Source organism: Pseudomonas sp. W3I7, from assembly GCF_030816095.1.
In the GTDB taxonomy this organism is placed as follows: Bacteria; Pseudomonadota; Gammaproteobacteria; order Pseudomonadales; family Pseudomonadaceae; genus Aquipseudomonas; species Aquipseudomonas salomonii.
The window spans coordinates 3,198,703-3,314,045 of sequence record NZ_JAUSXP010000001.1 but is presented as its reverse complement, the minus strand read 5'-3'; the positions used below and the strand labels follow the sequence as shown (position 1 = coordinate 3,314,045).

Genomic DNA, 115,343 nt, shown 5'->3' with positions numbered 1-115,343 from the left:
GCTCTTGCTCGTCATCGCGGTCGGTATTGCACACCACCAGGCTGTAGCCATGCTGGCGGCAAGCGGTTTCGACGCCGTGCATCACGGCAATGGAGTAGGGGTTGCGGATATCGGCCACCAGCATGCCGATCAGGCGCGTGCGGCCGCGTTTCAAACCGCGGGCCATCTGGTTGGGGCGGTAACCGAGTTCGCTGATCGCCTGCTCGATGCGCAAGGCAATGGCATCGGAGAGCAGGGCGCGGTCGTCACCGATAAAGCGCGACACGCTGGCTTTGGACACGCCGGCGCGTTCGGCAACGTCAAGCATGGTCACGCGGCTGCGCTGGGCGGCGGAAAAAGGAGTCACGGTGGCAGGCCTTTCTTATTGGAGGTAGTGATGCTCTGAAACCGGTTTCAGGAGAACTCATTCACGGAACAACGTCAAGTGTCATTCAGCGCGAGGCAAGCGCTCATTCGCGCGTGCAACCGACGAATGGCGGTATGACCTGTTAGTTCTGACAGTATCGGAACGTTAACAACGGGTATTCAATCGACGTCACAGCCTTCACTAAAAACCAATGACTGGCGCAATGTTGCTGTTACGGAGAATGATATGATCCCCCCCTCAACTAATAGCAATGTTAAAACCAATAGCGCCGCAGGTTTGCCCAACGGCACGGTTGTGACCGCCGTGCCTCAAGCCCCCCTACCAACCGTTGAGGGACGATTGGCAAGTGGTGTGATTCCAAAACGCTTATTGGATGATGATCTTCTCGTATGGATACCCGGCCCATGGATTGAACTGACCCAGCCGGGGAGCACTGATTATATTGTGTTTGTTTGGCATGTCGTCGGGTTAGCGCTGCCTGTTTACGTTGAACCGATACCGTTCGTGGGAGAGTTGTTTCCCGAAGACTTTCCACTGCCGGCGTATATTCCTAGCGGTTTGCTGCTCAATGACGCTGTCGTCGATCTTTCTTATCGCATACACAATGACCAACCCGACGCAGCGGTGGCCAATTTCTCGCATCCTGTCAGGATTATTATCGACCGCAGTGCGCCGGGTAAAGGCGAGGTGCTTAAGGCGCCGGTGTTTTCAAATACAGTTATTACTACGCCTGATCTGGATAATAATTTGACACTGGATGTCGTGGTGCCAGGCGATTATAAGGTTCGCGCCACCCTTGACGAAATATTCCTGTGGTTTATGGACAGTAATTCAGTTCCGGCTGGTTTGCCGATTCACGTTGAAAAAGTAGTTGCTATTACAGGTGCAATTATTTTGAAGGTGCTGGTGTCGGAATTTCGCAAGTTTTCAGGTGCACAAGAATTGTTTGCGGTGTACCGAGTCAAGGATGAGGCGGGTAACATCAGTCAACTTTCCTTGCCCGCAAGTGTCTTGCTGAGTCTAACGCCACTGCCCGGCAATTTGCCCGTGCCTACGGTGCCTGCGTTTGATTTTGATCAACTCATCAAACGTGACGATGCGCGTAATATCGTCTCGTTTGGCATCAGCAGCTACACCAATTTTATACCTGGGGATCTCTGTATCCCTGAATTGGCGGGTGTTAAACTTCCGCCGATACCTGTCACTTCATTTCCGTTTACCGGAACCTTGACCTGGCAGCAGCTGATTGCCAACGGCTCCGACCTGCAACGAAAGGACAAGGTGCCGTTTCGCTATTACATTAGACGTGCTTCCGACACGGTGGGCCCTGGGACGCTATCTCCGCTAAAATTGCTCAATATGGATTTCACGGTATTCGGCCGCGATCACAATCAGGCGCCAGCGTTACTTAACCCACTGTTGGACCTGGTTAATGTCTATGGTGCGGTGTCCAATACGGCTAATAAATTGGACAGTCGCGACAGTAACCAACCTGTCAGAGTTGAAGCGCGCCTGTCGGGTAACCCGCAACCTGGTGACATGCTGTCGCTGTACTGGCCGGGGCAGGCAACGCCGGTGGCGACTTATACCGTCAAGTTGGGTGACACCGCTGGCGCCCTTATCGTTTTTGACCCTCGCATTAACTGGTCGATCATACAGGCCGGTGGTAATACGACTGCCTACGTGTATTACGTGACCACTAACGGCGTTAACGAGCAACAATCGGGTAATCAAAGTGTTGTTATAAACATCACTCCGCCTATGAGTTTTCCCAAGCCCACGTTTCCTCAAAATGTGAACCACCCTAATAAAATTATTAATTGCACACCGGGCCTTGGCCCAGACGGCAAACCGCTGCCGTTTCTCTGGGAGGAATTTCAGATTCAGATGACGCCTGGGGTCGGTGTATGGCCAGGGGATTTGTGTACGCTGGCCTTCCAGGGCTTCGATGATTTCCCGGATCGTAACCCGCTGGTATCGACGGCGCTGACCCTGAGTCATACGTGGGGCATTAATCAAGTGTCGCATATTTTCAAAATCACGGATTATCAAAACATTATAAAACCGCTGAGGGATTATGCCGGCGCCTCAGCAAAATATAGTGTTTTTCGAGGCGGCGTATTAATCGGCGTATCGAAGGTCGGGTATGTACAAATTGATCTTAAATATTCGACTGGGAGGTATTGTGGGCCAGCATAGCGCTGGATAAACCATTCCTGAAGATCGAAGTGCAGGTAGCAGTGAGGTTAATAGCGTGAGGGGGCTTCAGTCATCCAGAGGTCCTTGGTCGTTTGGTTTTATTCGGTAAATAATACAATTGCGAATGGAGAACACGACATGATCGGTAAAAAAATTACGGTAAAGGCAATCGTTATTTCCCCTGAGGCACTCGCTCCTGATATCCACGGAGTAGACCCTGTAACAGGATATATTTCAGCGGCTGACGGGGACAAGCCTATAGTGCTCACCATCACGTCTGGCCAAGGTTCAGCAGCAGGTGACTGGGTTCGAATCTATCGAAGAGACGTCATTAATGACTTGCCTGACTCATGGACGTTGGTGGTTGAAGAGCAATTTATAATCGTCGACCCACTCGACAAGTTTGAGGTGCGTATTCCTGTCGTTGCGAGTTCGGGAAAACAGCTGTCGGGTGATTTTCAAGTACGTTCTGAATTGCTCTTGAATGTTGGTGCGGATCCAAATATTCCAGGCGACGTAGACAGACCTGGTCCTATCGGCCAGAGTTCACCCTTTTCGACTTATAAAATGGACCTGGATCCACCCTACTTAAGGGTGCAGCCACCTGCACCGATATACACGGGGACCTTCCCGCCGGGCCAGGTTATTAGTCTGGCACAACTGACGCAGTTCAATTTGCCGTTCTCTATTCCTGACAACACAACGACGGGCCTCGGGGCTTGGAAGCCAGAAGATACGCTGACCATTTTCTATAACCACGGCACGCCCGTGACAGCCACAGAAGTGGCCAGGCAGACTCCACCCCGGCCCATGACACAAACCGGTAACACGGTGACAGTGCTCGCCAGTGAGATCACGCAAGGGGGGCCGTGCTTCTTTACTTATCAAATCGCGGACTCGCAGGGCAATACAAGTTTGGTCTCTGCGCCTTCAATTACGTTCACTATCGCACTGGATCCGGCCCCCGCGAACTTACTACCGATTATCATGAAAGAGGCACCAGACGCCGCTGATGATCTGATCACTATTGAAGACCTGAAAATAGGCCCAACGGGCGAAATTCCGGCCTATACGAACGTTGACACTACCAAGGACGAATTTCGGGTTCAATACAACAATGGGGCTTGGAGCCAGTGGTTTCGTGTTGTCTCGGTTCCAATCACGCTGGATCAGCCCTTCCTGCTTCCGCTGGCTCGAGCGGACTACGGCAACATAAAAGGCCCGAAATCGGTCGTTATCACCTATGAAATACGCAAAAATGGTGACACTTTCCCAGGTCCGACGACACCGTTCAGAGTGGACTTTAGTGTGACAGGGCCGGGCAATCCGGGCCTACCAGGCAGTAACAATACTCGATTGAATCCTGCATCGTTTCTTGGTCGCAATGCGGCTGCGCCGAACAAACTGGAGTTTGCGCAGGCTAACTTTCCGGTCACCGTTAGAATCGAGTTATGGCAAGCCACTGACCCTATTGAAGTGCCGGCGAAAGACATGTTTCTTTTCGTTGAAGCGCCTGACGGTAAGATCATCTTGCCTTATAAGGAACTAAGCACTGAGTTACCCGGAGAGTTTGTCTCCTGGGACATCGATTGGAGTGAATTTCAACGACTGGGCAATGGCAGACATAAATTCAGCTATTTCGTATCACCAACGGCAACGCCAACGTCTGCCACTAACCTCAATCGCGCGGCCCCTACAGAGGTTGAATTGCTGGGCGCGGTAACTACACCCCTGCCGGCGGCTCGATTTGTCAATGCGACGACGGGGACGTTTGGTGTATGGGGCTGCCCAGCGCTAGTAGCACCGGCGCCGACAAACTGGGAAGGCAGGATTACTGTGCCAGGGGACCCGAGAATGGTCGATGGTCAGCCACTGACCTTGGAACTGCAGGTGTTCAGGCCTCGCACGGGTACACCTCGGCTTTATGACCAAAAGCAGAGTTACAACGTAACCATTAACCCTGCCATTAGAACTAACGGTTATACCTTCCAGATTCCCTACGCGGGTTTCCTTGAACATGCCCAGCTAGGGCGTGCGGAGGCGGTTTACACCGCGCCGCTGAACAACGGCACGTTGGGGCGTGGTACCGCGGGCGTTAACGTACGTTCGACGTTGAGTTACACACGGTGCGATAACGTGGGAGCAATCCTCACGCCTTAGAGGCGACATTGATACGCTGCAGGGTTCCCCTCTCAACTTGAGAGGGGAATTCCCTGACAGTACCGGTCGACTGTATTACTCAATGTGCCGCTTTCTTACCAATAGGTTACAGATTAGTCCTACATCAGCGTGGCTGTTTAATTCTTACTCTACGTGCCGCACAGGTAAGGCGTCACTTTCAGGAAGTGAGCCGAACCGCTTTTGTAGGCCTTACCAAAAGAGTGATTGACCATGTCGGCACTGAACACGTTCGAACTCAAACCTTTGAGTGCGATGATCAAAGTCCCCACCATTACATTCTGTTTGTTTGCCGCGATGCAGGGGCAAGCCCAGGCGGTTCAGTTGGGTAACGGTGAGCAACGAACCATTGATGCGACTGAGCAATCAACGGATTGGCAACTGTCGGGCCAATCAGCGTTGACGATGAACCGTGCAACAGCCACCACGATCGACCTGGCAAATTCCACGTTGAACATGAACAGCGGCAGTGTCGCGAATAGTGTGCGTGCTGCGCAGGGTTCCACAATAAACATGGACGCTGCACGTGTTACATCGAGCGATGCCCAATACGGCGCCGTGCGGCTGGACAGTAGTAAGGCGGTTATTAACAACAGTACCCTGACCAATACCAATGGCTTAGGGTTGCAGGCGTTTGGTGCTGTAGGTGCGTTGAGGGGGGCATCGGCCGAAGTCAGCAACACGACGATCAGCGGCGCTATCGGCGGTGCGGAAGCATTCACTGGCAGTGAGTTACACTTTAAACAAAACTCGCTGGTACAAGGTACGGGAGCAGGGGCATTTGGGCTCTCCCTTACAGGCGCCACGGCGACGGCCACTCAAAGTACTATTATCGGCAATGGTCATGGCGTGACGTTCACGCGTAATCGGGACGACTTGACGGATGGCAAACTGGTTTTGGACCGGTCTGTGGTTGAGGGTCGTAGCGGTTCGGCCCTCTCGGTCAGGGGCACGCCAGGTCGAGTGCCAGTGGTGTCTATCGATGTACTCAACGGTTCTACGCTCAAGGGCGGCAACGGCAATCTGCTGTCGGCGTCGGGTGGTGCCACCGCGACGATGAATGTGGATAACAGCCGGAACCTGGTCGGTAATGTAATCGCCGACGCCACCAGCACTGTGCATTTGAACCTGCAAAACAACGCAGAGTTGAAGGGCCAGCTGCAAGGTGTCGACACGGTAAAGGTGGACAACACCTCCAATTTGTTCATCACCGGCGACAGCCAGGCACGCTCTCTCATGATGGGCGGTGGTACGGTGACCCTTGGTGCACCGGGCGAGTTTTATCGGTTGAAACTGGACTCGCTGTCCGGCGAGGGCCGGTTTGTCGGGAGCGTCAATTTAGATGAGGGCAAGGCGAGTTTTATCGACGTCGCCAATGAGGCCTCGGGCAACCACACGCTGGCGCTCTCCGCCAGCGGCAGCGAACTGGTCAAAACCCAGGTTGTGCACACCGGCGGCGGTGACGCGGTGTTCTCCCTTGAGAACGGCCCGGTCGACATGGGTGCCTATGCCTACAACCTGAAACAGGAAGGCAATGACTGGTTTCTGGACAAGCAAACCCGTGTAGTCAGCCGCAGTGCCCGTGTGGTGACGGCATTGTTCAACACCCCGGTGACCATCATGACCGCCGAAGAGGGCTCATTGCGCCAACGTATGGGTGAGTTGCGTTACTCGCCGAAAAGCACCGGTCTCTGGATCCTGGGTATCGGCAGTCAATATGATGTGTCCCAGAGTTCGGGCACCGGTTACTCGCAGAACCTGAAGGGTTTCTCCATCGGTGCTGATATGCCGCTGGGCGACAGCCAATGGAAGGTCGGTGTATTCGGCGGCCACAGTAACTCTGACGTAAACCCGGTTCGCGGCGCTGCCGGTACCGTCAAGAGCTACTTCCTGGGTACCTATGCCACCTGGATGGACGAAGAAAGCGGTTTCTATTTTGATGCCGTGGCCAAAGCCAACCGGTTCCAGAACCAGGCCAAGGCAACACTCAGTGACAACACGTCTACCAAGGGTGGCTACAACAACTTAGGCGGTGGTGTATCGGCTGAATTCGGCCGTCATATCAAGCTCGGTGAGAGTTCCTTTATTGAACCTTACGGCCGACTGTCGACCATTGTGGTCCAGGGTGGCACGTACAGCCTGAAAAACGGTTTGCAAGTGGACGGTGAGCGCACCCGCTCAAGGACCGCCGAGGCCGGCGCGACCGTTGGTCATGAGTTCCAACTCGATGATGGCACGCTGATCAAGCCTTACCTGCGTGCGGCAATGGTCCACGAGTTTGCCAACAACAATAAGGTCACGGTCAACAACCAGACCTTCAACAATGATTTGTCGGGCTCGCGCACCAAGTACGGTGCCGGTGTGGCGGTGTCGTTTACCCAGGACCTGCAGGCGCATGTCGACGTGGAGACCAGCACCAGTGACAAAATCAAGCAAAAAGCCGCTGTTAACGTTGGCCTGCGTTATGCGTTCTAAATAAACAGGCAACGCTAAGAAGCCCTGATCGAAAGATCAGGGCTTTTTTTTTGAGGATGCAAAAGCGCTTTTCAATCGCCTTTCCCGGTCAGATCAGGATTGGCGCCGCAGCATTCAGGTTCAACTGAACAGTCCGGCAGCAATATTGATCGAGAAACCCAGAATCGCCGTATTGAACAGAAATCCAATCAATGACTGGCCCAAAACGACTTTGCGCAGTGCACGTGTTGCAACCCCTACATCCGCCGTTTGCACTGCCACGCCAATGGTGAACGAGAAATACAGGAAGTCCCAGTAATTGGGGTTGCGCAGCCCTTCGGCAAAGCGCAGCGCGGGCTCGTCGCCGTCCCAGGTGTAGAACAGGCGGGCGTAATGCACGCTGAAAATCACCCCGGTCAGCAACCATGAGCCAATCACCGTCATGCCGGTAAAACCGTAGTGCAGCAGGCGCGCCGTGCTGTCCAGGTCTTTGCTGCCCACCAGGTTCACCGTGATGGTCGCAAGGCTGGCTATCGCGGCAATGCACACCATGAACAGCACCAGCCCGGCGTTTTCATCCTCGATCTCGGCGATGCGTTTTACATCATCGGCACGCGAACGGCTGGTGAGCCACAGCATCAGCGCCAGGTAGGTCCAGACCCCGGCGTTCCAGCCAATCAGGATTTTGCTGATCAGCGTATCGGCCGGCACCAGAATGCCCACGGCAAGGCCAAGGACGGCGGCGGATGAGAGGCGAGGGTGGGTGCGGGCGAGGAAGGCCATAGGTGCTCACAACAGGGGGGAGGTTGTGAGCACCATAGCGCATTCAGGCGGACTTGATCATGAACTGCACGGTGCCCGCTCCCACATTTTGACCGAGTTCTGTCGGGTTAATCAGGCTTGCTGCGCCTGCGCACCAGCTTCATCACCACCACAAAAAACACCGGCACAAACACCACCGCCAGCGTCGCGGTGATCATCCCGCCGATCACGCCTGTACCAATTGCCTGCTGGCTCGCCGAGCTGGCGCCGGTGGCAATTGCCAATGGCACCACGCCGAGGATAAACGCCAGGGAGGTCATGATGATCGGCCGCAACCTCAGCCGCGCGGCTTTCAGGGTGGCGTCGATCAGATCCTCACCTTGGTCCACCAGGTCCTTGGCAAACTCGATGATCAGAATCGCGTTCTTCGCCGACAAACCGATGATGGTGATCAAGCCGACCTTGAAGAACACATCATTGGGCATGCCACGCAAGCTCACCGCCAACACGGCGCCGAGCACACCCAGCGGCACCACCAGCAACACCGAGGTCGGTATCGACCAGCTTTCGTACAATGCCGCCAGACACAGGAACACGATCAGCAGCGACAGGCCCAACAGCAACGGCGCCTGGGAGCCGGACAAGCGTTCCTGCAACGACAACCCGGTCCATTCCTGGCCCAGGCCGGCCGGCAATTGGCTGACCAGGCGCTGGATTTCTTCCATGGCCTCACCGGTACTGTGCCCCGGCGCCGCTTCGCCGCTGATGGAAATCGCCGGGTAGCCGTTGTAACGCGTCAACTGCGCCGGGCCTTGGGTCCAGCTGGCTTCAACAAACGATGACAAGGGCACCATCTTGCCGGCGTTATTGCGCACGTTGATCTTCATCAAGTCCGCCACCTGGCTGCGTTGGTCGCCTTCCGCCTGCACCACCACCCGCTGCATGCGGCCCTGGTTGGGGAAGTCGTTGACATAGGCCGAGCCGATGGCCGAGGACAGCACATTGCCCACATCGGCAAACGACACGCCCAGGGCGTTGGCTTGCTTGCGGTCCACTTGCAACTGCACTTGCGGTGCTTCGGCCAAGGCACTTTCGCGCACGTTGGCCAGGATCGGGCTTTTTTCCGCGGCGGCCAGCAACTCGGTGCGCGCCTGCATCAGCGCGGCATGGCCGACGCCACCACGGTCCTGCAAACGGAACTCGAAGCCGCTGGAAGTGCCCAGGCCGTCCACCGGCGGCGGCAGGATCGCGTAGGCAATCGCATCCTTAAGCTCGCTGAACGCTCCGTTGGCACGCTCGGCAATTGCCGAGGCCGAATCTTCGCTGCTGCGCTGCGACCAATCCTTGAGCGTGGTAAAAGCCAGCGCTGCGTTCTGCCCGGAACCGGAGAAGCTGAAGCCCATGATCATGGTGGTATCGCCCACCCCAGGCTCGCCGGCGTTGTGCGCCTCGATCTGCTCGGCGACCTGCACCGTGCGGTTCTTGCTCGCGCCCGGCGGCAGCTGGATATCGGTGATGGTGTAACCCTGGTCTTCCACCGGCAGGAACGAGGAGGGCAGGCGGCTGAACATCCACCCCAGGCCCACCAGCAGCACCAGATAAATCAGCAAGTAGCGGCCGCTGCGCTTGAGGGCATAGGCCACCCAGCCTTCATAGCGGTCGGTCAGGCGCTCAAAACGGTTGTTGAACCAGCCGAAGAAACCGCCTTTGGCATGGTGCTCGCCCTTGGCAATCGGCTTGAGCAAGGTGGCGCACAGCGCCGGCGTCAAGGTCAGGGCCAGGAACGCCGAGAACAGGATCGAGGTGGCCATCGACAGCGAGAACTGCTGGTAGATCACCCCCACAGAACCTGGCATGAACGCCATCGGCAGGAACACCGCCACCAGCACCAACGTGATACCGACGATGGCGCCGGTGATCTGGCCCATGGCTTTTTTCGTTGCGTCCTTGGGCGACAGGCCCTCGGTGGCCATGATGCGCTCGACGTTTTCGACCACCACAATCGCATCGTCCACCAGGATGCCGATCGCCAGCACCATGCCGAACATGGTCAGCACGTTGATCGAGAAACCCAGCAACAGCATGGTGGCGAAAGTGCCCATCAGTGCAATCGGCACCACCAGTGTGGGGATCAAGGTGTAGCGCACGTTCTGCAGGAACAGGAACATCACTGCAAACACCAGCGCCATCGCCTCCAGCAAGGTGTAGACCACCTTGGTGATCGAGACTTTGACGAACGGCGACGTGTCGTACGGGATCTTGTACTCCACGTTGGCCGGGAAGTAGCGCGACAGCTCGTCCATCTTCGCCCGCACCAGGGTCGCGGTGTTCAGCGCGTTGGCGCCGGGCGACAGTTGCACACTGACGGCGGTCGACGGCTTGCCGTTCAGGCGCGTGGAGAACTGGTATTCCTGGCTGCCGACTTCCACCCGCGCCACATCGCCGATGCGCACGGTGGAGCCGTCGGGGTTGGCCTTGAGCACGATGTCGGCAAATTCCGCCGGGGTCGACAACTGGCCCTTGACCAGGATTGCGGCGGTGATTTCCTGGGTCTTGGTGCCCGGCAAATCCCCAATGCTGCCCGCCGAGACCTGGGCGTTCTGCGCGCTGATCGCGGCATTCACGTCAGCCGGCGTCAGGTTGAAACCGATCAGCTTCTGCGGGTCGATCCAGATGCGCATGGCGCGTTCGGCGCCGTACAGCTGGGCCTTGCCCACGCCGTCCAGGCGCTTGAGCTCGTTCATCACGTTGCGCGCCAGGTAATCGCTGAGCGCCACGTCGTCGAGCTTGCCGTCGTTGGAGGTCAGGGTCACCAGCAGCAGGAAGCCGGCGGAGACTTTCTCCACCTGCAAACCTTGCTGGGTCACGGCTTGCGGCAGGCGCGGCTCCACCGCTTTTAGGCGGTTTTGCACATCCACCTGAGCCATTTCCGGGTTGGTGCCCGGCTGGAAGGTTGCGGTAATGGTGGCCGAGCCCAGGCTGCTTTGGGATTCGAAGTACAGCAAGTGATCGGCGCCGTTAAGCTCCTGCTCGATCAGGCTGACCACGCTTTCATCCAGGGTCTGGGCCGAGGCGCCGGGGTACACCGCGTAAATTTCCACCTTGGGCGGCGCGACGTTGGGGTACTGGGCCACCGGCAACTGCGGGATGGCGAGCGCGCCGGCCAGCAGGATAAACAGGGCCACCACCCAGGCGAAAATCGGGCGGTCAATAAAGAACTGCGGCATGGCGGGTTATTCCTTGACTGGCTGGCCGGAGGCGGGGCTGTCATCCACCTCGACTTTTTCACCGGGGCGCGCGTGTTGCAGGCCTTCGACGACGATACGGTCACCGGGCTTGAGGCCGCTGCTGACGATCCAGCGGTCCTCGATCACTGCGCCCAGTTCAACCGGCTGCTGGCTGACGCTCTGCTCGGCGTCCAACAGCAGCACCATCGGGATGCCGGCGCTGTCACGGGTGATGGCGCGTTGCGGCACGCTGATACCTTGCTTGTCCACGGCCTGTTCGAGGCGCACACGCACAAAGCTGCCCGGCAACAGGTCGAGGTCCGGGTTGGGGAACTCGCTGCGCAGGATGATCTGCCCGGTGCCCGGGTCGACGCTGATTTCGGCAAACAGCAACTTGCCCGGCAACGGGTACAGGCTGCCGTCGTCCTGGATCAGCGTGGCCTTGGCCTGGTCCTGGCCGACCTGCTTCAAGCTGCCGGCGCGAAAGGCGCGGCGCAGGTCATTGAGTTCGCGGGTCGACTGGGTGAGGTCGGCGTGGATCGGGTCCAGTTGCTGGATAATGGCCAGCGGCGTGGCCTCGTTCTGGCCGACCAGCGCACCTTCGGTCACCAGCGCACGCCCGATACGCCCGGAAATCGGCGCGGTGACGGTGGCGTAGCCCAGGTTCAACCGGGCACGTTCGACCGCGGCCTTGTTGGCGGCGACTTCGGCGTTGGTCTGGCGCAGGTTGGCGCGGGCATTGTCGTAGTCCTGGCCGCTGATGGCGTTGCCTTCGACCAACTGGCTGTAACGCTGCTCTTGCAGGCGGGCCTGGAACGCGTTGGCCTCGGCCTTGCTCAGGTTGGCCTGGGCGCTGTCCAGGTCGGCCTTGAATGGCGCGGGGTCGATGCGAAACAGCACGTCGCCCTGTTTGACGTCGTGGCCTTCCTTGAACACCCGCTGCATGACCACGCCGGCGACCCGTGCGCGCACTTCGGCAATGCGTGGCGCGGCGATACGCCCGCTCAATTCGCTGGTGATCGACAGGGGCTTGGCTTGCAGGGTTTCGATGCGCACTTTGGCCAGTGGCGTCTCTGGCGCTTCATCGGCCGACTGGCCACAGCCGCTCAGGGCCAGCGTCAGGGCCAGCAGGCAAAACGGCGCAAACAGATTCTTCGACATGCTCATATCCCAATATTGACTGGCGCATCCTAATGACACCTGCGCCGTGGTGCTGTGAAGCTGTGTAGGCCGTGTGTGAAGAAGTGTAAGGTGCGGCGCGCGGCGCGCCGGGGGCGTATATCCTTGCACAATCCTGCAACACACCAACAAACAGTATTATTTGGAAACACCATGCCCAACATCCTCCTGGTGGAAGACGACGCCGCACTCTCCGAGCTGATTGCCAGCTACCTGGAACGCAATGGCTATCACGTCAACGTGCTCAGCCGTGGCGACCATGTGCGCGAAAGGGCACGCCTTAACCCGCCGGACCTGGTGATCCTCGACCTGATGCTGCCCGGCCTCGACGGCTTGCAGGTGTGCCGCCTGCTGCGTGCCGACTCGGCGGGCCTGCCGATTCTGATGCTCACCGCCCGCGATGACAGCCACGATCAGGTGCTGGGCCTGGAGATGGGCGCCGACGACTATGTGACCAAGCCCTGCGAGCCACGTGTGCTGCTCGCCCGTGTACGCACCTTGCTGCGCCGCAGCAGTTTGTCCGAACCGCAGGTGGCCAATGACCAGATCGTCATGGGCAACCTGTGCATCGACCTGTCGGAACGCACCGTAACCTGGCGCGAGCAGGCGGTGGAGCTGTCCAGTGGCGAGTACAACCTGCTGGTGGTACTGGCCCGGCATGCCGGTGAGGTGCTCAGCCGTGACCAGATCCTGCAACGCCTGCGCGGTATCGAGTTCAACGGCACCGACCGCTCGGTGGACGTGGCCATTTCCAAGCTGCGGCGCAAGTTCGACGACCACGCCGGGGAGGCGCGCAAGATCAAGACCGTGTGGGGCAAGGGCTACCTGTTCAGCCGTTCCGAGTGGGAATGCTGATCCATGTTTCGTGTACTGCTGCGCCTCTACCTGGTCACCATCATTACCTTCAGTGCCGCGATCTTCCTGATTCCCAAGTTGGTCATCCAGCTGTTTGAACACCGCTACATGGACTACAACGTCGAACAAACCCGTGGCCTGCAAAAACTTATCGTCAAGCAGTATCTGCGCGCGCCGGTGGAGCGTTGGTCGCATGTGACCGAGCAACTGAACCGGGATTTCGCACCGCTGCAAGTCAAGTTGCTGCTGCGCCAGGACGCCAGCTATACGCCCGAGGAGGAGCAACTGCTGGAGCACGGCAAGCCGGTGATCCGCCTGGGCGAGTGGGGCTGGATGGAAGACATCAGCTCGCCGATCAACCAGCAGTTTGCGGTGAAACTGAGCATCCCGCCGGACCCGCTGGACATGAACCTGTTGTACTGGTCGATGAACGTACTGATCGGCGCGGCCTTGCTCGCCTGCCTGCTGTTCTGGCTGCGCCCGCACTGGCGAGACCTGGAGCGCCTGAAAAGCACCGCCGCGCAATTGGGCCGGGGCAACCTCAGTGAGCGCACGCAGATTCCCGCCAGCTCCAACATCGGCAGCCTGGCGTCGGTGTTCGACACCATGGCCGACGACATCGAACGCCTGCTCAACCAGCAGCGCGACTTGCTCAACGCCGTGTCCCATGAACTGCGCACGCCGCTGACGCGCCTGGACTTCGGCCTGGCCCTGGCGCTGTCCGAAGACTTGCCCCAGGCCAGCCGCGAGCGCCTGCAAAGCCTGGTGGCGCATATTCGCGAGCTGGACGAGCTGGTGCTGGAGTTGCTCTCCTACAGCCGCCTGCAAAACCCGGCGCAGTTGCCGGAGCGGGTCGACGTGGTGCTCGATGAGTTTATCGACAGCGTGCTGGGCAGTGTCGATGACGAACTGGAAAACCCCGAGATCGTCATCGACGTCGCGCTCGACTGCACCGTGGAGCGTTTCAGCCTCGACCCACGCCTCACGGCCCGGGCGTTGCAGAACCTGTTGCGCAATGCCACACGCTATTGCGACAGGCGCATCCAGGTGGGGGTCAAGGTCTGCGCCGACGGCTGTGAAATCTGCGTGGACGACGACGGCATCGGCATTCCGGTGGAACAGCGCGAGCGCATCTTCGAACCCTTTTACCGCCTGGACCGCAGCCGCGATCGCGCCACTGGCGGCTTCGGCCTCGGCCTGGCGATCAGCCGGCGCGCCATGGAAGCCCAGGGCGGCACCTTGACGGCCCTGGCCTCGCCCCTGGGCGGGGCGCGGTTCAGGGTGTGGTTGCCTGCGCAGCTTGATTAGAAAAAACGCCGGGAAGGGCGCACACTGTGTGCCCCGCTTTACCCGAGGAGAGAGTCGCAATGACGGGTGTTCACACGTCTGCTCAACAAGGTTTTTCGACCCAGGCCGCCACCTACGCCCAAGGTCGTCCGGATTATCCCCGCCAACTCACCGGCTGGTTGACCAACACGCTGCTGATCAATGCACAGTCGACCGTGATCGACCTGGGCGCCGGCACCGGCAAGTTCACCCGTTTGCTCAGCACCCTGGCGCCCAGCCTGATTGCCGTCGAACCGGTTGAGGCCATGGGCGCGCAACTGAGCAAACTGTTGCCGGATGTACGCCTGCTCAGCGGCACCGCTGAAGCTATACCGTTGCCGGATGCCAGCGCCGATGCGTTGGTGTGTGCACAAGCCTTCCACTGGTTCGCAACCGAGGCCGCATTGGCCGAGATCCACCGTGTGCTCAAGCCCGATGGGCGCCTGGGGCTGGTGTGGAATGTGCGCGATGAATCGGTGGATTGGGTTGCGGCCATCACCGAAATCATTACCCCCTATGAAGGCGACACGCCGCGTTTTCATACAGGGCGTTGGCGCGAAGCCTTCACGGGTGAGTATTTTTCCGCACCGCAAATGAGCTGTTTTGCCTATCAGCATGTGGGCAGCCCTCAGGAAGTGATCATGGATCGCTTCCTGTCGGTAAGCTTCATCGCGGCGCTACCCGCCGCGCAAAAGGCCACGGTGACCGAGCAATTGCGCGCGCTGATCGACACGCACCCGGCACTGCGTGGGCGCGACACTGTGGCGTTCCCGTATCAGACCCAGGCGTATGTCTGTCATCGTCTGACAGAAAAAGCATAAAGTCAGATCATATTGATATAAGTCGTTATAAGAAAAATCGCTATCCTGCGGCCAGAATTTTATAAGGCCGCGGGTAGTTGTAATGGATGTAGGCAATATTGGTTTTGTAGTCGCTGGCCTGATCGTTGGTTTTATCGTCGGCATGACCGGGGTCGGCGGGGGCTCTTTGATGACGCCGATCCTGTTGTGGTTCGGGATCAACCCGGCCACCGCCGTTGGCACTGACTTGTTATATGCCGCCATCACCAAGTCCGGTGGTGTGCTGGTGCACAGCAAGAACCGCAATATCGATTGGGCCATCACTGGCTGGCTGACCTTGGGCAGTGTGCCGGCGGTGCTGTTGACGCTGTGGTTTTTGGCCAGCCTGCACACCGACCCCAGTGCGATGAATGCGGTGATCAAGCAGGCGCTGGGGTTTGTGCTGCTGCTGACGGCGTTGGCGATCCTGTTCAAGAAAAGCCTGCTGGCTTTCGCCCAGCGGCATGCGGGCGATGATTATCACATGAGCCCGCGTAACCTCAACGCGCTCACGGTGCTCACCGGTGCGATCCTGGGCACCATGGTTGCGTTGACCTCTATCGGCGCGGGTGCCCTCGGGACTGTGGCGCTGTTTATCCTGTATCCGTTCCTGGCCACGCGGCGTCTGGTCGGCACCGAGATCGCCCACGCCGTGCCGCTGACCCTGGTGGCGGGCCTGGGGCATGCCAGCATGGGCAATATGGACTGGCACTTGCTGGGCTTTTTGCTGATGGGGTCGTTGCCGGGGATTTACCTGGGCAGCCACATGACCGGCAAAGTCCCGGACGGCGTGTTGCGACCGTGTCTGGCGGTTATGTTGATGGCCATTGGGTATAAGCTCGCGTTCTAAACGCTACACCGGTCAAGTGTGGGAGCTGGCTTGCCTGCGATGGCGGTTTGGGCTGTGTACATATCCATTTCTGCGGTAACGGCGGCTTAGGGTTCCGCCCTGACGGCGGGTCACTTTTGTAAAGACACAAAAGTAACCAAAAAGTCTTCGCCCCAAATCACTGTCAGATTCCGGCCATCGTGTTTGACGGGGCGATTTCAGATCAAGATCAAGATCAAAAGCGCAGATCAAAAGACCGCTGACTTCGTCATCGAAAAGGATGTAAGGGCCAGAGCAACAGCAACAGCAACAGCAACAGCAACAGCAACAGCAACAGCAACAGCAGAGCCATACTCGGTCAACTGTGGGAGCGGGCTTGCTCGCGAATACGGTCGGTCAGTTACAGATGAGTTGACTGACCCACTGCATTGGCGAGCAAGCCCCACAGGTAGTCCGCATCAGGCTTTTACGGGTCCATTCCCGATCTGCCACACAAACGGCGGCTCGGTTTCATTGATCACCCAATCCCCCACAATCCGCGCCTTGTAGATCACCGGGTTATGCGACGACACAGTCCGCGCATTGCGCCAATGGCGATCAAGGGATTTACCCTGGCGCACATCCGACGCCCCCAGCGCATTGAACAGCTCACTGGTAGCACGCTGGATCAGCTCCGACACCACCACCTGCGCTGTCGCCGATTCAATCTCGGCAGCCACGTTCGCCTCACGCTCAGCCAGCGCATCCCCGGCAAATCGTGCCAAGTAAGCCCGTTGCGCCGGCACCGCAGCTTTCAACGCACTGGCCTCGGCGGCATACACCAGGGCGGCCACTTCGCCCACCACTTGCTGAACCTGCGCGTCCTGGCTGACATGCGCCGCATTGCCATGGCTGTAGATGCGTTTGCGGCTGCGCACCTGCTGCGCCACGTCGCTGAGCGCCGCACGGCCGATGCCGGCCAGGCTCGCCAGCAGCACCAATTGGTAAAACGCGGTCTGGTATTTGAAGCGGGTAGCAAAGTCGATCACGTTGTCGGCCTCAACCACCGCATCGGTAAATCGCGTGGTGCCGCTGCCCGTGGTGCGCTGGCCGAACCCGTCCCAGTCATCACGTTGCACCACGCCAGGCTGGCGCGTGCGGGTGGCGGCGATCACGTCGGCGCCGGTGTCGCTGCGCTGGGCGTACACGTCGATCCAGTCCGAGAAAATGCTTCCGGTGCTGTAGAACTTTTCGCCGTTGAGCTTCCAGTTGTCGCCATCCGGGCTGACCTGAGTGACCACATCGCCGATCGCCACGTTACCGATTTCGGTCCAGGCGCAGCCGACGATATCGCCGTCGACAAAACGCTTGAACCACAGGTCGCGACCCGCGCCAGGTGGCGCGTTCAGGCGGTCCTCGGCAAAGGCGAAGTGCCCGCGCAGCGCCTGGGGCACATTGGAGTCGGCCGCCGCCAGTTCGATCAGCAGCTCAAACAATTGCGGCAGGGACGCGCCGCCGCCACCGTATTCCACCGGCACCCGCACCGCGCCAAACCCTGCGTGTTTGAGCCACTCAATCGGCTCATAGGGCAGGGCGCGCGCCTGTTCACGCGCCACGGCACCTTCGGCGATGCGCTGGAAGATCGGCCGAAAGCGCGCGGCAAGTGTGGGGTAATCGACGCCGATGGACAGCGGGTTGATGACATGTTGCTCGGTCATGGGATACGGCTCCTGGGCAGTGATCAATGCTTAGCGGATTGCACAGTTCGTGCCGGGCGGCGCAGCCCGCATTTGCTGGGGCTGGAGCCCAACTGCTGTTGCTCCAGCAACAGTCAATCGACAAATCAAGGCCCTGCGCGACATTCGCCCGCTTGGTAATCACCACCGCGATACGCGCCACAACGCCCATGGGGTGGTGCTTTGATGCGGTCTGGCACGCTTGCTGCTCAAGCCTGGTTACATCCTTTCCTGCGAGGTACTGCCAGATGAGTCAGCAAGCCGTGAAATTTGCCTATTGGGTACCCAACGTCAGCGGTGGGCTGGTGGTCAGCAAGATCGAACAGCGCACTCACTGGGGCATTGACTACAACCGCAAGCTTGCGCAGTTGGCCGAGGCGGCCGGCTTCGAATATGGCCTGACGCAAATTCGCTTCACCGCCGGTTACGGCGCCGACAACCAGCATGAGTCCGTCGCGTTCAGCCATGCGTTGCTGGCGGCGACCACCACGCTCAAGGTGATCGCGGCGATCCTGCCTGGCCCTTGGCAGCCGGCGTTGGCAGCCAAACAACTGGCGACCATCGACCAGCTCACCAACGGGCGCATCGCGGTGAATATCGTCAGTGGCTGGTTCAAGGGCGAATTCCAGGCCATCGGCGAGCCCTGGCTGGAACACGACGAACGTTATCGCCGCTCCGAGGAGTTTATCCGCGCCCTCAAAGGCATCTGGAGCCAGGACGATTTCACGTTCAAGGGTGACTTCTACCGCTTCAACAATTACAGCCTCAAACCCAAGCCACTCGGCCAGCCGGAAGTGTTCCAGGGCGGCAGCTCACGGGCGGCGCGGGACATGGCGGCACGCGTGTCGGACTGGTACTTCACCAACGGCAACACGCCCGAAGGCATCAAGGCCCAGGTTGACGACATCCGCACCAAGGCCGCGGCCAATCACCATTCGGTGAAGGTGGGGGTAAACGCCTTTGTGATCGCCCGCGACACCGAAGAAGAAGCCCGCGCCGTGCTCGCCGAAATCATCGACAAGGCCGACCCCGAGGCGGTGAATGCGTTTGGCGATGCGGCCAAACAGGCGGGCAAGGCCTCACCGGAAGGCGAGGGCAACTGGGCCAAGTCCAGCTTCGAGGACCTGGTGCAATACAACGACGGCTTCAAGACCAACCTGATTGGCACGCCGCAGCAGATCGCCGAGCGCATTGTCGCGCTCAAGGCTGTGGGCGTGGACCTGATATTGGCCGGCTTCCTGCACTTTCAGGAGGAAGTCGAATACTTCGGCCAGCGCGTCCTGCCACTGGTGCGCGAGCTGGAAGCCAAGGCCGGGGTCAAGCAGGTGGCTTGAACAGCACCACCGCCGCGCGCAATTGGTTGCTGCCAAAACGACACATGCGCTCGAACTCTCCATGGCTGACCGGCAGATGCTGGCAGTCCAGGGGCTGGCGATGCTGGCTGTGGTCCACATCGGGGTCGTGCAGGTAGACGAACTCTTCGTCGCAGTCGGTGACCATCACCCAGTGCGGCGACTTGGAACGGGTGAGGCGGTAGCTGCTGATCAGCACCAGCGGCTGCCCGCCGGCGTGCAAGACCTGGGGTAAATCCAGGGCGCCGCCGAGTATCTGTTCGACGTCGCTGCCGGCCAATTCCTCTTCAAACGCTTCGTGCACTAAGCGCATCACGTCCTTTTTGTGCGGGTCGCGCACGCCATCGAGAAACAACGGCCCGCGTACATTCACCTGCATACGCACCCGAAAACCCCGGCGCCAGGCCGCCAAAGCCAAGCCTTGCGGGCTGCAGCCGCCGTGGCCGGCGGTCATGAACACGGTGGTGGCTTCACGCCAGATCTGCAGTTCTTCGCGCCGCCCGGCCACCCGCCCTGGCAGCAACGCACCCATGGCCATCAGCAGGCACGCGGCGCCACAGGTGAAGTCGGTGGTCTGCTGGTAATACGGCACGCTCTGGGGGCGTGCGACCTGGTGCTGGAGGATGCGTTTTTCCAGGCGAATAGCGGCGGTGTGATCTTCGTAATAGTCATTGATCAGCGCAAAGCGGCGATAGCCATTGCGCTCGTACAGCGCCAGGGCACCGGGGTTGTCGGTGCGCACTTCCAGACGCAGGTAGGCGCAGTCATGTTCCAGGGCGCAGGCCTCGATGCGCGTCAGCAACTGCTTGCCCAAGCCCATGCCGCGCGCGTGCTCGGCGATGGCGATGGAGTACAGGCGCGCCAGCGAGGTGCCGCGATGGAACAACACCAGTGCATAACCGAGCAAGTGCGCGTCGTTTTCCGCCACCAGTAACTGGCCATGGGCACGGTTGATCATCCACTGGAAACTGCGCGGCGAGAGCCGGTCGGTGGTGAAACAGTGCTGTTCCAGCGCGACCAGTTCGGGCACATCAGCGGGTATTGCAACGCGAAAGGAAAGAGCCATATGACCGCCGTAAAAGTTGCGTAACGAAACGGGACTTCTCTAAAAGATCGTGCTTAATAGAAAAGGTCGAGTTCTCTAAAGCGGATCAAATATTATGTCAGCGGTACAAGGTCATTGGCGTGAAGTATCCGAGCAAAACGTCGCGGCGACAATAACTTCCAACGGTTATTTATCGGTCGCGAGCAAAGGGTCCAGTCAAGTGGTGATCATTGTCGAACGCAAGGAAGATTGGGCCTCCTACTTTCCCAGCGAAGACATCGTGACGGCGCAGGAATACCTTGAGCAAACCCGTGAAAGCGAGACGGGCAAGCGTGTGCAGGTCATCAACCTGTGCCGCAGCTACAAGTACCTGGGGCACGGCTACTACTGCTCGTTGCTGGCCGAAGCGCGCGGGCACAAGGTGATTCCGTCGGTGCGCACCATCAGTGAACTGACTAAAAAGTCGCTGTATGGCTTGTCGCTGGACCACCTGGATAAAACCCTCGATAAAGCCTTGAGCCATCACCTTTACAGCAATACCGAAGGCTTTACCCTGACACTTTATTTTGGCCGAACCAATATAGAGCCGCTGCAAGAGTTGGCCCGCCAGTTATTTGAAACCTTTCCGTGCCCGATCTTGTTAGTTGAGTTTCGCAAACACAATGGCTGGCACATCGACGGGGTCAAGTCCGGCGTGTTGCACAAGTTGCGCGATGACCAGGAAGACCAGTTCGCCCACGCCCTCGACAACTTCAGCCGCAAGATCTGGCGCCAGCCGCGCTCACGCCGCTTGGCGCGGTATGACCTGGCGATTCTTCACGACCCGCAGGAACAACTGCCGCCGTCCAATGCCCGTGCTTTGGAAAACTTTGTGCGGGTCGGCAAGGGCCTGGGCATCGATGTGGAGCTGATTGAGCGCAAGGATTATTCACGCGTGGCCGAGTACGACGCCTTGCTGATCCGCGAGACCACCAGTGTCGACAACCACACTTACCGCTTCGCCAAAAAAGCCGAAAGCGAAGGCCTGGTGGTGATGGACGACCCGGCGTCGATCCTGCGCTGTACCAACAAGGTCTACCTCACTGACCTGCTCAACAGCCATCAACTGGGCATGCCCGCCACCGAGATTCTCTACAAGGAGCGACCGGAGGACTTCGAACGGGTTGGCGAGCGCCTGGGCTTCCCGTTGGTGTTGAAGATCCCCGACGGTTGCTTCTCGCGCGGCGTGATCAAGGTGGAAAGCCAGGAAGCTCTGCTCAAGGCTACCGCCGAGTTGTTCGAACATTCGGTGCTGTTGCTGGCCCAGGAGTTTTTCTACACCGAGTACGACTGGCGCATTGGCGTGCTCAACCGCAAGCCGATCTTTGCCTGTCAGTACTTCATGTCCAAAGGCCATTGGCAGATTTATAACCACAAGGCCATCGGCCAGGACATCAACGGCGAATGCCGCACGCTGGCGGTCCACGAAGCGCCCAAGGCGGTGGTGGAACTGGCGGTGAAAACCGCCAACCTGATCGGCGATGGCCTTTATGGCGTCGACCTCAAACAGTCCGGCGACAAAGTGGTGGTGATCGAGGTCAACGACAACCCGAACATGGACGCCGGTATCGAAGATGCCTATTTGCAAGACGACCTGTATGCGCTGGTGCTGGAGGAGTTCGTACGGCGGCTGGAGTTGAAACGCCAGGGCCAGGGCTGGTGACGCGCGATGATCCAGCGCTTTGAACTGGCCGAGGGAAAACTGTGCAAAGCGGACAAGGACGACGCTGCAATCATGCTGTTCAACAACCCGGACGCGGCCGAACGCGAGTGGCTGCGCGAGCAGCACAAGCTCGACGAACACGCCCTGGCCTCGGCGCTGGACCCGGATGAAGTCTCACGCATCGAGTTTCACCCCGATAACCTGTTCCTGATCTGGAAACGCCCGGAGAATTACTCGGGCGGCGGCAGCCTGATGTTCGAAGTGGCCTCCTGCGGGCTGTTGTTTTCGCCTGGCCGCTTGCTGGTGATCGCCACGGATGACACCCCGTTGTCCGGGCTCGGCGCACGCCGGCCGTTGCATACGCCACTGGATGTGTTGCTTGATCTGCTGCTTAACAACATTCACCACTACCTGGGTCACCTCAAGGTAATCAAGCTGGTGGCGCGGGAGTTGCAGCAACAGTTCAACGCGTCGATGAGCAACCAGCACCTGATGCAGATGTTCAACCTCAGTGAGAGTTTGATCTATTACATCAACGCGCTGCACAGCAATGGCGCGGTGTTGTCGCGGTTGCGCAACCACGCGGAAAAGGAGCATTTCAGCGCCGAAGTGCTGGGCTTGATCGATGACCTGATCATTGAGAACCACCAGTGCTACAAGCAGGCGGAGATCTACTCCAACGTGTTTTCCGGGCTGATCGATGCTCGCGGCAACCTGATGAATAACAGCATGAACAACCTGTTGCGCAAGCTGACGTTGATCAACGTGGTGTTTCTGCCGCTCAACCTGATTGCCAGCGTGGGCGGGATGTCGGAGTTCAGCATGATGACGGCGGGCACGCCGTGGTGGGTGTCGTACCCGTTGTTGATGGTGGCAATGGGAGTGGGGGCGGGGTTGATGGTGTTCGGGCTCAAGCGCATAGCCGGCGGCGCCAGTCGCGCGTGAACCCACTGCAGCTTGTGGGAGCTGACAGGTAAGGTGGCCAAATTCCTCTGTGGCGAGCGGGCTTGCCCCGCGTTGGGCGGCGAAGCAGCCCCACACCAGACGCTGAGTTCTTTCATGAAACATCCTGTGCCTTAACTGGGGCTGCTGCGCAGCCCAACGCGGGGCAAGCCCTGATGCCAGTCAGTTAAGCGAACGAAATGCTCAAAGCAGCGAAGATCAAATGTGGGAGCGGGCTTGCCCGCGAAGACGTCGGCCCAGCAAACATTGATGTTGACTGACCCACCGCTTTCGCGAGCAAGCCCGCTCCCACAGGGGATCTGCGCTTAACTGACTGGCATTAGGGCAAGCCAGCTTCCACAGGTTATGCGTCGGCGTGCGGTTGCAGTGTCAGCACCTCAAAGCCGCCCGCCGTCACCGCCACGGTGTGTTCCCACTGCGCCGACAGGCTGTTGTCCTTGGTCACCACCGTCCAGCCATCCTTGAGGTCGCGCACCTTGGCGCTGCCCTGGTTGAGCATCGGCTCGATGGTAAACACCATGCCTTCGCGCAGTTCCAGCCCGGTGCCGGGGCGGCCGAAGTGCAGCACTTGGGGCTCCTCGTGCATCTGTCGGCCGATGCCGTGGCCGCAATACTCACGCACGACGCTGTAGCCGCTGGCTTGCGCATGGCTCTGGATCGCATGGCCGATATCGCCCAGGCGGGCGCCGGGGCGAACCTGGCGAATGCCCGCCCACATGGCTTCGAAGGTCTGTTCCACCAGGCGCCGGGCCTTGGGCGCCACGTTGCCGATCATGTACATCTTGCTGGAGTCAGCGATAAAGCCGCCTTTTTCCAGAGTGATATCGATGTTGATGATGTCGCCGTCTTTCAACACCTCCTTGGCGCTGGGCATGCCATGGCACACCACTTCGTTGATCGAGGTGTTGATGCAAAAGGGGTAGTCGTATTGCCCAAGGCTCGCCGGGCGGGCGTTGAGGTCGTTGCGGATGAAGGCCTCGACGGCGCTGTCCAGCTCCAGGGTCGAGCGCCCGGCAGCGACAAAACCGTCGAGCATGCTGAACACCTGGGCCAGCAGGCGCCCGGATTCGCGCATCACCGCCAGTTGTGCGGGAGTCTTGATCATCAGCCGCGCCCTCGGATCAGGTCGGGTTTGTCCAGCAACAGCTTGTTGATCAGCTCGTTGTAGGGCAGGTGCGGGTTGAGTTCGGCCAGCAGGCCGATCTTGATCCAGAACTCGGCCTGGGCATTGATGGAGCGGTCCATGGCGGCGCTGGCCAGGCGTAACTGTTCGTGCAATTGGTCGGTGATCTTGACGATGCCCATGGTGTTCACTGTATTAGATGGATATACAAAGCGTATACGTTTCGTATATCGCTCGTAAACCCCAACCGGCTAAATGGCGACAGGCCATTGACTTGCCCAACCACCGCCGGTTAATTTCTTTGCATGACATTTCAAGCCTTGCGCCGCCAGCCGAGCATTATTATTACCGCCATTCCTCATTTGGCGGGATAGCACACGGCTGCACCCCAACCCGCCCTAGAGGCGGGTTTTGTTTTTCCGACTCCTGGGCAGCACACCAACACCAGGAGACGCCCATGAGTACCCACCGCGCCGCGCAAACCGCCACTACCGGGCTGCTTGAGCACTACGTGAAAAAGATCCTCGCCGCCCCGGTCTACGACGTGGCAGTGCGCACGCCCTTGCAACCGGCGCCTGCGCTGTCGGCGCTACTGGGCAATCAGGTGCTGCTCAAACGGGAAGATTTGCAGCCGACGTTTTCCTTCAAGATCCGTGGCGCCTACAACAAGCTGGTGCAACTCGGCGATAAGCACAAAGCCTGTGGCGTGGTGACCGCCTCGGCGGGTAATCATGCGCAGGGCGTGGCGCTGGCGGCGCGTGAGCTGGGGATCAAGGCCAGCATCGTCATGCCGTGCAGCACGCCGGAATTGAAGGTGCTGGGCGTGCGTTCCCGGGGCGCCGAAGCAGTGTTGCATGGCGAAAGCTTTCCGTTTGCCCTGGCCCACGCGCTGCAATTGGCCCAAGCAACGGGTTGCACCTTTGTTTCGCCGTTCGATGACCCCGATGTGATCGCCGGCCAAGGCACTGTGGCCATGGAAATACTGCGTCAGCAACAAGGCCCGCTGCACGCGATCTTCGTACCGGTGGGCGGCGGCGGTCTGATCGCCGGGATTGCCGCCTATGTCAAATACCTGCGGCCCGAGGTGCGCATCGTCGGGGTCGAACCCGAGGGCTCGAGTTGCCTGCTGGCCGCCTTGCGCGCCGGGGAAAGAGTGGTGCTGCCCAGTGTCGACGGGTTTGCCGATGGCACTGCCGTGGCACAGATCGGCGCCTTTGGCTTTGAGATCTGCCGCGATTGGGTCGATGAAGTGATCACCGTCAGCAATGACCAACTGTGCAGCGCCATCAAGCTGATCTACGACGATACGCGCTCCATCACCGAGCCTTCCGGCGCACTGGCGGTGGCGGGCATTTGCAAGTACGTCAGCCAAAACGGCGTGCGCGGGCAGACCCTGGTGGCGGTGAATTCCGGGGCCAATATCAACTTTGATAGTTTGCGACATGTTGCAGAGAGAGTCGCGGCGCAATGTTTAATTTAGTGCATAAACGTTTAATCGACGCGGTTCGACGACGATACTGGCTACACAAACCGCCTTATATAACGGGTCGTTGCGCTTATGAGGAAAAGTTACAACAAGAACGGTTTTTGCCGAGTAGGCTTATTGACTGTAAGCGTCTGCCAAGGTCGGTAAGACGTGGCGGGCTTGCACCTGCCGGACACACAAAAAATCTGTTGGCAGTCTCAAGAAAGGAGAGGTTGGCCATGCTTTCGGAACTGGAACTACGCAGCATTATTGAAGGAAGTTTCCTGCCCAAGCGGTGTGAATGCACCAAAGCCGAAGACGCCTCGTTGACGATCAAGGTTTATGACGACCGCGACCGTGACCGGGTAGATTTGGAAGTCAAAGGTATCAACGCGGAAAAACTCGACAGCAGTCGAGCCATTTGCAACCTGATCTGCGGGTTGCGCGAGGACCTCAAGCACACCCAGGCGCCTGCTCAGCAAAGAGTGGCGGGGCGCGGCTACTAGTCAGCCAAGTGTTTGGGAGTGATTCACCTACGACCTGTGGGCCTGGTAATCGCCAGGCCCAATGCGGTTTCTTTTGCTGTCTTCAGTTCTGAAACAAGCACGCTTCGGACATCTTCGGATAACTCACGTTCTGCACCTCACCCGCCGTGTCCACGAATTTGATAGTTGCCGTTATGACTTGGCATTCGTTGGTCTGCGGTTCTTTCATCGCAATCACTTTTTGGATATCCATGGGCATACCATACTCATAGGGCACAGCGCTGGACGCAGCCTGAGCCAACCCCGCAGCGGTGGCCAGCGTCAGGGCGCTGCTCAGGAAGAACAAGGTTTGCAGTTTCATTGTGTGTCTCTGTCAGTGATTCGGTGCATCGATGTGATGAACCGGCGGCCAGCCTGTTGAGGCGAGCGAGCGCACTGTCGTCTGCGGGTATTAACGATGGATTAATTGCGCGAGTCGCAGATAAAACCTACAGGGCTTTAGGTTTTATCTTGCGGGATGTTAGAAGTTGCCTACCTGTTTGCAGGGTTTTGCGCGGGTTTTGCCGAAGTCGCACGGCTGGCCCGGCCTTGTCACAGGGCCGGGCGGCGGCGCAGAGGGTGAAACAGCAGCTCGCCAGGCGCCATGTACCCATCAATTCTGAAAATCACAGGCTTCGGACATTTTCCGATAGCCCACGTCTTCGATTTTGCCGGCTTTGTCCACGAATTTGATATCGGCATTGATCACCTTGCACGCGTCGGTGTCTTCCTCGTGCATGGCGATCACTTTGTCGATGTTCAACGGCGTGCCGTATTGATAAGGCACGGGCTTGGCGGCGGTGTCGGCTTGGGCCATGCCCGATACTGCTGCAAGGGCCAGGGTGGCGGTGAATAACAATGTACGCAGTTTCATGAGGGTGCTCCGCAAGTGAGTTCAATTTCACTCTCGGCTTGCGGGATTAACCATCGATTAATTTTGCCTTGGCTGACAAAACCTTCATGAAACCCAGGCTTCAGCCCAACTGCTGGCGATACGGCAGGTCCGGCCCGGTCTTGCTGCAGGTCAGCGCGGCGGCGCGGATGGCGAAGCCGAGCATGCTGTCGATCTGCGCGCGCGTCAGCTGTTGCAGGCCGTCAATCGAATCCAGCTGCTGCTCGGTCAGCCAGGCAATCAACGCAGCCTGGAAGGTGTCGCCGGCGCCCACCGTGTCGGCCATCACCACCTTGACCGCAGGCTGCGACCAGCTGCCGTGCTGGCGGCTGAATACTGTCGCGCCATCACCGCCACGGGTGAGGAATACCAACTGGCAACGGTGTTGCAACCAGCCTTGCAGCACGCTCTCGGGCGACTGGTCGGGGTAGAGCAGGTGCAGGTCTTCGTCGCTGACCTTGATCAGGTCGGCATGTTTAACCAGTTCGGCCACGCGCTCACGCCACAGCTGGATATCCGGCTGCGGGTTGAGCCGCACATTGGGGTCCAGGCTGATCAGGCGTTTGCCGCTTTCGCGCTTGACCAGGCTCAGCAGGGTGTCGCCAATCGGCTGCACCACCAGGGAGAAGGAGCCGATATGCAGGCCACGAATCTCATCGCCCAACGTCGGCAGATGCTCAAGGGTCAATTGCCGATCAGCGCAGCCTTCGCCGCGAAAGCTGTACTGCGGTGAGCCGTTGGCGCCCACGGCAACCATCGCCAGGGTAGTCGGCGCGGCGAACTCAAGCAGAAACTGCTGGCTGACGCCTTCGTCCTTGAGCACTTGCTGCAAGCGCTGGCCAAGGAAGTCGTTGGACACGCCACCCAACAGCGCGGACTCAATGCCCAGGCGGCGCAAGCCCACGGCCACATTGAACGGCGAACCGCCGGCAATGGCCTTGTAATTAACCCTGGAAGCCTGCCCGCTGGCCTCTTCTTCGCTGAAAAAATCAAACAGTGCTTCGCCACACACCAGATACATAGTCGTTCGCTCTTAAAGGGTTGCCACGAGCTGCTGGTAGCGCTCGTAAGCCTGTTGATAGGCAATGACACGGGTCGCCACCGGCAGCGTGCGGCTGCTCGGGTCGACACTGACGCATTTGTCGCACAGGCTGGCCAGGGGTTCGCCGGACTGGCTCCAGGCCGCCTGGATCGCCGCGCCGAGGGCGGCGGCTTCGCTTTGTTCGGTACACACCACTTCAGTGTTCATGATATCGGCGACCATCTGCCGCCACACCGGGCTTTTCGAGCCGCCGCCGATCAGGCGGATGCTGTGGCTTTGCAGGCCGGTCTGGCGCAGCAGGTCGAGGCCGTAGCGCAGGCCGAAGGTGGTGCCCTCGACCGCCGCGCGACACAGGTTGGCGCGGGTCAGGTTGGTCATGGTCAGCCCGTGCACGCTGCCGGTGGCGTGGGGCAGGGCGGGCACACGTTCGCCGTTGAGGAACGGCAGCATGCTCACGCCGTCGGCACCCATCGGCGCTTGCTCAACCAGGCTGTTGAAGGTCGCAAGGTCAAGCTCGAACAGCTCGCGAATCACCCCGGTGGCGTTGGTCAGGTTCATGGTGCAGATCAAGGGCAGCCAACCGCCGCTGGATGAGCAGAAGGTCGCGACCGACGCTTGCGGGCTCACATTCGGCTGATCGGCAAATGCGTAGACGGTGCCGGACGAACCCAGGCTCATGGTGATCACGCCGGGGGCGATATTGCCGGTGCCGATGGCGCCCATCATGTTGTCGCCGCCGCCGCTGGACACCTTGGCATTGGGGTTGATCCCCAGGCGTTCGGCGATGGCCGGCAGGAGGGTGCCGACAGTTTGATCGGCCGCGATCAATTGCGGCAGGGCTTTTTCCAGGCGCCCGCTCGGGTCGATGTGCGTAAGCAGCGCCACGTCCCACTCACGGCTGCGCACGTTGAAGTAGCCGGTGCCCGACGCATCGCCGTATTCCGCCACGGCGCGGCCGGTGAGCCAGTAGTTGAGGTAGTCGTGGGGCAGCAGGATATGGGCGATGCGCGCGAACACGTCCGGGTGTTGTTCGCGGGTCCACAGCAGTTTCGACACGGTATAACCCGGCGCGATTGCCACGCCGAGGCGTTCCAGTGAGCCGCTCTCGCCGCCCAGGTAGGCCAGCAGGCGCTCGTTCTCCGGCGCGGTTTCGGTGTCGCACCAGAGTTTGGCCGGGCGCAGCACTTCACCTTGCGCGTCCAGCAGCACCAGGCCGTGCTGCTGGCCGGAGACGCCGATGCCGAGGATGTCCTGGCCGTCTACACCGGCCTGTTGCAGGGCGCGGTGGGTGGCTTCGGTAAAGGCGTCCAGCCATTCCTGGGGGTGCTGTTCACGGCGGCCATTGGCGCCGCTGATCAACGTATGCGCGGCGGCGCCCAGGCCCAGGACCTTGCCGCTGGACGCGTCAAGGACGATGGCTTTGGTGCCCTGGGTGCCGCAGTCGATGCCGAGGTACAGGTTTTGCTGGGTCATGAAGGAGTGCTCAGCAGTATTATTCTTGGATTGATAACCCGATTAACTGTGGACGCTGGTCTGTGTGGGAGCCAGCTCCCAAGCTCCCACATTTCTAATCGAGTTTCTTCAGCAGTTGCTGCAGGGTTGCGGTGACACCGTGGTCGCGCAAGCTGACAAAGCAACGCTCAAACGCTGCCACAAACTCAGGCGAGTTGGGAATAGCCTTGCCAAAAATCTCTTCCACGCCCAGCAGGCGCTGGCTGATCAGCGCGTCGTCAGTCACCAGCCCCTGGCAGAACTCGGCACGTGGGTCTGGGATCTTGTAAGTCACGCCGTTTTCATCAACGCCTTTGAGGTACAGCGCCCAGGCTGCGACAACCAACGCCGCACGTTCGGTTTCACGCCCATCGGCAATCAGGCGATTGATGGTCGGCACCGTGAACTTGGGAAACTTCGACGACCCATCGGAACACACACGCTCCAACTGGTCGGCAATCGCCTGGTTGGAAAAACGATCCACTAGCGTCTGCTTGTAGTGGGTCAAATCAATGCCCGGCACCGGCGCCAGGTTTGGCGTCACGTCCAGGTCCATGTAGGCGCGCATGTAGGCGACGAACACCGGGTCATTCATGGTGTCGTGCACAAACCGATAACCCTTGAGAAAACCCAGGTAGGTAAGGGCCAGGTGGCTGCCGTTGAGCAGGCCGATCTTCATCTCTTCGTAAGGCGTGACGTCATCGGTGAACTGCACCCCGACGGTTTCCCAGGCCGGGCGGCCGTTAACGAATTTGTCTTCCAGCACCCACTGCACAAACGGCTCGCACACCACCGGCCAGGCGTCGTCGATGCCGTGTTCGTCGTGCAGTTGCAGGCGGTGGGCGGTGCTGGTCATCGGCGTGATGCGGTCGACCATGGCATTCGGGAAGCTCACGTTGGCCTTGATCCAGTCATGCAGCTCGGCGTTGTGCAGGGCGGCAAATGCCAGCAGCGCCTTGCGCGTGACGGCGCCGTTGTGCGGCAGGTTATCGCAGGACATCACGGTAAACGCCGGGGTGCCGGCGGCGCGGCGTTGGGTCAGTGCGGCGCAGATAAACCCGAACACGGTTTTTGGTGCATTGGGATGCGCCAGGTCGTGCTGGATCTGCGGCAGGTGCGCCATGAACTCGCCGTTACTGTCGTCGATGCAGTAGCCGCCTTCGGTGATGGTCAGCGAAACAATGCGAATCTGCGGGCTGGCCAGCTTGTCGATCAACGCCTGGGCACCGTCTTCGGCCAGCAGCATGTCGCTGATCGCGCCGATCACGCGCACTTCGGTGTCGTCGGTATCGCCCAGTTCATACAGGGTGAACAGATAATCCTGGCCGGCCAGGTCGTCGCGGGCCTTGCGGTCCTCGCTGCGCAGGCCGATGCCGCAGATGCTCCAGTCCAGGCCCGTGCCGGTATTCATCAGCGCATCGGTGTAATACGCCTGGTGCGCGCGGTGGAAACCGCCGACGCCGATATGCGCGATGCCCTGGGTGGTGCTGGCAATCGCATAGGCTGGAATTTTCACGTGCGGCGCCAATTGGGTGAGGTTCTGTTTATTCAGTTTCATCACAAGTCTCGCGAAATCAGGCGGCAGCGCGCAGTGGACGAGCCACGGCCACGCCATCGGTGTCGAACAGATGGCAGTGCGCCGGGTCCAGGTGCAGCTGCAGTGTTTCGCCGTATTGGCTGGCCATGTCGCCACGGATGCGCAGGGTCAGCGGCTCGCCACTGGCGGTGATGACGTGGCAGAAAGTGTCGCTGCCCAGGCGCTCGCCGACGTCGGCGGTGACGGTCAGGGTGGTTTGGCCAGGCGAGGCAATTTCCAGGTGTTCCGGGCGAATGCCCAGCGTCACCGCGCTGCCCACGCTCAGCGTGGCGCCGCTCATTGGCAGGCTGATCAGCATGCCGGCGTCCAGTTGCACGTCGCAGCTTTGGCCCTCGACACGGGTCACCTTGCCCTTGAGGAAACCCATTTTCGGCGTACCGAGGAAGCCCGCCACAAACAGGTTGGCCGGCTGGTGGTACAGCTCCAGCGGCGAGCCGACTTGCTCAACGCGGCCACTGTTGAGGACCACCACCTTGTCGGCCAGCGTCATGGCCTCGACCTGGTCGTGGGTCACGTAAATCATCGTCGCTTGCAGTTCTTTGTGCAGGCGCGAGAGTTCCAGGCGCATCTGCACGCGCAGGGCGGCGTCGAGGTTGGACAGTGGTTCGTCGAACAGGAAAATCTTCGGGTTACGCACGATTGCACGGCCGATCGCCACGCGCTGACGCTGGCCACCGGAAAGCTGCTTGGGCTTGCGCTCCAGCAACGGGCCAAGTTCGAGAATGCGCGCCGCTTCGCTGACTTTGCTTTCCACCCGCTTCTTGTCGACGCCGGCCAGGTCCAGGGCAAACGACATGTTCTTGCGTACGCTCATGTGCGGGTACAGCGCGTAGGTCTGGAATACCATGGCCAAATCGCGTTTGGCCGGGGTGACTTCGGTGATATCGCGGCCATCCAGCTCGATGGTGCCTTCGGTGACTTCCTCAAGGCCCGCGATCAAACGCAGCAGGGTGGATTTACCGCAGCCCGACGGGCCGACGAACACCACGAATTCTTTGTCGTTCACCTCAAGGTCAATGCCCTTGATGATCGAGAAACCTTCGAAGCCTTTTTGCAAATTCTTGATTTTCAGGTTGGCCATGATGGGCCTCCGCTTGGAATTATTATTTAACTGCACCGAAGGACAGGCCACGCACCAGCTGTTTCTGGCTGATCCAGCCAAAGATCAGGATCGGCGCACAGGCGAGGGTCGAAACGGCGGACAATTTGGCCCAGAACAAGCCTTCGGGGCTGGAGTAAGAGGCGATCAGCGCGGTCAACGGCGCGGCATTCGAGGAGGTCAGGTTCAGCGACCAGAACGCCTCGTTCCAGCACAGGATCAGCGACAGCAGCACGGTGGAGGCCAGGCCGCCCTTGGCGATCGGCAGCAGCACACGGACCATTTCCTGCCACAGGGTGGCGCCATCCAGGCGTGCGGCTTCGAGGATGTCCTTGGGGATGTCCTTGAAGTAGGTGTACACCATCCACACCACAATCGGCAGGTTGATCAGGGTGTAGATGATGATCAGCGCAATGCGCGTATCCAGCAGGCCAAAGCTTTTGGCCAGCAGGTAGATCGGCATCAATACGCCCACTGGCGGCAGCATTTTGGTCGACAGCATCCACAGCAAGGTGCCCTTGGTGCGTTTGGTTTCATAGAACGCCATGGAGTAGGCGGCCGGCACCGAGATCAGCAGGCACAGGGCGGTGGCGCTGAACGAGATCACCACCGAGTTCCAGGCGTAGGCGAAGTAGTTGCTGCGCTCGTTGATGTGCAGGTAGTTCTCCAGCGTCGGCGTGAAGATGAACTGCGGCGGCGTGGCGAACGCGTCGATTTCGGTCTTGAAGCTGGTCAGCACCATCCAGAAGATCGGGAAGAAAATCAGGATCGCGATGGCCCAGGCCAACGTGCCGAGCAACAGGCTTTGCAGGCGGCGGGATTGTTGAAGCGTCATGGCGCGGCCCTCAAGGCTTATCAGTCAGGTTTTTGCCGATCATCCGCACCAGGATGATCGCCGCGATATTGGCGATGACCACGGCTATCAAGCCGCCGGCCGAGGCCATGCCCACGTCGAACTGCACCAGCGCCTGGTTGTAGATCAGGTAGGCGAGGTTGGTCGAGGCGTAGCCGGGCCCACCGTTGGTGGTGGTGAAAATTTCGGCAAACACCGAGAGCAAAAAGATCGTTTCGATCATCACCACCACGGCAATCGGGCGCGCCAGGTGCGGCAGGGTCAGGTGCCAGAAGATCGCGATGGCGCCGGCACCGTCCAGGCGTGCGGCTTCTTTTTGTTCCTGGTCGAGGGACTGCATGGCGGTCATCAGCAGCAGGATGGCGAAGGGCAACCACTGCCACGACACAATGATGATGATCGACAGCAACGGGTAGTGCGCCAGCCAGTCCACGGGTTCGGCGCCGAACAGCTTCCACACGGCGGCGAGAATCCCCGATACCGGGTGGAAAATCAGGTTCTTCCAGATCAGCGCACCGACGGTGGGCATGATGAAGAACGGCGAAATCAGCATCACCCGTACGATGCCACGGCCAAAAAACTCACTGGCCTCCAGCAACGCACTGATCAACACGCCGAACACCACGCTGATCAGCAGCACGCTGCCCACCAGTAACAGGGTGTTGGTGGCGCCAGGCAGGAAGCCCGAGTCGGTGATGAAGTAGGTGAAGTTTTCCAACCCCACGAATTGGTTTTCGCCAGGGTAGAGCAGGTTGTAGCGGATCAGCGAAAAGTACAGGGTCATGCCCAGCGGCACGATCATCCACAGCAGCAGCATGGCCACCGAGGGGCTGACGAGGAACCAGCCGGGGTTGGCCAGGCGGTTTTTGGGTGTTGTATTCATGGTGGTCATGGCCAGTCAGAAGCGTACAGAATCTGCGTCGGAGCGCGGTCAGTGTGGCTGGCTTTTGTGGGAGCTGGCTTGCCTGCGATGGCATCTACTCGGCTTGAATGACAAACCGAGGTGTCTGTATCGCAGGCAAGCCAGCTCCCACCTAAAAGCTGCTACCTCATGGAGCGGGCTCCCACATTCACAGGGGAGAAGCGGCCTTATTTGGGGTAACCGGCCCGCTTCATCTCACGCTCGGTGGTGGTCTGCGCGGCGGTCAAGGCTTGGTCCACCGTTTGCTGACCGGTCAGCGCGCCCGAGAAGAACTTGCCGACCTGGGTACCAATCGCCTGGAATTCAGGAATGGTCACCAACTGGATACCGATATACGGCACCGGCTTGAGGGTCGGTTTGGTCGGGTCGGCGACTTTCAGCGATTCGAGGGTCACCTTGGCGAACGGCGCGGCGTTGAGGTACTCGTCGCTGTAGGTCGATTTGCGCGTGCCTGGCGGCACATTGGCAATGCCATCGGTCTTGGCAACCAGCTCGCCGTATTCCTTGGACGTTGCCCAGGTGGTGAACACCTTGGCGGCGTCCTTGGCCTTGGAACTGGTCGGGATCGCCAGGCTCCAGGAGTACAGCCACGAGGTGCCCTTATCGGTCTTCTCGTGCGGCGCGAAGGTGAAGCCGACGTTGTCAGCGACCTTGCTCTGAGACTTGTCGGTGACGAACGAACCGGCCACGCTGGCGTCCACCCAGATCGCGCACTTGCCGCTGTTGAACAGCGCGAGGTTTTCGTTGAAACCGTTGCTGGAAGCACCCGGCGGGCCGGATTTCTTCATGTTGTCGACGTAGAAGTTCAACGCGTCCTTCCATTCCGGGCCGTTGAATTCAGGCTGCCATTTTTCATCGAACCAGCGCGCGCCGTAGCCGTTGGCCAGGGTGGTGATCAGCGCCATGTTCTCACCCCAACCGGCTTTGCCACGCAGGCACAGGCCGTACTGCTCTTTGCTCTTGTCGGTGAGTTTGGCGGCGAATTCGCCGATCTGGCTCCAGGTCGGGTGCTCGGGCATGCTCAGCCCGGCGCCCTTGAACAGGTCGGTGCGGTAGTAGGTGATCGAGCTTTCGGCGTAGAACGGCAGGGCATACAGCGAGCCTTTGACCGACAAGCCGTCACGCACCGAAGGGAATACGTCGTCGAGGTCGTAGGACGCCGGCAGGTCTTTCATCGGCTCCAGCCAACCCTTGGCGCCCCACAGTGCAGCTTCGTACATGCCGATGGTCAACACGTCAAACTGGCCGCCTTGGGTGGCAATGTCGGTGGTCAGGCGTTGGCGCAGCACGTTCTCTTCAAGCACCACCCAGTTCAGCTTGATGTCCGGGTGCTCGGTCTCGAAGGTTTTCGAGAGCTTTTGCATGCGGATCATGTCGCTGTTGTTGACGGTGGCAATGGTCAGGGTTTGCGCGCCAAAGCTGACGGCGCTGAGGGTCATGCAGGTAGTCATGCAGGTGGAGACAAGCAGTGCTTTTGCTGTGAACTTCATCGCGCACTCCATTTCCGCGCCCAGGGGGCTACAGAAGGACAGTTATTGTTGTTGTGTCTTCCTACAAGGTCTCAGGAAGAGTGTGCGTTGATTACAGCCTTGAAATGGGCGTGTGACAAATCCTTGGGCGCACTGGGACTGATACTTTTTTGCACTGAAAAAAGCCCGCAGTGGTTATACCCGCAGCAGCCGGCGCTGTGGCTACTGCGAATATTCGTATTGCCTGATCCAACGGCGAAGGGGAATACGTGCTTGATCATGCCCTTGTTGAACACCCCGTTGCCCGTATCGACTCCAGGATTCTTCAGCATGTCCAAAAGCGGTTATTCCCCTGCCTGCCTTGCCTGCTTAGTCGACAACGGTGTTAAGGGGCCGCTTTGCGGTTATACCCGTGAGAGAAGGGAGTCTTGGGTTTTGAGACGAGCGCGTCCAGCCAGTTTTTGTCGCGTGGGCTTATGAACTGGTTTGGGCCCGTTCTAATCCTGACTTTGTCACGCGCCCATTGGGTCATCACCTCGTCGATCTTGCGTGTGTATTCGCGGGCGGGACAGGCGATATCGGCCCAAGGATCGACAATCCAGGCATCCTTCCAGACCGGGTCGGAGAAATCGACCGTTCCCGCAGGAAGCTCGGAGGGGCCACCGACTACCGTGAACACATGTTCCTGCGACGCATGCCACTCGTAAGCACGACCACCGCTTTTGGTGATGATGTCTTTTGACACCAATGCCATTTCTCCACAGTTGCCGACGCCCGCCTTCAAAATCAGGTTCGAATGACCCTCTGCAGAGTTCTGTGCGGTTTTGCGCAACCAGGTAAGTGTCATGGTTGCCGCTTCCGAACGCTTGAGATCCGCCTTGGAGAACACTTTATTATTGGGCCCCAAGCCTGTGGCCTTCATGCTGCGATTCACACTGCTTTTGGCTTGCTCTGCATAGAACTTGTTTTGCTGCTCGGCCGGCCAGGTTGCGAAATCAACCGGTTTGGTCAAGGGGGTAACCCGGGTCGGTGTCAGCGCGATATTCGGCTTGCCAATCGCTTCGGTGCGCTGCAATTGGTAGAGCACTTCCCGTTGTTGTTCCGGGGTCAGGTCTTTGCACCATTCCTTTAATTCATCCACCTCTGCTTTTGAGTAGTTCGATCGCTCCAACTGCGCGAAGGCGTCGTTCAATGTCGGCAGGGCGATGAAGTGGGCGTCAAACGGTGTGCCGGATACACCTTTGAGGGCGCTGTATTTATTTCGGTAGCCTTGCACTAATGGCAACTCGCTAAGCGAGCATTTGGTGAAGGTGAGCTCACCCTGCGCCGCGTTGTCTAGTTTCGCGTAGTAAAACTCGGCGGTATCCGCTTCGATGACCAGGTATTTATCAGCGCTCCCGGCCACGGGGCTGTTAACAATGACTCCGCGCACTTCGCGTTTGTCGTCGCACTCAGCGCTGATACTTTTGAGTTCGACCACGCGCGTGTCCTGCGCCAATGCATCACTGGCTTGCGCGCCGTAATAACCGAACTGGGGGTCATGTTTGAAACTGCCACTGATTTGGGTTTTGTAGGTGATGGGTTTGTTTTCAAGTGTGGGGACCAGCTTGGGACCCATTTCGCCTTCCACCACTTTTAGACGTCGTCTTTCGAAAATTACGAATTGGTCTTTCTTGAACAATTTCGGCGGCGAAGGAAACAGGCGAACGTGTTCGAGTGCTTGCAGGTCCTGCCTCAAGGGGTCGGTCACATTGGCGATGACCTTGGAAAAACAGCTGTCATTAGCCTCGCGTTTAAACCTGCCACTGCCGATTGAAGGGGCTGGACAGAGTGCTTCAAACTCCTCCAGCGGCTTGAAGTGATCAGCCGACTGCAGGTCGGTCAGTAGGCCGGGGTTGCGAGAGTCGTAACGGTAAACCTTGCCTTCATTGACCAAATCGAAGCCGTTGGCGCGAGGGATCGTATAGGCGTCGGCCGCCAGGGGCTTGTCCGCCACCAGGGCTTGAGTGCCGTCCGAGAAGGTCTCCTGGCGCAAGGGCGACGATGTGTCCGAAACAAAACCTTGCAGCGGCGGCCCGTAAGCCTCTTCGGTTCTGGCGTCGTAGGCGTACCATTCACCGTCTTGCTTTACGGCGGTGAGCCTGACCTGTTCTTGAGTGCCGGAACGCACGAGCTTGCCATTGGCCATGTCAGCCGTTTGCTCAACAAGCTGGGTGCTCTGCATGCGGCTCAAGGCGTTTTGCGATTGCCGGGTGCTGGTCGCGGTCAGGTCCCTGGCTGCGATGTCTTCGACCGCTTGGGTGCCGAACTTCTCGATGAACTTGGTCGCGACCTTGGTCGCCGCCCAGGCTGCTCCGGTTTTCGCCAATCGCCATAACTTGCCGGCACCTTCGGTGGCCACGTAGATGAAGATATCCACGGCCAGATCATCCACGGCCTTTACATATTCACCGTGATAGATGTCTTCAAGGCTGGAGCCGCCCGGCAGAGCGTGTAGCAGGCCTATCAAGAAATCGCTGGGCTCTACGCCATTTTCAACCGCATTGTGCAAGCCACGCTGGGTCGCGACGAAGGTACTTTTGCGCAGGTAGGCCGTGTCCACCAGCACTTTGGCCAAGTTGTCCATTCTATCGTGGACGAAGTAGGGTGACACGTCTCCCTCGTTATGCTCACCGAACTGCTGTTCACGCAGCAACGGCCTCTTGTCGTCGTCGTCGTCGTCAGACTTTACGAGTATGAATTGCTCAAGCGTCCTTAATACGACGTCGGACATGACGCCCGTTCTCGGTTCGGTACCGTTTTTAAAGGCTTGCGTGTCGATGGCGAGGCTGACTTTTTGGCCCAGGGGTGTAGAGGCGTCGATATCGGGGATTCTGACGATTTGCCCGACTGCCGGATAAACCGCGAAGTCCCTTCTTACGCCCTTATGGACGGACGTCATGACTATGCCGCTACCGGCACCTTCCACCTGCAAAAACTCCACTGCGCCAAAATTGAGGCTATTGCGCTCCTCCAACGGTAACTTGCTGAGCATGTCCTTAAACAACGTAATCGTATGGGCCCTGCGCAGGGTGAAGTCTTGTTCAATGGCCTCCTCGAACGCCTTGTTGATGTCAAGCAATTGGTCGGCCTGCGCACGCAGGTCTTCGAAGTTCAGCCCCGCTATTTCCGAAGTCCAGCTTTCACCCAGACGGCCGGCCTCGTACACCTCGCAGATGCTCGCTCTGATACCGGAAAAGACTCCGCCCGCGACTTTTTCCCATAGGTGCCGGCTCTCATAGTCGATGTGGGTGCCGAACTTTTCGCGTAAGACTTCAAGGGTCATTTCTCTTCGGCTAGGGGCCTTGGTGTTACGCAGAAAGTCCTTGGCGTCGGCTGTTACCTTGATTTCCTTGTTGAGGATTTCCTGGCAGCTTGTCATCTGTTCCAGGGTGTATTCATCGTTGTCATTCTTAGCCAGGTGCTTATTGACGATGGCCCAATCGATCACGGGGTTCATCTGTGCAATGGCTTGCATTCGGGTTTCAGCCGCAGACACCGGAGCGATCCTGTGAAGCGCCATGACGTGTTCAAAGGTCATGCCCGCGCTGGCACCGACGGCCGTCAGCTCGATTCGGTTGACGGCTGTAACAAAACTGACCCACTCTGGAGTGCCGAGATGGACAGTGGTCGGTACATCCTTAACCAGCAGGTGCGGTGCCGCACCGGCCATTAACAACTGCGCAATGGCCGGCGCGAGATTCGCCGGAATTTGCTTGTTGTCCGTCAAGTGTTGGATGAAACGCATACGAAGCGCGCTGCAATCCAGCCCCTGGTGAATGGGATCCATGAAATCAAACCCTGCAACGGCATTGCGCCGCTCCCCTGCCGCTGGATCAAGCTCCAGCACCAAGGCCGTCGACAACCATTGCAGAAGGCTGTTTGGGGTGGGCGCGCCCTTCATGTTGGTTTGCAGGTGGGACGCGAACTCAAGCGCCTTATCGGTGGCGAGCAGTTGCTCCAGTGCTTGCGCCGGGTCTTCGCTGAACTGGGCATCGTCAGCACTCAGGTAGGCAAGAAGGCTGCTCTGTGGGGCGATGAGTTTCTTTACATGGTCCATCACCGTGCTGCGCTGCTCGGTGCTCAGCGGTAAACCCGATGATAGGAACCCCCAGTGGTCGCCAAGCGGTGGAGCGTTGGGCACCGGCGTGCGCAAGGCTTTGATGAGGTTGTCGGATTCGGCCTTCGACTGGGGGATGTAGCCGTTATTTTCCGCAAGAAACTCCCTGGCCCTTTTGACGCCTTTGGGGTGATGCGAGGAGTCCGGGTCCACCACAAAGCGCATGGTGTCGGCCTGGTCGTCATCGCTTATGTCGGCGCTTTCCAGTTGCTTGATTAATGCATACCGATCATTGCTGTCGCCCAGCGCAGTTCGTTGTTTTTGCAGCCGCGCCACGGTGCTCTGCGGGGGCTCCGAGCGCTCCGGCAATTGTTGGGTGCGGCCTATCAATTCCAGCTGCCGGGAAAATTCAGCGCTGGCGGGGTCGGTGCTGATGCCATAAAAATTACACAGCCATTCGAACGGTACGCTGCTCTGCATGCCGTGCTTGAGTTCGACCGGCTTGCCACCGGCTGCGAAGGGCGCTGCGGCGGCATCTATGTGAGTCATCACGTCGAAATGCTCAGGGTACTGTTTGGCAAAGTCGGCTTGTTTGGTACGCAGGTCGGCAGCGTCTTTAGGGGCATACCAGGCACTGCCGATCAGCGATGAATTGTGCTGGTGGCACCAATCGGTAATCCCCCGCGCTGTCAGCGCCTTGTTCAAGTTCGCCTGAGCCTGGCCGAACAGGCTGTTGGCCGGGACCTGATCGATCATTTTTGTTGCGGCTTTGGATGGGTCGGCTTTGAGTTCAAGCATCACGCGATGCACGGCGATGGCCAGTTCGCTGTCAGCTTTGGCCTGCAGGTCTAGCGGCGCTGCTGGGTTTTCCGCCGGCACGGGGGTGTCGGCGGCGACGGCAGCGGCGAGCGTTTCCAACGCCGAAGGTGCAATGGGCGTACCTTCCAATTGCTGTATGACCGCCTGCTGGCGTTGCCGTACGGCACTGGCTACCGGGTTGTCAGCGTCTGCATCGAGCAACGCCTGGAACCCATTGTTCTGGTTTATTTCGACGATCCTGTTGAGCGTGGCTACAAGCCGGCGTTGCTCCAGGTTCGGCGTTTGCGTGTTTTGTTGAGGCGGCTTGGCTTCGTGATAAAAGTCCATCACCTGATACAGCGGCGCCGACGTGCCGGAAGGGTAGGTCACGTCCGAACGAGACCCCGCCGCCATCTGTTCGACGGCATCGCGTATGTCGGTCCAGGCATCGGCCCAGCCCGATACGTCGTTCAGTGTAAACGTGGTGTTCACCCCTCTGACGTTGCCCGTCAACTCACCACTTGTGGGGTTGATGCGCACGCTGGTGGGGTCGAGATCGTTGTCTTGCGCAAAGGTTGTAAACGCTTTGCCGTTCAGTGCGGCAAGAAGGTTTTTGCGCACCTGGTTGAAGGTCGAATAGTCAGGGATGTTCTCCAGCGTGACGGACGCCGGGTTATGGCTGGCTTGCGAAAACCCTTCAATCAACGCCCGGCTGACCTGTTGCGCCAGCGCCTGATCGGCTTCGCGGACCTTTTGTTCAGCGGTCAATGGCGCGAACGGTTCAAGTGCCGCCCTGAGCGCTTGTGCGGGCAAATCCACGATTTTCTGGCGTGCCTCCCGCTGTCGCTGCTTGATAGGGGCATCGAGTGGGTCGCTGCTGCTCAATGCGGGGAAGCCTGCGGCGCTTAGCAGTTGCGCAGCGATGGCCAGTGTCTCGTCGCTGTTGATGCGGCCCAGGTGCACAGCGTAGAACGCGGCGACGTTTTTGGCCGATGCGTGCTCTCGACCGTAAAACAAGATCTCTGAATGACGCGCCCCTGCGAGTTTTTTTGCGGCCGCTAATACAGCGCCTGAGGCGGCTGACCATTCGGGGTTATCGCGGGAGAAGAAACTGATAATGCTGCCATCGGATTTTTCGGTCAGGTCGCCGTTGGCGCCAATGATCAGGTTTGAAGTCACAATCAAATTGGCTTCGGCAAACGATTTGAACGGCTCCGACTCCAGTGCGTCTGCCAGTTCAGACCAGGCCTGGCCGAAGGTGGAATGCGCAGGTACGGTGACCTTGTCCAGCCCTTCGCTTGAGTCGCGGGTCTCGCTGGCCAGTCGTCGGCGGATAAGGCTGTTGGCAACAGCGATGGCCAGTTGTTGGTCGCCGTGTTCAACCAAGGCGTCGGCGAATTGGCGGGCTGACGCTTTGCGTGAATCGGCTGTGGAGCCTGGGTTTTGCAAGTCTCGGCGCACGCGCGCGGCGACGGTGTGAACGTTCGGTGGGCTGGGTGGCGTACTGTCGAGAGGGGCCTTGGCCGGTTGGGGGTTGTGGGGGAGCGGCTGGATGGGTTCGACAGGCCGAAGCAAGGCGCTCTGAGTAGGGGACGGCTGCGTATTGATCATAGAGTTACCCTTTGCCTGTGTGTCAGAAAAGCACCACCCAACGCCTGAAAGAGGCGGTGATGCCTTCGCTGAGTGACAGCGGGCCCTACGCGGTTCCTGTTGTGTGCGGCAGTTTGAACAGTACTTTTTGATCCGGATGTGTCGCAGCCAACAGGTTCACGCCAGGTTCTGTTCCGTGAGCCGTTGCACCGCCAGGCGTCGATAGTGAGAAGGGGTCATACCCTTGAGCTGCTGAAAGCGCCGGTTGAAGTTGGAGATATTGTTGAAACCCGACTCAAAGCACACATCGGTGACGGCCTTGTCACCGTCCGCGAGCAATTCGCAGGACTTGCTGATGCGCAGCCGGTTGACGAATTCGATGAAGGTGCGCCCGGTGGCCTGCTTGAACACGCGGGAAAAGTACGTCGGCTTCATCCCCAGGTGTTCCGCCACTTCCTCCAGAGGCAACTCACGCGCGTAGTGGGCAAAGATATAGTCCACCGCGCGGTTGGTGCGGTCGATGCTGTGCTCGTCGGCCAGTTGCGGCGTGGTTACGCCGGAGAGCAACTGGTAGTCCTCGCAGGCGCTCAATACGTCCAGCAAGATGAAGAAATGCCCAAGGCGTGCCATGCCCCGGCTGTCTTCGATACGCTGCATCAGGTCCATGGCCTGGGCGATGGTTTTTTTGCAGCGAAACTCGACGCCGTACTGTGCCCGTTCAAGTAACGGCGTCAAGCTCTTGAGTTCGGCGAACAAGTGGTTGCCCTGCTCAAACAACTCATCGGTGAAATTCACCAGCATGTCGCGCTTGGGTACCACCTCGTCCTCTTCCACCTGGCTGATCCAGTTGTGGGGCAGGTTGGGGCCGGTGAGGAACAGGCTTTCCGGATAGAAATTGCCGATGTAGTCGCCGATAAACACCTTGCCGGCGCTGGCAATGATCAGGTGCAGCTCGTATTCCTTGTGGAAGTGCCAGCGCACCAGCGGGCAGGGGAAGCCGTGCTGGCGATAGATGATGGACAGACCATTGTGGTCGTCCATCAACTCGTAGGAAGGGTCGGTAATGCGCATTGCTCGGGTCATGCTGCCGTCGCTTTATTGTGGTTGCTGCACAGGATAATGCCCCCTTGCGCGCAACCTCGCCAGCGCCAACCTTTACAGGTTGCGGTTTTTTGCCTCGATCCACTGCGACATGTACTGGGTACTTTTATGCGCATGGTGGCGCAGCATGCTGCCGGTGAAGTTATCCCGACGATGGGCAGCGAGTTGGCTGCGGCAGCGTTGCAGGCAGTCTACAAGGGCCGGGCCGTGGAAGGTCTGGTCGTAGCGTCGGGCGAGCAACTGGCGACCGGCCTCCTGGGCCTGCGTCCAGCGTTCGTGGTCTTGATACAGCGCCACGGCCGCCGCCGCCAGTGCCGGCGCACTCTGTTCGATCCTGCCCGGCCACGGCTGTTCGTCACCCATGGCCTCGGCGCCTATCGGCGTAGTGATGTTTGGCGTGCCGCAAAGCATGGCATCCATCAGCTTGCCCTTGATGCCGGCGCCAAAACGCAGCGGCGCCAGGCAGATACGCGCGGCGGCCATGACCTGCAGCGCATCTTCAGCCCAATTCATCACATGAAAACCTTGCGCCGGGTTGTGCAGTGCGGTGGCCTTGGGCGGCGTGTAGGCGCCGTAGATATGCAGCTGTGCAGCCGGCAGTTGCTGGCGGATCAACGGCCACACGCTGTTCTTCATCCACAGCACCGCATCCCAATTGGGCGCGTGGCGGAAATTGCCGATGCTGAGAAAGTGCGCGCGATCTTCAAACGGCGCAAAGGCTTCGGTCGGCGGCTCCAGCATCAACGGGCACCCGTGGAGCAGGGCGGCCGGCACCTTGAATTGCTCGGTGAGCAGGCGGATTTCCACATCGGAAATCATCAGGCTGATATCACAGCGGTAAATGGCGGCGATCTCGCGCTTGGCGAGGTCGGTGTCGGCCATCCACTGGAACTCTTCCTGCAGGGCCGGCTTGAACAGTGCGCTGAAATCGTCGCTGTCGGGGTGAGCTTTGAGGTGGGCCTTGAAGCGCTGATGGCGCGCATCGCGCAGGCTTTGCAGGTCGGAGGTTTCCAGCACGCGCAAGGCATCCGGGCAGCATTGCTCAACGCGCCAGCCGAACTGCTCTTCCATCATGAAACGGTCGAACAGCACGATGTCCGGGGCTAACGCGCGGATAAAATCGTCGAAACTGCTGTTGTTGAGCTCGATGGCGCACTCGGCGATGCCCAGGGCGGGCAAGTCGGCCTTGTGTTCGCCAAGGGTCGCCGGGCTGCTGAAAGTAATGTCCCATCCCTGGTCCAGAAAGCTTTGCAGAATCTGCATCATATGCCCGCCGGCGGCGGAGGAGCGGGGTTCCGGCCAGACATAACCAATGACCAGGACTTTGGTGGCGGGCTGATTCATCTAAAGCGGATCCTTGAAGGGTGGGCAAAAAACGCGCAATTAAAGCACACCATGGCGACATGAGAATTTGTGTCTGGCGGTAGGTAGCCACCTCAGTTTGTGGTTAACTTCGGCCTCTCGAATTCGTTTAACCAAAACCCAGCATAAGGATTCCGTTCATGGCCCAAGTCACCCTTCGTGGTAACCCTGTCCAGGTTGAAGGCGAATTGCCGAAAACCGGTGCCACCGCTCCTGAGTTCAGCCTTGTCGCTGTAGACCTGTCTGAGGCGACCCTGGAAACATTCGCCGGCAAGCGCAAAGTGCTGAACATCTTCCCAAGCGTCGACACCCCGACCTGCGCCACTTCAGTACGCAAGTTCAACGCCCAGGCCAACGATTTGAGCAACACCGTTGTACTGTGCATCTCCTCTGACCTGCCGTTTGCCCAGAAGCGTTTCTGCGGCACCGAAGGCCTGGACAACGTGCTGAGCCTGTCGGACTTTCGCAACGCCGACTTCGCCGTAGACTACGGCGTGTCCCTGGCCGACGGCCCGCTGCGAGGCCTGACCGCCCGTGCCGTGGTGGTACTGGACGAAAACAACAACGTGCTGCACAGCGAACTGGTGCCTGAAATCGGCCAAGAGCCAAACTACGAAGCAGCCCTGGCTGTTTTGAAGTAACTGTTTCGGCGCATTACTGTCATTTTGCAGTAGCACGCTTGCGGCAAGATTGCGGCCTGGCCTAGTCCAGGCCGTTTTTATTTGTGCTTCAGACGTTTAGCCAAATAGCCAACGGACTAAGGTCAACCGTTAAAAGTTGTAATCCAAGGTAAATAGCCGGTAAAGGCGCTTTTCTTAATGCGCCCCAGTGCTTATCTTTCAGCCTCCCAAAGAAGAAGCTCTCGCGCCCAATGGTTGATCACTCCATGCAATCCTCCCCCCGCAATTCCCGCCGCTGGCTGTTCGGCCTGCTCGTGCTGTTGGTCATCGCCGGCCTGTGCTGGAAATTCTGGCCCGCCGGCCATAAAGATGACACCGCGCAGAAACCGGCCGGGCATACCGGCAAGACGGGGATGGCGCGGCCCGGTTTCGGTGGTTCCACCGGCCCGATCCCCGTGCGCGTGGCACCGGCGGTGCTGGGCGAGTTCCCGGTGTACTACAAGGCCCTGGGCACGGTGACCGCGCTCAATACCATTAATGTGCGCAGCCGGGTGGGCGGTGAGCTGGTCAAGATCGCCTTTGAAGAAGGGCAGATGGTCAAGGCGGGCGACCTGCTTGCGGAGATCGACCCGCGCAGCTACCAGAACGCCTTGCTCCAGGCCCAGGGCACGCTCCTGCAGAACCAGGCCCAACTGAAAAACGCCCAGGTTGACGTGCAGCGTTACCGCGACCTGTATGCCCAGGACAGTATCGCCAAACAGACCCTGGACACCGCCGAAGCCCTGGTCATGCAGTACCAGGGCACGGTCAAGACCAACCAGGGTGCGGTCGACGACGCCAAGCTCAACCTCGAATTCACCAAGATTCGCGCGCCGATCAGTGGCCGGGTCGGCCTGCGTCAGGTCGACGTCGGTAACCTGGTGGCGGCCAACGACACCACCTTCCTGGCGGTGATCACCCAGACCCAGCCGATCAGTGTGGTCTTCACCCTGCCGGAAAACACCCTCGACACCGTGCTCAGCCGTTACCACGCCGGCAACAAACTGCCCGTGGAAGCCTGGGACCGTGGCGATGTGAAGCAGCAGGCGCTCGGCGTGTTGCAGAGCCTGGACAACCAGATCGACGTGACCACCGGCACGCTCAAATTCAAAGGCCGTTTCGATAACAAGGACCAGGCGCTGTTCCCTAATCAGTTCGTCAATGTGCACCTGCTGGCCGACACCTTGCACAATGTGGTACTGGCACCGTCCGCCGCGATCCAGTTCGGCAACAGCGGCACCTTCGTCTACAAGCTCGACGGCGACAAGAAGGTCAAGATGCAACCCTTGGTGGTCGGCGATACCGATGGCGACAACACCGTCATCAAGGAAGGGCTGGTGGCCGGTGACCGCGTGGTGCTGGAAGGCACCGATCGCCTCAAGGACGGCAGCGACATTGAGGTGGTCAACGCCAGCAGCGAAGTGCCGACCACGCCGACCGAACACCTGCAAGGCAAGCCTGCGGCAAAAGGGGAGACCGGCGCTAACGCCGGCAAGGCGCAAAAGGTCGGTTCATGAACCTGTCGCGACTGTTTATCCTTCGCCCGGTTGCCACCACGCTGAGCATGCTGGCCATTGTCCTGGCCGGCATTATTTCTTACCGTTTGTTGCCAGTCTCGGCCTTGCCCCAGGTGGACTACCCGACGATCCGGGTGATGACCCTGTACCCAGGCGCCAGCCCGGACGTGATGACCAGCGCGGTCACTGCGCCGCTGGAGCGTCAGTTCGGGCAAATGCCCGGCCTCACACAGATGGCGTCGACCAGTTCGGGCGGCGCCTCGGTGCTGACCCTGCGCTTTAACCTCGACATCAATATGGATGTCGCCGAGCAACAGGTGCAGGCCGCGATCAACGCCGCGACCAACCTGTTGCCCAAGGATTTGCCGGCGCCGCCGGTGTACAACAAGGTCAACCCGGCAGACACCCCGGTGCTGACCCTGGCAATTACCTCCAAGACCATGCTTTTGCCCAAGCTCAACGACTTGGTTGACACGCGCATGGCGCAAAAAATTGCGCAGATCAGCGGCGTCGGCATGGTCAGCATCGCCGGTGGCCAGCGCCAGGCCGTGCGCATCAAGGTCAACCCCGAGGCCCTGGCGGCCAACGGCTTGAACCTGTCGGACGTGCGCACCCTGATCGCCGCCTCCAACGTCAACCAGCCGAAGGGCAACTTTGACGGCCCCACACGCGTCTCCATGCTCGATGCCAACGACCAGTTGGTCTCGCCTGCGCAATACGCCGAGTTGATCCTGGCCTACAACAATGGCGCGCCGCTGCGCCTTAAAGACGTGGCGCAGATCGTCGACGGCGCCGAAAACGAGCGCCTTGCCGCCTGGGCCAATGAAAACCAGGCGGTGCTGCTCAATATCCAGCGCCAGCCCGGTGCCAACGTGATCGAGGTGGTGGACCGCATCAAGGCGTTGCTGCCGAGCATCACCGATAACCTGCCCGCAGGCCTGGATGTGACGGTGCTTACCGACCGTACCCAGACCATTCGGGCCTCGGTGAAGGACGTACAGCACGAATTGCTGATCGCCATTGCCCTGGTGGTGATGGTCACGTTCCTGTTCCTGCGCCGGGTCAGCGCCACGATCATTCCGTCGATCGCCGTGCCGCTGTCGCTGGTGGGCACCTTTGGCGTGATGTACCTGGCGGGCTTCTCCATCAACAACCTGACGCTGATGGCACTGACCATCGCCACCGGGTTTGTGGTGGACGATGCCATCGTGATGCTGGAGAACATCTCGCGCTACATCGAGGAAGGCGAGACGCCCATGGCGGCTGCGCTCAAGGGCGCCAAGCAAATCGGGTTCACCCTGATTTCCCTGACCCTGTCGCTGATCGCGGTACTGATTCCGCTGCTGTTCATGGCCGATGTGGTCGGGCGGCTGTTCCGCGAATTTGCCATCACCCTGGCGGTGGCGATCCTGATTTCCCTGGTGGTGTCCCTGACCCTGACGCCGATGATGTGCGCGCGCCTGCTCAAGCGTGAGCCCAAGGAAGAAGAACAAGGCCGTTTCTACAAGGCCAGCGGCGCCTGGATCGATTGGTTGATCGAAGCCTACGGGCGCAAATTGCAGTGGGTGCTCAAGCACCAGCCGTTGACCCTGCTGGTGGCCATCGCCACCCTGGGCCTTACCGTGGTGCTGTACCTGGTGGTGCCCAAGGGCTTTTTTCCGGTGCAGGACACCGGGGTGATCCAGGGCATATCGGAAGCACCGCAGTCGATTTCGTTTGCCGCCATGAGCCAGCGCCAGCAGGAGTTGGCCAAGGTGATCCTGGCCGACCCATCGGTTGAAAGCCTGTCGTCCTACATTGGTGTGGATGGCGACAACGCGACCCTCAACAGCGGCCGTTTGCTGATCAACCTCAAGGCCCACGGCCAGCGCGACGTGAGCGCGGCCCAGGTGATCACGCGCCTGCAACCGCAGATCGACAAGCTGGTGGGCATTCGCCTGTTCATGCAGCCGGTGCAGGACTTGACCATTGAAGACCGCGTGAGCCGCACCCAGTACCAGTTCAGCATGTCCTCGCCGGACGCCGACCTGCTGGCGCTGTGGAGCGACAAGCTGGTGCACGCCCTCAGCCAGTTGCCGGAACTCACCGACGTGGCCAGCGACCTGCAGGACAAGGGCCTGCAAGTGTTCCTGGTGATCGACCGTGATGCAGCCTCGCGCCTGGGCGTGAGTGTGTCGACCATCACCGATGCGCTGTACGACGCCTTCGGCCAGCGGCAGATTTCCACCATCTACACCCAGGCCAGCCAGTACCGCGTGGTATTGCAGGCGCAATCGGGTGAAACCCTGGGGCCGGCGGCGCTCAACCAGATCCATGTGAAAACCACCGACGGCGGCCAGGTGCGGCTGTCGAGCCTGGCGCATGTGGAGCAGCGTCAGGCGCAACTGGCAATTGCGCATATCGGCCAGTTCCCGGCGGTGATGATGTCGTTCAACCTGGCGCCTGGTGTCGCCCTGGGCAAAGGCGTGGAGCTGATCAACCAGACCCAGAAGGACATCGGTATGCCGGTGGGCGTGCAGACCCAGTTCCAGGGCGCGGCCCAGGCCTTCGAAGCCTCGCTGTCGAGCACCTTGCTGCTGATCCTGGCGGCGGTGGTGACCATGTACATCGTGCTCGGCGTGTTGTACGAGAGTTACATTCACCCGATCACGATTCTTTCCACGCTGCCATCCGCCGCAGTGGGCGCTTTGCTGGCGTTGCTGCTCAGTGGCAATGACCTGGGCATGATCGCGATCATCGGCATTATCCTGCTGATTGGTATCGTCAAAAAGAACGCGATCATGATGATCGACTTCGCTCTCGACGCCGAACGCAACCAGGGCCTGGACCCGCAGACTGCGATTTATCAGGCCGCTTTGCTGCGCTTTCGGCCGATTTTGATGACCACCCTGGCGGCCTTGTTTGGTGCGGTGCCACTGATGCTGGCCACGGGTTCCGGCGCGGAGTTGCGTCAACCGCTGGGCCTGGTGATGGTCGGCGGCTTGCTGGTGAGCCAGGTGCTGACGCTGTTCACCACACCGGTGATCTACCTGTATTTCGACCGCCTTGGCCGCCGCTGGCGCAAAGAACCGCAGAGCCTGGAGCCGGTTGAGTCATGAACCTGTCCGGACCTTTCATTCGCCGGCCGGTAGCCACCATGCTGCTGAGCCTGGCGATCATGTTGCTCGGTGGCGTGAGCTTCAACTTGCTGCCGGTGTCGCCGTTGCCGCAGATCGACTTCCCGGTGATCGTGGTGTCGGCCAGCTTGCCCGGCGCCAGCCCCGAGGTGATGGCATCTACCGTGGCGACGCCGCTGGAACGCTCATTCGGCGCGATTGCCGGCATCACCACCATGAGCAGCTCATCGAGCCAAGGCTCCACGCGGGTGATTCTGGCATTCGACTCCGACCGTGATATCAACGGTGCGGCGCGGGAAGTGCAGGCGGCCATCAATGCCTCGCGCAACCTGCTGCCCAGTGGCATGCGCAGCATGCCGACCTACAAAAAGATCAACCCGTCCCAGGCACCGATCATGGTGCTCTCGCTGACCTCCGACGTATTGCAAAAGGGCGAGTTGTACGACCTTGCCTCGACCATCCTCTCGCAAAGCCTGTCCCAGGTGCCGGGGGTGGGCGAAGTGCAGATCGGCGGCAGTTCCTTGCCGGCGGTGCGTATCGAATTGGAGCCCAAGGCTCTGGACCAGTACGGCGTGGCCCTGGACGATGTGCGCAACACCATCGCCAATGCCAACCAGCGGCGGCCCAAGGGTTCCCTGGAAGACAGCGAGCGTAACTGGCAGATCCAGGCCAATGACCAGTTGGAAAAGGCCAAGGACTACGAGCCGCTGCTGATCCGCTACCAGAACGGCGCAGCCTTGCGCCTGGGCGATGTGGCGAAGATCAGCGATGGCGTGGAAGACCGCTACAACAGCGGCTTCTTCAACAATGATTCGGCGGTGCTGCTGGTGATCAACCGCCAGTCCGGCGCCAACATCATCGAGACCGTCCGGCAGATCAAGGCCCAGTTGCCCGCGCTGCAGGCGGTGCTGCCGTCCAGCGTCAAGCTCAACCTGGCCATGGACCGTTCGCCGGTGATCACCGCGACCCTGCATGAAGCCGAGATGACCCTGCTGATTGCCGTGGCCCTGGTGGTGCTGGTGGTGTACCTGTTCCTGGGTAACTTCCGCGCCTCGTTGATCCCGACCCTGGCGGTGCCGGTGTCGCTGGTCGGCACCTTTGCGGTGATGTACCTGTTTGGGTTTTCGCTGAACAATTTTTCGCTGATGGCGTTGATCCTGGCCACCGGCCTGGTGGTGGACGACGCCATCGTGGTGCTGGAAAACATTTCCCGGCATATCGACGAGGGCGTGCCGCCGATGAAGGCGGCGTACCTGGGCGCCGAGGAAGTCGGCTTTACCTTGCTGTCGATGAACGTGTCGCTGGTGGCGGTGTTCCTGTCCATCCTGTTTATGGGCGGCATTGTCACCAATCTGTTCCGTGAGTTTTCCATCACCTTGTCGGCGGCGATCATTGTGTCGCTGATCGTCTCGCTGACCTTGACCCCGATGCTCTGCGCGCGCTGGCTCAAACCGCACATCAAGGGGCACATGACCGGTTTGCAGCGCTGGAGCCAGAAGGTCAACGACCGCATGGTTGCGGCCTACGCCGCCAGCCTGGACTGGGTGCTGCGCCATCGCCGCCTGACCCTGCTGAGCCTGTTGATTACCGTGGGCGTGAACATCGCGTTGTACGTGGTGGTACCGAAAACCTTCATGCCGCAGCAGGACACCGGCCAGTTGATCGGCTTCGTACGTGGTGATGACGGGCTGTCGTTCAATGTGATGCAGCCGAAGATGGAAACCTTCCGCAAGGCGGTGCTCAAGGACCCGGCAGTACTCAGCGTGGCGGGCTTTATCGGCGGCAACAACGGCACCAACAACGCGGTGATGCTGGTGCGCCTCAAGCCTATTGCCGAGCGCAAGCTCTCGGCCCAGGCGGTGATCGAGCGTCTGCGCAAAGAAGTGCCGCTGGTGCCGGGCGGACGGCTGTTCCTGATGGCCGACCAGGACCTGCAATTTGGCGGCAGCCGGGACCAGACCAGCGCCCAATACTCCTACATCCTGCAAAGCGGCGACCTGGCTGCGTTGCGCCTGTGGTACCCGAAAGTGGTCGCGGCCATGCGCGAGCTACCGGAGTTGACCGCCATCGACGCCCGCGAAGGGCGCGGTGCGGCGCAGGTGACGCTGGTGGTCGACCGCGACCAGGCCAAGCGCCTGGGCATCGACATGAGCATGGTTACCTCGGTGTTGAACAACGCCTACAGTCAACGGCAGATTTCCACCATCTATGACAGCCTCAACCAGTACCAGGTGGTGATGGAGGTCAACCCGAAATACGCCCAGGACCCGATCACCCTGAACCAGATGCAGGTGATCACTTCCACGGGCGCGCGGGTGCCGTTGTCGACCATTGCCCATTACGAAAACAGCCTGGCCGACGACCGTGTCAGCCATGAAGGCCAGTTCGCCTCGGAAAACATCGCCTTCGACATGTCGCCCGGGGTAACGGTGGAGCAGGGCACGGCCGCCATCGAGCGGGCGATTGCCAAGGTCGGTTTGCCGGAAGACGTTATTGCCAAAATGGCCGGCACCGCCGATGCCTTTGCGGCGACGCAGAAGGGCCAGCCGTTCATGATTCTGGGCGCGCTGGTGGCGGTGTACCTGGTGTTGGGCATTCTGTATGAAAGCTATATTCACCCGCTGACCATTCTGTCGACCTTGCCATCGGCCGGTGTCGGCGCGCTGCTGTCGATCTACCTGCTGGGCGGTGAATTCAGCCTGATATCCCTGCTGGGTCTGTTCCTGTTGATCGGCGTGGTGAAGAAAAATGCGATCCTGATGATTGACCTGGCGCTGCAACTGGAGCGCCACGACGGCATGAGCCCGTTGGAATCGATCCGTAGCGCCTGCCTGTTGCGCCTGCGGCCAATTTTGATGACCACGCTCGCGGCCATTCTGGGCGCCTTGCCGTTGCTGCTCGGTTCCGGCGATGGCGCCGAAATGCGCCAGCCCCTGGGCCTGACCATTATCGGCGGGCTGGTGTTCAGCCAGATCCTGACCCTTTACACCACCCCGGTGGTCTACCTCTATCTTGACCGCGCGCGCCACCGCTTCAACGCCTGGCGCGGCGTGCGTACCGATGCTGCCTTGGATACTGCGCTATGACCGATTCAACCAATGCCCAGAAACTGTGGCGAGGGAGCTTGCTCCCGCTGGGCTGCGCAGCGGCCCCAAACCAGCGCCTTCGCCACACTACACGTATCGGCAAGGGTGTGAAGGGGCTGACGATGCTGTTGTGCGGCGCATTGCTCAGCGCCTGCGCCATCGGCCCGGATTACAAACGCCCGGAGGTGGTCGAGCCCGCGCAGTTCAAGCAAGCCCAGGGCTGGCGCCAGGCCAACCCAAGCGATTCCCTGGCCCGTGGTGCCTGGTGGGAGTTGTACGGTGACCGTCAACTTAACGAGTTGGTCACGCGCCTGAATAACGCCAACCAAACCGTGGCTCAGGCTGAAGCGCGCTTCCGCCAGGCCCAGGCCCAGGTACGCAGTGCACGCGGGGCGTTTTTCCCCACGGTGGACTTCAGTGCCGGTAAAACCCGTGCCAGTCAGGGCACCGGCAGCAGTAACGCCAGCCTCAGCAGTTCCAGCAGTGGTATCCGCGACACGCTCAATACGCAGTTGGGCGTGAGTTGGGAGGCGGATGTGTGGGGTAAATTGCGCCGTGGTCTTGAAGCGAATGAAGCCACGGCTGAAGCCAGCTCGGCGGATCTGGCGGCGATGCGTTTGAGCCAGCAATCGGAGTTGGTGCAGGACTATCTGCAGCTGCGCGTGATGGACGAACAGACGCGTTTGCTGCAGGCCACGCTGGAGACTTATCAGCGCTCCCTGAAGATGACTGAAAACCAGTACCGGGCGGGCGTTTCCGACAAGGCTGCGATTGCGCAGGCGCAGACCCAACTGAAGACGACCCAGGCCAGCTTGATCGACTTGATCTGGCAGCGTGCGCAGTTGGAAAACGCGATTGCGGTGTTGATCGGCGAAGCGCCGGCCAATTTCAATCTGGCAGTGAGCAAGGACATTCCAGCCTTGCCGCAGATTCCGGTGAGCGTGCCGTCGCAATTGCTTGAGCGGCGCCCGGATATTGCGTCGGCGGAGCGGTCGGTGATTGCGGCCAACGCGAATATCGGCGTGGCCAAGGCGGCGTATTACCCGGACCTGACTTTGAGCCTGGCGGGTGGGTACTCCAGCAGCACCTATGCGGATTGGATCAGTTTGCCCAACCGGTTCTGGTCGGTGGGGCCCAAGCTTGCGATGACCTTGTTTGACGGTGGGCAGCGTTCGGCTGAGGTCGATCGTAGCGTGGCGTCCTATGACGAGACAGTGGCCAAGTACCGCCAGACAGTGCTGGATGGTTTCCGCGAAGTGGAAAACTATATGGTCCAGTTGAAGGTGCTGGAAGATGAGGCGGTGGTCAGCAATGAAGCCCTGGAGGCCGCGCGCGAGTCCCTGCGCTTGACGCAGAATCAGTACAAGGCCGGGCTGATCGCCTACCTGGATGTGGTGACGGTGCAGGCCACGGCGTTGAGTAATGAACGCACGGTCTTGACCTTGTTACAGACGCGCCTGGTTGCGAGTGTGCAGTTGATTGCGGCGCTGGGTGGCGGCTGGGATGGGCAGACGTCATTGGTTGAGAAACAATGACTGAGTAGCTTTTTAAAACAACTCAAACACCGCCCCAATCAAGGTTGGGCACTGTCACTGTGGCGAGGGCGCTTGCTCCCGCTCGGGTGCGCAGCGCCCGCAAGGTTTATGGGGCCGCTGCGCAGCCCAGCGGGAGCAAGCGCCCTCGCCACAACAGCCCGCACTTGTTACTCCTCGGCACATCGCTGATCTAAATCCGCCCGCGCCTGTTCAATCGCCCACGGCCTGATTTTCAAACAAATGATCCGGCTCAGCGGGTTGAAGCAGGTGGCATTTTAAGGTCAGTAGATTGGCGTCAAAATGCCACTAATGGCCCCTTGATAATTAATCAAACCGGCAATAATTATTCTCGTTACAATCGCCCGCTTTGTCACTTGGCACGGGCGTTTCAGGCCCGTCAGTCTTGAGAAATTCCATGCTGATCGGTAGCTATTCCCCCTCTCTGGTCGTGATCTCCCTGTGCGTCGCGATCCTGGCGTCCTACACCGCGCTGGATCTGGCCGGCCGTATTGCGACCGCCAGGGGGCGCGCGGCGTACATGTGGATGACCGGCGGGGCATTGGCCATGGGCGTGGGCATCTGGTCCATGCACTTTATCGGCATGTTGGCGTTGCGCCTGCCTTTTGCCCTCGGGTTTGACCTGGGCATCACCGCTCTGTCGTTATTGACCGCGGTGTTATCCAGTGGCTTTGCACTGTGGCTGGTCAGCCAGCCACGCCTGCCGGCCTGGCAGTTGGCGTTTGGCGCGCTGGTGATGGGCGCAGGGATTGCTTGCATGCACTACACCGGCATGGCCGCGATGCGCATGACCCCGGGCATCGATTACGACCCCGCGCTGTTTGGCGCCTCGTTGTTGATCGCCGTGGTGGCGTCCGGCGCGGCCTTGTGGATCGCGTTCAACCTGCGGCGCAATACGCCTTACGTACGCCTGGCGCGGGGTGGCGCTGCGGTGGTGATGGGCATTGCGATCGTGGGTATGCACTACACCGGCATGGCTGCCGCGCGTTTTGATGACAACAGTTTCTGCGGCGCCGCGCTGACGGGCCTAAGCGGCAAGGGCCTGGATAACCTGGTGCTGGTCACCTCGCTGGCGGTGTTGATCATCGCGCTATTGACCTCATTGCTCGACGCCCGGCTTGAAGCCCGCACCGCGGTGCTCGCTGACTCCTTGACCCTGGCCAACCAGGAGCTCACCCACCTGGCCCTGCATGACATGCTCACCGGCCTGCCCAATCGCACCTTGCTCGCCGACCGCATTCAACAAGCCATACAGGCCGTCATGGAGCAGGGGGGGTGTTTTGCGTTGATGTTTATCGACCTGGACGGTTTCAAACCGGTCAATGATGCATTCGGCCACCATATGGGTGACCAATTGCTGCGTGAAGTAGGTTTGCGCCTGCGCGAGGACCTGCGCAGCCAGGACACCCTGGCGCGCATCGGTGGCGATGAGTTTGTGCTGCTGGTGCAGTTGACCCAGCCGGACGACGCCATGGGCCTGGCCGAACGCCAGGTCGGCTTGATCAATCGTACGTTCAAGGTAGCCGAACATGAACTGAAGATTTCCGCGAGCATCGGTATTGCCATGTTCCCCGGTAACGGCGTGAACCCGCAGGAACTGCTGATGAACGCTGACGCCGCGATGTACCATGCCAAAGGCATGGGCAAGAACGGCTACAGCTTCTTTGATGTGTCGATGAACACCAATGCACGCAAACAGCTGCAGTTGTTTGCAGGACCTGCGCAACGCCGTTGAGCACGAGCAGTTCCGCCTGTACTACCAGCCCAAGTTCGACGCGCTCAGCGGTATTGCGGTCGGCGCCGAAGCGTTGTTGCGCTGGGAGCACCCGCAACAGGGGCTGTTGTTGCCGGCGATGTTTATCGAGCTGGCGGAAAAAACCGGGTTGATTATTCCCATCGGCGAATGGGTGCTCAACGAGGCTTGCCGCCAGATGGCTGTCTGGTACGCGCAGGGTTATGAAGACTGGCGCATTGCGGTCAACCTCTCGGCGCTGCAGTTTTGCCATGCCGGGCTGGTCAGGAGTGTCGCGGCGGCGTTGGAGCGTCACCGCTTGCCGGCCAACAGCCTGACCCTGGAAATCACCGAAACCACCGCCATGAGCGATGCCGATGCGAGCATGACGGTGTTGCAACAACTCTCGGACATGGGCGTGGACCTGTCCATCGACGACTTCGGCACCGGTTATTCGAGCCTGATGTACCTCAAACGCCTGCCCGCCAACGAGCTGAAGATTGACCGCGGGTTTGTGCGCGACCTGGAACACGACAGCGACGACGCCGCCATTGTTTCGGCCATCGTTGCCCTTGGCCAGGCACTTGGGCTGCGCATTGTCGCCGAAGGGGTGGAGACCGAAGTGCAGCAGAGTTTTCTTACCCGCTTGGGGTGCAACGCCTTGCAAGGCTACTTGCTGGGTCACCCATTGCCGGCCGAGGGTTTCATGGCCGACATCCAGCACGTCGAAGACGCCTTGATGCCTGACAAAAGCCGTGGATGACGGGTATTCTTGGATCCAACCTTAAACCGTTGGTTTATTCAGGAGACCGCACCCATGGACAAAGTCGTCATCATCACCGGAGGCAGCCGTGGTATAGGCGCCGAGACGGCCTTGCTGGCAGCACGCCAGGGCTATCGCATTTGCATCAACTACCAGTCCGATGAAGCGGCGGCCCAGCGGGTGCTGGACCAGGTGCGCGCCTTGGGTGCACAAGCGATTGCGGTGCGGGCCGATGTCAGCATCGAAGATGAGGTGATCGCATTGTTCAATCGTGTTGACGCCGAGCTGGGGCGCGTGACGGCACTGGTCAACAACGCCGGCACCGTGGGGCACAAGTCGCGGGTCGATGAAATGTCCGAGTTCCGCATCCTTAAAATCATGAAGACCAATGTATTGGGGCCAATCCTGTGCGCCAAGCAGGCGGTGCTGCGCATGTCGCCCAAGCATGGCGGGCAGGGCGGCAGCATTGTCAACGTGTCGTCGGTCGCCGCGCGCCTGGGTTCGCCGGGCGAATATGTCGACTATGCCGCGTCCAAGGGCGCGCTGGATACCTTCACCATCGGCCTGTCCAAAGAGGTGGCGGGTGAAGGGATCCGTGTCAACGCGGTGCGCCCTGGCTACATCTTTACCGACTTCCATGCCCTGAGCGGTGACCCGGACCGCGTCAGCAAGCTGGAATCCGGCATCCCCATGGCCCGAGGCGGGCGCCCGGATGAAGTGGCGGAAGCGATTATCTGGTTGCTGTCGGACAAGGCCTCGTACACCACCGGCACCTTTCTCGATTTGGGCGGCGGCCGTTAGCACGTCGGGCGTTCAGGTTGGCAGGTCGCGCAACACTTCGTAGCCATTACGGGAAAATGCCGTAAGCAGGCTGGCTTCAGAGCCTGCGGCAGCGCCATAACCGCTGCTGTAAAAACCGTCGATATAACCGTTGCGGCTATGGCTGGCGTTGAGCGTTCGGTCATCGACGTTGTCGAGAAACCGCAGCACCTTGTCCAGATGGTAGGCTGCATCCGCTCTGGACGTCGGGTCGGTGTTGACGTCAGTCCAGTCACCGACTTGCAGTTTGAGGTCATCGCCAATTTGGTAGTGATCACGGCCTTCAAGAAAGCGGCCGACGATAACGCTCTGTTTGATGATGCTGTTTGCCGAGCGATGATCAATTTTCAGGCGGCCAGTAGGGCCAGTCATGTCCCGCACTTGCCGCTGTTCGGCTGCGCGCATGTAATGTGGCGGGGTCGGTAGCCTGAGGAAGCTGGACGTAACGGAGTTGCACATGATGAAAAACCTGCGAATTGAACCAAGGGAAATGCAGCTTTGCCAAGAAGGGACAGAGCGTCCGATTGTGTGGCGCGCTCTGCAACTGGGTTCCGGCTCAAAATGACCGCACAATGCGTCCCAATGTTTCCATGGCCTTCTCCGATGCCTCGGTCCACGGGCTGCCATAGTTCAAGCGAATGCAGTTTCTGAAGCGTTGGGTCGCCGAGAAAATCGGCCCTGGCGCAATGCTGATGCCCTGGGCCAGGGCCATCTGGAACAGCTTCAATGAATCGGTTTGCTCCGGCAGTTCCAGCCACAGGAAATAACCGCCGGCCGGCTGGCTGACCCGTGTCTGTGCCGGGAAATACCGCGCGATCGCGGCCAGCATGGCGCTCTGTTGTTCTTCCAGGGCGTAGCGCAATTTACGCAGGTGCCGGTCATAGCCGCCGTGTTGCAGGTAGTCGGCAATCGCCGCTTGGGCCGGCATCGAGGGGCACAGCGAAGTCATCAGCTTCAGGCGTTCAACCTTCTGCGCATAGCGCCCGGCCGCGACCCAGCCGACGCGATAGCCGGGCGCCAGGCTCTTGGCGAAGGAGCCGCAGTGCATCACCAGCCCTTCGGTGTCGAAGGCCTTGGCCGGTTTCGGCGCGTGCTGCCCGTAATACAGCTCGGCGTACACATCATCCTCGATCAGTGGCACTTGATGGCTGCGCAGCAGTTCCACCAGCGCCTGTTTCTTCGCTTCCGGCAGGGTGGCGCCCATGGGGTTCTGGAAGCTGGTCATGGTCCAGCAGGCCTTGATCGGGTAGCGCTCCAGGCTTTGCGCCAGGGCATTAAGGTCGATGCCGTCGCGCGGGTGCACGGGAATCTCCACCGCCTTGAGCTTCAGGCGTTCGAGCACTTGCAGGCAGGCATAGAACGCCGGGGCTTCGATAGCGACCAGGTCGCCCGGCTCGGTGACCGCTTGCAGGCACAGGTTCAGCGCTTCGAGGGCGCCGTTGGTGATCAGCAGCTCTTCCATCGGCAGCATCAGGCCGCCCACCATATAGCGCAGGGCAATCTGGCGGCGCAGTTGCGGGTTGCCCGGCGACATGTCGGTGACCACAAGGCGCGGGTCCATCTCACGGCTGGCACTGGCCAGCGAACGCGCCAGGCGTGGCAACGGGAACAGCATGGGGCTGGGGAACGCCGAGCCGAACGGCACGGTGTTGGGGTCCTTGATGGAATCGAGTACTGAGAACACCAGCTCACTCACATCGACTTCGGTGGATTCGTGCACCTGTTCACTCACCACCGGCTCGGAAAACGGGCTGGGCGCGTGCGTGTTGACGAAGTAGCCGGAGCGCGGCCGCGCACGAATCAGGCCACGGCGTTCCAGCAGGTAGTAAGCCTGGAACACCGTGGACGGGCTGACGCCGTAGGTTTGGCTGGCATAGCGCACCGACGGTACCCGTTGGCCAGGGCCGAGCACGCCGGAGCGGATCAGTTCTGCGATGTCATCGGCGAATTTTTCGTAGCGTTTCATGAGGGCCTGATTAGCTTTCCAATAGTGTTCGCAGGGCAAAATGTGGGAGCTGGCTTGCCTGCGATGACGGTGGCACATTCAACATCATCCGTGCCAGGCCGGGCGCTATCGCAGGCAAGCCAGCTCCCACATTTGATCTTCTGTGTGTGTTGGATATCAACGATTCAACGGCGCCACAAAGCGGCTGTCTGCTGCGCTGTAAATCCACGGCTCATCCACATCCACAACCTTGAAGCGCAAGGTCTGCGAGCTGCTCGCCGGTTTATCGGCCAACAACGCCACCGACACCGGCACATCGCTGATTTCCCCCGGCGCCAGGCTGAGCTGGGTCTTGCCTTGCAACTGGAAGCCCTCGGCGTCCACCAGTTCCAGGCGGTAATCCTGGCGCTGCTGGGTCTTGTTGATGACCTTCAAGCTGTAGATGTTTTCGATCAGACCCTGGCTGTTTTCACGGAACATGCCACGGTCCTTGGTCACGTCCAACGAGACCATTGGCCGTTCAATCAAGGCCACCACCAGGGCCGCGATCATCACCAGCAGCACGGCACTGTAGCCGATCAGGCGTGGCCTGAGCAGGCGGGTTTTGCCACCTTGCAGTTGATGTTCGCTGGTATAGCTGACCAACCCGCGGGGGTAGCCCATCTTATCCATGATCGAATCGCAGGCATCGATGCACGCCGCACAGCCGATGCATTCCATTTGCAGGCCGTCACGAATGTCGATGCCGGTGGGGCACACCTGCACGCACAGTTGGCAGTCGATGCAATCCCCCAGGCCAACCTGCGCCGGTTTCACTTCGCGTTTGCGCGGGCCACGGCTTTCACCACGCGCCGCGTCGTAGGAAATGGTCAGAGTGTCTTTGTCGAACATCACGCTCTGAAAGCGCGCATACGGGCACATGTGCATGCACACTGCTTCACGCAGCCAGCCAGCGTTGATATAGGTGGCGGCGGTAAAAAACAGCACCCAGAACAGACTCACGCCGCCCATTTGCCAGGTCAGCAACTCAGTGGCCAGCGGCCGGATGGGCGTGAAGTAGCCGACAAAGGTCAGCCCGGTCAGCACGCTGATACCCAGCCACAGCGTGTGTTTGGCCGAACGCCGCGCCAGTTTGTTCAGGCTCCACGGCGCCGCTTGCAGTTTGATGCGTTGGTTGCGTTCGCCTTCGGTGACCTTTTCACACCACATGAACAGCCAGGTGAACGAGCTTTGCGGGCAGGTGTAGCCGCACCATACGCGGCCGGCAAATACGGTAATGGCAAACAGGCCGAACGCGCAGATGATCAGCAGCGCCGACAGCAGGATGAAATCCTGGGGCCAGAACGTGGCGCCGAAGATGTGGAATTTGCTTTCGGCCAAGTCCCACAGCACGGCTTGGCGCCCGGACCAGTTCAGCCACACGGTGCCAAAAAACGCCAGGAACAGCACCGCGGCGCCGCTCACCCGCAAGGAGCGGAACAGGCCGGTAAAACTGCGGGTATGGATCAGGTTGTCACTGGATTTGGCCTTCACCTTCTTTGGGTGTATGGGCTCAAAGGTGTCCACGGTTGGGATTCTTTCGCTCATGGTCATTCGCTCATCAGCCTCCATCAGGCCAATGGACTATGAGCGTCAAGCTGTTTTCATAACAGACTCAGGTAGGTCGATAAAAAGCGGATCAGATGGGCTTTTTATACGTCACTGTGACAATGTGCTGCACCCCGTAGCGCCTGGGGCGCAGCTGGCTTGTGCGCGGTTTGATACAGATCAATCAAATCACCGAATCACTGTCTGTCGCCTTCAAGTGCTTGCGACCGTCATTGGCGCCGGCGACGGTCAGGGCATCCGCTTCGGCTTCGGTGATGTAGACCCGATCGTCTTTGAGCTCTACAAAAGACATGGATTTGGCGCTGTCGGTACTCACCGTCACCTCAGCGGCAGGCAGTTGGTATTCACGGCCGTCGCCAGTGACTTTGAAAAAGCACGTCTGGTTGTCGATACGTACAGGCATGGTGCTCTCCTTTTCATGGGCAGTTTTGCGTTAGGGTTTCGCGCAATGCCAAGTGTTCCAGGCAACTGACTGGCGGTCGCTGCTGTCTATCGGGTAATGACAATAAAACGGATGACGACCATGGACGCCTGGTGGCAAGAAGTGCTTCAAACCCTGCACGCTGAATTCGCTGACATCGCCGATGCAAAGCAGCTCACGCAGATAACCGTTCGCCTGCTTATTGCCGCGATCCTGGGCGGTATCCTGGGGTTTGAGCGTGAGCACAAGGGCAAGGCGGCGGGGGTGCGTACCCACATGCTCGTGGCCTTGGGCGCGGCACTGTTTGTGCTGGTGCCACAGATGTCAGGCAGTCAGTCGGACGCCCTGAGCAGGGTGTTGCAGGGGGTTATCGCCGGGATCGGCTTCCTGGGTGCCGGCACCATCCTCAAGGGCAAGGAAGATGAAGAGGGCCAGCACGTCAAAGGGCTTACCACTGCGGCCGGGTTGTGGATGACCGCCGCGATCGGCGTGGCGGCAGGCGTTGGGCGTGAATCAACGGCGGTCTTGAGCACGCTGCTGGCGCTCGTCGTACTTGGCGTCATGCCCAAAATCGTCAAGCTCCTCGAGAAAGAACGTTGATTGCGCGCTCAGAGCGCCTTCATTCTTGTTTGAATATGTTCTGGGTTGAGTGTTGCGGTGATGGTGTTCATGTCCGTTACCGTTTTGGCGGTGTCCTTCACGCTCACATTCAGTTGTTCGAACGCTCCGCCCGTGTCCCTGAAAAACTCAAAAACATGGCGGAAACCATAATCGTCCTTACCCGATATCAACTTTAACAGTAAGGCGATTTTTCGCTCGTTATACGCGGCCTGATAGTCGCTGAAAAAAAGTTGGGTGGAGGCTTTTACGCAGGCCTCGTCGCAGTTTTTTTCCAGAAATTTGCCGATTTCGATCAGGATCTCAGAAACTTCCTTGGCATCTGGCTCTTTCAACATGGCGTCGATACCTTCCTTGCTGAAAAGCACGCGCATTTCATTAAGGATTTTACGCGACTTCAGGGAGTTGGGCGCGCGCAGAACCTGGGCGATATCGTCCTCTGTGAGGCTGGCTTTAAAGTCCTTGAGATAACCTCGGCTGACGGAAACTTCTGAATCCACGTGATGGTGGTGGCCCTGCTTCACATTAATGTCCGACATGGTATTAACCTGCTCGCGCGTTTAAGAAAGGAAAAATGAACGTTGCTCGAGTAATCGCGAGTAGGACTGTAGCAATAGGCGTACAGGCGAGATGTAGGCTATTTCACCTGTACGCGCAGGGGAATGCGTATTAAGCAGGTACTTGATGCCGAGTACGCGTGTGAGTGAGGCCGTTGATCAACAGGATTGCACAATCACCGGCGGCATGGTCGTGGGCGGTTCCTCCACCGGTGGTGGCTCGTTTTCCGGCGGTTCCTTCTCCGGGATCGGTTGCGGTTCACTCGGCGGCAGGGTGGGGTTGTCGATATTCGGGTCCGGGGTTTCAGCCGGGATCGGGATAGTCATCGGTGTGGCCTCCTTTGTGCTTTGCTCTATCGGTGGACAACCGCCGGGCAGGTTTGATTCCCGCCCAATGGCGGCACATCCACCTGAACTTTTCATCGCAGCCCAGGCTCGGACCTATTACGGCCCTGCTCAGGGAGAGCGTCGCCGTCTCAGAATTCGGATCAAGCAAAGAGCGTCCACAGGGCGTAAGGGGAAGATGCTCGATGACTGCTGAAACACTGACTCAACAAGACTCCATATTGCCGCTGTCCCAGGCGTTGCTGTTGCCCAGGATCGCGATTGAAAGCACCACACCCGTCATTGACGGCGGTGAATTTGCCGTGAAGGCCGTGGTGGGCCAGCGCGTCAACGTCACCAGCAAGGTATTTGCCGATGGGCATGACAAGCTGGCTGTGCTGATCCGCTGGCGCCCGCTGCAAGACGAAAGCTGGCACAGCGTGGTGATGACCGATGTGGGCAATAATGGCTGGGAAGGCGCGTTCACCGTGGCCCAGCAGGGGCCGCACGAATACTGCATCGAAGCCTGGATCGATACCTTCGCAAGTTTCTGCTACGAGCTGCGCAAAAAACATGAGGCCGGGGTGCCAGTCAGCCTCGAACTGCAGGAAGGCCGCAGCCTGGTGCTGCAGGCCGCCGAGCGCAGCGACAATGAGTTGCGCGACCGCCTGATGCTGCTGCACCACGAACTGTCGGGCCTGCTGGAAACCGAGCAGGTCGCGCAGTTCCTGCACGAAGACAGTGCACATTTGATGACCCAGGCCGACCACCGTGCCTACTTGAGCGTCAGCACGGTGTACCCGCTCGACGTGGAGCGCGAGGCCGCGCAATTTGCCAGTTGGTACGAGCTGTTCCCGCGCTCGATCACCGACGATCCGGCCCGGCATGGCACCTTCAACGACGTGCATGCGCGGCTGTCGATGATTCATGACATGGGCTTTGACGTGCTGTACTTTCCGCCGATCCACCCGATCGGCCGCAGCCATCGCAAGGGCAAGAATAACTCGCTGACCGCAGGCGCCGATGACCCCGGCAGCCCTTATGCGATTGGCAGCGAGGAGGGCGGCCATGAAGCCATCCACCCGCAGTTGGGCAGCCGCGACGACTTTCGCCGGCTGGTCAAGGCTGCCGCCGAACATGGCCTGGAAATCGCCCTCGACTTTGCCATCCAGTGCTCCCAGGACCACCCGTGGCTCAAGCAGCACCCAGGCTGGTTCAACTGGCGCCCGGACGGCACGATCAAATACGCTGAAAACCCGCCGAAGAAATACCAGGACATCGTTAACGTCGATTTCTACGCCGCCGACTCGATCCCGAGCCTGTGGACCGAGTTGCGCGACATTGTCGTGGGTTGGGTCGAAGAGGGCGTGAAAACCTTTCGTGTGGATAACCCGCACACCAAGCCGCTGCCGTTTTGGCAATGGCTGATCAGTGACGTGCGCTCCAGGCACCCGGAGGTGATCTTCCTGGCCGAAGCCTTCACCACGCCGGCGATGATGGCGCGCCTGGGCAAGGTCGGTTATTCCCAGAGCTACACCTACTTCACCTGGCGTAACACCAAGGCCGAGTTGAGCGAGTACTTCACGCAGCTGAACCAATCGCCATGGCGCGAGTGCTTCCGGCCGAATTTCTTCGTGAATACCCCGGACATCAACCCAGGTTTTCTGCACGAGTCCGGGCGCCCGGGCTTTCTGATCCGTGCCGCGCTGGCCACCATGGGCTCGGGCCTGTGGGGCATGTATTCGGGGTTTGAACTGTGCGAAGCGGCGCCGGTGCCGGGTAAAGAGGAATACCTGGATTCGGAGAAATACGAGATCCGCCCTCGGGACTTCACGGCGCCCGGCAACATCATTGCCGAGATCGCCCAGCTCAACCGCATTCGTCGACAGAACCCGGCGTTGCAAACGCATCTGGGCTTGAAGCTCTACAACGCCTGGAACGACAACATCCTGTACTTCGGCAAACGCAGTGACGATGGCAGCAACTTTATCCTGGTGGCGGTCAATCTTGACCCGTTCAATGCCCAAGAGGCCCATTTCGAATTGCCACTGTGGGAGCTGGGCCTGCCGGACGACGCCCAGACACAAGGCGAAGACCTGATGAATGGCCATCGCTGGACCTGGTATGGCAAGAACCAGTGGATGCGCATCGAGCCGCAGATGCCTTTCGGTATCTGGCGTATCACCGTCTCCTGAGCCTGACAGGGATTAACTGTCAGGGATCAACTGTGGGAGCTGGCTTGCTGTGGCGAGCAAGCTTGCTTGCGCTGGGGTGCGAAGCGCCCCCAAGAGCGGGCTCCAGCTGCGCTGTCGTACGGGAGCAAGCTCCCTCGCCACAGCAAGCCAGCTCCCACCTTGATCGCATGTCTTCCGCACAATTTTCAGTGTTCCAGGAGTTTCCAATGGCGAAGAAACCCACCCCAGCCACGTTTATCAAAGACCCGCTCTGGTACAAGGACGCGGTAATCTACCAAGTTCACGTCAAATCCTATTTCGACTCCAATAACGACGGTATCGGCGACTTTCCCGGCTTGATCGCCAAACTCGATTACATCGCCGACCTGGGCGTCAACACCATCTGGCTGCTGCCGTTCTACCCCTCGCCGCGTCGCGACGATGGCTATGACATCGCCGAATACCGGGGTGTGCACAGCGACTACGGGACCATGGCCGACGCCAAGCGTTTTATCAGCGAGGCACACAAGCGTGGCTTGCGGGTGATCACTGAATTGGTGATCAACCACACGTCCGACCAGCATCCCTGGTTCCAGCGGGCGCGCAAGGCCAAACCGGGCTCGGCGGCGCGGGACTTTTACGTGTGGTCCGATGACGACCAGAAGTACGACGGCACCCGCATCATTTTCCTCGACACCGAAAAGTCCAACTGGACCTGGGACCCGGTCGCCGGCCAGTACTTCTGGCACCGGTTCTACTCGCACCAGCCAGACCTCAACTTCGACAACCCGCAAGTCATGAAAGCCGTGCTGTCGGTGATGCGCTACTGGCTGGACATGGGCATCGATGGCCTGCGTCTGGACGCGATTCCTTACCTGATCGAACGCGATGGCACCAACAACGAGAACCTGCCGGAAACCCACGGCGTGCTCAAGCAGATCCGGGCCGAGATCGACGCGCATTACCCCGACCGCATGCTGCTGGCCGAGGCCAACCAGTGGCCGGAAGATACTCAGCTGTACTTCGGTGACAAAAAAGGCGACGACGGCGATGAATGCCACATGGCCTTCCACTTCCCGCTGATGCCGCGCATGTACATGGCGCTGGCTCAGGAAGATCGTTTCCCGATTACCGATATTTTGCGCCAGACCCCGGAGATCCCCGCTAACTGCCAATGGGCGATCTTCCTGCGCAACCATGATGAACTGACTCTGGAGATGGTCACCGACAAAGAGCGCGACTACCTGTGGAACTACTACGCCGCCGACCGCCGCGCGCGCATCAACCTGGGTATTCGTCGGCGCCTGGCGCCGCTGATGGAGCGTGACCGCCGCCGCGTTGAATTGCTCAACAGCCTGTTGCTGTCGATGCCCGGCACGCCGACGTTGTACTACGGCGATGAAATCGGCATGGGCGACAACATCTACCTGGGCGACCGCGACGGCGTGCGCACGCCGATGCAATGGTCCATCGACCGTAACGGCGGCTTCTCGCGCGCCGACCCGGCCAGCCTGGTGCTGCCGCCGATCATGGACCCGCAATATGGCTACCTGTCGGTCAACGTCGAAACCCAGGCCCAGGACCCGCATTCACTGCTGAACTGGACCCGGCGCATGTTGGCGGTGCGTAAGCAGTCCAAGGCTTTTGGGCGTGGCAGCCTGAAAATGCTCTCGCCGAGCAACCGCCGTATCCTGGCGTATACCCGTGAGTTCACCGGCGACGATGGCCGCACGGAAACCATCCTGTGCGTGGCCAACGTGTCGCGCAGCGCCCAGGCGGCCGAGCTGGACTTGTCCGCTTTCTCCGGCATGGTGCCGGTGGAGATGCTCGGCGGTAATGCGTTCCCGCCCATCGGCCAGCTGAATTTCCTGCTGACGTTGGCGCCATACGGTTTCTATTGGTTTGTGCTGGCGGCCGAAAACCAGATGCCCAGCTGGCATGTGGAGCCGGCGCAGAGCATGCCGGATTTCACCACGCTGGTGCTTAAACAACGCATGGAAGAGTTACTCGACGAGCCGTGCCGCACCACCCTGGAACACACCTCGCTGCCGGCATGGTTGCCCAAGCGGCGTTGGTTTGCCGGTAAAGACACCGCTATCGATCAAGTGCGGATTGCCTACGGCGCGCGGTTTGGCGACCCGCAGCACCCGGTGCTGCTCAGCGAGGTCGAGGTGACCAGCGGCGGCCAGGTCAGTCGTTATCAATTGCCGTTCGGCTTTTTAGCTGAAGACCAGTTCACCAGTGCCTTGCCCCAGCAACTGGCGCTGGCCCGCGTCCGCCGTGGCCGCCAGGTCGGTTTGGTGACCGACGCCTTCAGCCTGGAACACTTTATCCGGGCGGTGATTCAGGGCTTGCAGGCCGGCACGGTGTTGAACACCCACGAAGGTGATCTGCGTTTTGGAGCCACGCCGCACCTGGCCGCCTTGCAACTGACCGATGAGACGCAGGTGCGCTACCTGTCGGCCGAGCAGTCCAACAGTTCGGTGGTGGTGGGCGAGAGCCTGGTGCTCAAGCTGATCCGCAAAGTCAGCGCCGGGGTGCACCCGGAGCTGGAAATGAGCGCTTACCTGACGGCCGCCGAATACCCGAATATTTCGCCGTTGCTGGGCTCGATGATTCGTCGCGATGGAGAAGGGCAGGACAACCTGCTGATGATTGCCCAAGGCTACCTGAGCAACCAGGGCGACGCCTGGAGCTGGACCCAGAACAACCTGGAACGTGCGATTCGCGACGAGCTGGCCCAAGCGATTTCCGAGCAGGAGCAGCATTACAACGCCTTGGGCGAGCTGCAGGATTTTGCCGGTTTGCTTGGCCAGCGCCTTGGTGAAATGCACGCGGTACTGGCAGCGAAAACCACCAACAAAGACTTCAAGCCTGAAACCACCACGGCCAAGGACACCCAGGCCTGGGCCAAGGACGTCGGTGCGCAGATCGACCGCGCGCTGCAGTTGTTAAAACTTCATCAAAGCCAGTTGAACCCCGCCGATCAGGCGCTGGTCAGTGAAATGCTGGGGCAGAAAAAAGCGCTTGCCGGCAGTGTCCAGGCCCTGGCGAAAGCCACGGCGGGCGGTTTGCGCATTCGCGTCCACGGTGACCTGCACCTGGGGCAGGTCCTGGTGGTCAAGGGCGATGCGTACTTGATCGACTTTGAAGGCGAGCCGGCGCGCCCGCTGCATGAACGGCGCGGCAAGCACAGCCCGTATAAAGATGTAAGTGGTGTGCTGCGCTCGTTTGATTACGCCGCCGCCATGGCCCTGAATGTGCAAGGCGTGGATCATTCACCGCAAGCGGATGCCGCCCGCAAGCGTGTGACTGACCGTTACTTGAGTGAGGCGCGCAGCGCATTTATCCAGGCTTATCATCAGGCTACGTCTACACTGGCGCATGACTGGCAGGATGCCAACGGCCAGGACGCAGCGCTGACGTTGTTCAGTCTGGAGAAGGCCGCGTACGAAGTGGCTTACGAAGCAGAAAATCGCCCGACCTGGTTGCCGGTGCCCCTGCAGGGGCTGCACGGTTTACTCAGCGGGCTGGTATCTCAAGCGAATAATGCACGCGGTGGGGAGACGTCATGAGTTTTACACAGAGAGAACCGCTGCAAGCGAAGTTGACCGCCATGCCGGCGCCAAAAGATGTAGAGGCGCTGGTGCGCGCGGAACACCCGGACCCTTTTTCCATCCTGGGGCCGCACGATGACGAGCAGGGCGGGCAATTTATCCGTGCGTTCCTGCCCGAAGCCTTGAGCGTCCATGTGTTGGCCCGCGATAGCGGTGAAACCATCGGCAGCCTGGATGCGACCCAGGTGCCGGGTTTGTTTGTCGGGCATTTTTCCACGCGTCAGGCCTACCTGTTGAAGATCCAGTGGGCCGGCGGCGAACAGATCACCGAAGACCCTTACAGCTTCAGTCAATTGCTGCTGGGTGAAATGGACTTGTACCTGTTCGCCGAAGGCAATCACCGTGACCTCGGCAATTGCCTGGGCGCGCAGGTCACCAGCGTCGACGGCGTGCAAGGCGTGCGCTTTGCGGTGTGGGCGCCGAATGCGCGGCGCGTGTCGGTGGTGGGCGACTTCAATATCTGGGACGGCCGCCGTCATCCGATGCGCCTGCGGCATCCGTCTGGCGTGTGGGAAATTTTTATCCCACGCCTGCAAGCGGGTGCGGCCTACAAGTACGAGATTCTCGGCGCCCATGGGATTTTGCCGCTCAAGGCCGACCCGATGGCACTTGCGACTCAATTGCCGCCCGACACTGCCTCGAAAGTCGCCGCGCCGTTGCAGGTCGACTGGCAAGACCATGAATGGATGCAGGCGCGTGCCGACAAACAGAAGGCCTCGGCACCCTTGTCGATCTATGAGCTGCACGTGGGTTCCTGGCAGTGCGAACTGGACGAGGCCGGCGAAGTGTCGCGCCAATATGGCTGGCGCGAACTGGCCGAGCGCTTGATTCCCTATGTGCAGCAACTGGGCTTTACCCATATTGAGCTGATGCCGATCATGGAACACCCGTTCGGCGGCTCCTGGGGTTACCAGGCGCTGTCGCAGTTTGCGCCGAGCGCACGCTTTGGCTCGCCGGAAGACTTCGGCTTTTTCGTCAATGCCCTGCACCAGGCCGACATCGGTGTGATTCTGGATTGGGTGCCGGCGCATTTTCCCACCGATACCCACGGCCTGGCGCAGTTCGACGGCACGGCCTTGTACGAATACGCCAACCCGCTGGAAGGTTTCCACCAGGACTGGGACACGCTGATCTACAACCTGGGCCGCACCGAAGTGCATGGTTTTATGCTGGCTTCGGCGTTGCATTGGCTCAAACACTTCCACATCGACGGTTTGCGTGTGGATGCGGTGGCCTCGATGCTGTATCGCGATTATTCGCGCAAAGCCGGCGAGTGGGTGCCTAACCGCCATGGCGGCCGCGAAAACCTGGAGGCCATCGACTTCCTGCGCCATCTCAATGATGTGGTCGCGCTGGAAGCGCCGGGCGCGCTGGTGATCGCCGAAGAATCCACGGCCTGGCCGGGCGTCAGCCAGAGCACGCAGCAAGGCGGCCTGGGCTTCAACTACAAGTGGAACATGGGCTGGATGCACGATTCGCTGCATTACATCCAGCAAGACCCGGTGTACCGCGCCCATCATCACAATGAGCTGAGTTTCGGCCTGGTGTATGCGTGGTCCGAGCGGTTTATCCTGCCGATCTCCCACGATGAGGTGGTGCACGGCAAGCATTCGCTGATCGACAAGATGCCGGGCGATCGCTGGCAGAAGTTCGCCAACCTGCGCGCTTACCTGAGCTTCATGTGGATGCACCCCGGCAAGAAGCTGCTGTTTATGGGCTGCGAATTCGGCCAATGGCGCGAGTGGAACCACGACCAGCAGTTGGACTGGTACTTGCTGCAATACCCCGAACACCGCGGCGTGCAGAAACTGGTCGGCGACCTGAACCGCCTGTACCGCGAAGAACCGGCGCTGCATGAGCAGGACGATGCGCCCCAAGGGTTCCAGTGGTTGATTGGCGACGACGCAATCAACAGCGTCTATGCCTGGCTGCGCTGGAGCAAGGACGGCAAGCCGGTGCTGGTGGTGGCCAACTTCACCCCGGTACCGCGTGAGGGCTATGCGGTCGGCGTGCCGTTTGCCGGGCGCTGGAGCGAGGTGATCAACAGCGATGCCGATACGTATGCCGGCTCCAATTATGGCAACGGCGGCGAAGTGTTCACCCAGGAGGAGCCGCGCCATGGCCAACCGGTGTCGCTGTCGCTGAACCTGCCGCCGTTGGGCGTGTTGATTCTGCGGCCGGAAACGCTTTAAGGGCTCTAGCGTGGTGGATTCTGTTGTCCACGCTACTGGCAGGGTGCCACAATGGCGCCTTTGTCGTGGCAGTCGAAGCGGGCGTATTTCATGAACGGCCTTGGGCGTGGGCAAGACCCGGATGAACTTATCGAACAGCAGGTGCGAACCGACCGGTTGCACCAGCTGTTTCGCCAATCGTTCTCGGCCATTTTAGGCAGCTACCTGGGCGCCGTCATGCTCTGCTGGCTGTGCTGGAGCCGGTTTGACCACGAGGTCATGCTGGCCTGGCTGGGTGTGCTGGCGGTGACCTCGCTGGTGCGGGTCAAGCTATTCACCGACTGGTTTCGCTGCCCCGACAGCGAGCGCACTCCCGCGCGCTGGGAGCGCCGTTATTGGGTCACGCTGATGCTGTCAGCCGGCACCTGGGGCCTCGGCGCCCTGGCGGTGATGCCGCCGGATGATCGCGTCTCCCAGGTGCTGGTCATGCTGTTTACTGTGGGCATGTCGGTCAGCGCGGTGTCGTGTTATTCGGCCTATCGCTATATGACCCTGGGTTCCATGGCGCTGGTGCTGTTGCCGTGCACCCTGTGGTTGCTGTTCCAGCCGGCGCCGATGCAAGTAGGCGTGGCGATTGCGGTGCTGGTGTTCTCGACCTTTGTGGCCAGCGCCACGCGCAAGCTGTCGGATGCGCTGGAAAAAGCCTTTCGCCTGACGCGGCAGATGGAACGTGCCCACCACATCTCCACGCGTGCCGCCCAGACCGATGAACTCACCGGGCTGATGAACCGTCGCGCATTTTTCGAACAGGCCCACCTGCTGTACGCGCAATGCCGCCACAACCAGCAGCCGCTGAGCGCGCTGATGATGGACATGGACCACTTCAAGGACATCAACGACACTTACGGCCACCAGGCCGGTGACCAGGTGTTGCGCCAGATTGGCGGGGTGATCAGCGCGTCGTTTCGCCAGGCCGACGTTTATGGTCGACTCGGCGGTGAAGAATTCGCGGTGTTGCTGCCCAACACCTCGCTGGAAACTGCACAGGGCATCGCCGAGCAACTGGTCCAGGCGATTTCGGGGCTGAGTTCCGAGCCGGTAAAAGGCTTGACCGCCAGCCTCGGTGTGGCCACGACCCGCAGCCTTGATCAGGACTTGCACAGCCTGATGAACAACGCCGACAAGGCGCTGTACCGCGCCAAGGCCATGGGCCGTAATCAGGTAGCCGTCGCGCAGTAGCGCGTCATTCCTTGAGCATCGACCTGGCCAATGCCCGCGCCACCTGGTCGGCGGAGTAGGGCTTGGGGAGGAATTCGAAGCCTTCATAGCCGCTGTCGGCCAGTTCTTCGCTGTAGCCTGACGTGAGCACCACCGGCAAGTCGGGGCGGCGCTCGCGCAGCCGTTTGCTCATGGCCACGCCGGTCATGCCGGGCATCACCACATCCGAGAAAATCGCGTCAAACGCCATGCCGTCCGGGCCGGCCAGCGCGAGTGCCTGTTCGGCATCGGTGGCCCAGGTGGTTCGGTAGCCCAGGTCCTGCAGGATCTGGTTGGCGAAGCGGCCAACCTCAAGGTTGTCTTCGACTATCAGGATGTGACGCGCCGCCGTGTCGGGCACCGGGCCTTGGTCTTCCTGAGCCGGGCAGGCCTGCACCGCCACAGGCTCGGCCTCGGGTAGATACAGGGTAAACACGCTGCCCTGGCCGAGGCTGCTGCTGACGTCGACGTTGCCACCGGATTGTTTGGCAAACCCGAACACCTGGGACAAGCCAAGCCCGGTACCTTTGCCCACCGCCTTGGTGGTAAAGAAGGGTTCGAAAATGCGCTCGACGGTGTCAACGGCAATGCCGCTGCCGGTGTCGGCCAGGGCAATGCTCACAAAGGGCTGGTTTGATTCGGCATCGCCACGGATACGCGGCAGCTTGGCGATGTGGGCCACGCGCAGGGTCAGGGTGCCTTGGCCCTCCATGGCATCGCGGGCATTGAGCGCGATGTTGATCAGGGCGGTTTCAAATTGGCTGGAGTCGACGCGCACATGGCATGGCCGCTGTGGCAGTTCCAGCTGCACGCGGATACGCGCACCGGTAAGGCTTTCGAGCATCTCGCCGATGTTTTTGACCCGCAGGCTCACATCAAAGACTTCCGGGTTAAGCGGCTGGCGGCGGGCAAAGGCAAGCAGTTGGCTGGTGAGCTTGCTGGCCCGCTCGACGGTGTCGGATACCGCGCTCATGTAGCGTTGGCGGCGCTCTTCGGATAAACCCGGCTGGCGCAGAAAATCCACCGAGGAGCGGATGATGGTCAGCAAGTTGTTGAAGTCGTGGGCCACGCCGCCGGTCAACTGGCCGATGGCTTCGAGCTTCTGCGACTGGCGCAACGCGGCTTCGGCCTGGGCCAGTGCCAGGGTGCGTTCTTCGACGCGTTGCTCCAGGGTGGTGTTGAGTTCGGCAAAGGCTGCCAGGCCTTCACGCACATGGGCATCGGCGCGCACGCGCTCGATATGCGCCCAGGAGCGCTCGGTGACTTCGCGCAGCAACGCCAGGTCGTAGCTCGACCACAGCCGTGGATGTTTATCGTGTACCGCCATCAAGGCGGTCAGCCGGCCGTTTTTGATCAAGGGCATGCAGATGGTGGCGCTGACCCCCAGTGCCTGAAAGGACGCCGATTCCTCTGGCGGCAGCTCGCGCAGGTTGTCATGGATCACCAGTGGCTCACCGGCCCGCAGGCACTTGACCGCTGTCTCGCCAAAGGCCGCCAGGCTGTAGCGGCCGATGATACTGGGCGAACCGGGTGCCACCCAATTGTCGCGGATGGTGAAGCCGTCTTCATCGGCGTCCATATCGGCGTAGGCGCAGTTGCTCACCTGCAGATGTTGGGCCACCAACTGGGTGGTGCCGGTCAGAATGGTTTCGGCATCGGCCGCGTTGGCCACGGTGTGACTGATGGCATCCAGCACCGCCAGGGCGACGGGCGAGGAATACCGTGGTGGTGGTTTCCGACACGGTGTCGAGAATGCCCACCACCTTGCCCTCGGCGTCGCGAATCGGGCTATAGCAAAAGGTGAAATACGCTTGGTCCCGCGTGGGGCCGCGTTCAATCACCAGGGGGAAATTTTCGATGTAGGTGGCATGGCCCTGGAAGGCGGCATCGGCGATGGGGCTGATCTGCGCCCACACCTCGTGCCACACCTCGCTGAACGGGCGCCCCAACGGATCGGGCTTGGCGCCCAGTATCGGAATGAATGCGTCGTTATAGAGCGTGATCAACTGCGGGCCCCAGACAATCGCTTGGGGGAAGCTCGATGCGAAGCACAGCGCTACGGTGGTCTTGAGCACGTCGGGCCACTGCTCCAGCGGGCCCAGTGGCGTGTTGGCCCAGTCATGCTGGCGAACCCGCTCAGCCATGTCGCTGCTGCTTTGCAGCCAATTCATCATTGCGAGAACACCTTGTTTACCACGGTCTGTCGAGGGCCTGAAGCGGTCAGGCTAACAAGCTACAGACCGGAATGAATGCCGCCAGTTCAGGACGATTATCCAGGTGATGGCAATTTGACGCACTATCCAAATGAATAGAGCGGCCGACGGGTCTCAAGCCTTCTATTGCGCGCCGAGAACCCCTGTCCAATAAATGCCGGCATCACTTTTTGGGTCCATGGCGTAGGCCGCGCCCAATTCACGAAATTGCGGGTTCATCAGATTGGCGCAATGCCCGGGGCTGGCGAGCCAGCCGTCCACCACCTTGCGCGGGGTGTCGAGGCCGGCGGCGATATTTTCACCGATGTTTTTTGCGATATACCCCGCCAATTCCGCGCGGTCGCCTGGTGTACGGCCGTCATGGTCCAGGTGGTCGAAGAAGTTGCCATTGGCCATGTTGCGCGAATGCCCATTGGCGGCGTTGGCCAGGTCATCATTCCACGACAGCGGCGTGGTCGCGGTGAACGCCTGGGTGCCGCATTGGCGCGGTTGCTGACGCGCAGCGTTGACCAGCTCGAGCAGTTTTTTGCCCTCGGTCTGCCAGTCACCAAGGCCGCTGGTGAGCAGCGGGCGGGCCAGCACAATGCGCCAGTCCTGGCCGCTGTTGCTCACGCCGATATCGACAAATTGTGGGTCCAGCACCACGCGACAGAAGCTTTCGCGCACGGCCTTCATCGCCGCCTCGGCGTTTTTGGGGCCGGAGAGGCTGATGGCCTGCACGTTCACCATCGGGTAGGCGGCCCGTGCCAGCGCCTGCTGCAAGTCACCGACATTGGTGGCCGGCAACACCAGCCGCGTATCGCTGGTCAGCGGTGGCAGTTCCTGGGAGCCCTGGTCGCCGCAGCGTTGCACCTGGCTGCGGTATTCGTTGATCTGTTGCACCAACTGACTTTCTTCATTCGCCATCGCGCTGGCGCAGAACACCAAACTGGCGGCCAGCGTCGTCAGACCCATCATCAATGACAGCACGCGCATGGACGTTACCCTTGAGCTTGAAAGTGCCCATGATGCGCGAAGTAACCCGGTTTGGGGCAACGCCTTTTTTGTTTTTTTGCCTCAACGGGTGTTCTGCGGGCAGATCGTGGCGCGGTTGCGGCCCCAGGCAAAAGTGCCGGCGGTGATGATCAGGGCCAACGCGGCGGCGAAGGTCACGTGCAAGCCAAAGGCAACACTGGGCGGCGCGGCGTGGACCACCAGGCAAACACCGCGCCCAGGGCCAGCATGTCTACGTGTCGCGCCGTGGGCTTGACCGTGGCCATGCTCTGGCACCCGCGCCTGAATGCCGACGTGGCCCACCGCTGGTTGCGCGGCGGTTTGCGCGAGGTGTGCGGGCAGCAGGTACAATCACCGCTGCCTTGATGCTAAACCCAGGAATTTGCATGTTCAGCCTTACCCGCTACACCACCGCCAGCCCCGAGCCGATCAACAGCCAGATCCTGCAGATGGTGGTAGACAACCTCACCGACATCAGCAGCGTGGCATTGCCGCCGAGCAACCTGCTCTACAACATCTATCAATATGCCGTCGGTTACGAGGTGCACCTGTACCTTGAGGCGCTGAACGGCACCAAGGGCATCGCGGTTGAACTGGTGGTGGCGATGCAGGAAGAACAGGTGATCGGCTTTTGCCTGTACCTGCCCGTCAAGGATGATCCGCACGCCTGTGGCATCGCCTTTATGGCCGTGCAAGCCGGGCATCGGCGCCAGGGCGTGGCCCGCGCCATGCTTGGCGAGGTGCTGGCGCATTACCCCCACGCAGAGCTTGCCTGCTCAGTGGAAAAAGTGCCGGCATTTAAAGCAATGGGCTTTCAGGTGCGTGGCGCACGGGGCCCCCAGGTGTTGATGAACACGCGCGATTATGGGACCGATGGTTTGATGGGCGTGCTGGACGTGGCTGCGATCTACAGCTCGCTGGAGGTGCGGCAGATTCATACGTACTTGCTGCAAAAACACGGCAAGCGCGCGATGGTTGATGCCGAGAAGCAGCGGGATCGGCACTTGGATCAGTTGGGGCGTAAGGTGCGGTTGTTTGTGAATCAGCACCTGTCCTGAGTGTTAAAAATCTTCCTTGGGTAGAGGGGGGTGTGTGTATATCCGTTGCTGCGGTAACGGCTGAGTATGGTTCCGCTCTTACAGCGGGTCACTTTTGGCAAACGCCCCAAAAGTAACCAAAAGGTCTGTGCCCCACCACTCGGCACCTCGCTAATGCTCGGTGTGCCCTCACTCCGGCTTGAATCCGTGGGCCGCCGCGATGGGCCATCCTTGGCCCAGCGCGGCTAACCCGGCGTCCTGCCGGGTTACCCACGGATTCAAGCCTGCGTTCGGCCATCGTGGTTGACGGGGCGCCTCAGATCAAAAGCAAGATCAAAAGCAGAGCACGGCGGCCTGAAAGCCGACCTGAGTGGTTGAAGCAAGAGCCAGATCAAATGCAAAGCGACAGCCTATCTACCTGATGCAACTCGGTCCAACTGTGGGAGCGGGCTTGCTCGCGAAGGCGGTAGTTCAGTCAATTAATCTGTCACTGATACACCGCATTCGCGAGCAAGCCCGCTCCCACAGTTGACCGCATGTATTTTTGAATATGAGGTCGGCTGCAGATTTGCATGCACTGAAGAGCTGCTTTTCTGTGGGAGCTGGCTTGCCTGCGATGCAGACACCTCGGTGTGTCAGGTAAACCGAGTTGATGCTATCGCAGGCAAGCCAGCTCCCACCTTTGACCGAGTATGGCTCTGTTGTTGCTGTTGCTGTTGCTGTTGCTGTTGCTGTTGCTCTGGCTCTTACATCCTTTTCGATGACGAAGTCAGCGGTCTTTTGATCTGCGCTTTTGATCTTGATCTTGATCTTGATCTGAAATCGCCCCGTCAAACACGATGGCCGGAATCTGACAGTGATTTGGGGGGTAAACCGGCAGGGATGCCGGTTTAGCCGCCCCGCGCCATGGATGGCGCGTGGCGGCGGCCCCCCAAATCAGTGTCGGATTGCGGGCATGCCGAGCCACAGCGAGGCACCGAGTGTTGGGGCGAGGACTTTTTGGTTACTTTTGCGTCCTTGCAAAAGTGACCCGCTGTAAGAGCGGAACCATAGGCCGCCGTTACAAAAATAACGGATATGTACACAGCCCAGATGTTATGGCTTAGCAAGGTTCCAGTTGCCACCCACGCCGTCGCCGGTGACGTCGCCAGGCTTGGCGTCCTTGACCCAGGTATAAAGCGTCATCCCGTGGCCGTCCACCAGCACTTTGCCCTTGGCGCTGTCGGCCACCTTGGCCGGGGCGGCGATGGCCAAGGACGAAGCGCAGGCGAGGAGTGCAGCGGCCGCGAGGAAGGATTTTTTCAGCATGACAAGCTCCTGGTTTTTTCCGGAGTTGAGAAGGTGTACCCAGGTAAACACCCGTCGCGGCGTTTTATTCCTCCTGCGTGACTAATTAGTTAAACGCGGCCGCGATTGACCATCGCCAGAATCGTCGCCAACAACTCCTGCTGCGCTTCTTCGCGGCTGATCTCGCCACTGGCCGCTGCCTGGGACAAGGCCTCGGCGGCGCCCAGCATGGCGCGCAAGCCCGCTTGGGAAACCGTGCCGTTGGGCGCGAACGGCGCCAGTGCATCGCGGCACTTTTGCAGAAAGATCGCCTCGTATTTGCGCTTCAGCGTTTCCAGTTCCGGCGAGCTGCTCAAGGCGGCAATCACCCCCGGAATTTCCCGCCCTTGCAACAACACACAATCGACGTAGCACGACGCGATGACCCAGGCTTGCTCGTGCAGGGTGGCGGCGCTGGAGTCCAGCGCATCGGCAAACACCTGGTTCTGGCGGCTATCGAAGTCTTCATAGAGTGCTGCCAGCAAGCCGGCACGGGTGACGAAATGGTCGTAGACCACCGGTTTGGTGACGCCCGCCAGCTCGGCCAGGCGGCCCAGGGTCAGGGCTTCGGTGCCTTCTTCGCGCACCAGTTGCCAGGCCATGTCGAGCAATTGGCGCAGGCGATCCTCGCGGGACAGGCGGCGGCGTGGGGCAGGGGATTCAGCGCTTGACATGCTTATATACCAAAAGTAACTTAAGGTGCGTAACCTACTAAAAGTAGCTAGCGCCCAGCCTAGCCCGAAATGGAGTGAATGTCATGCACGCACTGATCGTTGTAGCCCATCACGACCCACAATCCCTCACCCATAGCGTGGCCGCACAGGTGGCGGCCGGGCTCACGGCGGCCGGCCACACTTATGAGGTTGCCGACCTCGCCGCCGAAGGCTTCGACCCACGCTATACCGCCGCCGACCATCGGGTACACCGCGCTCGCGCTGAGCCGCCCGCCGATGTGCTCGCCGAGCAGACGCGCATCGACCGCGCCGATGCGCTGGTGCTGGCATTCCCCATTTATTGGTGGTCGCTGCCGGGCCTGCTCAAAGGTTGGATCGACCGCGTGTTCGTCAACGGCTGGGCGATCGATTACGGCCCCGATACGCCGGTGGTGAAAAAACTGCGGCACTTGCAGGTGCACCTGCTGGCGCTGGGTGCGGCAGATGAAAGCGCGTTCGATCGGCACGGTTATGCCAAGGCCATGCGCACGCAGATCGACTACGGGATTTTTGATTACTGTGGGGCGCAGGTGGTGACGTCAACGCTGCTGCTGGAAACGGAAAGCGGCGCTGCGCAGGCGCATTTGCACACCGCAAAAGCCATCGGGCAGCGCTTGTTTGAAGCCGAAACGGTGGCCGGGTAGTCAGCCTTCGCGAAACAGATCGTGGGCATCCAACAGGCGGTAGGCGATTTCCGGGCGCTTCTCCAGGCCACGGCGAATCGCCGCCGGAATCGCCTGGCGGGTTTTGCGGCACAGGCCGGGCTGCTCGTCGATGTTGATCTGAATGCCGCGCATGCTCTTGACCTCGGTATGCCCTGGCGCCACCTGCACGCGGATGCCCAATTGCTCGAACATCTTCTGTTGCATGTGTTCCAGGTCTTGCAGGCTCTGGAGGTTTTCCAGGCGCTCGACCAGCTTCTTCTCTTCCTGACGCGTCAGGCTGAGGATACGCAGGTCGGCGCCGGGCGCTTGCAACAGCTGCTCGCGGTCACAGGCACACACGCCGGGTGGGCAGGGTTGGCGGATGGTCATGTGCAGTCCCTCCCCATACCGACGTGCTGGCTCAGTAGCTCAGCGCAACCCCAAGACTGCCCAAGGCCTTCCAGTAATCAGGGTAGGTCTTGGCCACGCAGTCCGGGTCCTGGATGCGGATTCCCGCCACCTTCAGCCCGGCCAAGGCAAAGCACATGGCGATGCGGTGGTCGGCGTGGGTGTCGATCAGCGCATTGCAGGAAGTGCCGGCGAGTGCCGGGTCGCTGGCCACCAGCAGGTCGTCGCCCTCGATGGTGGCCAAACCTGGGCGAATCGCGTTGAGGCCGTCGTGCAGCGCCTGCACACGGTCACATTCCTTGACGCGCAGGTTGGCCAGTTCCGTGAAACGCACCGGGGTGTTGTTAAACGCGGCCAGCACCGCCAGGGTCGGGATCGCGTCCTGCATCTGCGAGCCGACCACGGTGCCTTGCATATTCGGGAACTGCGCGATCACGGCCTGGGCCTTGGCGTCCGGCTGGGTGAAGTCCTGCGCGGCCACACCGATATCGATGCGCCCGCCGGTCAACACTTCGGCAGCCCACAGGTAAGTGGCGGCGGAGGCGTCGGGTTCGATCAGGTAGTCATGGGCGCTGTAGCCGGTGGGGGCCACGCGCCAGGTGGTATCGTCGACCACCTCGACCTGCGCACCGAATGCACGCATGCAGTCCAGGGTCAGGTCAACATAACCACGGGCGCCGATGTCCTTGCCGGTCAACGCCACTTCAATCGGCGCCTGGCCACAGGCCGCGAGCATCAGCAGCGCCGACACGTACTGGCTGGACAAGCCGCCATCAATCTCGAAACGCTTGGCCTGCACCTTGCCCACGCCGTGCACGGTCACCGGCGGGCAGCCGGTCGGGCTGTCGACGCGGATGCCGTTCTGGCCGAGGGTGGCCAGCAGCGGGCCGATCGGGCGTTTTTGCATGTAGTCGTCGCCGTCGAGCACCACGGTGCCTTCGACGGTGGCCACGGCGGCGGTGAGAAAACGCATCGCGGTGCCGGCATTGCCGAGGAACAGCGGCTGCTCCGGCCATTGCAGCTTGCCGGAGCCTGTGACCACGAAGGTGGTGTCGTCCGGCTCATCGATGCTCACGCCCATCTGGCGCAAGGCCACCGACATGTGGCGGGTGTCATCGCTTTTCAGCGCGCCGCTCAGGCGGCTGGTGCCCTTGGCCAGGGCGGCCAGCAACAGGGCGCGGTTGGTAATGGATTTGGAGCCGGGGGGCGCGACCTTGCCGTTCAGGGCGAAATTGGGCGGTGTAACGGTCACGGTTTTCTGCGAACTCAAGGTACAAGGCTCCTGATCAAGGCAAGGCGGTGTGGAGTGGCCGACGGGCGGACCCGAATAATCAGCCAAACACGCCACCCTTGTCGAGCAGGGATCGTGGCAGGGCGCGTATTTCGAGGCGGTCGCCGACTTGTCCGGGGAACGGACTGCTCCTGTAGTCGAACCACTTCTGTGGGCGTAGGACAAGCAGTAAATCCGATGCAGGACAATGCCCTTTACTCAGCGATACGCGGGCAGTGTGCGAATTTTCCGAGAGAAGCAGCGGCTGGACAATAACGCCCGCCAGGGTAAGTTCGAAGCGTGCCCCATGACGGGGCACATTCAATCAAGGAGTGAATGAAATGAACAAACCCCAGACCCAACTTCGTCACGGTCGCGTCGTGACCCCGCCCAGCCGTGGTTCGGTGGCGGTAGAGCGCGGGCTGCTCGGCAACTGGCAAGTCAACGAGATGGAAGGCGGTAAAAACTTCCCATCGCTCACCGCCGGGCCGTTCCCGGCACCCTATGAAACCGATGATCAAAGCGTCACGCCGCCGGCTGACGGGCATATCCTGAGCGGCGGCAAGACCGACGACCGCGATTGCCTGAACTTCACCGACGATGAGATGAGCAAAAAACTCAACACGCCGTTTACCTGGCCATTGCTGAATGTCGAGGCTGGCCAAGTGTTCAAGGTGCAATGGGAGTACACCGCCGCCCACGTCACCCGTGGTTATCGTTGGCTGATCACCAAGGATGGCTGGGACCCCAAACAACGCATCAGCCGTGCGCAGCTTGAGGCCCAGCCGTTTTTCGAAGACTTTTACACCCAGGTGCCGTACTACCAGCACGCCGATGAAATGAAAGCCAAGGTCGAACACCAGGTCACGCTGCCCAAGGGCAAGAAAGGCCGGCATGTAATGGTGTTGATGTGGATCGTGGCCAACACCGGCAACGCGTTCTATCAGGCGTTTGACCTGGACTTCAAATAAGCGCTGTTAACGCCGGGCCAACCAGTAGTCATGCAGCGCCCGCGCAGCGGGTTCGATCGCTCGAGCCCGCTGTTGGTGGGCGTTTACATCCAGGTCTGCCGGCAGTTCAAAGTTGTCCTGCTCGGCGCACCAGGAAATCTTCTCCAGCAGCGCCGCCTGTTCGGCAGGCAGTTCTGGCCAGTTGCCAATTGCCGCACCGCGGATATAGCCAAAGCACCATTCCTCGGCAAGCGTGAGGGGGTGGCCTTGGTGTTCGGTGTCATCAAAGCGCGCCTTGAAGCTTTGCGCGTCGGTGGCCAATTGCGCCGCCAGCGTATTCATATGACGCACGCACAGCTCTAGGAAGCGCTGGGCGTCTTCCGCGTTTTCCCAGGCCGGGTTCTGCCCACCCCAGATCGCCGGGAACCACTGCGCGACGTCCACTTGTGCCGGGCTGGAGACCAGCGCGGTGAAGTAGCCGTCGAGCTCAGCCAGGTTCAGCACCGAATGATCGTCGCCGTATTTAAACAGCGTTTCGTCGATGAAGTCGAAATCGGCAGGGGTGAGGAGTGGGGCGAGCATGGGCATATCCTTTAAACGTCGAGCGCCGCGAAGTGGGCGGCTTAAAGCGCAGAGGATGGCGCTTGGGGCGGGCTTTTTTCCACTTATTTCCCAGCGCTGACACAGCTTGCTCACGCACATCGAACCCACCACTGCCAGAATGATCGGCACCAGAAAGTCATGCTCGATACGCGTAAATTCCGCCACCAGCACAATCGCGGTCAGCGGCATGCTCATGCTGGACGCCAAAAACGCCGCCGCGCCGATGATCGCAAACGCGCCCAGCGGCACCCCGGGCCACACCAGGCTCCAGGCACCACCGAGCAGAATCGCCAGCAACGCGCCGTTGGCCAGGCCCGGCGTCAGCAGGCCGCCTTCGGCGCCGGCGCGCAGGCTACTGGCGGTGATCAACACCTTGACCAGCAGCAGGATGGCGGCCAGGCCAATCGTCAGTTCATTGTCGAAGCCCAGTTGCGCCGGGCCTTTGCCATTACCCAGGATCTGCGGCAGCAGCATCGCCAGCCCGCCGATAATGGTGAAGTTGATCAGCGCCATGACTGGCAGGCGCCAACCGCGCGCGGCGTTGGCCCTGGCGGCGCCGGTAAAACGGCTGAACCCATAAGCGGCCACGCCAAATACCGGCCCGCACACCACGGCCCAAGTGATCAGCGCCGGGCTCAACACAAAATGTGGCACTGCATATTGCGATTCCGCACCCAGCCCGATCCACGCCACCGACGCACCAATCGCCGAGGTCGCCAGCGCAATCACCGCCGCCGGCCAACTGAAGGCGCCCACCAGCACTTCCAGCACAAACACCGCGCCGCCCAAGGGCACGTTGTACACCGCCGCCAGCCCCGCGCCGGCGCCGCAGGCCACGATCAAACGGTGCATGTCGGGTTCCAGGCGAGCCCGTTGTGACAGCCAGGTCGCGGCCAGCGCGCCGACTTCGCGCGGCGCCACTTCACGGCCCAATGGCGACCCGAGGGCCACGGTGATGATCTGCAGCACGGCGTGGGCGAGGGTGGTTTTGGGTGGCATGATCGGCATCTGTTCAGACACGGCCTGCTTGATGCTCACCAGCGGGCGGCCATAGCGATAAATCATCCACCAGCCCAGCCCGGCGACCAGGCCGCACACCACCAGCACCAGCAGACGTCGCTCCGGCGCGGCAGCGGTGACGCCCCACAAAAAGGTTTCGTGGCTGACCAGGCTGTCGAGGCTGTAACCGTAGGCCAGGTGCTGGATGCCGTGCAGCAGCAACGCCAGCAACATCCCGCCCAGCCCGGCGCCAATGCCGGTCAGCACGACCACCAGGGCCAGAATCAATGATGAACGAAAGGTGGACGGCATAGCGGGCTCCAGGCAGTGGCCTTGAGTGTATAGCCGATAAAGCGCGGCTCCTGGGTGAAATGTATCGGCAGGCGATAAACCCGGCGGCCACAACATTTCATTACTTTTGCCAGTCCCGTTTTTGGCCGATGCGCCGTCATGTTCCCTTGTTATAGTTCGAGCCTTATTACTCGCCAGTCAGGGATCACTGCCATGTCCGAATACCAAGCTTTCATCGTCGAACTCACCGGCAATGTTGCCCATGTGCAGATCAACCGCCCGGAAAAAATCAACGCGATGAACGCGGCGTTCTGGACCGAGATCATCGACATTTTCCAATGGGTCGAAGACACCGACGCCGTGCGCGCCGTGGTGCTCAGCGGCGCCGGCAAGCATTTCTCGTCCGGCATCGACCTGATGATGATGGCCTCGGTGGCCAATAGCTTTGGCAAGGACGTGGGCCGCAACGCACGCCTGCTGCGGCGCAAGATCCTCGAGCTGCAAGCCTCGTTCAATGCCGTCGACACCTGCCGCAAGCCGGTGCTGGCGGCGATCCAGGGTTATTGCATCGGCGGCGCCATTGACCTGATCAGCGCCTGTGACATGCGCTACGCCGCCGAAGGCGCGCAGTTCTCGATCAAGGAAATCGATATCGGCATGGCTGCCGACGTCGGCACCCTGCAACGGCTGCCGCGCATTATTGGCGACGGCATGTTGCGTGAACTGGCCTACACCGGTCGCCCGTTCGGCGCCGAAGAAGCGCGCAGCATCGGCCTGGTCAATCGCGTGTATCCCGATCAGGACAGCCTGTTGGCCGGGGTCATGGAAATCGCCCATGAAATCGCGAGCAAATCACCGATTGCAGTGGCCGGCACCAAGGCCATGATCAGCTACATGCGTGACCACACGGTCAATGATGGTCTGGAATACGTTGCCACCTGGAACTCGGCTATGTTGCAATCCAACGACCTGCGCGTGGCCATCGCGGCCCATATGAGTAAGCAGAAACCCGAATTCGTGGATTGACTGATATGACACCAGGCTGGATTACCACAACGCTGCTGGACAACGACGCCCCTGGCGGCTGGGCCGTCGCCCGCAGCCGCGAGGGCTTTTTACATGACACCAATGGTCCGCTGTTCCCGCGTGAATGGCTCAAGCGCCAGGAGCTGTCGGTGTTTGCTGAACATGGCATTGGTCACCTTGACGGTGAGCCGGTGTACTTGCTGGAGCTGAACGCGGCGGCCGAGGTGCCGGGTTGCAGTTGGCAGGGCTTGCGCGGCTTTATGTTGCAGGGCGACCACACCCTGTACAAAGTGCTGGGCTACGCCGCGCAGATCGGCACCTGGGCGCGGGAGCATCGGTTCTGTGGCAGTTGCGGCCAGGCGATGGTGCAGGTGCCACGCGAGCGGGCGATGTATTGCCAGGCCTGCGACCTGCGCAGTTACCCACGGATTTCGCCGAGCATGATTGTGCTGGTGACCCGCGGCGACGAGATCCTGCTGGCGCGTTCGCCGCGTTTTGTCACGGGCGTGTACAGCACGCTGGCGGGTTTCGCCGAGCCGGGTGAGTCGGCCGAAGATTGCCTGATTCGTGAAGTGCGCGAAGAAGTGCAGGTGGAGGTCAAGAACATCCAGTACATGGGCAGCCAGTGCTGGCCGTTCCCGCACTCGATGATGCTGGGCTTCCATGCCGAGTACGCCGGGGGGGACATCGTGCCCCAGGCCGACGAGATCGAAGACGCGCAGTGGTTCAACATCCACGACTTGCCGCCGTTGCCGGCGTCACGTTCGATTGCGCGTTACCTGATCGACCTCTACCTGGCGCGCCGTTTAGGCCACGCTGAACCAGTGTTGCCAGGCTAGACGCACCGTCAGGCCGAGGACCACGGTGATAAACACCGGGCGAATGAATTTGGCGCCGCCGCTGATTGCGCTGCGTGCGCCAAAGAACGCGCCACACATTACCGAGAAGCCCATCGCCAGGCCGACGATCCAGTCCACCGAGCCATTGAAGATAAACACCGACAGCGCCGCTGCGTTACTGACGAAGTTCATGCTGCGCGCCACGCCGCTGGCTTTGACCAGGTCGATGGGGTGCAGCAGCATCGTGCTGACTGTCCAGAACGCGCCGGTGCCGGGGCCGGCCACGCCGTCATAGAAACCCAGGCCGAAACCTTGGGTGGACTGCCATTTCTTCTTGATCGGTGCATCGGCATCCAGCGGCGCCTTGGGCGTACCGCCGAACAGCAAATACACACCACAGGCGAACACGATCACCGGGAGCATTTTGTTCAGGGTTTCGGCGGGCAGGTAGTGAGCGACCACGGCACCGGCCAATGCGCCGACCAGCGTGCCGATGATGGCGTGTACCCATTGGCGCGGGTGGAACAGCTTGCGCCGGTAGAAGGTAAAACTGGCGGTGGCGGAGCCGAAGGTCGAGCTGAGCTTGTTGGTGCCCAGCACCAGGTGCGGTGGCATGCCGGCGGTGAGCAGGGCCGGCGTGGTGAGCAAGCCGCCGCCGCCGGCGATGGCGTCGATGAAGCCGGCAATAAAGGCCACGCAGGCAAGAATGGCGAGGGTGGTCAGGTCAACGCTGAGTTCGAAGGGCATGGGCAGGGCTTATTATTGGCAGGGCGCAGAAAGGGGCTGCGTCAAAGATCGCCATCTTACCTGCCGGATGCACCCAGATCCAAATGTGGGAGCTGGCTTGCCTGCGATAGCGGTAGGGCAGGCCCACCTGCTGTAACTGACCCGACGCCATCGCAGGCAAGCCAGCTCCCACCTTTAAACCGTGCCCGCTTGACTATTTATGGGTTCCCAGCCACTCCAACGCCGTGCGCCACACACAAATCCCCAGAAAATACGCCGACATCACCGACCACAAGCCAAACGTCCACGGGTTGGTATTGGGGTAGTCCACCACCATCAAAAAGCTGCACAGCAACCAGATGGTGGTCACGGCGATGTTGATCGGCATAAAGCGCTTGACCCGGAACGGGTGCAGAAACTTCATCGGTGTCACGGTCAGCAGCGCCAGACCGATCACCGTGGCCAGGGTCACCCAGGCGTCCGGCTGGATAATGTAAACGCACAAGGCCACCACATTCCAGGCCGCAGGAAAGCCGACAAAATAGTTGTCCTTGCTCTTCATGTTCACATTGCAGAAGCAGAACAGCGACGACACCAGGATCACCGACACGGTAAACAGGTGGGTGAAGTCCGGCAGGTCGATATAGCGGTAGATGAACAGCGCCGGAATAAACACATACGTCAGGTAGTCAATCACCAGGTCCAGCACCGAGCCATCAAAGCTGGGCAGAACCGTGCTGACATTGACCCGTCGCGCCAGCGAGCCATCGACGCCATCGACCACCAGCGCCAGGCCCAGCCATAGCAGGCAGGCCTTGGGTGAGTTTTCCAGCAAGGCCAGGGTGGCCAGGAACGCCAGCACCACGCCGGTGGCGGTAAAGCCGTGGGCGCCCCAGGCTTTGAGTCTGGCTACATGCAGGGTCGATATCACGGGCGGCTCTCCAAAAGATGAAACAGGGCAGCCGACGACGTAACGCCGTCGAGTCTGGCCGGGGAATGCAGGTATCGACCGGGAAGGGAGGTATAAGGTTCACCGCCCCGGCGTATCACTTAGCGTAGCAAGGGTCAGACGTTTCGGCATCAACCCTGACGGAACACCAATGCCTTCAAACCGCTTTGCGGGTCGACATCAGGAAATTCCGGCGGGTTTTCCAGCCGCTGTATAAAGCGCAGGCCCGGTGCTTCGCGGGTTACGCCGTCAATCAGGAAGTCCTCACCGAAGGCCGGGTCGTTCATGCAGGCCAATACGGTGCCGTGGGCCGTGAGCAAATCCGGCAGGCGGCGCAGCACGCGTTGGTAGTCTTTGGTCAGCAGGAAGCTGCCCTTCTGGAAGGACGGTGGGTCGATGATCACCAGATCGTAAGGGCCACTGTTGGTCACCTTGGCCCAGGACTTGAACAGGTCGTGGCCCAGGAAGCTGACGCGGCTCAAGTCATGACCATTGAGGCGATGGTTGTCGCGCCCGCGACTCAAGGCGCCACGGGCCATGTCCAGGTTCACCACATGGTCGGCACCGCCTTCGATGGCCGCCACCGAGAAACCACAGGTGTAGGCGAACAGGTTGAGCACATGCTGGCCCTTGGCCTGTTCGCGCACCCAGTTGCGGCCGTAGCGCATGTCGAGGAACAGCCCGCTGTTCTGTTTTTTACCCAGGTCGATCAGGTAACGCAGGCCGCCTTCGGTAATGGTCAGTTCGTCTACCGCTTCGCCCGCCAACCATTCGGTGGTGCTTTGCGGCAGGTAGCGGTGTTGCAAGGCGACGGTGTAAGCGCTGAACTGCGTTTGCAGCAGCTGTTTAAGGGCTTCGAGCTGCGCAGGCTCGGGTTCCTTGAACAACGAGACCAGCAGCACGCCCTGCAACCAGTCCACCGTCAGTTGCTCCAGGCCCGGCCAGCAGCGGCCACGGCCGTGGAACAGGCGCCGGGTCTCACTCGGCGGGTTGGCCAGGGCGGTGAGCAAATGGGCGTGCAGGGTAGCGAGTGCGTCTGGGGTCATCGTTGAGCGTCAGTCGTTGAGCGGGCGGCATTTTAAACACAGTCACCGACATAAACTGGAAAAAAAGCCCGGAGGTGCTCAGTTACAGATGTGCTAACTGACACTTCGCTTTTGCGAGCAAGCCCGCACACACACATTGGTTGTGTGCTGCCGCTTAAATACTTGCGATCAATGGAGCGCCAAAAGCCTCACGCAAAAAGCCCGGTGCGATATAGCGCTCGTAATGCGCCTCGGACAGCAGGAAAAACTCGCGGTCAATCGCATCACGCAAATCCGCCAGGTGGCGCTCGCGAAACTCCGGCAGCAGCGCCAGCCCATACGCGTCCAGCCTGGAAATCACCCGCGCACCCCGGGCAATCAGCTGGTACGCCCAGCAGTACGGCGACTGGTGCGGCACAAAGCGAATCTTGCGGGTTTCAAGTTGCTGGCGCAAAAGCTGCGGGTCAAACACCTCAAGCTTGCTGGCCATCACCTGCACCAGCAACTGTTCCAGGCGCAGCCACACCGCCTGTTTTTCCTCGGCGTTGTAGCCATTCCATTGAATGACTTCATGGTGATAACGCTTGCAGCCCCGGCAGACCAGGTCGCCGTAAACGGTGGAGCACAGGCCGACGCAGGGCGTTTTGATGGTTTGGTTGGGCATAAGGTTTGTACGCAAGTCTAAAAAATACCGCTAACCCATGTGGGAGCGGGCTTGCCCGCGATAGCTGAGTGTCAGCCAATACATGCTTAACTGACCCGCCGCCATCGCGGGCAAGCCCGCTCCTACATTTTTAATCCCAGCTCAGCGCGCCGCCGGTCTGGTACTCGATCACGCGGGTTTCGAAGAAGTTTTTCTCTTTCTTCAAGTCCATAATCTCACTCATCCACGGGAACGGGTTAGTCGTCCCTGGGTATTCTTCTTTAAGACCAATCTGCGACAAACGACGGTTAGCAATAAACTTCAGATAATCCTCCATCATCGCCGCATTCATGCCCAATACGCCGCGAGGCATAGTGTCACGCGCGTACTCGATCTCCAGCTGCGTCCCCTGCAAAATCATCTGGGTCGCTTCTTCCTTCATCTCGGCATCCCACAAATGCGGGTTTTCGATTTTGATCTGGTTGATCACATCGATACCGAAGTTCAGGTGCATCGACTCATCCCGCAGGATGTACTGGAACTGCTCGGCCACGCCGGTCATTTTGTTGCGACGGCCCATGGACAAAATCTGGGTGAAGCCGCAGTAGAAGAAGATGCCTTCCAGGACGCAGTAGTAGGCGACCAGGTTGCGCAGCAGTTCTTTGTCGGTTTCGACGGTGCCGGTTTCGAACTTCGGATCGGAGATCGAACGGGTGTACTTCAGGCCCCAGGCTGCCTTTTTGGCGACCGATGGAATCTCGTGGTACATGTTGAAGATCTCGCCTTCATCCATGGCCAGCGATTCGATGCAGTACTGGTAGGCGTGGGTGTGGATCGCTTCTTCGAAGGCCTGGCGCAGGATGTACTGGCGGCACTCCGGGTTGGTGATCAGGCGGTACACGGCCAGCACCAGGTTGTTGGCGACCAACGAATCCGCGGTGGAGAAGAAGCCGAGGTTGCGCATGACGATGCGGCGTTCGTCGTCGGTGAGGCCTTCGGGGTTTTTCCATAGGGCGATGTCGGCGGTCATGTTGACCTCTTGCGGCATCCAGTGGTTGGCGCAGCCGTCGAGGTACTTTTGCCAGGCCCAGTCGTACTTGAAGGGTACGAGTTGGTTGAGGTCGGCGCGGCAGTTGATCATGCGCTTTTCGTCAACGGCGACGCGGGCGGCGGAGCCTTCGAGTTCGGCGAGGCCTTCGGCGACGTCGAGTTTGTCCAGGGCGGCCTTGGCGCGGATGATCGCAGCCGAGTCGCTGGCGGTCACGTTGCGCGCTTCCAGGGCGGCGGCAGCACCGGCACCGTCGAGACGGTCCATGTTGGCTTCGCTGGCGTGGCCGGCGTTGGCGCCCTTGATCACCGCTGCACCGGTGTCTTCGTTGTCGACTTCATCCCAACTCAACATTGAAATTCTCCTTCCTGGTACTCGAAAAATAGGTTTTTGCAGGCTTCAAGGCATTGAAATACTGCGCAGAGTGTGGTCGGTAAATACCGATACTGCACACTATGTAGTGGTGGTTTGTGTTTGTGGGCACACTATATGGTGTGTAACAGAACAGGTCAACGCACAAGATGTGCGGTGTTGGGTCGCGGCGCAGCGCCGGTTGAGCTATAAAACCTGGGTTCATTGGCTGCCGGTGGAATTTCAAGGGAATGAAAAAAGTACTGATTCGATCCGCCCAGCTGGAAGACGCGCAAAGTGTCTTCGAGGTGCATAAGAACTCCGTCGAAAACCTCTGCACGGGCGACTATGGCCCCGAGCAGATCGCCATGTGGCTCAACGGCCGCTCACCCGCGACCTACCGCGAGGCCATCGCCGCCGGCAACCTGTGGCTGGCGTACACCGACAGGCTGCAGGGGTTTATCGAGATCGATGGCAATGAAATCAGCAAACTGTTCGTGCGCGGCGCTGCCGCCGGGCAGGGTATTGGCGCACGCTTATTGAATGAAGCCTTGCAGCGCATCAAGAACGCCGGCCATACCAAGGCCTGCCTGGAAGCGACCCTCAACGCCGAAATGTTCTATGCCGCGTTCGGCTTTGAAAAGGTTGGCGAGGGCACCTTCAGCCGGGGCAACAGCCCGGTGTCTATCGAGATCATCAAGATGGAGCTCGCCCTGTAGCGGTTGGTCTGCCTGATCGCAGGCCAACCCGGCGGCACGGATACGCTGCGCCGCTTCAACGCAGCGTGCACGCCCAGGTGGTTGGCGCGCTGTTGCATGCGCTGGATGTTGCGCTGCATTTTCAACGTGTCTATCAATGCTGCCGGGGTGTCCATGGTTGAAGCTCCACTAGGACGGACAGCGGCCAAATTGACGGCCTGTCCAGGACTGGATATGTTGTCTTGCATGAAAAAGACCTCTCCTGAAGAAACCACCCTGATCAGCCAGCTCGAACGGATTGCCGAAGGCTTGAGCAAAACCTTTAGCCCGTTCTGCGAAGTGGTGCTGCACGATTTGCGCGACCCGAAGCAGGCGATCCTGGCGATTCATAACAACCTCTCCGGGCGCTCGCCGGGCGACCCGACCACCGAGTTGGGCCTGGCGCGGATTGCGGACCCCGACTACCCGCAGATCATTGCCAATTACCGCAATCAGTTCGCCGATGGCCGTCAGGTCAAAAGCACCTCCATCGGCATCAAGGACACCAGCGGCAAGTACGTCGCGGCCTTGTGCATGAACGTCGATCTCTCATTGTTCCGTGGCCTGCAGGGCATGCTCGAGCAATTTGGCTCGGTTACCGGCGACACCTTGATTGAATCCCTGGAGCCGTCCGGCGCCGATGTAATTCGCACCCGCATCGACCAGTTCGCCGCACGCCTGGCCACCACGCCGCGCGCGCTCAAGGCGGCGGATCGACGGCTGTTGCTGCAAGAGCTCAAAGACTCGGGCTGCATGGACATTCGCCGGGCCATGGAGACCGTGGCCGCGCACCTGGGCGTGTCACGGGCGGCGGTCTACACCTACGCCAAGTAGCGCGCCACCGCTTCAATTTCCACCCGGTAACCGTGGTGCAACTCGGGCACCGGCACCACCGCGCGGGCGGGGCGGTGCTCGCCCAGCGCGGCGGCGTAAATACGGTCGAATTGCGCCCAATGCTGCACCCCGGCCACATACACCGTGACTTTCACCAGATCCTGCGGCGAGCCCCCGGCGGCTTTCAGGATGGCCAGCAGATTAGCCAGCGCAAGCTGGGCCTGTTCGGCAAACGATGCTTGAAGGTTGTGGCGCCCGTCGGGGCTGACCGGCAATTGCCCGGAGATATACAGCGTGTCGCCGTGGCTGACGGCCTGGGAGTAGTGCCCGGCAGGCGCCGAGGCGGTTTCGGTGTGGATGATGTTCATGGCGCCTCGCTGAGCAGCGCGGCATAGCGCGCGATATCGACGTTGCCGCCGGTGACGATAATGCCCACGCGCCGGCCCTTGAACCGCTCGCCCAGCTGGCGCAACGCCGCCAGGCCCAGGCAGCCGGTGGGCTCGACCACCATTTTCATGCGTTGCATAAAGAACCTCATCGCGGCCACCAGCTGCGCGTCGGAGACGGTGAGGATGTCGCTGACCTTGTCGCGGATGATCGGGAAGGTGTAGTCGCCCAGGTGCTGGGTTTGCGCACCGTCGGCGATGGTCGCCGGGGTGTCGATGTGCACGATGCTGCCGGTCTGGAATGAACGCTGGCCGTCATTGCCTGCTAGCGGCTCAACACCAAACAGCTGGCAATCGGGGGCCAGCGCACGGGTCGACAACGCGGTGCCCGAGAGCATGCCGCCACCACCCAGGCCGACGAACAGGGCGTCGAGGGGGCCGCTGAATTCCAACAGTTCCTTGGCGGCCGTGCCTTGGCCGGCGAGGATGTGTGGGTGGTCGTAAGGCGGGATCAACGTCATGCCATGCTCAACCGCCAAGGTGCGGCCGATTTGTTCTCGGTCCTCGTTGAAGCGGTCATACAGCACCACGCTGGCGCCATATTCCCGGGTGGCGGCGACCTTGGCGGCGGGCGCGTCGGTGGGCATCACGATGGTCGCCGGCATGCCCAGCAATTGGGCGGCCAACGCAATGCCCTGGGCATGGTTGCCGGAGGAGAACGCCACCACCCCGGCCTTGCGCTGCTGCGCGTCGAACTGCGAAAGGGCATTGAACGCACCGCGAAACTTGAACGAGCCGGTGCGTTGCAGGTTTTCACATTTGATAAACACCTGGGCGCCGGTTTCGGCGTCGAGGGTGCGTGAGGTGAACACCGGTGTTTGATGGGCGAAGCCTTCAAGGCGTTGGGCGGCGGCGACGACATCGGAATAGTCGGGTAATTGCATGAGCGGTCCTCGTTTGCTGATCTAGATAAAATATCCATATAAAGACAAATAGTAAAGCTCTGCCTGGTCCTGCCGAAGTGCTAAAGTTTTTCGTTTCTCTCACTACCAGAGGGCTCGACGTTGATACGACTCGCCGAATACATCGCCGACTTTTCCCAATCGCCGCTGGCCCCCTGGGTTGACCTCGCACCCTGGGCTCTGACAACCCAGGCCCCGGTGATTGTTCGCCAGATGCTCACTCAACTGCTGGCAGCCGATTACATCATTCAGGATGAAATCGCCATCCACCGTACCGCCACGGTCGAGCCCGGCGCCTTGCTCAAAGGCCCGCTGATCATCGGCGCCGAGTGTTTTATTGCCAGTGGCTCGCTGTTGCGCGGCGGCTGCTGGCTGGATGCGCAGTGCATCATCGGCCCCGGCGCAGAACTGAAAACCTCATTTGTATTCAGTGGCAGCAAACTGGCGCACTTCAACTTTGTCGGCGATTCGGTACTGGGGCATGGGATCAACCTGGAAGCCGGCAGTATTGTCGCCAATTACCGTAACGAGCGATTGGACAAGGACGTGTGGGTGCGCGTCGCCGGGCAGTTGCAGCGTACCGGCTGCGACAAGTTTGGCGCCTTGCTGGGCGATCAGTGCCGGATTGGTGCCAACGCGGTATTGGCACCGGGCGCGGTGTTGGCGCCTGCCAGCGTAGTAGGGCGTGGGCAAGTGTTTGACGCAGAACTCACGGCATAAACGCAATGTTGAAAAGAGCATGGTGCACCCGCGCGATATTAAATAGAATGAATCTCATTTGAGACTCACTCGCGCCGCGCAGGTTGCTTGCCATGACTGATGCTGTTGCCCCGACCCACACTGGCGAACTGACCTTGTCGAGTTTGTACCGTGATCATCGCAGCTGGCTTGAAAGCTGGTTGCGGCGGCGCCTGGGCAATGCCTGGGATGCAGCGGACCTGACCCAGGACACCTTCGTGCGGGTGCTGGCCAGTGCCCAGCCGATTGCGCAAATGCAGGAGCCACGGGCGTATCTGGTGACGGTCGGCAAGCGTTTGCTGGCCAACTTTCATCAGCGCCGCAGCCTTGAGCAAGCCTATCTGAAAGCGCTGGCGAGTGTGCCCGAAACCTGCGTGCCGTCACCCGAGCAACGCTGGCTGGTACTGGAAACCCTGCACGCCCTGGATGAGTTGCTTGACGGTTTGCCGCAGGGGGTGCGCCGCGCTTTTCTGTGGAGCCAGTTGGAGGGCCTGGGCTATCGCGAGATTGCCGAGCGGCTCGACGTCTCTGAGCGCACGGTCAAGCGCTACATGGCTCAGGCCTATGAACATTGTTTGCTGGTGGACATGTGAGCCGCGAGGTTGCGCGCGCCGCCGCCCAATGGTTGGCGCTGCTGGAATCCGGCGCGGCCACCGAGCGTGACCACGCCAATTTGCAGGCTTGGCGCGACAGCCATCCCCAGCACGAACAGACCTGGCAGAAGGCCCAATCGCTGCGCCGGCGCTTTAGTGACTTGCCCCAAGCCGTGGCAATGGCCAGCCTCGACCGCCCGCAACCGGGGCGGCGTGCGTTGCTCAAGCGGGCCCTGGGCGTGGCGGCGCTGGTGCCGACCGCCTGGTTGATCAGCCGCCAATTGCCCATCGAGGCGTGGCGGGCTGATTTGCACACCGCCACCGGCGAGCGCAAGCGCATGCCATTGGCCGACGGCAGCAGCCTGCAACTCAACACGGCGACGGCGGTGGATGTTGACCTGGCACAGCGGCGCATCACGCTGGTGGACGGCGAGTTGGCGCTGACGGTGCCGGGCGCAGCGGCGATCAGCGTGCACACGCGCTATGGGCAGGTAGCGGTGCGCCAGGCCGACGTGTGCGTGCGGCAATTGGCGTCCGGCTGCCTGGTGTCGGTGTTCAAGGGCGCAGTGCAGGTGCGTGATCTGGCCGGGCAATTGACGACGTTGAACAGCGGTCAGCAAGCCTCGTTAAGGCCTCACGGGCTGAGTGCCGGGGCGGCGTTTGATGTGCAGCAACTGGGCTGGCGTGACGGCGTATTGACCGCGCAGAACCAACCCTTTGGGGATTTCCTGCGTGAGCTGGAACGTTACCGCCCTGGTGTGTTGCGCTGGGACCCGAGCCTGGAAACGCTGCGGGTCACCGGCAGCTTTCGCCTGGATGACACCGATCGCATCCTCACGCTGCTGGCCCAGACCCTGGGGTTCGAGGTGCGAGCGCGCACGCGGTATTGGGTGACACTCAGCCGAACCCTGGCTTGACGCTGGCAACCAGGTTTGTAGTGGTGAGCAGGCCTGCTGTGGCGAGCAGGCTTGCCCTGCGTTGGGATGCGAAGCAGCCCCAAAACAGTCACGCGATTTTCCAGATATTTTTCTCTGCGCACCCAAGGGGCCCGCTACGCGCGCCAACGCAGGGCAAGCCTGCTCGCCACAACAGGGGGCTAACCCCTTTCCAGGCGCCTAAATCACATGCGCGCGCTGCAACTCGGTCAATGCCTGTGCCTTGAGCTGCGCCAGCGACGGGTCACGCCGGTCCCGTGGGTGTGGCAGGTCGACTGCCAGTTCCTGGCGGATACTGCTCGGCCGGTTGTCCATCACCAGCACCCGGTCACTCAAGTACAGCGCCTCGTCGACATCATGGGTCACCAGTAGCAAGGCAATCGCATGGTGTTCGGCCAGTTGCAGCAGCAAGTCCTGCAGTTTCATGCGGGTAAAGGCATCCACTGCGCTGAACGGCTCATCGAGCAATAACACCTGCGGGCGTGAATACAGCCCGCGTGCAATGGCCACGCGTTGCGCCATGCCGCCGGACAAGGCCTTGGGCAGCGCCTGGGCGAAGCCGGTCAGGCCGACTTCTTCGATCAACTGGGTGACCCAGGCCTTGTCGTAGTGGCTGTCATCGCTGAAACCGATGTTCTGTTCCACCGTCAGCCAGGGCATCAGCCGTGGTTCCTGGAACACAAAGGCGACTACGCCTTCCGGGCTGCGCAGTTCGCCCTGGAAGTCGGTCTCCAGGCCGGCGACAATGCGCAACAACGTGCTTTTGCCACAACCGCTGGGCCCCAGCAGGCTGACGGTTTCACGCGGTTGCAACGCCAACTGCAGATGGTTCAGTACCGCAATGCCGGCAAAGCTTTTGCGCGCCACGCGAAGCTCCAATAACGCTTGCATATTCATTGCTCCGCACCTTGGCCTGTGAAGGTGTCGCGCCAGGCCAGGCAGCGTTTTTCCAGCGCTGCGAGCAGGCCATCGCTGAGCTTGCCCAGCAGTGCCAACACGATAATGGCGGCCAGCACGATGTCTGGCCGTGAGGTTTCTCGACCATCGCTGAGCAAGTAACCGAGGCCCTTGGTGGCCGCGATCAGCTCCGCCGCCACCAGGAACATCCACGCCAGGCTCAGGCCGCTGCGCAGCCCGGTGAACAGGCCGGGCAGGGCGGCGGGCAGCAGAATCCGGCGCACCAGGCGTGACCGGCTGAAACCGTACATTTGCCCGACTTCCACCAGCTTGCGGTCAATATCGCGAATCGCCGCGACACCGTTGAGGTACACCGGAAAGAACGCGCCAATCGCGATCAGCACAACCTTGGAGGTTTCATCGATACCCAGCCACAGCAGCAACAGCGGCACCCAGGCCAGGCTCGGGATCGAGCGCAACCCGGCGAAAGTCGGCTCCAGATACGCTTCGGCTTCACGGCTCAACCCCACCCAGGCGGCAAACACCAGGGCCAGGCTGGCACCGATGGCAAACCCCGCCAGTACCCGTAACAGGCTGGCGCTGATGTGTTTCCACAACGCGCCTTCGGCCAGGTCGGTGAGGGTCACCGCGATTTCGCTGGGCGCCGGCATCTGGTAGGACGGCAGCCAGCCGATGCGCACCACCCCCTCCAGCACCAGCAGGATCAACACTGGCAGCACCAGGCCTTTTAGGCGTCTTGGCCAGGCACTGCGGTTGATTACCACGGCCGTCGGCAGCGGCAGTGATTGGCTTTTATCGGTCATCACGCCTCCCTTAAGGCTTGGCCAGGGTTTGGCCAAACGACGTGTCGATCAACTGATCGATCACGGGGCCGACATCCACGCCACGCCGGACCAATTCCTCAGACACCAGGATCGGCGCGGCGGCCTTGGATGACGCCACGTCCTTGGCGCTCAGCAGTGGGTTGCTGAGGTCGGTGCGCGACAATTGCAGCTTGGCCACTTCCAGCGGCAGGCCGGCTTCGTCAGCGAGCAATCTGGCGAATTCATCCGGGTGCTTCACGGCCCAATCGCGGGCCTTTTCATAGGCACCGAGGACCTTGGTGATGGTCTGCGGGTGTGCTTTGGCATATTGCTCGGTGACGCTGATCACGCCGTAGCTGTTGAAGTCTTTATTGCGATACAGCAAGCGCGAACCGGCCTGGATTTCACTCGCGGCCATGTGCGGGTCAAGGCCGGCCCAGGCGTCCACGTCGCCTTTCTCCAAGGCGGTGCGGCCGTCGGGATGCTGCAAATGCACCAGCTCCACATCATCCTTTTTCAACCCCGCCAGTTGCAGGCTGCGCAGGGTGAACAGGTACGGGTCGGTACCTTTGGTGGCGGCGATTTTTTTGCCTTTGAGGTCTGTGACGGTTTTGAGCGGCGAGTCTTTGCGCACCACCAGCGCGGTCCATTCAGCCCGACTGTAGACGTACACCGATTTGATCGGGCTGCCATTGGCGCGGCTCAACACCGCCGACAGGCTGGCAGACGAGGCGAAGTCGACGCCGCCACTGTTGAGGTATTCCAGCGAGCGGTTGCTGCCCTGGCTCAGCACCCAGCCGACCTTGGTTTGAGGGAGAGCCTGTTCGAGCCAGCCGAAATGCTTGAGTACCAGGCTCACGGGCGAGTAGTAGGCGTAATCCAGGTTGACCTGGGCGGGGTCGGTTTCGGCGGCAAAGGCTTGGGGTTGCAGGCACAGGGCGAGGGCGCAGGCACTCAATAAAGCAAAGGGTTTCATGGAACAGCTCCAGGCAAGGCGTTGAGAGAAGGCTTTTCTTATATTCAGAAAACTGAAACGGCATGTTCCATCATGCTTTAAAGGAATATGCAGTCTCTGTGCCACCTTGTACGCAGCGGATTGCGCGGGGTTCTGCTGATTCGGCTGTAGCGGGAGAGGGCAAAGTGTTGAACGGCTGTTGGCAGGCGAACACCTTGTATATATCTATATCGTATAAATAAAGACTTATATATTCCTTTTAATGTTGGTGCGGATGACGCATTTTGAGGGCCTGCGCATTCGTGCGGATTGACCCAACAGCCAAAAGGAAAGCCGACATGACCATCAAAGCGATCAACGTGCGCAACCAGTTCAAGGGCGTGATCAAGGAAATTCTGCTGGGCGAAGTGGTGTCTGAAATCGACGTGCAAACCGCCTCCGGCATCGTCACCTCAGTGATCACCACCCGCTCGGTGCGTGACCTGGAATTGAAAGTGGGCAGTGAAGTGATTGCCTTTGTGAAGTCGACTGAAGTGTCGATTGCCAAGCTGTAAATGTGTTCGCAAGTGTGGGAGCTGGCGTGCCTGCGATGGCGGTTTATCAGTCATAAACGTGGCGAATATTAATTCGCTATCGCAGGCAAGCCAGCTCCCACATTGTTCTATGTCTGTTCAGATAGTGCGTGGGCCAGCGCCGCCCGACTGATGCGTCTGCGTTTCAGCGCAGACGCAGCGCACGTTCCATGCGTTGCAAACCCTCTTCGAGCATCAATCGTGGGCAGCCGAAGTTCAGGCGCACGAACTGCTGGCTGTCATCACCGAATTCGATGCCTGCGCTCAGTCCGACCTTGGCCTGTTCCAGGAAGAACTGCTGTGGGTCGGCGAGGCCCAGGGCGCTGCAATCCAGCCAGGCCAGGTAGGTGCCTTGTGGCGCGTGCATCACCACGCCGGGCAAGCGGTTTTGCACGGCGTGCAGCAGATAATCACGGTTGGCTTGCAGGTACTGCACCAGTGCGTCCAGCCATTCGCTGCATTGGCTGTAGGCGGCGCGGGTGGCTTCCAGGCCCAGCGGGCTGACGCTGTCGACCATGCCGCAGCGGGCATTGTTGAAGCGCTCGCGCACCTCGGCATTTTGCACCACGGCAAAGCAGGTCTTCAGGCCGGCGACGTTATAGGCCTTGCTCGCCGACATCAGGGTAACGGTGCGTTGGGCGATCTCGGTGCTGAGGCTGGCGGTGGGAATATGGCGACGGCCGTCAAAGCACAGCTCGGCATGGATTTCGTCACTGATGATCAGTGTGCCGTTGTCCAGGCAGGCATTGGCCACGGCCAGCAATTCTTCATGAGCAAAGACCTTGCCCACCGGGTTGTGCGGGTTACTCAGCAGCAGCGCACCGGCGCCGCTCAGCGCCTGGCGCATGGCGGGCATGGGGGTGACGTACTCGCCATTGATCAATTCAAACGGCACTTCGATACGCGGCAGGTTCCAGTGGCCCGGTGCCAGGCGGATCGGCCGGTAGTTCGGGGTTTGCAGCACTACGGGCTGGCCCGGCTGTACGAACGCATGCAGGGCCATATTGAAACCAGGCTCGACACCGGGCAGGAACAGCAACTCTTCAGGCTGTACGCGCCAGGCGTACTTGGCCCACAGGTCCGCGATGATGGCTTCGCGCACATCCGGGCCAGCCACGCTGTAGCCCAGGACCTGCTGGTCGAGACGTGCGTGCAGGGCGTGCAGGACGGCGGGTGGCGCAGCGATATCCATGTCGGCGATCCACATCGGCAGAACGTCTTGCGGGTATCGGTTCCACTTGGTGCTGCCGGTGCCTTGGCGGGGGTGGATCGTGTCGAAATCAAAGCGCATGGGAGGCTCGTATCAGGGAGGCAGGTGCAGGAATGGCGCTGATTCTAGCGCCATTAATTTTATAGGCCAGTGCTGATTGCCGCCGACAGCTGCCGGTGTGCCTGTTCCACGGCGCGGGCCACCGCTTCTTCGCCGCGCACCATGGCGCCCAGGTAAACGAAGTCCACCGAATGGATACCCACCGTAGACAGGATGGTGGTCATGTACGGCGTGAGAAAGTCCGGCTCATGACCCTTGCGCGCATTGCCGCTGCTGACCAGCACAAAGGTGCGTCGGTCCTTGAGCAGGCCGATCTTTTCGAACTGCGCATTGATGGTGAAGCTGCGATGAATGCGCACCACATGGTCGATCCAGACCTTGAGCGCCGCCGGCACGGTGAAGTTGTGCACCGGCGTGCAGACGATCAACAGGTCGCAGGCTTCCAGTTCGACGATCAACTGTTCCGACAACGCCGTGGCGCTGCCACTCAAGCCGCCAGGGGTGGTGAGTGCGTTCGCGTATTCACGGGTCAGCGGCGCCAGCGCCTGGCTGCCGTAGTCGCGCTCGATGACGTCGGCGCCGGGCACCAGGTCGTTGAGCAGGGCACGGGCCAGCTTGAAGGTCTGCGCGGCCTTGCCGTGGGGGCTGAAGCTGAGGAGCAGGGCGCGGGTCATAGGCTCAGGTCCTGGGAAAAGTGCATGCCTCGCGGCAGCAGGCCTTGGCGAAAGTAGAAACGCTGGGCCAGGGCCATATGCAGGCCGGTATCCAGCACCAGGTAACGATAACCCCGGGCGCGGGTTTCTGCGCGGACCCGGTCGAGCAACTGCTCGCCCAGGCGACGGCGCTGCAAGGTGGCGTCCACCACCAAGTCATCGACGTAGATAAACTCGCCGTACAGGGTGTTTTCCGTCAGGCGATAGCCGGCCAGGCCAATGACCTTGCCGTGTTCACGCGCGGCCAGCAGGTGATAGCCGTGCCGGCGCTGGCGCTGAACCTGTGCGGCGAAACGGGCGGCGTCGGCCAGGTGCGGGCGCAGTTGCTGCATCACGGCAAAGCTTGCAATGCAGTCGGCCTCGGTTTCCATGAGGGCGAACTCGACGTGCTCATTGGTCATTGAGGTTCTCCAGGTGGGCCTTGATCGCCTCCGGTACTTTACGAAAACTGATGGCCACGCGGTTCAAGGCGTTCATCAAGGAAATGGCCAGGGTCAGGTCGGCGATTTCCTTGTCGTTGAACACCTTGGCCACGGCGGCGTAATCGGCGTCCGGCACGTGGGTTTGCGCCACCTGGGTGACCACTTCGGCCCAGGCCAGGGCGGCTTGTTCACGCACCGTGAACAGCGGCAGGGCTTCATGCCAGGCGGCCAGCAGCATGATCTTTTCCAGGCTCACGCCTTGCTTGAGCAGGTCGCGGGAATGTGAGTCCAGGCAATAGGCGCAGCCATTGGAGCTGCGAAACTCGCAGGTACACCAGTTCAATCAGTTCTTTCTCCAGGCCACAGCCATGGACATAGCTGTGCACGGCGCCCAGGGCCTTGTAACCAACAGGGGCGGCGTGGCCGTAATCGAGACGGTGTTTCATGGGTGATCCTTGGGTTGCGTTAAGAGATGCGCCATTTTCGGTGGTGGCCGGGTTGCTCGACAGGGGCATGATTGGACAAGTGGGTTGGGACATGATCAGACTCCACCTTGTCGTCCTGCCGAGCCCCCTTGTGATGTCGTCATTGCCCAAATATCAGGAAATCTACCGCCGCTTCCGCCTGGCCATCGACCAGGGCCAACTCGGCCCCGGTGATCGGGTGCCGTCGGTGCGCAGCCTGGCGCTGGAACTCAAGCTCGCCCGCGGGACCGTGGAGGCGGCTTACCAGTTGCTGGTCAGCGAGGGTTTTTTCGAGGCGCGTGGGCAGGCGGGCACCGTGATTGCGCGGACATTGCCGCAGGTGGCAATGAAGCCCCAGCCCGTCGCACCGCCACCGACATCGGCGCCGCCAGCCTTGCAAATGGGCCAGCCGGCGCTGGATGCCTTCCCGCGCAAGCTTTGGGCGCGGCTGGTCACCCAGCAGGTACGCCGCACCGACGCCGACAGCCTGGCCATGGGCGATGTGCGCGGCGCCCAGGCGTTGCGCGTGGCGATTGCCAGTTATCTCGCGCTGTACCGGGGCGTGGAATGCACGCCCCAACAGGTATTTATCTGTTCGGGGTATGCCGGCTCACTGACGTTGATGTGCGACGCACTGCAGATGGCCGGGCAGCGCTGCTGGTACGAAGACCCAGGTTATGTGCATGCGCGGCAGTTGTTGCTCCATCAAGGGGTTGAGCTGGTGCCGGTGCCGGTCGACCGTGATGGGCTGGATGTGGCGCAGGGCATCCAGCGTGAGCCGCAGGCGCGATTGGCGATTGTCACGCCGGCCCACCAGAGCCCGCTGGGTGTGGCGTTGAGCCTGGCGCGGCGCCAGGCTTTGCTGGCCTGGGCGCAAGCGCAGGGCAGTTGGGTGCTGGAGGATGATTACGACAGTGAGTTTCGCTACCACGGCCAGCCATTGGCGGCGCTCAAGAGCCAGGACGTGCACGACCGGGTGATTCATGCCGGGAGCTTCAGCAAGATGCTGTTTCCGGGCTTGCGCTTGGGCTATCTGGTGGTGCCGGCGGCGTTGGTGGAGGTGTTCGGGCGCAGCGCCGAGGCCTTGCAGCAGCGCGGTGCGCAGTTGTTGCAGCTGACGGCGGCGGATTTTCTCGAGCAGGGCCACTTCACCCGGCATTTGAAGAAGATGCGTCAGTTGTATGCGTTGCGAAGGGGCTTTTTGGTGGCCGCGTTACAGGCACATTGCGCGGATTTTGTACGCGTGGATGAACAGGCCGGGGGGATTAACCTGTTGGCCCGGTTGCTGGTGCCCGTGCCGGATCGTGTGGTTGCCAAGGCAGCCAATGAGACGGGCTTGGCGGTTAACGCACTGTCGTCTTGGGCCCTTGAACCGGGGGGTGGGCAGGGTTTGTTGATGGGCTTTACCAATGTGGCGACGGCGCAACAGGCCACTGAGCTGGCGGTGAGGCTGTTGCAGATACTGCGGGCATGTCACAAGTCCAATAGGTGAGCGGGCTTTCTGTGGCGAGCAAGCTTGCTTGCGCTGGGGTGCGAAGCGCCCCCAAGAAGCCGGCTCCAGCTTCGCTGTCGAAAGGAAGGTTCGACGATTCGACAAGCTACCTCGCCACAGCAAGCCCGCTCCCATATTTAGATCATGTTCTGCGTTAAACCGTCAGGGTTTTACGGGCGTTGGCAGCGCCACCAGATTGACGTAGCCCTCCCAGAATTTCTGCTTCTGCTTCGTCGGCAGGGTGATTCATCCGCAAAAAATTGTTGTTATTAACGGTTCACCAGTTTCGCCGGCAAGGCGATGACCAGGAAGCTGCTGAGAATCAGGCAGCCGGCGAAAAACCACAAGGCACCCGCACTGCTGCCGGTGACGTCGATCGCGACCCCCATCAACGAGTTGCTGACCAGGCCTGCGATATTCGCCACTGAACAGGCCAGGGCAAAGCCGGTGGCCGCTGCGGTGCCTTTGAGGAAGGTTGCCGGCAGGCTGAAAAACACCGGCACGGCGCCGATGATTGCGGCTGACGCGATGGCGAACAGCAACACGGTGGCGACCACGCTATGGGTAAAGAACGTGCTGGTGGCCATCGCCGCTGCGCCGATGAAGAACGGCACGATGATGTGCCAGCGGCGTTCGCGGTGTTTGTCGGAGCTGGCGCCGATCAGCAGCATGCCCAGCAATGCGGCAACGCTGGGCAATGCAGTCAGCACGCCGATGTGGAAGGTGTCGGTCACCCCGGCGTTGCGGATGAAGGTCGGCATCCAGAACCCCATGGCATAGGCGCTGAGCAGGATCGAGAAGTCGATGCCGCCGAGCATCCACACTTTGAGGTTGAAGAAGCCGTCACGGAAGCTGTGCTTGCTGCCGGTGGCGTCGGCTTCGTCCTTGCGCAATTCGTTTTCCAGCAAGGCTTTTTCTTCGTCCGACAGCCATTTGGCCTGCTGGAACGTATTGGGCAGTGCCCAGAAGGTCAGCACGCCAAGCAGGACGCTGGGCACCGCTTCGATCAGGAACAGCCACTGCCAGCCACGCAAGCCGCCCAGGTTGTCAAAGTGGCCCATGATCCAACCTGACAGCGGGCCGCCGATGACGCTGGACAACGGCAGGCCGATCATGAACAGCGCGATGATGCGCCCGCGTCGGTGCGTCGGGAACCAGGTGGTCAGGTAATACAACACGCCCGGCAAAAAGCCCGCTTCGGCGGCGCCAAGCAAAAAGCGCAGGATGTAGAACTGGGTGGTGGAGGTGACCAGCATGGTGCAGGCCGAGAGCAGGCCCCAGGTGATCATGATGCGCGCGATCCAGATCTTCGCGCCGACCCGTTCAAGTACCAGGTTGCTGGGCACTTCAAAGATGATATAGCCGACGAAAAACAAGCCGGCACCCAGGCCGAACGCGGTTTCGCTGAAGTGCAGCTGGTCGAGCATCTGCAACTTGGCGAAGCCGATGTTGATGCGGTCCAGGTAGGCGGCCAGGTAGCAGAAACACAGGAACGGAATCAGCTTCCAGGTGATCTTGTGGTAGAGCGTGGTAACGGGATCGGCGACCGTAGTCGCGGGCGCTGCATTCGCAATGGGCATTTGGGTGTCTCCTGGCGGTGACTTATGGTTTTTATACAGCCGCTTTTTTCCAGCACTTTGGAGTGCTGTAGAAGCGACTTCCAAAGGCAGTGACAGAAGACTGAAAGCTGCACCGGCTTTTCAATGTGGGAGCTGGCTTGCCTGCGATAGCGGTGGATCAGCAACAATTATGTTGCCTGACACTCCGCCATCGCAGGCAAGCCAGCTCCCACCGTCGGGCGGGGGCGGCTCACAGTTTTGTGCAAGACCGCGCTCTATGGCGCAGTTCTTCGTAACCGTTTATTGCTCCTTGAACTTGCTCATCGCCTCCTGCTTGCTCACCACATCGCCATACTTACTGTCGATGTCGAACAGATTGGCTGCATGGGGCGCCGGGTGTCGGTCGCCGACGCATTCGCGCACGACGATGGTGCGAAACCCATGCTGCACCGCATCCACGGCTGTGGCGCGGATGCAGCCGCTGGTGGAACAGCCGGCCAGCACCACGGTGTCGATGCCTTGGGCGTGCAGCATCGGGGCCAGGCTGCTGCCGAAGAAAGCGCTGGCGTACTGCTTGGTGATCACCACTTCATCCGCCTGGGGCAACACCTCGGTACAGAACGCGGCGAGTGGGTTGCCCTCGACCATGTCTTTCATCACCGGGGCTTTCTTGACCCAGATACCGCCATCGGCGAAATGGCCGGGATGGTAGCGGATATTGGTGTGCACCACCGTAATCCCGTGCTGGCGAGCAATGGCCAGCAGCTCGATGCTTTCAGTCACGGCCACCACCACTTCAGGGGCATACAACGGCGCGCCTTCGGTGGTGTAGCCCTGCATAAAGTCGATCATCAGCAGCGCGGATTTTTTGCCGAAGCCGATGCGATTGCCCCAGACGCCCTGGTAGTTGGCGTCGGCGGATTGTTCACTCATCATCTCAACCCCTCATTTTTGTCTGGCGAGCGAGCTTGCTCGCGCTGGAGTGCGCAGCGCTCCCGCTTTTTTGGGGCCGCTTCGCAGCCCAGCGCGAGCAAGCTCGCTCGCCACATAAGCTCGCTCGCCACATAAGCTCATTCGCCACAAGTGTCAGTAAGCGCCGGAGAGCAGGGCACCGGCACCGGGCACGATCGGCTCCAGGTCCAGTGCCTTAAGCATCGCGTAGGTGGTGGCGATGGCCGCCGTGAGCACCGGTTTGCCGGTTTGCGCTTCAACCTTGGCCACCACCGGCAGCGACTGCATCTGCACGCAGGCCGAGAGCACGATCACGTCCACACCTTCCAGGTTCATGCCGGCGACGATCGCCGGCAGGTTGGCCGGGTCGTGGCGCGCCACTTCGAGGTTGTCGGGGATCTCCAGGGCGCGCCAGTCCACCACGTCAAAGCCTTCTTCGCGGATGTAGTTCACCACCAGTTCGGTCAGCGGCTTCATGTACGGCGCGACGATGGCGATGCGCTTGGCACCCATCACGTTCAAACCTTCGATCAAGGCGCCGGCGCTGGTGATCACCGGCGCGTTGGCGTCGTTATCGGCGGTGGCTTTACGCAGGCGTTGTTCGGAGTTGCGGTGGTAACCCAGACCCATGGCCATGATCGCCACCAGGCACGCATAACCCAGCACGTCGACCTTGGCGTCGGACAGCTCGATGGCGCAGCGGTCGGACTCGCCGTCCATGGCCGCCAGTTCTTCCTTGCGCACCTGCTTCATGCGCATGCGGCTGGAGTGAAAGGTAAAGCGTTCGGGGCGGATTGCCTGGCGCGCGTTAAGCATCGCCGGGATCTCGGTTTCCATGGTGGTGTTGGAGCTCGGCACGATCTGGCCAATGCGGTAAGGCTTGAGCATGGTGGTGTCCTTATTGTTGTGTGAGGAAGCCGTCGAGGGCAGTAAAAAAGCCCTCAAGGTCATCCCACGGAATCATGTGCCCGGCGTTCGGCACGCGGGCGACCTGGATAGCGGGCTGCAAGTCCTGGATTTCGGCGATGTCTTCGTCGAGGATCACGCCGCCGCGCCCGGCCACCATCAACAGGGCAGGGGCCTTGAGCTTGGGCAGGTGCTGGTGGAAGTCGACCGTGTGGAAGTCATTGAAGGCACGCACGATGGCCGGTTCATAACAGGTGTGCAGCCACTCGGCGCGCAACTGCAGTTGCTCGACGGTCCAGGTGGCGCAGAAGGCGCGCATCGCATCAGCGTCCATGCCGACCAGCGATTGGCGGATCGAGTCGACGTACCACGGCAGCTTGCTCGGGTATTCACGCCGGCCGGGGCCGGACACTGGCGGGTCGATCAGCACCACGCGGTTGACGCCCTGGGGGTGCATGACCGCGCTGTGCGCGGCAAACCGCGCGCCCATGGAATGGCCGACCAGGTGGTAGCTATCCAGCTCCAATGCATCGGCAAACGCGCCAATGTCCTCGGCGCAGGTGTTTGCGCTGTAGTCCAATTGCGGCCCGGTGGACGACAAACCGCGCCCGCGCACATCCAGCACGTAAGTGTCGAACCGGGTGCCAAGGCGCTCAGCCACAAAACCCCAGGTAATCGCCGGGCTGGTGATGCCCGGGATCAAAATCAGCGCCGGGCCTTTACCGCCGTAGCGCAGGTAGTGCTGGCGAATGCCATTGGCTTGCACATGGGCGCCGTACAGAAGGGTACTCACGCGGCCACCCCCGATTTCAGCTCCTGGGCGTACAGGTCATAACCGTAGACCCAGGCCGGGTCTTCCTGGGTGCGCAGCCAGGTGTTGGCGTTGGACACCGCTTGTACGCGGGACGCGCGTTCCTTGCGGTTGGCTTCGTAGAGCTGGAACGCCGTGCGGTAGTCGCTGATGCCGGTTTCCTGCAGGCAACGGGTGAGCATGGCGGCGTCTTCGATGGCCATACCGGCGCCCTGGGCCATATGCGGTTTCATCGGGTGGCAGGCGTCGCCCAGCAACACCAGGCGGCCACGGCTCCACAGCGGCAACGGGTTACGGTTGCGCAGCGGCCATTTGGTCACGCTTTCGGTGGACTCGATCAGCGCCTGCACGGTGGGGTGGTAGCCCTTGAACGCGTCGAACATCTCTTCGCGGCTGCTGTCCACGAATGCGCCCTGGAAGTCCCATTCGGCATGGGGCACGCCGGTCACGTAGTAGTACTCGTCGCGCTTGCCGGTGGTGTAGTAGACCATCATGTGGCGGTCCTCGGTCCACCACTTGATGCAATCTTCGAACTTCAAGTCGTACTTGGCCAACTGGTCGCCACGGATCAGCGCACGGTGCGCGACCCAGCCGCTGTACAACGGTTTTTCCACGCCGAGCAGCTCTTCACGGATCCTGGAGTTGATGCCGTCGGCGCCGATCACGATGTCGGCGTAGGTCACTTCGCCGTCGGCAAAGGTCAGGCGCACTTGGGTATCGGTTTCTTCGAGGGTTTCCAGGCGCTTGTTGAAGTGCAGGGTGCCGGGTTTGAGGGTCGACATCTGCAATGCGTGCAAGTCGCCACGGTGCACGGTGATGTAGGAAGCACCGTAGCCGGTGAGTGGGATGCGCGAGAGGTAGTCACCACTTTCGCCGCAACGGCTGAACCAATGCTCGGGGTGCGAGCCCATCAGGTCCAGCTGTTTTTCGATGCCCATACGGCGGAAGATTTTCATGATGTTAGGCCCCATGTGGATGCCTGCACCCAAGCGGGAAAACTCCGGCGCCTGTTCATAGATATCGACATCGAAACCGGCTTGCTGCAGCAGGGTGGCTGCCGCCGCGCCGCCCAGGCCGGCACCGACGATGGCGATTTTTTGTGTGCTTCCCATGGGGCGTAAACCTCTCTCTTTTTGATTTTTGGCGGCATCTGTCCGCAAGGTTTTTAAAGTGTATACGCTCATTTTTTGAAATGGAAAGCCTGCTTTTAAAATTTTATTTTTTGGTCGTATTTATCCTCTGTAACGGTTTTTAGTCTTTATCTGTAGGGTTTGTGTGGATTGGTAACGTTTTGGCGCGCCACTTGCAGTTCGTCTTCAATTCGGGTCTTATCGTTTTTAATTGGCGTACACGCTATAAAAATGCACTAGAGTGAAGCGCGGTGCTTGAACTTGGTGCAGCCCCACAGGAGACAGGAAAATGCCGGTAAGCGATTGCGAACTGACCCAGATGTTTGAGCACGTGTTGAAACTGTCGAAAGTTGACCCGACCCAGAGCGTCGCCGTGCTCAAGAGCCATTACTCCGACCCGCGCACCGTGCGTGCTGCGATGGACGCGGCGCAGCGCCTGGGAGCCAAGGTGTATGCGGTGGAATTGCCGTCGTTCAACCACCCGAAGGCCATGGGCAACGACATGACCGCCTACTGCGGCGACACCGCGCTCACCGGCAATATCGCCGCCCAGCGCGCGTTGGAGGCCGCCGACCTGATCGTCGACACCATGATGCTGCTGCACTCGCCGGAGCAGGAGCAGATCCTCAAGACCGGCACGCGCATCCTGCTGGCTGTGGAGCCGCCGGAGGTGCTGGCGCGCATGCTGCCTACCGAAGCAGACAAGGTGCGTGTGCTGGCGGCCGAGCAGTTGCTGAAAAAAGCCCGCTCGATCCACGTCAAATCCCGCGCGGGCAGTGATTTCCGCGCAGCACTGGGCCAATACCCGTCGGTCACCGAGTACGGTTTTGCCGATGAGCCAGGGCGCTGGGACCATTGGCCGAGTGGCTTTCTGTTCTCCTGGCCCAACGAAGAAACCGCCGAGGGCGTGCTGGTGCTGGATATCGGCGACATCCTGCTGCCGTTCAAGACCTACACCCGCGAGAAGATCACCCTGGAGATCGAGAAGGGCTTTATCACTGAAATCCACGGTGGTTTCGAGGCCGAGTACCTGCGCGATTACATGAAGTATTTCAATGACCCCGAGGTGTACGGCATCTCCCATATCGGCTGGGGCTTGCAACCCAAGGCGCAGTGGACGGCCATGGGCCTGCACGACAAAAACGACGGCATGTGCATGGATGCGCGGGCGTTCTACGGCAACTTCCTGTTCTCCACCGGGCCGAATACCGAAGTGGGCGGCACACGCAAGACGCCGTGCCATATGGATATTCCGCTGCGTAATTGTGATGTGTACCTCGATGATGAGGCGGTGGTGATCGGCGGCGATGTCGTTGCACCGCAAGCGTCCCTGGCACGCTGAGTTTTCAACTGTGGGAGCTGGCTTGCCTGCGATAGCGGTCTGTCAGTCACATCATGGCTGGCTGACCCGGCGCTATCGCAGGCAAGCCAGCTCCCACAGTTTGAGTGTGTTCCTTCAGTTCGAGGCTTGAGTCCGTTCACCATCCCCGCCATCATGCCCACCATCGCCAATCACCCACCGAGCCACGCCGTGCCTGATTCCTACGTTTTTTCTGAACAAGTTGGCCACCTGCTGCGCAAGGCCTACCAGCGCCATTTGGCGATCTTTCAGCAGAATGTCGGCGACTCGCAGCTCACCGCCGTGCAGTTCGTTACCCTGTGTGCGCTGCGCGATCACGGTGCAAGTTCCCTCACGGAGCTGGTCAAGGCCACGGCCGTCGACCAGGCGACCATTCGCGGTATCGTCGAGCGGCTCAAGAGCAAGGCGCTGATTACCCTGGAGCCAGACCCTCAGGACAAACGCAAAGTGGTGGTCGACCTGTCGCCAGCCGGCGCCGAACTGGTCGCGCAAACCGCGCCGCGCGCCGCGCAGATCAGCGAGCTGACCATGAGTAACCTCAACCCCGCAGAGCGGGTGGCGGTGCTGTTCCTGCTGCGCAAGATGATCGACGACCCGCAGGAATAGCGGCCTTCCTGTGGCGAGCGGGCTTGCCCCGCGTTGGGCGGCGTAGCCGCCCCAATGGCCTCACCTGGATCTTTCTGAAATACCGCGGTGTCAGGGTTTAGGGCCGCTTCGCAGCCCAACGCGGGGCAAGCCCGCTCGCCACATAGGCTCAATCACCCCACAACAAGCGCCCACCCTTTGGCATCGTTTTTGCTCTGAGTTCATGTAGTAGTCACTTCACGTGTCAAGTGTGTCGTGAGGCCCCAACGTTGCGACGCTTTTTTTTGACTGTTTCGTGTAGTGCTTGCTTCATCAACTGATACAGGCGAAGCGAATGATCAGCCCACCCATCACCGTTGGCCTCAAGGTCAACGGCCACACCCGCGAAGTCAGTGCGATGGCGGATACGCCGCTGCTGCTGGTGCTGCGCAATGACCTGCAACTCAACGGCCCCAAGTACGGCTGCGGCCTTGGCGAGTGCGGTGCCTGCACCGTGATCATTGATGGCGTGGCGGCGCGGTCGTGCGTGTTTCCACTGGCAGGTGCAACCGGGCGCGAGATTGTCACCCTCGAAGGCCTCGGCACCCGCCAGGCGCCGCACCCGGTGCAGCAAGCCTTTATCGATGAGCAGGCGGCGCAGTGCGGTTATTGCCTCAACGGCATGATCATGACCGCCAAGGCGTTGCTCGACCGCAACCCCAACCCCAGCGAAGCCCAGGTGCGCAATGAGCTGTCGGGCAACCTGTGCCGTTGCGGCACCCATATCGAAATCCTGCGCGCCGTGCTGCGTGCCGCGCACCTTATGAGCGTGGAGGGCCGACCATGACGGATATGTCCCGTGAGCAATGGCTGGCCAAGGCTGGCGTCTTATTGATTGTCGATGATGTGCTGCCACCTTCAGGCCCGGTGGCCAAGGGCGGCACCCCCACCGTTAAACCCAAGGAGCTGGGATTGTTCATCGCGGTAAACGATGACGGCCTGGTGTATGCCTTCAACGGCCATGTGGACCTGGGCACCGGCATTCGCACCGCGCTCGCGCAGATGGTGGCCGAGGAGTTGGACCTGAACCTGCAGCAGGTCAAGATGGTCCTGGGCGATACCGAGCGCGCGCCCAACCAGGGCGCCACCATCGCCAGTGCGACCTTGCAGATTTCGGCGGTCCCGCTGCGCAATGCGGCCGCCGAAGCACGGCGTTTTTTGCTCGCGCGCGCAGCGGGGCGCTGGGGCGTGAGCACCGGCAGCCTCAAGGTTGAAGCCGGGGTTGTGCATGCCGCCGACGGGCGTACCATCACCTACGGCGAGTTGGTCAGCGGCCAGCATGATCAGTTGCGCATCAGCGGCGAGGCGCCATTAAAACCCGTTGAGGATTACCGCCTGGTCGGCAAGAGCGCCGCGCGCGTGGATATTCCCGGCAAGGCCACTGGCGAGCTGACCTATGTGCACGACATGCGTGTGCCGGACATGCTCCATGGCCGCGTGGTCCGCCCACCGTATGCCGGGCTCGACTGCGGCGATTTTGTCGGCAACAGCCTGCTGAGTGTGGATGAGGCGTCCATCGCGCATATCCCCGGCATTGTCGCGGTGGTGGTGATTCGCGATTTTATCGGCGTGGTGGCGTTGCGCGAAGAACAGGCGATCAAGGCCGCCCACGAACTCCAGGTGCACTGGAAGCCGTGGAACAACGCCTTGCCGGACATGCGCGATGTCGAGCAAGCCATCCGCGACAACCCACGGGTACGCCGCACGGTGCTCGACCAGGGCAATGTCGATGAAGCCTTGGCGGGCGCCAGCCAGCGCATGCCGCGCAGCTATTTGTGGCCGTACCAGATGCATGGCTCGATCGGGCCCTCGTGCGGGGTGGCGGACTATCAAGCAACCGGCAGCCGCGTGTGGTCGGGCAGCCAGAACCCGCACCTGCTGCGCGCCGATTTGGCGTGGTTGCTGGAATGCGACGAAGCACTGATCGACGTGATCCGCATGGAAGCCGCCGGCTGTTACGGGCGTAACTGCGCGGACGATGTGTGCGCCGATGCGTTGCTGCTGTCGCGCGCGGTGGGCAAGCCGGTGCGGGTGCAACTGACCCGCGAACAGGAGCACCTGTGGGAGCCCAAGGGCACCGCGCAGTTGATGGACGTGGACGGCGGGCTCAACGCCGACGGCAGCATTGCCGCCTATGATTTTGAAACCAGCTACCCGTCCAACGGCGCGCCGACCCTGGCGCTGTTGCTGACTGGCCGCGTCGAGCCGGTGGCGGCGATGTTCGAGATGGGCGACCGCACCTCGATCCCGCCCTACGCCATCGACAATATGCGCGTGACCATCAACGACATGGCGCCCATCGTGCGCGCCTCGTGGATGCGCGGCGTGTCGGCGTTGCCCAACACCTTTGCGCATGAATCCTATATCGACGAGTTGGCCTTCGCTGCGGGCGTCGACCCGGTGGAATACCGCCTGCGCTACCTCAAGGACGAGCGTGCCATCGACCTGGTCAAATCCACCGCCGAACGGGCCAGCTGGACGCCGCGCACGGCGCCGATGCAAACCGCCAGCGAGGACCACCTGTTGCGTGGTCGCGGCTTTGCCTATGCGCGCTACATCCACAGCAAGTTCCCCGGTTTCGGTGCTGCGTGGGCGGCGTGGGTGGCGGACGTGGCCATCGACAAGCACACCGGCGATGTGTCGGTGACGCGCGTGGTGATCGGCCATGACTCGGGGATGATGATCAACCCGGCGGGCGTGCAGCATCAAATCCACGGCAATGTGATCCAGTCCACCAGCCGTGTGCTCAAGGAGCGGGTGACCTTTGAAGAGTCGACGGTGGCGAGCAAGGAGTGGGGCGGCTACCCGATCCTGACCTTCCCCGAAGTGCCCGATATCGACGTGCTGATGATGCCGCGCCAGGACCAGCCGCCCATGGGCGCCGGTGAGTCGGCCTCGGTGCCGAGTGCGGCGGCGATTGCCAATGCGATCTATGACGCCACCGGCATTCGTTTTCGCGAGTTGCCGATAACCCCCGAGCGGGTATTGGCGGCGCTGAACGCCGGCACCCTTGGCGAACCTGCCAAGTCGCCGGAAAAACGCAGGAAGTGGTGGTTCGGTGCGTTGTTTGCCACCTTGGGCGCAGTGTTGGCCACCGCGTGGCCGTTTCACAACGAAATCGCACCGATTGCGCCGCCCGGCGCGGGCACCTGGTCCAAGGCCACCCTGGAACGCGGGCGCTTGCTGGCGGCGGTGGGCGATTGCGTGGTGTGCCATACCGCGCCGGGTGGCGCCGCAAATGCCGGCGGGCTGGCCATGCAAACGCCGTTCGGCACGCTGTACAGCAGCAATATCACCCCAGACGTGAAAACCGGCATCGGCGCCTGGTCGTACCCGGCATTCGAGCGGGCGATGCGTGACGGCATTGGCCGCGATGGGCGCAACCTGTACCCGGCGTTTCCCTATACGGCGTTTCGCAATATCAATGAGGCGGACATGCAGGCGCTGTATGCCTACCTGATGTCCCAGGCGCCGGTGAGCCAGGCGCCAACGCCGAATGCCATGCGCTTTCCGTTCAATATCCGACCATTGATGGCCGGCTGGAATGCATTGAACCTGCGGCGGGGTGAAATCACCCCACAGCCTGAGCGCAGTGAGCAATGGAATCGCGGCAATTACCTGGTCAATGGCCTGGGGCACTGCGCCGCGTGCCACTCGCCGCGCAACTTGATGGGCGCGCAGAAGGGCGGTGAATCCTTCCTGGCTGGAGGCATGGTTGATGGTTGGGAGGCGCCCGCGTTGACGGGCGTGTCCAAGGCGCCGACGCCGTGGACCGAGGACCAGTTGTTCAACTACCTGAGCACCGGCTACTCCGATGCCCACGGCGTGGCAGCAGGCCCGATGGGGCCGGTGGTGAGTGAGTTGGCAAAGCTGCCCAAGGCCGATATTCGTGCGATGGCGGTGTACCTGGCGTCGCTCAAGGGGGAGGCGACTGCCGAGACGCACGTTCAGGTTGCGACTGTTGCGAACCCGAATGGCCGACGTGTATTCGAAGGTTCGTGCAAGGCTTGTCACGCCGATGGCCTGGGGCCGAAGCTGTTTGGGGTGAGCCCGTCGTTGGCGAGCAATACCAATGTTTTCAGCGATCAGCCGGATAATTTGATCAAGGTGATTTTGCAAGGCATCAGTAACCCGGCGACCCAGGACCTGGGGTATATGCCGGGGTTCAGGGACAGTTTGTCCAATAGCCAGGTGGCGGATTTGGTCGACTACCTGCGCGTACGCTTTGCACCCAATGCGCCGGCGTGGAAAGGCCTGGAACAAAAGGTCGCGCACCTGCGCGCCAACCCAGGCACGCACTGACAGGACGCGGTTAAAACTGTGGGAGCTGGCTTGCCTGCGATAGCGGTTTGTCGGTGTACATATCCGTTGCTGCGGTAACGGCTGCTATTGGTTCCGCTCTTACAGCGGGTCACTTTTGGCAAACGCCCCAAAAGTAACCAAAAGGTCTGTGCCCCACCACTTGGTGCCTCGCCTAGGCTCGGCATGCCCTCACTCCGGCTTGAATCCGTGGGCCGCCGCGATGGGCCATCCTTGGCCCAGCGCGGCTAACCCGGCGTCCTGCCGAGTTACCCACGGATTCAAGCCTGCGTTCGGCCAGCGTGGTTGACGGGGCGCCTCAGATCAAAAGCAAGATCAAAAGCAGAGCACGGCGGCCTGAGAGCCGACCTGAGTGGTTGGAGCAAGAGCCAGATCAAGTGCAAAGCAAAAGCCTTTCTACCTGATGCAACTCGGTCCAAATGTGGGAGCGGGCTTGCTCGCGAATGCGGTGGGTCAGTCAATTAATCTGTCACTGATA

Annotated in this window: 90 protein-coding genes and 5 pseudogenes (1 of these 95 running past the window's edge); 41 read left to right on the top strand and 54 right to left on the bottom strand. The window is 60.5% G+C overall.

The window, feature by feature from the left end; translation table 11 throughout:
* Window positions 1-346: the 5' end (the start) of a LacI family DNA-binding transcriptional regulator gene (locus QF043_RS15390; RefSeq protein WP_307419203.1), read on the bottom strand. The gene continues 716 nt to the left of window position 1, outside the view; 346 of the gene's 1,062 nt are visible here — the first part of the coding sequence; its start codon is at window positions 344-346; the stop codon falls past the left edge of the window.
* 246 nt (window positions 347-592) lie between these two features.
* Between QF043_RS15390 and QF043_RS15385 the strand changes: the two genes are divergently transcribed.
* From QF043_RS15385 to QF043_RS15375, 3 genes are all read left to right on the top strand, one after another.
* On the top strand, window positions 593-2,566 hold the full coding sequence (locus QF043_RS15385) for a hypothetical protein (protein WP_307419202.1): 1,974 nt from the start codon (window positions 593-595) through the stop codon (window positions 2,564-2,566).
* A gap of 138 nt (window positions 2,567-2,704) precedes the next feature.
* The gene (locus tag QF043_RS15380; protein WP_307419201.1) at window positions 2,705-4,726 is read left to right on the top strand and encodes a hypothetical protein; all 2,022 of its coding nucleotides are present in this window, start codon (window positions 2,705-2,707) and stop codon (window positions 4,724-4,726) included.
* Window positions 4,727-4,957: 231 nt separating this feature from the next.
* On the top strand, window positions 4,958-7,219 hold the full coding sequence (locus tag QF043_RS15375; RefSeq protein WP_307419200.1) for an autotransporter outer membrane beta-barrel domain-containing protein: 2,262 nt from the start codon (window positions 4,958-4,960) through the stop codon (window positions 7,217-7,219).
* A gap of 120 nt (window positions 7,220-7,339) precedes the next feature.
* Here QF043_RS15375 and QF043_RS15370 read toward each other — a convergent pair whose 3' ends face one another.
* The 3 genes from QF043_RS15370 to QF043_RS15360 form a co-directional block, all read right to left on the bottom strand.
* Window positions 7,340-7,981: a DUF1345 domain-containing protein gene (locus tag QF043_RS15370; protein WP_307419199.1), complete on the bottom strand. Its 642-nt coding sequence runs from the start codon at window positions 7,979-7,981 to the stop codon at window positions 7,340-7,342.
* 107 nt (window positions 7,982-8,088) lie between these two features.
* Window positions 8,089-11,187, bottom strand: coding sequence for an efflux RND transporter permease subunit (locus tag QF043_RS15365; RefSeq protein WP_307419198.1), 3,099 nt, complete (start codon window positions 11,185-11,187; stop codon window positions 8,089-8,091).
* Window positions 11,188-11,193: 6 nt separating this feature from the next.
* Window positions 11,194-12,348, bottom strand: a complete 1,155-nt coding sequence (locus QF043_RS15360; RefSeq protein ID WP_307419197.1) for an efflux RND transporter periplasmic adaptor subunit — start codon at window positions 12,346-12,348, stop codon at window positions 11,194-11,196.
* A gap of 171 nt (window positions 12,349-12,519) precedes the next feature.
* On the opposite strand from QF043_RS15360, the gene QF043_RS15355 reads away from it, so the two are divergent.
* From QF043_RS15355 to QF043_RS15340, 4 genes are all read left to right on the top strand, one after another.
* Complete coding sequence (locus QF043_RS15355; protein WP_017135033.1) at window positions 12,520-13,221, top strand: response regulator transcription factor; 702 nt, start codon at window positions 12,520-12,522, stop codon at window positions 13,219-13,221.
* 3 nt (window positions 13,222-13,224) lie between these two features.
* The gene (locus QF043_RS15350; RefSeq protein WP_307419196.1) at window positions 13,225-14,529 is read left to right on the top strand and encodes an ATP-binding protein; all 1,305 of its coding nucleotides are present in this window, start codon (window positions 13,225-13,227) and stop codon (window positions 14,527-14,529) included.
* Window positions 14,530-14,588: 59 nt separating this feature from the next.
* The gene (locus QF043_RS15345; protein ID WP_307419195.1) at window positions 14,589-15,368 is read left to right on the top strand and encodes a class I SAM-dependent methyltransferase; all 780 of its coding nucleotides are present in this window, start codon (window positions 14,589-14,591) and stop codon (window positions 15,366-15,368) included.
* A gap of 82 nt (window positions 15,369-15,450) precedes the next feature.
* The gene (locus QF043_RS15340) at window positions 15,451-16,236 is read left to right on the top strand and encodes a sulfite exporter TauE/SafE family protein (protein WP_305459623.1); all 786 of its coding nucleotides are present in this window, start codon (window positions 15,451-15,453) and stop codon (window positions 16,234-16,236) included.
* A 437-nt stretch (window positions 16,237-16,673) separates the two neighbouring features.
* Here QF043_RS15340 and QF043_RS15335 read toward each other — a convergent pair whose 3' ends face one another.
* Window positions 16,674-17,912, bottom strand: a complete 1,239-nt coding sequence (locus tag QF043_RS15335) for an acyl-CoA dehydrogenase family protein (protein ID WP_307419194.1) — start codon at window positions 17,910-17,912, stop codon at window positions 16,674-16,676.
* Between the two features lie 266 nt (window positions 17,913-18,178).
* On the opposite strand from QF043_RS15335, the gene sfnG reads away from it, so the two are divergent.
* Window positions 18,179-19,264, top strand: coding sequence for a dimethylsulfone monooxygenase SfnG (gene sfnG / locus QF043_RS15330; protein WP_307419193.1), 1,086 nt, complete (start codon window positions 18,179-18,181; stop codon window positions 19,262-19,264).
* On the opposite strand, the gene QF043_RS15325 is transcribed toward sfnG, so the two are convergent.
* Complete coding sequence (locus QF043_RS15325; protein WP_307419192.1) at window positions 19,248-20,348, bottom strand: GNAT family N-acetyltransferase/peptidase C39 family protein; 1,101 nt, start codon at window positions 20,346-20,348, stop codon at window positions 19,248-19,250. The two genes, sfnG and QF043_RS15325, sit on opposite strands and share 17 nt — an antisense overlap.
* Before the next feature lie 94 nt (window positions 20,349-20,442).
* Here QF043_RS15325 and QF043_RS15320 point away from each other — a divergent pair, with 94 nt between their 5' ends.
* The gene (locus QF043_RS15320; RefSeq protein ID WP_307419191.1) at window positions 20,443-22,029 is read left to right on the top strand and encodes a RimK family protein; all 1,587 of its coding nucleotides are present in this window, start codon (window positions 20,443-20,445) and stop codon (window positions 22,027-22,029) included.
* Between the two features lie 6 nt (window positions 22,030-22,035).
* The gene (locus QF043_RS15315; RefSeq protein ID WP_307419190.1) at window positions 22,036-22,974 is read left to right on the top strand and encodes a magnesium transporter CorA family protein; all 939 of its coding nucleotides are present in this window, start codon (window positions 22,036-22,038) and stop codon (window positions 22,972-22,974) included.
* Window positions 22,975-23,335: 361 nt separating this feature from the next.
* On the opposite strand, the gene map is transcribed toward QF043_RS15315, so the two are convergent.
* Together map and QF043_RS15305 are read right to left on the bottom strand one after the other, a co-directional pair.
* A complete protein-coding gene (gene map / locus QF043_RS15310; RefSeq protein ID WP_307419189.1) occupies window positions 23,336-24,097 on the bottom strand; it encodes a type I methionyl aminopeptidase in 762 nt (253 codons plus the stop codon).
* On the bottom strand, window positions 24,097-24,297 hold the full coding sequence (locus QF043_RS15305) for a ParD-like family protein (protein WP_017135045.1): 201 nt from the start codon (window positions 24,295-24,297) through the stop codon (window positions 24,097-24,099). The genes map and QF043_RS15305 overlap by 1 nt, the downstream gene beginning before the upstream one ends.
* Before the next feature lie 275 nt (window positions 24,298-24,572).
* Here QF043_RS15305 and ilvA point away from each other — a divergent pair, with 275 nt between their 5' ends.
* Together ilvA and QF043_RS15295 are read left to right on the top strand one after the other, a co-directional pair.
* The gene (gene ilvA / locus QF043_RS15300) at window positions 24,573-25,595 is read left to right on the top strand and encodes a threonine ammonia-lyase, biosynthetic (protein ID WP_307419188.1); all 1,023 of its coding nucleotides are present in this window, start codon (window positions 24,573-24,575) and stop codon (window positions 25,593-25,595) included.
* Window positions 25,596-25,819: 224 nt separating this feature from the next.
* A complete protein-coding gene (locus tag QF043_RS15295) occupies window positions 25,820-26,086 on the top strand; it encodes a DUF1652 domain-containing protein (RefSeq protein WP_307419186.1) in 267 nt (88 codons plus the stop codon).
* Window positions 26,087-26,168: 82 nt separating this feature from the next.
* Here QF043_RS15295 and QF043_RS15290 read toward each other — a convergent pair whose 3' ends face one another.
* The 12 genes from QF043_RS15290 to QF043_RS15235 form a co-directional block, all read right to left on the bottom strand.
* On the bottom strand, window positions 26,169-26,426 hold the full coding sequence (locus QF043_RS15290; RefSeq protein WP_307419185.1) for a DUF2790 domain-containing protein: 258 nt from the start codon (window positions 26,424-26,426) through the stop codon (window positions 26,169-26,171).
* A gap of 291 nt (window positions 26,427-26,717) precedes the next feature.
* A complete protein-coding gene (locus tag QF043_RS15285) occupies window positions 26,718-26,978 on the bottom strand; it encodes a DUF2790 domain-containing protein (protein ID WP_056859278.1) in 261 nt (86 codons plus the stop codon).
* A 100-nt stretch (window positions 26,979-27,078) separates the two neighbouring features.
* The gene (locus QF043_RS15280; RefSeq protein ID WP_307419184.1) at window positions 27,079-28,017 is read right to left on the bottom strand and encodes a carbohydrate kinase; all 939 of its coding nucleotides are present in this window, start codon (window positions 28,015-28,017) and stop codon (window positions 27,079-27,081) included.
* A gap of 12 nt (window positions 28,018-28,029) precedes the next feature.
* Window positions 28,030-29,511 carry a xylulokinase gene (xylB, locus tag QF043_RS15275; RefSeq protein ID WP_307419183.1) on the bottom strand — a complete coding sequence of 494 codons (1,482 nt, stop codon included), beginning with the start codon at window positions 29,509-29,511 and terminating at the stop codon, window positions 28,030-28,032.
* A 94-nt stretch (window positions 29,512-29,605) separates the two neighbouring features.
* On the bottom strand, window positions 29,606-31,087 hold the full coding sequence (locus QF043_RS15270; protein WP_307419182.1) for a mannitol dehydrogenase family protein: 1,482 nt from the start codon (window positions 31,085-31,087) through the stop codon (window positions 29,606-29,608).
* Between the two features lie 16 nt (window positions 31,088-31,103).
* The gene (locus QF043_RS15265; protein WP_307419180.1) at window positions 31,104-32,207 is read right to left on the bottom strand and encodes an ABC transporter ATP-binding protein; all 1,104 of its coding nucleotides are present in this window, start codon (window positions 32,205-32,207) and stop codon (window positions 31,104-31,106) included.
* 22 nt (window positions 32,208-32,229) lie between these two features.
* A complete protein-coding gene (locus tag QF043_RS15260) occupies window positions 32,230-33,060 on the bottom strand; it encodes a carbohydrate ABC transporter permease (RefSeq protein ID WP_138817479.1) in 831 nt (276 codons plus the stop codon).
* A gap of 10 nt (window positions 33,061-33,070) precedes the next feature.
* The gene (locus QF043_RS15255) at window positions 33,071-33,961 is read right to left on the bottom strand and encodes a carbohydrate ABC transporter permease (protein WP_056859283.1); all 891 of its coding nucleotides are present in this window, start codon (window positions 33,959-33,961) and stop codon (window positions 33,071-33,073) included.
* A 206-nt stretch (window positions 33,962-34,167) separates the two neighbouring features.
* A complete protein-coding gene (locus QF043_RS15250) occupies window positions 34,168-35,451 on the bottom strand; it encodes a sugar ABC transporter substrate-binding protein (protein WP_373460782.1) in 1,284 nt (427 codons plus the stop codon).
* A 403-nt stretch (window positions 35,452-35,854) separates the two neighbouring features.
* On the bottom strand, window positions 35,855-41,977 hold the full coding sequence (locus QF043_RS15245) for a hypothetical protein (protein WP_307419177.1): 6,123 nt from the start codon (window positions 41,975-41,977) through the stop codon (window positions 35,855-35,857).
* 156 nt (window positions 41,978-42,133) lie between these two features.
* The gene (locus tag QF043_RS15240) at window positions 42,134-43,039 is read right to left on the bottom strand and encodes an AraC family transcriptional regulator (RefSeq protein WP_307419176.1); all 906 of its coding nucleotides are present in this window, start codon (window positions 43,037-43,039) and stop codon (window positions 42,134-42,136) included.
* Between the two features lie 72 nt (window positions 43,040-43,111).
* Entirely contained in the window at window positions 43,112-44,401 is a 1,290-nt protein-coding gene (locus QF043_RS15235; protein WP_307419175.1) for a glycosyltransferase, read from the bottom strand.
* A 158-nt stretch (window positions 44,402-44,559) separates the two neighbouring features.
* On the opposite strand from QF043_RS15235, the gene tpx reads away from it, so the two are divergent.
* From tpx to QF043_RS15200, 7 genes and pseudogenes are all read left to right on the top strand, one after another.
* Window positions 44,560-45,060, top strand: coding sequence for a thiol peroxidase (gene tpx, locus QF043_RS15230; RefSeq protein ID WP_307419174.1), 501 nt, complete (start codon window positions 44,560-44,562; stop codon window positions 45,058-45,060).
* A 230-nt stretch (window positions 45,061-45,290) separates the two neighbouring features.
* On the top strand, window positions 45,291-46,595 hold the full coding sequence (locus tag QF043_RS15225) for an MdtA/MuxA family multidrug efflux RND transporter periplasmic adaptor subunit (protein WP_307419173.1): 1,305 nt from the start codon (window positions 45,291-45,293) through the stop codon (window positions 46,593-46,595).
* Window positions 46,592-49,693 (top strand): MdtB/MuxB family multidrug efflux RND transporter permease subunit, encoded by a 3,102-nt coding sequence (locus QF043_RS15220; RefSeq protein ID WP_305459641.1) that lies wholly within the window; start codon window positions 46,592-46,594, stop codon window positions 49,691-49,693. Before QF043_RS15225 ends, QF043_RS15220 begins: the two co-directional genes overlap by 4 nt.
* Window positions 49,690-52,797 (top strand): efflux RND transporter permease subunit, encoded by a 3,108-nt coding sequence (locus QF043_RS15215; protein ID WP_307419171.1) that lies wholly within the window; start codon window positions 49,690-49,692, stop codon window positions 52,795-52,797. The genes QF043_RS15220 and QF043_RS15215 overlap by 4 nt, the downstream gene beginning before the upstream one ends.
* Before the next feature lie 122 nt (window positions 52,798-52,919).
* A complete protein-coding gene (locus QF043_RS15210) occupies window positions 52,920-54,332 on the top strand; it encodes an efflux transporter outer membrane subunit (RefSeq protein WP_307421404.1) in 1,413 nt (470 codons plus the stop codon).
* Window positions 54,333-54,747: 415 nt separating this feature from the next.
* Window positions 54,748-56,845 (top strand): annotated as a pseudogene (locus QF043_RS15205) (putative bifunctional diguanylate cyclase/phosphodiesterase).
* Between the two features lie 54 nt (window positions 56,846-56,899).
* A complete protein-coding gene (locus QF043_RS15200; RefSeq protein ID WP_305459645.1) occupies window positions 56,900-57,646 on the top strand; it encodes an SDR family oxidoreductase in 747 nt (248 codons plus the stop codon).
* A 12-nt stretch (window positions 57,647-57,658) separates the two neighbouring features.
* Here the strand turns inward: QF043_RS15200 and QF043_RS15195 are convergent, their stop codons facing one another.
* The 4 genes from QF043_RS15195 to QF043_RS15180 form a co-directional block, all read right to left on the bottom strand.
* Entirely contained in the window at window positions 57,659-58,036 is a 378-nt protein-coding gene (locus QF043_RS15195; protein WP_307419170.1) for a hypothetical protein, read from the bottom strand.
* Between the two features lie 184 nt (window positions 58,037-58,220).
* The gene (mapR, locus tag QF043_RS15190; protein ID WP_305459646.1) at window positions 58,221-59,630 is read right to left on the bottom strand and encodes a GntR family transcriptional regulator MpaR; all 1,410 of its coding nucleotides are present in this window, start codon (window positions 59,628-59,630) and stop codon (window positions 58,221-58,223) included.
* 156 nt (window positions 59,631-59,786) lie between these two features.
* Window positions 59,787-61,196 (bottom strand): cytochrome c oxidase accessory protein CcoG, encoded by a 1,410-nt coding sequence (gene ccoG / locus QF043_RS15185; protein WP_307419169.1) that lies wholly within the window; start codon window positions 61,194-61,196, stop codon window positions 59,787-59,789.
* A gap of 184 nt (window positions 61,197-61,380) precedes the next feature.
* Window positions 61,381-61,620 (bottom strand): DUF3203 family protein, encoded by a 240-nt coding sequence (locus tag QF043_RS15180; RefSeq protein WP_307419168.1) that lies wholly within the window; start codon window positions 61,618-61,620, stop codon window positions 61,381-61,383.
* A gap of 120 nt (window positions 61,621-61,740) precedes the next feature.
* Here QF043_RS15180 and QF043_RS15175 point away from each other — a divergent pair, with 120 nt between their 5' ends.
* Complete coding sequence (locus tag QF043_RS15175; protein ID WP_307419167.1) at window positions 61,741-62,238, top strand: MgtC/SapB family protein; 498 nt, start codon at window positions 61,741-61,743, stop codon at window positions 62,236-62,238.
* Window positions 62,239-62,246: 8 nt separating this feature from the next.
* Here the strand turns inward: QF043_RS15175 and QF043_RS15170 are convergent, their stop codons facing one another.
* Together QF043_RS15170 and QF043_RS15165 are read right to left on the bottom strand one after the other, a co-directional pair.
* Entirely contained in the window at window positions 62,247-62,795 is a 549-nt protein-coding gene (locus tag QF043_RS15170; RefSeq protein WP_307419166.1) for a hypothetical protein, read from the bottom strand.
* 177 nt (window positions 62,796-62,972) lie between these two features.
* Entirely contained in the window at window positions 62,973-63,140 is a 168-nt protein-coding gene (locus tag QF043_RS15165; RefSeq protein ID WP_307419165.1) for a hypothetical protein, read from the bottom strand.
* 203 nt (window positions 63,141-63,343) lie between these two features.
* Between QF043_RS15165 and QF043_RS15160 the strand changes: the two genes are divergently transcribed.
* The 4 genes from QF043_RS15160 (at window position 63,344) to QF043_RS15145 (ending at window position 72,338) form a co-directional block, all read left to right on the top strand.
* Window positions 63,344-65,332 (top strand): alpha-1,4-glucan--maltose-1-phosphate maltosyltransferase, encoded by a 1,989-nt coding sequence (locus QF043_RS15160; protein WP_307419164.1) that lies wholly within the window; start codon window positions 63,344-63,346, stop codon window positions 65,330-65,332.
* Between the two features lie 206 nt (window positions 65,333-65,538).
* Window positions 65,539-68,886 (top strand): maltose alpha-D-glucosyltransferase, encoded by a 3,348-nt coding sequence (gene treS, locus QF043_RS15155; protein ID WP_307419163.1) that lies wholly within the window; start codon window positions 65,539-65,541, stop codon window positions 68,884-68,886.
* Window positions 68,883-71,120 (top strand): 1,4-alpha-glucan branching protein GlgB, encoded by a 2,238-nt coding sequence (gene glgB / locus QF043_RS15150; RefSeq protein WP_307419162.1) that lies wholly within the window; start codon window positions 68,883-68,885, stop codon window positions 71,118-71,120. Before treS ends, glgB begins: the two co-directional genes overlap by 4 nt.
* 51 nt (window positions 71,121-71,171) lie before the next feature.
* Complete coding sequence (locus QF043_RS15145) at window positions 71,172-72,338, top strand: diguanylate cyclase (protein ID WP_307419160.1); 1,167 nt, start codon at window positions 71,172-71,174, stop codon at window positions 72,336-72,338.
* Window positions 72,339-72,342: 4 nt separating this feature from the next.
* Here QF043_RS15145 and QF043_RS15140 read toward each other — a convergent pair.
* The 3 genes and pseudogenes from QF043_RS15140 to QF043_RS15130 all read right to left on the bottom strand — a co-directional run bounded on the left by QF043_RS15140 (window position 72,343) and on the right by QF043_RS15130 (window position 75,763).
* A pseudogene (locus QF043_RS15140) lies at window positions 72,343-74,530 on the bottom strand (GAF domain-containing protein).
* A gap of 162 nt (window positions 74,531-74,692) precedes the next feature.
* Complete coding sequence (locus tag QF043_RS15135) at window positions 74,693-75,544, bottom strand: CAP domain-containing protein (RefSeq protein WP_307419158.1); 852 nt, start codon at window positions 75,542-75,544, stop codon at window positions 74,693-74,695.
* Between the two features lie 81 nt (window positions 75,545-75,625).
* The gene (locus QF043_RS15130; protein ID WP_307419157.1) at window positions 75,626-75,763 is read right to left on the bottom strand and encodes a hypothetical protein; all 138 of its coding nucleotides are present in this window, start codon (window positions 75,761-75,763) and stop codon (window positions 75,626-75,628) included.
* 54 nt (window positions 75,764-75,817) lie between these two features.
* Here QF043_RS15130 and QF043_RS15125 point away from each other — a divergent pair.
* Window positions 75,818-75,928, top strand: a pseudogene (locus tag QF043_RS15125) (LysR family transcriptional regulator); the annotation flags it as partial.
* A 20-nt stretch (window positions 75,929-75,948) separates the two neighbouring features.
* The gene (locus tag QF043_RS15120; protein ID WP_307419155.1) at window positions 75,949-76,620 is read left to right on the top strand and encodes a GNAT family N-acetyltransferase; all 672 of its coding nucleotides are present in this window, start codon (window positions 75,949-75,951) and stop codon (window positions 76,618-76,620) included.
* A gap of 1,074 nt (window positions 76,621-77,694) precedes the next feature.
* Here the strand turns inward: QF043_RS15120 and QF043_RS15115 are convergent.
* Both QF043_RS15115 and QF043_RS15110 read right to left on the bottom strand, forming a co-directional pair.
* Window positions 77,695-77,907: a hypothetical protein gene (locus tag QF043_RS15115; RefSeq protein ID WP_307419153.1), complete on the bottom strand. Its 213-nt coding sequence runs from the start codon at window positions 77,905-77,907 to the stop codon at window positions 77,695-77,697.
* An 89-nt stretch (window positions 77,908-77,996) separates the two neighbouring features.
* Window positions 77,997-78,599 (bottom strand): TetR/AcrR family transcriptional regulator, encoded by a 603-nt coding sequence (locus QF043_RS15110; protein ID WP_307419152.1) that lies wholly within the window; start codon window positions 78,597-78,599, stop codon window positions 77,997-77,999.
* Window positions 78,600-78,682: 83 nt separating this feature from the next.
* On the opposite strand from QF043_RS15110, the gene QF043_RS15105 reads away from it, so the two are divergent.
* The gene (locus tag QF043_RS15105) at window positions 78,683-79,282 is read left to right on the top strand and encodes an NAD(P)H-dependent oxidoreductase (protein WP_307419151.1); all 600 of its coding nucleotides are present in this window, start codon (window positions 78,683-78,685) and stop codon (window positions 79,280-79,282) included.
* Here the strand turns inward: QF043_RS15105 and QF043_RS15100 are convergent, their stop codons facing one another.
* Both QF043_RS15100 and aroA read right to left on the bottom strand, forming a co-directional pair.
* Window positions 79,283-79,672, bottom strand: coding sequence for a hypothetical protein (locus QF043_RS15100; protein ID WP_307419150.1), 390 nt, complete (start codon window positions 79,670-79,672; stop codon window positions 79,283-79,285).
* Window positions 79,673-79,703: 31 nt separating this feature from the next.
* Complete coding sequence (gene aroA / locus QF043_RS15095; protein WP_307419149.1) at window positions 79,704-80,960, bottom strand: 3-phosphoshikimate 1-carboxyvinyltransferase; 1,257 nt, start codon at window positions 80,958-80,960, stop codon at window positions 79,704-79,706.
* Between the two features lie 341 nt (window positions 80,961-81,301).
* On the opposite strand from aroA, the gene QF043_RS15090 reads away from it, so the two are divergent.
* Window positions 81,302-81,931 (top strand): lytic polysaccharide monooxygenase auxiliary activity family 9 protein, encoded by a 630-nt coding sequence (locus QF043_RS15090; protein WP_307419148.1) that lies wholly within the window; start codon window positions 81,302-81,304, stop codon window positions 81,929-81,931.
* 6 nt (window positions 81,932-81,937) lie between these two features.
* Here QF043_RS15090 and QF043_RS15085 read toward each other — a convergent pair whose 3' ends face one another.
* The gene (locus QF043_RS15085) at window positions 81,938-82,492 is read right to left on the bottom strand and encodes a UPF0149 family protein (RefSeq protein ID WP_307421402.1); all 555 of its coding nucleotides are present in this window, start codon (window positions 82,490-82,492) and stop codon (window positions 81,938-81,940) included.
* An 87-nt stretch (window positions 82,493-82,579) separates the two neighbouring features.
* A pseudogene (locus QF043_RS15080) lies at window positions 82,580-83,824 on the bottom strand (chloride channel protein); the annotation flags it as partial.
* Window positions 83,825-84,016: 192 nt separating this feature from the next.
* Between QF043_RS15080 and QF043_RS15075 the strand changes: the two are divergent.
* Both QF043_RS15075 and nudC read left to right on the top strand, forming a co-directional pair.
* Entirely contained in the window at window positions 84,017-84,829 is an 813-nt protein-coding gene (locus QF043_RS15075) for a crotonase/enoyl-CoA hydratase family protein (protein WP_017139109.1), read from the top strand.
* A gap of 5 nt (window positions 84,830-84,834) precedes the next feature.
* Window positions 84,835-85,668: an NAD(+) diphosphatase gene (gene nudC / locus QF043_RS15070; protein WP_307419147.1), complete on the top strand. Its 834-nt coding sequence runs from the start codon at window positions 84,835-84,837 to the stop codon at window positions 85,666-85,668.
* Here nudC and QF043_RS15065 read toward each other — a convergent pair.
* The 5 genes from QF043_RS15065 to QF043_RS15045 form a co-directional block, all read right to left on the bottom strand.
* Window positions 85,636-86,415 (bottom strand): TSUP family transporter, encoded by a 780-nt coding sequence (locus QF043_RS15065; protein WP_307419146.1) that lies wholly within the window; start codon window positions 86,413-86,415, stop codon window positions 85,636-85,638. The two genes, nudC and QF043_RS15065, sit on opposite strands and share 33 nt — an antisense overlap.
* A 193-nt stretch (window positions 86,416-86,608) precedes the next feature.
* Entirely contained in the window at window positions 86,609-87,325 is a 717-nt protein-coding gene (gene pcsA / locus QF043_RS15060) for a phosphatidylcholine synthase (RefSeq protein ID WP_200434200.1), read from the bottom strand.
* 149 nt (window positions 87,326-87,474) lie between these two features.
* Entirely contained in the window at window positions 87,475-88,389 is a 915-nt protein-coding gene (locus QF043_RS15055; protein ID WP_307419145.1) for a class I SAM-dependent methyltransferase, read from the bottom strand.
* A gap of 154 nt (window positions 88,390-88,543) precedes the next feature.
* Window positions 88,544-89,032, bottom strand: a complete 489-nt coding sequence (locus QF043_RS15050) for a DUF1289 domain-containing protein (RefSeq protein WP_307419143.1) — start codon at window positions 89,030-89,032, stop codon at window positions 88,544-88,546.
* A 130-nt stretch (window positions 89,033-89,162) separates the two neighbouring features.
* Window positions 89,163-90,413 (bottom strand): ribonucleotide-diphosphate reductase subunit beta, encoded by a 1,251-nt coding sequence (locus QF043_RS15045; protein WP_099489316.1) that lies wholly within the window; start codon window positions 90,411-90,413, stop codon window positions 89,163-89,165.
* Window positions 90,414-90,661: 248 nt separating this feature from the next.
* On the opposite strand from QF043_RS15045, the gene QF043_RS15040 reads away from it, so the two are divergent.
* Window positions 90,662-91,129 carry a GNAT family N-acetyltransferase gene (locus QF043_RS15040; protein ID WP_307419142.1) on the top strand — a complete coding sequence of 156 codons (468 nt, stop codon included), beginning with the start codon at window positions 90,662-90,664 and terminating at the stop codon, window positions 91,127-91,129.
* Window positions 91,130-91,354: 225 nt separating this feature from the next.
* Window positions 91,355-91,981, top strand: coding sequence for a transcriptional regulator (locus tag QF043_RS15035; protein ID WP_307419141.1), 627 nt, complete (start codon window positions 91,355-91,357; stop codon window positions 91,979-91,981).
* Here the strand turns inward: QF043_RS15035 and QF043_RS15030 are convergent.
* Complete coding sequence (locus tag QF043_RS15030; protein WP_307419140.1) at window positions 91,969-92,349, bottom strand: RidA family protein; 381 nt, start codon at window positions 92,347-92,349, stop codon at window positions 91,969-91,971. The genes QF043_RS15035 and QF043_RS15030 overlap by 13 nt on opposite strands.
* On the bottom strand, window positions 92,346-93,311 hold the full coding sequence (locus tag QF043_RS15025; protein ID WP_307419139.1) for a threo-3-hydroxy-L-aspartate ammonia-lyase: 966 nt from the start codon (window positions 93,309-93,311) through the stop codon (window positions 92,346-92,348). The genes QF043_RS15030 and QF043_RS15025 overlap by 4 nt, the downstream gene beginning before the upstream one ends.
* A gap of 120 nt (window positions 93,312-93,431) precedes the next feature.
* Between QF043_RS15025 and QF043_RS15020 the strand changes: the two genes are divergently transcribed.
* The 3 genes from QF043_RS15020 to QF043_RS15010 all read left to right on the top strand — a co-directional run bounded on the left by QF043_RS15020 (window position 93,432) and on the right by QF043_RS15010 (window position 95,577).
* Window positions 93,432-94,049, top strand: coding sequence for an LpxA family transferase (locus QF043_RS15020; RefSeq protein WP_307419138.1), 618 nt, complete (start codon window positions 93,432-93,434; stop codon window positions 94,047-94,049).
* 92 nt (window positions 94,050-94,141) lie between these two features.
* Window positions 94,142-94,660 (top strand): sigma-70 family RNA polymerase sigma factor, encoded by a 519-nt coding sequence (locus QF043_RS15015; protein WP_307419137.1) that lies wholly within the window; start codon window positions 94,142-94,144, stop codon window positions 94,658-94,660.
* On the top strand, window positions 94,657-95,577 hold the full coding sequence (locus QF043_RS15010; RefSeq protein ID WP_307419136.1) for a FecR domain-containing protein: 921 nt from the start codon (window positions 94,657-94,659) through the stop codon (window positions 95,575-95,577). The genes QF043_RS15015 and QF043_RS15010 overlap by 4 nt, the downstream gene beginning before the upstream one ends.
* Window positions 95,578-95,775: 198 nt before the next feature.
* Here QF043_RS15010 and QF043_RS15005 read toward each other — a convergent pair whose 3' ends face one another.
* From QF043_RS15005 to QF043_RS14995, 3 genes are read right to left on the bottom strand one after another with little or no spacing between them, the layout of a single operon-like run.
* Entirely contained in the window at window positions 95,776-96,492 is a 717-nt protein-coding gene (locus tag QF043_RS15005; RefSeq protein WP_307419135.1) for an ABC transporter ATP-binding protein, read from the bottom strand.
* Window positions 96,489-97,316, bottom strand: coding sequence for an ABC transporter permease (locus QF043_RS15000; protein WP_307419134.1), 828 nt, complete (start codon window positions 97,314-97,316; stop codon window positions 96,489-96,491). Before QF043_RS15000 ends, QF043_RS15005 begins: the two co-directional genes overlap by 4 nt.
* Before the next feature lie 10 nt (window positions 97,317-97,326).
* Entirely contained in the window at window positions 97,327-98,292 is a 966-nt protein-coding gene (locus tag QF043_RS14995) for an aliphatic sulfonate ABC transporter substrate-binding protein (protein ID WP_307419133.1), read from the bottom strand.
* Between the two features lie 317 nt (window positions 98,293-98,609).
* On the opposite strand from QF043_RS14995, the gene QF043_RS14990 reads away from it, so the two are divergent.
* A complete protein-coding gene (locus QF043_RS14990; protein ID WP_003173733.1) occupies window positions 98,610-98,825 on the top strand; it encodes a molybdopterin-binding protein in 216 nt (71 codons plus the stop codon).
* A 163-nt stretch (window positions 98,826-98,988) separates the two neighbouring features.
* Here the strand turns inward: QF043_RS14990 and QF043_RS14985 are convergent, their stop codons facing one another.
* From QF043_RS14985 to QF043_RS14970, 4 genes and pseudogenes are all read right to left on the bottom strand, one after another.
* Entirely contained in the window at window positions 98,989-100,134 is a 1,146-nt protein-coding gene (locus QF043_RS14985; RefSeq protein WP_307419132.1) for a MalY/PatB family protein, read from the bottom strand.
* A gap of 59 nt (window positions 100,135-100,193) precedes the next feature.
* Window positions 100,194-100,787 (bottom strand): FMN-dependent NADH-azoreductase, encoded by a 594-nt coding sequence (locus QF043_RS14980; protein ID WP_307419131.1) that lies wholly within the window; start codon window positions 100,785-100,787, stop codon window positions 100,194-100,196.
* Window positions 100,784-101,227 (bottom strand): GNAT family N-acetyltransferase, encoded by a 444-nt coding sequence (locus QF043_RS14975; protein ID WP_307419130.1) that lies wholly within the window; start codon window positions 101,225-101,227, stop codon window positions 100,784-100,786. Before QF043_RS14975 ends, QF043_RS14980 begins: the two co-directional genes overlap by 4 nt.
* A pseudogene (locus tag QF043_RS14970) lies at window positions 101,217-101,694 on the bottom strand (carboxymuconolactone decarboxylase family protein). The gene QF043_RS14975 and the pseudogene QF043_RS14970 overlap by 11 nt, the downstream one beginning before the upstream one ends.
* A gap of 133 nt (window positions 101,695-101,827) precedes the next feature.
* On the opposite strand from QF043_RS14970, the gene QF043_RS14965 reads away from it, so the two are divergent.
* Window positions 101,828-103,204 (top strand): PLP-dependent aminotransferase family protein, encoded by a 1,377-nt coding sequence (locus QF043_RS14965; protein ID WP_307419129.1) that lies wholly within the window; start codon window positions 101,828-101,830, stop codon window positions 103,202-103,204.
* Window positions 103,205-103,473: 269 nt separating this feature from the next.
* On the opposite strand, the gene QF043_RS14960 is transcribed toward QF043_RS14965, so the two are convergent.
* From QF043_RS14960 to QF043_RS14940, 5 genes are all read right to left on the bottom strand, one after another.
* On the bottom strand, window positions 103,474-104,784 hold the full coding sequence (locus QF043_RS14960; protein WP_307419128.1) for an MFS transporter: 1,311 nt from the start codon (window positions 104,782-104,784) through the stop codon (window positions 103,474-103,476).
* 279 nt (window positions 104,785-105,063) lie between these two features.
* Window positions 105,064-105,696, bottom strand: a complete 633-nt coding sequence (locus QF043_RS14955; RefSeq protein ID WP_307419127.1) for an N-carbamoylsarcosine amidohydrolase — start codon at window positions 105,694-105,696, stop codon at window positions 105,064-105,066.
* 153 nt (window positions 105,697-105,849) lie between these two features.
* Window positions 105,850-106,602, bottom strand: a complete 753-nt coding sequence (locus tag QF043_RS14950; RefSeq protein ID WP_307419126.1) for an Asp/Glu racemase — start codon at window positions 106,600-106,602, stop codon at window positions 105,850-105,852.
* A gap of 10 nt (window positions 106,603-106,612) precedes the next feature.
* Window positions 106,613-107,413: an alpha/beta fold hydrolase gene (locus tag QF043_RS14945; RefSeq protein ID WP_307419125.1), complete on the bottom strand. Its 801-nt coding sequence runs from the start codon at window positions 107,411-107,413 to the stop codon at window positions 106,613-106,615.
* Window positions 107,410-108,543 carry an FAD-dependent monooxygenase gene (locus tag QF043_RS14940; RefSeq protein ID WP_099549879.1) on the bottom strand — a complete coding sequence of 378 codons (1,134 nt, stop codon included), beginning with the start codon at window positions 108,541-108,543 and terminating at the stop codon, window positions 107,410-107,412. Before QF043_RS14940 ends, QF043_RS14945 begins: the two co-directional genes overlap by 4 nt.
* Window positions 108,544-108,850: 307 nt before the next feature.
* Between QF043_RS14940 and QF043_RS14935 the strand changes: the two genes are divergently transcribed.
* From QF043_RS14935 to QF043_RS14920, 4 genes are all read left to right on the top strand, one after another.
* Window positions 108,851-109,903, top strand: coding sequence for a 2,5-dihydroxypyridine 5,6-dioxygenase (locus tag QF043_RS14935; protein WP_307419123.1), 1,053 nt, complete (start codon window positions 108,851-108,853; stop codon window positions 109,901-109,903).
* 189 nt (window positions 109,904-110,092) lie between these two features.
* A complete protein-coding gene (locus QF043_RS14930; RefSeq protein ID WP_082463654.1) occupies window positions 110,093-110,527 on the top strand; it encodes a MarR family winged helix-turn-helix transcriptional regulator in 435 nt (144 codons plus the stop codon).
* Window positions 110,528-110,840: 313 nt separating this feature from the next.
* Window positions 110,841-111,332, top strand: a complete 492-nt coding sequence (locus QF043_RS14925; protein WP_058419672.1) for a (2Fe-2S)-binding protein — start codon at window positions 110,841-110,843, stop codon at window positions 111,330-111,332.
* Window positions 111,329-114,847 carry a molybdopterin cofactor-binding domain-containing protein gene (locus QF043_RS14920; RefSeq protein ID WP_307419122.1) on the top strand — a complete coding sequence of 1,173 codons (3,519 nt, stop codon included), beginning with the start codon at window positions 111,329-111,331 and terminating at the stop codon, window positions 114,845-114,847. The genes QF043_RS14925 and QF043_RS14920 overlap by 4 nt, the downstream gene beginning before the upstream one ends.
* Window positions 114,848-115,343 lie beyond the last annotated feature (496 nt).

Coding starts and splice junctions, on each gene's coding strand:
- QF043_RS15385 (WP_307419202.1), top strand. CDS start 593: ATGATCCCCCCCTCAACTAATAGCAATGTTAAAACCAATAGCGCCGCA.
- QF043_RS15380 (WP_307419201.1), top strand. CDS start 2,705: ATGATCGGTAAAAAAATTACGGTAAAGGCAATCGTTATTTCCCCTGAG.
- QF043_RS15375 (WP_307419200.1), top strand. CDS start 4,958: ATGTCGGCACTGAACACGTTCGAACTCAAACCTTTGAGTGCGATGATC.
- QF043_RS15370 (WP_307419199.1), bottom strand. CDS start 7,981: ATGGCCTTCCTCGCCCGCACCCACCCTCGCCTCTCATCCGCCGCCGTC.
- QF043_RS15365 (WP_307419198.1), bottom strand. CDS start 11,187: ATGCCGCAGTTCTTTATTGACCGCCCGATTTTCGCCTGGGTGGTGGCC.
- QF043_RS15360 (WP_307419197.1), bottom strand. CDS start 12,348: ATGTCGAAGAATCTGTTTGCGCCGTTTTGCCTGCTGGCCCTGACGCTG.
- QF043_RS15355 (WP_017135033.1), top strand. CDS start 12,520: ATGCCCAACATCCTCCTGGTGGAAGACGACGCCGCACTCTCCGAGCTG.
- QF043_RS15350 (WP_307419196.1), top strand. CDS start 13,225: ATGTTTCGTGTACTGCTGCGCCTCTACCTGGTCACCATCATTACCTTC.
- QF043_RS15345 (WP_307419195.1), top strand. CDS start 14,589: ATGACGGGTGTTCACACGTCTGCTCAACAAGGTTTTTCGACCCAGGCC.
- QF043_RS15340 (WP_305459623.1), top strand. CDS start 15,451: ATGGATGTAGGCAATATTGGTTTTGTAGTCGCTGGCCTGATCGTTGGT.
- QF043_RS15335 (WP_307419194.1), bottom strand. CDS start 17,912: ATGACCGAGCAACATGTCATCAACCCGCTGTCCATCGGCGTCGATTAC.
- sfnG (WP_307419193.1), top strand. CDS start 18,179: ATGAGTCAGCAAGCCGTGAAATTTGCCTATTGGGTACCCAACGTCAGC.
- QF043_RS15325 (WP_307419192.1), bottom strand. CDS start 20,348: ATGGCTCTTTCCTTTCGCGTTGCAATACCCGCTGATGTGCCCGAACTG.
- QF043_RS15320 (WP_307419191.1), top strand. CDS start 20,443: ATGTCAGCGGTACAAGGTCATTGGCGTGAAGTATCCGAGCAAAACGTC.
- QF043_RS15315 (WP_307419190.1), top strand. CDS start 22,036: ATGATCCAGCGCTTTGAACTGGCCGAGGGAAAACTGTGCAAAGCGGAC.
- map (WP_307419189.1), bottom strand. CDS start 24,097: ATGATCAAGACTCCCGCACAACTGGCGGTGATGCGCGAATCCGGGCGC.
- QF043_RS15305 (WP_017135045.1), bottom strand. CDS start 24,297: ATGGGCATCGTCAAGATCACCGACCAATTGCACGAACAGTTACGCCTG.
- ilvA (WP_307419188.1), top strand. CDS start 24,573: ATGAGTACCCACCGCGCCGCGCAAACCGCCACTACCGGGCTGCTTGAG.
- QF043_RS15295 (WP_307419186.1), top strand. CDS start 25,820: ATGCTTTCGGAACTGGAACTACGCAGCATTATTGAAGGAAGTTTCCTG.
- QF043_RS15290 (WP_307419185.1), bottom strand. CDS start 26,426: ATGAAACTGCAAACCTTGTTCTTCCTGAGCAGCGCCCTGACGCTGGCC.
- QF043_RS15285 (WP_056859278.1), bottom strand. CDS start 26,978: ATGAAACTGCGTACATTGTTATTCACCGCCACCCTGGCCCTTGCAGCA.
- QF043_RS15280 (WP_307419184.1), bottom strand. CDS start 28,017: ATGTATCTGGTGTGTGGCGAAGCACTGTTTGATTTTTTCAGCGAAGAA.
- xylB (WP_307419183.1), bottom strand. CDS start 29,511: ATGACCCAGCAAAACCTGTACCTCGGCATCGACTGCGGCACCCAGGGC.
- QF043_RS15270 (WP_307419182.1), bottom strand. CDS start 31,087: ATGAAACTGAATAAACAGAACCTCACCCAATTGGCGCCGCACGTGAAA.
- QF043_RS15265 (WP_307419180.1), bottom strand. CDS start 32,207: ATGGCCAACCTGAAAATCAAGAATTTGCAAAAAGGCTTCGAAGGTTTC.
- QF043_RS15260 (WP_138817479.1), bottom strand. CDS start 33,060: ATGACGCTTCAACAATCCCGCCGCCTGCAAAGCCTGTTGCTCGGCACG.
- QF043_RS15255 (WP_056859283.1), bottom strand. CDS start 33,961: ATGAATACAACACCCAAAAACCGCCTGGCCAACCCCGGCTGGTTCCTC.
- QF043_RS15250 (WP_373460782.1), bottom strand. CDS start 35,451: ATGACTACCTGCATGACCCTCAGCGCCGTCAGCTTTGGCGCGCAAACC.
- QF043_RS15245 (WP_307419177.1), bottom strand. CDS start 41,977: ATGATCAATACGCAGCCGTCCCCTACTCAGAGCGCCTTGCTTCGGCCT.
- QF043_RS15240 (WP_307419176.1), bottom strand. CDS start 43,039: ATGACCCGAGCAATGCGCATTACCGACCCTTCCTACGAGTTGATGGAC.
- QF043_RS15235 (WP_307419175.1), bottom strand. CDS start 44,401: ATGAATCAGCCCGCCACCAAAGTCCTGGTCATTGGTTATGTCTGGCCG.
- tpx (WP_307419174.1), top strand. CDS start 44,560: ATGGCCCAAGTCACCCTTCGTGGTAACCCTGTCCAGGTTGAAGGCGAA.
- QF043_RS15225 (WP_307419173.1), top strand. CDS start 45,291: ATGGTTGATCACTCCATGCAATCCTCCCCCCGCAATTCCCGCCGCTGG.
- QF043_RS15220 (WP_305459641.1), top strand. CDS start 46,592: ATGAACCTGTCGCGACTGTTTATCCTTCGCCCGGTTGCCACCACGCTG.
- QF043_RS15215 (WP_307419171.1), top strand. CDS start 49,690: ATGAACCTGTCCGGACCTTTCATTCGCCGGCCGGTAGCCACCATGCTG.
- QF043_RS15210 (WP_307421404.1), top strand. CDS start 52,920: ATGCTGTTGTGCGGCGCATTGCTCAGCGCCTGCGCCATCGGCCCGGAT.
- QF043_RS15200 (WP_305459645.1), top strand. CDS start 56,900: ATGGACAAAGTCGTCATCATCACCGGAGGCAGCCGTGGTATAGGCGCC.
- QF043_RS15195 (WP_307419170.1), bottom strand. CDS start 58,036: ATGACTGGCCCTACTGGCCGCCTGAAAATTGATCATCGCTCGGCAAAC.
- mapR (WP_305459646.1), bottom strand. CDS start 59,630: ATGAAACGCTACGAAAAATTCGCCGATGACATCGCAGAACTGATCCGC.
- ccoG (WP_307419169.1), bottom strand. CDS start 61,196: ATGAGCGAAAGAATCCCAACCGTGGACACCTTTGAGCCCATACACCCA.
- QF043_RS15180 (WP_307419168.1), bottom strand. CDS start 61,620: ATGCCTGTACGTATCGACAACCAGACGTGCTTTTTCAAAGTCACTGGC.
- QF043_RS15175 (WP_307419167.1), top strand. CDS start 61,741: ATGGACGCCTGGTGGCAAGAAGTGCTTCAAACCCTGCACGCTGAATTC.
- QF043_RS15170 (WP_307419166.1), bottom strand. CDS start 62,795: ATGTCGGACATTAATGTGAAGCAGGGCCACCACCATCACGTGGATTCA.
- QF043_RS15165 (WP_307419165.1), bottom strand. CDS start 63,140: ATGACTATCCCGATCCCGGCTGAAACCCCGGACCCGAATATCGACAAC.
- QF043_RS15160 (WP_307419164.1), top strand. CDS start 63,344: ATGACTGCTGAAACACTGACTCAACAAGACTCCATATTGCCGCTGTCC.
- treS (WP_307419163.1), top strand. CDS start 65,539: ATGGCGAAGAAACCCACCCCAGCCACGTTTATCAAAGACCCGCTCTGG.
- glgB (WP_307419162.1), top strand. CDS start 68,883: ATGAGTTTTACACAGAGAGAACCGCTGCAAGCGAAGTTGACCGCCATG.
- QF043_RS15145 (WP_307419160.1), top strand. CDS start 71,172: ATGGCGCCTTTGTCGTGGCAGTCGAAGCGGGCGTATTTCATGAACGGC.
- QF043_RS15135 (WP_307419158.1), bottom strand. CDS start 75,544: ATGCGCGTGCTGTCATTGATGATGGGTCTGACGACGCTGGCCGCCAGT.
- QF043_RS15120 (WP_307419155.1), top strand. CDS start 75,949: ATGTTCAGCCTTACCCGCTACACCACCGCCAGCCCCGAGCCGATCAAC.
- QF043_RS15115 (WP_307419153.1), bottom strand. CDS start 77,907: ATGCTGAAAAAATCCTTCCTCGCGGCCGCTGCACTCCTCGCCTGCGCT.
- QF043_RS15110 (WP_307419152.1), bottom strand. CDS start 78,599: ATGTCAAGCGCTGAATCCCCTGCCCCACGCCGCCGCCTGTCCCGCGAG.
- QF043_RS15105 (WP_307419151.1), top strand. CDS start 78,683: ATGCACGCACTGATCGTTGTAGCCCATCACGACCCACAATCCCTCACC.
- QF043_RS15100 (WP_307419150.1), bottom strand. CDS start 79,672: ATGACCATCCGCCAACCCTGCCCACCCGGCGTGTGTGCCTGTGACCGC.
- QF043_RS15090 (WP_307419148.1), top strand. CDS start 81,302: ATGAACAAACCCCAGACCCAACTTCGTCACGGTCGCGTCGTGACCCCG.
- QF043_RS15085 (WP_307421402.1), bottom strand. CDS start 82,492: ATGCTCGCCCCACTCCTCACCCCTGCCGATTTCGACTTCATCGACGAA.
- QF043_RS15075 (WP_017139109.1), top strand. CDS start 84,017: ATGTCCGAATACCAAGCTTTCATCGTCGAACTCACCGGCAATGTTGCC.
- nudC (WP_307419147.1), top strand. CDS start 84,835: ATGACACCAGGCTGGATTACCACAACGCTGCTGGACAACGACGCCCCT.
- QF043_RS15065 (WP_307419146.1), bottom strand. CDS start 86,415: ATGCCCTTCGAACTCAGCGTTGACCTGACCACCCTCGCCATTCTTGCC.
- QF043_RS15055 (WP_307419145.1), bottom strand. CDS start 88,389: ATGACCCCAGACGCACTCGCTACCCTGCACGCCCATTTGCTCACCGCC.
- QF043_RS15050 (WP_307419143.1), bottom strand. CDS start 89,032: ATGCCCAACCAAACCATCAAAACGCCCTGCGTCGGCCTGTGCTCCACC.
- QF043_RS15045 (WP_099489316.1), bottom strand. CDS start 90,413: ATGTTGAGTTGGGATGAAGTCGACAACGAAGACACCGGTGCAGCGGTG.
- QF043_RS15040 (WP_307419142.1), top strand. CDS start 90,662: ATGAAAAAAGTACTGATTCGATCCGCCCAGCTGGAAGACGCGCAAAGT.
- QF043_RS15035 (WP_307419141.1), top strand. CDS start 91,355: ATGAAAAAGACCTCTCCTGAAGAAACCACCCTGATCAGCCAGCTCGAA.
- QF043_RS15030 (WP_307419140.1), bottom strand. CDS start 92,349: ATGAACATCATCCACACCGAAACCGCCTCGGCGCCTGCCGGGCACTAC.
- QF043_RS15025 (WP_307419139.1), bottom strand. CDS start 93,311: ATGCAATTACCCGACTATTCCGATGTCGTCGCCGCCGCCCAACGCCTT.
- QF043_RS15015 (WP_307419137.1), top strand. CDS start 94,142: ATGACTGATGCTGTTGCCCCGACCCACACTGGCGAACTGACCTTGTCG.
- QF043_RS15005 (WP_307419135.1), bottom strand. CDS start 96,492: ATGAATATGCAAGCGTTATTGGAGCTTCGCGTGGCGCGCAAAAGCTTT.
- QF043_RS15000 (WP_307419134.1), bottom strand. CDS start 97,316: ATGACCGATAAAAGCCAATCACTGCCGCTGCCGACGGCCGTGGTAATC.
- QF043_RS14995 (WP_307419133.1), bottom strand. CDS start 98,292: ATGAAACCCTTTGCTTTATTGAGTGCCTGCGCCCTCGCCCTGTGCCTG.
- QF043_RS14990 (WP_003173733.1), top strand. CDS start 98,610: ATGACCATCAAAGCGATCAACGTGCGCAACCAGTTCAAGGGCGTGATC.
- QF043_RS14985 (WP_307419132.1), bottom strand. CDS start 100,134: ATGCGCTTTGATTTCGACACGATCCACCCCCGCCAAGGCACCGGCAGC.
- QF043_RS14980 (WP_307419131.1), bottom strand. CDS start 100,787: ATGACCCGCGCCCTGCTCCTCAGCTTCAGCCCCCACGGCAAGGCCGCG.
- QF043_RS14975 (WP_307419130.1), bottom strand. CDS start 101,227: ATGACCAATGAGCACGTCGAGTTCGCCCTCATGGAAACCGAGGCCGAC.
- QF043_RS14965 (WP_307419129.1), top strand. CDS start 101,828: ATGTCGTCATTGCCCAAATATCAGGAAATCTACCGCCGCTTCCGCCTG.
- QF043_RS14960 (WP_307419128.1), bottom strand. CDS start 104,784: ATGCCCATTGCGAATGCAGCGCCCGCGACTACGGTCGCCGATCCCGTT.
- QF043_RS14955 (WP_307419127.1), bottom strand. CDS start 105,696: ATGAGTGAACAATCCGCCGACGCCAACTACCAGGGCGTCTGGGGCAAT.
- QF043_RS14950 (WP_307419126.1), bottom strand. CDS start 106,602: ATGCTCAAGCCTTACCGCATTGGCCAGATCGTGCCGAGCTCCAACACC.
- QF043_RS14940 (WP_099549879.1), bottom strand. CDS start 108,543: ATGGGAAGCACACAAAAAATCGCCATCGTCGGTGCCGGCCTGGGCGGC.
- QF043_RS14935 (WP_307419123.1), top strand. CDS start 108,851: ATGCCGGTAAGCGATTGCGAACTGACCCAGATGTTTGAGCACGTGTTG.
- QF043_RS14925 (WP_058419672.1), top strand. CDS start 110,841: ATGATCAGCCCACCCATCACCGTTGGCCTCAAGGTCAACGGCCACACC.
- QF043_RS14920 (WP_307419122.1), top strand. CDS start 111,329: ATGACGGATATGTCCCGTGAGCAATGGCTGGCCAAGGCTGGCGTCTTA.